Origin of the sequence: Actinacidiphila oryziradicis (genome assembly GCF_005047355.1) — a bacterium.
GTDB lineage: Bacteria > Actinomycetota > Actinomycetes > Streptomycetales > Streptomycetaceae > Actinacidiphila > Actinacidiphila oryziradicis.
This window is the reverse complement of sequence record NZ_SUMC01000033.1, coordinates 1-104,706: the sequence shown is the minus strand read 5'-3', so window position 1 is coordinate 104,706 and position 104,706 is coordinate 1. Positions and strand designations below refer to the sequence as shown.

The 104,706-nt window shown below is 69.5% G+C and carries 97 protein-coding genes, 1 tRNA gene and 7 pseudogenes; 60 read left to right on the top strand and 45 right to left on the bottom strand.

Annotated features, from left to right (window positions below; all coding sequences use genetic code 11):
* Positions 1 to 113: 113 nt before the first annotated feature.
* From FCI23_RS29670 to FCI23_RS29600, 14 genes are all read right to left on the bottom strand, one after another.
* Complete coding sequence (locus FCI23_RS29670) at positions 114 to 1,223, bottom strand: hypothetical protein (RefSeq protein WP_136727014.1); 1,110 nt, start codon at positions 1,221 to 1,223, stop codon at positions 114 to 116.
* Entirely contained in the window at positions 1,220 to 1,438 is a 219-nt protein-coding gene (locus FCI23_RS29665; protein ID WP_136727013.1) for a hypothetical protein, read from the bottom strand. The genes FCI23_RS29670 and FCI23_RS29665 overlap by 4 nt, the downstream gene beginning before the upstream one ends.
* Before the next feature lie 256 nt (positions 1,439 to 1,694).
* On the bottom strand, positions 1,695 to 3,329 hold the full coding sequence (locus tag FCI23_RS29660) for a Na+/H+ antiporter (RefSeq protein WP_136727012.1): 1,635 nt from the start codon (positions 3,327 to 3,329) through the stop codon (positions 1,695 to 1,697).
* Positions 3,330 to 3,357: 28 nt separating this feature from the next.
* The gene (locus tag FCI23_RS29655) at positions 3,358 to 4,224 is read right to left on the bottom strand and encodes an NAD-dependent epimerase/dehydratase family protein (protein WP_136727011.1); all 867 of its coding nucleotides are present in this window, start codon (positions 4,222 to 4,224) and stop codon (positions 3,358 to 3,360) included.
* A 114-nt stretch (positions 4,225 to 4,338) separates the two neighbouring features.
* Positions 4,339 to 5,202, bottom strand: a complete 864-nt coding sequence (locus FCI23_RS29650; protein ID WP_136727010.1) for a LysR family transcriptional regulator — start codon at positions 5,200 to 5,202, stop codon at positions 4,339 to 4,341.
* A gap of 65 nt (positions 5,203 to 5,267) precedes the next feature.
* Positions 5,268 to 5,540: a hypothetical protein gene (locus tag FCI23_RS29645; RefSeq protein ID WP_136727009.1), complete on the bottom strand. Its 273-nt coding sequence runs from the start codon at positions 5,538 to 5,540 to the stop codon at positions 5,268 to 5,270.
* A gap of 331 nt (positions 5,541 to 5,871) precedes the next feature.
* A complete protein-coding gene (locus tag FCI23_RS29640) occupies positions 5,872 to 6,486 on the bottom strand; it encodes a hypothetical protein (protein WP_136727008.1) in 615 nt (204 codons plus the stop codon).
* A 19-nt stretch (positions 6,487 to 6,505) separates the two neighbouring features.
* Entirely contained in the window at positions 6,506 to 6,892 is a 387-nt protein-coding gene (locus FCI23_RS29635; protein ID WP_136727007.1) for a hypothetical protein, read from the bottom strand.
* Between the two features lie 467 nt (positions 6,893 to 7,359).
* On the bottom strand, positions 7,360 to 8,196 hold the full coding sequence (locus FCI23_RS29630) for a hypothetical protein (protein ID WP_136727006.1): 837 nt from the start codon (positions 8,194 to 8,196) through the stop codon (positions 7,360 to 7,362).
* Between the two features lie 699 nt (positions 8,197 to 8,895).
* Positions 8,896 to 9,639, bottom strand: coding sequence for a FadR/GntR family transcriptional regulator (locus FCI23_RS29620; protein WP_136727005.1), 744 nt, complete (start codon positions 9,637 to 9,639; stop codon positions 8,896 to 8,898).
* Between the two features lie 21 nt (positions 9,640 to 9,660).
* The gene (locus FCI23_RS56760; protein ID WP_211265509.1) at positions 9,661 to 10,797 is read right to left on the bottom strand and encodes a maleate cis-trans isomerase family protein; all 1,137 of its coding nucleotides are present in this window, start codon (positions 10,795 to 10,797) and stop codon (positions 9,661 to 9,663) included.
* Positions 10,794 to 11,699, bottom strand: a complete 906-nt coding sequence (locus tag FCI23_RS29610) for a polysaccharide deacetylase family protein (RefSeq protein WP_136727004.1) — start codon at positions 11,697 to 11,699, stop codon at positions 10,794 to 10,796. The genes FCI23_RS56760 and FCI23_RS29610 overlap by 4 nt, the downstream gene beginning before the upstream one ends.
* Complete coding sequence (locus FCI23_RS29605) at positions 11,696 to 12,622, bottom strand: acetamidase/formamidase family protein (RefSeq protein WP_136727003.1); 927 nt, start codon at positions 12,620 to 12,622, stop codon at positions 11,696 to 11,698. Before FCI23_RS29605 ends, FCI23_RS29610 begins: the two co-directional genes overlap by 4 nt.
* On the bottom strand, positions 12,603 to 14,213 hold the full coding sequence (locus FCI23_RS29600) for an APC family permease (RefSeq protein ID WP_136727002.1): 1,611 nt from the start codon (positions 14,211 to 14,213) through the stop codon (positions 12,603 to 12,605). Before FCI23_RS29600 ends, FCI23_RS29605 begins: the two co-directional genes overlap by 20 nt.
* An 85-nt stretch (positions 14,214 to 14,298) precedes the next feature.
* On the opposite strand from FCI23_RS29600, the gene FCI23_RS29595 reads away from it, so the two are divergent.
* The 3 genes and pseudogenes from FCI23_RS29595 to FCI23_RS29585 all read left to right on the top strand — a co-directional run bounded on the left by FCI23_RS29595 (position 14,299) and on the right by FCI23_RS29585 (position 17,302).
* A complete protein-coding gene (locus FCI23_RS29595) occupies positions 14,299 to 15,507 on the top strand; it encodes an amidase (protein ID WP_136727001.1) in 1,209 nt (402 codons plus the stop codon).
* Positions 15,508 to 15,876: 369 nt separating this feature from the next.
* Positions 15,877 to 16,008, top strand: a pseudogene (locus FCI23_RS60250) (pirin family protein); the annotation flags it as partial.
* Positions 16,009 to 16,462: 454 nt separating this feature from the next.
* The gene (locus FCI23_RS29585; protein ID WP_136727000.1) at positions 16,463 to 17,302 is read left to right on the top strand and encodes a helix-turn-helix transcriptional regulator; all 840 of its coding nucleotides are present in this window, start codon (positions 16,463 to 16,465) and stop codon (positions 17,300 to 17,302) included.
* Between the two features lie 167 nt (positions 17,303 to 17,469).
* Here the strand turns inward: FCI23_RS29585 and FCI23_RS29580 are convergent, their stop codons facing one another.
* Together FCI23_RS29580 and FCI23_RS29575 are read right to left on the bottom strand one after the other, a co-directional pair.
* The gene (locus FCI23_RS29580) at positions 17,470 to 18,162 is read right to left on the bottom strand and encodes a GntR family transcriptional regulator (protein WP_136726999.1); all 693 of its coding nucleotides are present in this window, start codon (positions 18,160 to 18,162) and stop codon (positions 17,470 to 17,472) included.
* A 5-nt stretch (positions 18,163 to 18,167) separates the two neighbouring features.
* The gene (locus tag FCI23_RS29575) at positions 18,168 to 18,680 is read right to left on the bottom strand and encodes a VOC family protein (RefSeq protein WP_136726998.1); all 513 of its coding nucleotides are present in this window, start codon (positions 18,678 to 18,680) and stop codon (positions 18,168 to 18,170) included.
* A gap of 139 nt (positions 18,681 to 18,819) precedes the next feature.
* Between FCI23_RS29575 and FCI23_RS29570 the strand changes: the two genes are divergently transcribed.
* Together FCI23_RS29570 and FCI23_RS29565 are read left to right on the top strand one after the other, a co-directional pair.
* Complete coding sequence (locus FCI23_RS29570; protein WP_136726997.1) at positions 18,820 to 21,000, top strand: alpha-ketoacid dehydrogenase subunit alpha/beta; 2,181 nt, start codon at positions 18,820 to 18,822, stop codon at positions 20,998 to 21,000.
* A 29-nt stretch (positions 21,001 to 21,029) separates the two neighbouring features.
* The gene (locus tag FCI23_RS29565) at positions 21,030 to 22,313 is read left to right on the top strand and encodes a dihydrolipoamide acetyltransferase family protein (RefSeq protein ID WP_136726996.1); all 1,284 of its coding nucleotides are present in this window, start codon (positions 21,030 to 21,032) and stop codon (positions 22,311 to 22,313) included.
* A gap of 11 nt (positions 22,314 to 22,324) precedes the next feature.
* Here the strand turns inward: FCI23_RS29565 and FCI23_RS29560 are convergent, their stop codons facing one another.
* Positions 22,325 to 23,374 carry a LacI family DNA-binding transcriptional regulator gene (locus FCI23_RS29560; protein WP_211265508.1) on the bottom strand — a complete coding sequence of 350 codons (1,050 nt, stop codon included), beginning with the start codon at positions 23,372 to 23,374 and terminating at the stop codon, positions 22,325 to 22,327.
* A gap of 420 nt (positions 23,375 to 23,794) precedes the next feature.
* Between FCI23_RS29560 and FCI23_RS29555 the strand changes: the two genes are divergently transcribed.
* From FCI23_RS29555 to FCI23_RS29530, 6 genes are all read left to right on the top strand, one after another.
* On the top strand, positions 23,795 to 24,742 hold the full coding sequence (locus tag FCI23_RS29555) for an NAD(P)-dependent oxidoreductase (protein WP_136726995.1): 948 nt from the start codon (positions 23,795 to 23,797) through the stop codon (positions 24,740 to 24,742).
* Positions 24,743 to 24,790: 48 nt separating this feature from the next.
* Positions 24,791 to 26,059 carry a M24 family metallopeptidase gene (locus FCI23_RS29550; RefSeq protein ID WP_246144145.1) on the top strand — a complete coding sequence of 423 codons (1,269 nt, stop codon included), beginning with the start codon at positions 24,791 to 24,793 and terminating at the stop codon, positions 26,057 to 26,059.
* A gap of 48 nt (positions 26,060 to 26,107) precedes the next feature.
* Positions 26,108 to 27,583 carry an NAD-dependent succinate-semialdehyde dehydrogenase gene (locus FCI23_RS29545; protein ID WP_246144144.1) on the top strand — a complete coding sequence of 492 codons (1,476 nt, stop codon included), beginning with the start codon at positions 26,108 to 26,110 and terminating at the stop codon, positions 27,581 to 27,583.
* Positions 27,584 to 27,649: 66 nt separating this feature from the next.
* Positions 27,650 to 29,320, top strand: coding sequence for an amidohydrolase (locus tag FCI23_RS29540; RefSeq protein WP_136726994.1), 1,671 nt, complete (start codon positions 27,650 to 27,652; stop codon positions 29,318 to 29,320).
* Positions 29,321 to 29,350: 30 nt separating this feature from the next.
* Entirely contained in the window at positions 29,351 to 30,685 is a 1,335-nt protein-coding gene (locus tag FCI23_RS29535; protein ID WP_136726993.1) for an amidohydrolase family protein, read from the top strand.
* A gap of 35 nt (positions 30,686 to 30,720) precedes the next feature.
* Positions 30,721 to 30,906: a hypothetical protein gene (locus tag FCI23_RS29530; RefSeq protein ID WP_136726992.1), complete on the top strand. Its 186-nt coding sequence runs from the start codon at positions 30,721 to 30,723 to the stop codon at positions 30,904 to 30,906.
* A 258-nt stretch (positions 30,907 to 31,164) separates the two neighbouring features.
* Here the strand turns inward: FCI23_RS29530 and FCI23_RS29525 are convergent, their stop codons facing one another.
* A complete protein-coding gene (locus tag FCI23_RS29525; protein WP_136726991.1) occupies positions 31,165 to 31,995 on the bottom strand; it encodes a haloalkane dehalogenase in 831 nt (276 codons plus the stop codon).
* Between the two features lie 385 nt (positions 31,996 to 32,380).
* On the opposite strand from FCI23_RS29525, the gene FCI23_RS29520 reads away from it, so the two are divergent.
* The 6 genes from FCI23_RS29520 (at position 32,381) to FCI23_RS29495 (ending at position 38,651) form a co-directional block, all read left to right on the top strand.
* Complete coding sequence (locus tag FCI23_RS29520; protein WP_136727023.1) at positions 32,381 to 33,142, top strand: DeoR/GlpR family DNA-binding transcription regulator; 762 nt, start codon at positions 32,381 to 32,383, stop codon at positions 33,140 to 33,142.
* 140 nt (positions 33,143 to 33,282) lie between these two features.
* The gene (locus FCI23_RS29515; RefSeq protein WP_246144142.1) at positions 33,283 to 34,623 is read left to right on the top strand and encodes an ABC transporter substrate-binding protein; all 1,341 of its coding nucleotides are present in this window, start codon (positions 33,283 to 33,285) and stop codon (positions 34,621 to 34,623) included.
* Positions 34,624 to 34,738: 115 nt separating this feature from the next.
* A complete protein-coding gene (locus FCI23_RS29510; RefSeq protein ID WP_136726989.1) occupies positions 34,739 to 35,704 on the top strand; it encodes a carbohydrate ABC transporter permease in 966 nt (321 codons plus the stop codon).
* Complete coding sequence (locus FCI23_RS29505; protein WP_136726988.1) at positions 35,704 to 36,588, top strand: carbohydrate ABC transporter permease; 885 nt, start codon at positions 35,704 to 35,706, stop codon at positions 36,586 to 36,588. The genes FCI23_RS29510 and FCI23_RS29505 overlap by 1 nt, the downstream gene beginning before the upstream one ends.
* Positions 36,585 to 37,574, top strand: coding sequence for a zinc-dependent alcohol dehydrogenase family protein (locus tag FCI23_RS29500; RefSeq protein WP_136726987.1), 990 nt, complete (start codon positions 36,585 to 36,587; stop codon positions 37,572 to 37,574). The genes FCI23_RS29505 and FCI23_RS29500 overlap by 4 nt, the downstream gene beginning before the upstream one ends.
* 45 nt (positions 37,575 to 37,619) lie before the next feature.
* Positions 37,620 to 38,651, top strand: coding sequence for a carbohydrate kinase family protein (locus FCI23_RS29495; RefSeq protein ID WP_136726986.1), 1,032 nt, complete (start codon positions 37,620 to 37,622; stop codon positions 38,649 to 38,651).
* A 24-nt stretch (positions 38,652 to 38,675) separates the two neighbouring features.
* On the opposite strand, the gene paaE is transcribed toward FCI23_RS29495, so the two are convergent.
* The 6 genes from paaE to FCI23_RS63925 all read right to left on the bottom strand — a co-directional run bounded on the left by paaE (position 38,676) and on the right by FCI23_RS63925 (position 43,041).
* On the bottom strand, positions 38,676 to 39,758 hold the full coding sequence (gene paaE, locus FCI23_RS29490; protein ID WP_136726985.1) for a 1,2-phenylacetyl-CoA epoxidase subunit PaaE: 1,083 nt from the start codon (positions 39,756 to 39,758) through the stop codon (positions 38,676 to 38,678).
* Complete coding sequence (paaD, locus tag FCI23_RS29485; protein ID WP_136726984.1) at positions 39,758 to 40,318, bottom strand: 1,2-phenylacetyl-CoA epoxidase subunit PaaD; 561 nt, start codon at positions 40,316 to 40,318, stop codon at positions 39,758 to 39,760. The genes paaE and paaD overlap by 1 nt, the downstream gene beginning before the upstream one ends.
* Positions 40,312 to 41,175 carry a 1,2-phenylacetyl-CoA epoxidase subunit PaaC gene (gene paaC / locus FCI23_RS29480; RefSeq protein WP_136726983.1) on the bottom strand — a complete coding sequence of 288 codons (864 nt, stop codon included), beginning with the start codon at positions 41,173 to 41,175 and terminating at the stop codon, positions 40,312 to 40,314. Before paaC ends, paaD begins: the two co-directional genes overlap by 7 nt.
* A 9-nt stretch (positions 41,176 to 41,184) precedes the next feature.
* Positions 41,185 to 41,478, bottom strand: a complete 294-nt coding sequence (gene paaB, locus FCI23_RS29475) for a 1,2-phenylacetyl-CoA epoxidase subunit PaaB (protein WP_136726982.1) — start codon at positions 41,476 to 41,478, stop codon at positions 41,185 to 41,187.
* Positions 41,475 to 42,413: a 1,2-phenylacetyl-CoA epoxidase subunit PaaA gene (gene paaA / locus FCI23_RS29470; protein WP_136726981.1), complete on the bottom strand. Its 939-nt coding sequence runs from the start codon at positions 42,411 to 42,413 to the stop codon at positions 41,475 to 41,477. The genes paaB and paaA overlap by 4 nt, the downstream gene beginning before the upstream one ends.
* A gap of 241 nt (positions 42,414 to 42,654) precedes the next feature.
* Positions 42,655 to 43,041 (bottom strand): arginase family protein, encoded by a 387-nt coding sequence (locus FCI23_RS63925; RefSeq protein ID WP_136726980.1) that lies wholly within the window; start codon positions 43,039 to 43,041, stop codon positions 42,655 to 42,657.
* Between FCI23_RS63925 and FCI23_RS29460 the strand changes: the two genes are divergently transcribed.
* Positions 42,937 to 43,320: a hypothetical protein gene (locus tag FCI23_RS29460; RefSeq protein WP_169316977.1), complete on the top strand. Its 384-nt coding sequence runs from the start codon at positions 42,937 to 42,939 to the stop codon at positions 43,318 to 43,320. The two genes, FCI23_RS63925 and FCI23_RS29460, sit on opposite strands and share 105 nt — an antisense overlap.
* Positions 43,321 to 43,538: 218 nt before the next feature.
* Positions 43,539 to 44,150 (top strand): DUF1345 domain-containing protein, encoded by a 612-nt coding sequence (locus FCI23_RS29455; RefSeq protein WP_211265507.1) that lies wholly within the window; start codon positions 43,539 to 43,541, stop codon positions 44,148 to 44,150.
* 273 nt (positions 44,151 to 44,423) lie between these two features.
* Here the strand turns inward: FCI23_RS29455 and FCI23_RS29450 are convergent, their stop codons facing one another.
* Positions 44,424 to 44,975, bottom strand: coding sequence for a YceI family protein (locus FCI23_RS29450; RefSeq protein ID WP_136726977.1), 552 nt, complete (start codon positions 44,973 to 44,975; stop codon positions 44,424 to 44,426).
* 166 nt (positions 44,976 to 45,141) lie between these two features.
* Between FCI23_RS29450 and FCI23_RS29445 the strand changes: the two genes are divergently transcribed.
* On the top strand, positions 45,142 to 45,657 hold the full coding sequence (locus FCI23_RS29445) for a MarR family winged helix-turn-helix transcriptional regulator (RefSeq protein ID WP_136726976.1): 516 nt from the start codon (positions 45,142 to 45,144) through the stop codon (positions 45,655 to 45,657).
* 179 nt (positions 45,658 to 45,836) lie between these two features.
* Here the strand turns inward: FCI23_RS29445 and FCI23_RS29440 are convergent, their stop codons facing one another.
* The 3 genes from FCI23_RS29440 to FCI23_RS29430 all read right to left on the bottom strand — a co-directional run bounded on the left by FCI23_RS29440 (position 45,837) and on the right by FCI23_RS29430 (position 48,919).
* Entirely contained in the window at positions 45,837 to 46,973 is a 1,137-nt protein-coding gene (locus FCI23_RS29440) for a chitinase (RefSeq protein ID WP_246144140.1), read from the bottom strand.
* Positions 46,974 to 47,196: 223 nt separating this feature from the next.
* On the bottom strand, positions 47,197 to 47,472 hold the full coding sequence (locus tag FCI23_RS29435) for an alpha/beta fold hydrolase (protein ID WP_169316979.1): 276 nt from the start codon (positions 47,470 to 47,472) through the stop codon (positions 47,197 to 47,199).
* A 232-nt stretch (positions 47,473 to 47,704) separates the two neighbouring features.
* Positions 47,705 to 48,919, bottom strand: a complete 1,215-nt coding sequence (locus FCI23_RS29430) for a heparan-alpha-glucosaminide N-acetyltransferase domain-containing protein (RefSeq protein WP_136726974.1) — start codon at positions 48,917 to 48,919, stop codon at positions 47,705 to 47,707.
* A gap of 66 nt (positions 48,920 to 48,985) precedes the next feature.
* Here FCI23_RS29430 and FCI23_RS29425 point away from each other — a divergent pair, with 66 nt between their 5' ends.
* Both FCI23_RS29425 and FCI23_RS63920 read left to right on the top strand, forming a co-directional pair.
* A complete protein-coding gene (locus FCI23_RS29425) occupies positions 48,986 to 49,408 on the top strand; it encodes a hypothetical protein (protein WP_136726973.1) in 423 nt (140 codons plus the stop codon).
* A gap of 49 nt (positions 49,409 to 49,457) precedes the next feature.
* The gene (locus FCI23_RS63920) at positions 49,458 to 50,129 is read left to right on the top strand and encodes a hypothetical protein (protein ID WP_407646044.1); all 672 of its coding nucleotides are present in this window, start codon (positions 49,458 to 49,460) and stop codon (positions 50,127 to 50,129) included.
* Between the two features lie 21 nt (positions 50,130 to 50,150).
* On the opposite strand, the pseudogene FCI23_RS63915 reads toward FCI23_RS63920, so the two are convergent.
* Positions 50,151 to 50,681 (bottom strand): annotated as a pseudogene (locus FCI23_RS63915) (WD40 repeat domain-containing protein); the annotation flags it as partial.
* A gap of 305 nt (positions 50,682 to 50,986) precedes the next feature.
* Between FCI23_RS63915 and FCI23_RS56755 the strand changes: the two are divergent.
* On the top strand, positions 50,987 to 51,148 hold the full coding sequence (locus FCI23_RS56755; RefSeq protein WP_169316978.1) for a hypothetical protein: 162 nt from the start codon (positions 50,987 to 50,989) through the stop codon (positions 51,146 to 51,148).
* Between the two features lie 8 nt (positions 51,149 to 51,156).
* Here the strand turns inward: FCI23_RS56755 and FCI23_RS29405 are convergent.
* A tRNA-Leu gene (locus FCI23_RS29405) sits at positions 51,157 to 51,241 on the bottom strand.
* A 174-nt stretch (positions 51,242 to 51,415) separates the two neighbouring features.
* Between FCI23_RS29405 and FCI23_RS29400 the strand changes: the two genes are divergently transcribed.
* The 3 genes and pseudogenes from FCI23_RS29400 (at position 51,416) to FCI23_RS29390 (ending at position 54,041) form a co-directional block, all read left to right on the top strand.
* The gene (locus FCI23_RS29400) at positions 51,416 to 52,741 is read left to right on the top strand and encodes a M20/M25/M40 family metallo-hydrolase (protein WP_136726972.1); all 1,326 of its coding nucleotides are present in this window, start codon (positions 51,416 to 51,418) and stop codon (positions 52,739 to 52,741) included.
* A gap of 120 nt (positions 52,742 to 52,861) precedes the next feature.
* Positions 52,862 to 53,099 (top strand): annotated as a pseudogene (locus FCI23_RS29395) (chaplin); the annotation flags it as partial.
* A 129-nt stretch (positions 53,100 to 53,228) separates the two neighbouring features.
* Entirely contained in the window at positions 53,229 to 54,041 is an 813-nt protein-coding gene (locus tag FCI23_RS29390; protein WP_136726971.1) for a chaplin, read from the top strand.
* 73 nt (positions 54,042 to 54,114) lie between these two features.
* On the opposite strand, the gene FCI23_RS29385 is transcribed toward FCI23_RS29390, so the two are convergent.
* Complete coding sequence (locus tag FCI23_RS29385; RefSeq protein WP_136726970.1) at positions 54,115 to 54,303, bottom strand: DUF5703 family protein; 189 nt, start codon at positions 54,301 to 54,303, stop codon at positions 54,115 to 54,117.
* 47 nt (positions 54,304 to 54,350) lie between these two features.
* Here FCI23_RS29385 and FCI23_RS29380 point away from each other — a divergent pair, with 47 nt between their 5' ends.
* Positions 54,351 to 54,959 carry a hypothetical protein gene (locus FCI23_RS29380; protein ID WP_136726969.1) on the top strand — a complete coding sequence of 203 codons (609 nt, stop codon included), beginning with the start codon at positions 54,351 to 54,353 and terminating at the stop codon, positions 54,957 to 54,959.
* Positions 54,960 to 54,968: 9 nt separating this feature from the next.
* Here FCI23_RS29380 and FCI23_RS29375 read toward each other — a convergent pair whose 3' ends face one another.
* Together FCI23_RS29375 and FCI23_RS29370 are read right to left on the bottom strand one after the other, a co-directional pair.
* Entirely contained in the window at positions 54,969 to 57,137 is a 2,169-nt protein-coding gene (locus FCI23_RS29375; RefSeq protein ID WP_246144139.1) for a helix-hairpin-helix domain-containing protein, read from the bottom strand.
* A gap of 31 nt (positions 57,138 to 57,168) precedes the next feature.
* Positions 57,169 to 58,149 carry an aldo/keto reductase gene (locus FCI23_RS29370; protein WP_136726967.1) on the bottom strand — a complete coding sequence of 327 codons (981 nt, stop codon included), beginning with the start codon at positions 58,147 to 58,149 and terminating at the stop codon, positions 57,169 to 57,171.
* A 127-nt stretch (positions 58,150 to 58,276) separates the two neighbouring features.
* On the opposite strand from FCI23_RS29370, the gene FCI23_RS29365 reads away from it, so the two are divergent.
* Positions 58,277 to 59,326, top strand: coding sequence for an LLM class F420-dependent oxidoreductase (locus FCI23_RS29365; protein ID WP_136726966.1), 1,050 nt, complete (start codon positions 58,277 to 58,279; stop codon positions 59,324 to 59,326).
* 138 nt (positions 59,327 to 59,464) lie between these two features.
* On the opposite strand, the gene FCI23_RS29360 is transcribed toward FCI23_RS29365, so the two are convergent.
* On the bottom strand, positions 59,465 to 60,040 hold the full coding sequence (locus FCI23_RS29360) for a hypothetical protein (protein ID WP_246144138.1): 576 nt from the start codon (positions 60,038 to 60,040) through the stop codon (positions 59,465 to 59,467).
* A 337-nt stretch (positions 60,041 to 60,377) separates the two neighbouring features.
* Between FCI23_RS29360 and FCI23_RS29355 the strand changes: the two genes are divergently transcribed.
* Positions 60,378 to 61,166 (top strand): ferritin-like domain-containing protein, encoded by a 789-nt coding sequence (locus tag FCI23_RS29355; RefSeq protein ID WP_136726964.1) that lies wholly within the window; start codon positions 60,378 to 60,380, stop codon positions 61,164 to 61,166.
* 27 nt (positions 61,167 to 61,193) lie between these two features.
* On the opposite strand, the gene FCI23_RS29350 is transcribed toward FCI23_RS29355, so the two are convergent.
* Positions 61,194 to 62,204, bottom strand: coding sequence for a magnesium and cobalt transport protein CorA (locus FCI23_RS29350; protein ID WP_136727021.1), 1,011 nt, complete (start codon positions 62,202 to 62,204; stop codon positions 61,194 to 61,196).
* A gap of 67 nt (positions 62,205 to 62,271) precedes the next feature.
* Between FCI23_RS29350 and FCI23_RS29345 the strand changes: the two genes are divergently transcribed.
* The 4 genes from FCI23_RS29345 to mshC all read left to right on the top strand — a co-directional run bounded on the left by FCI23_RS29345 (position 62,272) and on the right by mshC (position 65,821).
* On the top strand, positions 62,272 to 62,973 hold the full coding sequence (locus FCI23_RS29345; RefSeq protein WP_136726963.1) for an MSMEG_4193 family putative phosphomutase: 702 nt from the start codon (positions 62,272 to 62,274) through the stop codon (positions 62,971 to 62,973).
* Positions 62,974 to 63,057: 84 nt separating this feature from the next.
* Positions 63,058 to 63,648 (top strand): DUF3090 domain-containing protein, encoded by a 591-nt coding sequence (locus tag FCI23_RS29340; RefSeq protein ID WP_136726962.1) that lies wholly within the window; start codon positions 63,058 to 63,060, stop codon positions 63,646 to 63,648.
* Positions 63,612 to 64,466: an SCO1664 family protein gene (locus FCI23_RS29335; RefSeq protein ID WP_136726961.1), complete on the top strand. Its 855-nt coding sequence runs from the start codon at positions 63,612 to 63,614 to the stop codon at positions 64,464 to 64,466. Before FCI23_RS29340 ends, FCI23_RS29335 begins: the two co-directional genes overlap by 37 nt.
* Positions 64,467 to 64,591: 125 nt before the next feature.
* Entirely contained in the window at positions 64,592 to 65,821 is a 1,230-nt protein-coding gene (mshC, locus tag FCI23_RS29330) for a cysteine--1-D-myo-inosityl 2-amino-2-deoxy-alpha-D-glucopyranoside ligase (RefSeq protein ID WP_136726960.1), read from the top strand.
* A 375-nt stretch (positions 65,822 to 66,196) separates the two neighbouring features.
* Here the strand turns inward: mshC and FCI23_RS29325 are convergent, their stop codons facing one another.
* Together FCI23_RS29325 and FCI23_RS29320 are read right to left on the bottom strand one after the other, a co-directional pair.
* Positions 66,197 to 67,159 carry a PAC2 family protein gene (locus tag FCI23_RS29325; protein ID WP_136726959.1) on the bottom strand — a complete coding sequence of 321 codons (963 nt, stop codon included), beginning with the start codon at positions 67,157 to 67,159 and terminating at the stop codon, positions 66,197 to 66,199.
* Positions 67,160 to 67,317: 158 nt separating this feature from the next.
* Positions 67,318 to 68,400, bottom strand: coding sequence for a glycoside hydrolase family 18 protein (locus FCI23_RS29320; RefSeq protein ID WP_407646042.1), 1,083 nt, complete (start codon positions 68,398 to 68,400; stop codon positions 67,318 to 67,320).
* A 109-nt stretch (positions 68,401 to 68,509) separates the two neighbouring features.
* Between FCI23_RS29320 and FCI23_RS29315 the strand changes: the two genes are divergently transcribed.
* From FCI23_RS29315 to FCI23_RS63905, 8 genes are all read left to right on the top strand, one after another.
* Positions 68,510 to 69,838 (top strand): L-fuconate dehydratase, encoded by a 1,329-nt coding sequence (locus FCI23_RS29315; protein ID WP_136726958.1) that lies wholly within the window; start codon positions 68,510 to 68,512, stop codon positions 69,836 to 69,838.
* A complete protein-coding gene (locus tag FCI23_RS29310) occupies positions 69,838 to 70,614 on the top strand; it encodes an SDR family NAD(P)-dependent oxidoreductase (protein WP_136726957.1) in 777 nt (258 codons plus the stop codon). The genes FCI23_RS29315 and FCI23_RS29310 overlap by 1 nt, the downstream gene beginning before the upstream one ends.
* A gap of 31 nt (positions 70,615 to 70,645) precedes the next feature.
* A complete protein-coding gene (locus FCI23_RS29305; protein WP_136726956.1) occupies positions 70,646 to 71,686 on the top strand; it encodes a sugar ABC transporter substrate-binding protein in 1,041 nt (346 codons plus the stop codon).
* The gene (locus tag FCI23_RS29300; RefSeq protein ID WP_136726955.1) at positions 71,683 to 73,197 is read left to right on the top strand and encodes a sugar ABC transporter ATP-binding protein; all 1,515 of its coding nucleotides are present in this window, start codon (positions 71,683 to 71,685) and stop codon (positions 73,195 to 73,197) included. Before FCI23_RS29305 ends, FCI23_RS29300 begins: the two co-directional genes overlap by 4 nt.
* 364 nt (positions 73,198 to 73,561) lie before the next feature.
* On the top strand, positions 73,562 to 74,599 hold the full coding sequence (locus tag FCI23_RS29295; RefSeq protein WP_136726954.1) for an ABC transporter permease: 1,038 nt from the start codon (positions 73,562 to 73,564) through the stop codon (positions 74,597 to 74,599).
* 13 nt (positions 74,600 to 74,612) lie between these two features.
* Entirely contained in the window at positions 74,613 to 75,569 is a 957-nt protein-coding gene (locus tag FCI23_RS29290) for an aldo/keto reductase (protein ID WP_136726953.1), read from the top strand.
* 11 nt (positions 75,570 to 75,580) lie between these two features.
* Entirely contained in the window at positions 75,581 to 75,709 is a 129-nt protein-coding gene (locus FCI23_RS63910; protein WP_407646041.1) for a hypothetical protein, read from the top strand.
* 166 nt (positions 75,710 to 75,875) lie between these two features.
* On the top strand, positions 75,876 to 76,175 hold the full coding sequence (locus FCI23_RS63905) for an amidohydrolase family protein (RefSeq protein WP_407646040.1): 300 nt from the start codon (positions 75,876 to 75,878) through the stop codon (positions 76,173 to 76,175).
* A gap of 41 nt (positions 76,176 to 76,216) precedes the next feature.
* Here FCI23_RS63905 and FCI23_RS29280 read toward each other — a convergent pair whose 3' ends face one another.
* Together FCI23_RS29280 and FCI23_RS29275 are read right to left on the bottom strand one after the other, a co-directional pair.
* Positions 76,217 to 76,888 (bottom strand): FadR/GntR family transcriptional regulator, encoded by a 672-nt coding sequence (locus FCI23_RS29280; RefSeq protein ID WP_136726952.1) that lies wholly within the window; start codon positions 76,886 to 76,888, stop codon positions 76,217 to 76,219.
* Between the two features lie 304 nt (positions 76,889 to 77,192).
* Positions 77,193 to 77,573, bottom strand: a complete 381-nt coding sequence (locus tag FCI23_RS29275) for a DUF2267 domain-containing protein (protein WP_136726951.1) — start codon at positions 77,571 to 77,573, stop codon at positions 77,193 to 77,195.
* Between the two features lie 238 nt (positions 77,574 to 77,811).
* Between FCI23_RS29275 and FCI23_RS29270 the strand changes: the two genes are divergently transcribed.
* Positions 77,812 to 78,321, top strand: coding sequence for a mycothiol transferase (locus FCI23_RS29270; protein WP_136726950.1), 510 nt, complete (start codon positions 77,812 to 77,814; stop codon positions 78,319 to 78,321).
* Between the two features lie 137 nt (positions 78,322 to 78,458).
* Here FCI23_RS29270 and FCI23_RS29265 read toward each other — a convergent pair whose 3' ends face one another.
* A complete protein-coding gene (locus FCI23_RS29265; protein ID WP_136726949.1) occupies positions 78,459 to 78,956 on the bottom strand; it encodes a hypothetical protein in 498 nt (165 codons plus the stop codon).
* 405 nt (positions 78,957 to 79,361) lie between these two features.
* On the opposite strand from FCI23_RS29265, the gene FCI23_RS29260 reads away from it, so the two are divergent.
* From FCI23_RS29260 to FCI23_RS29245, 4 genes and pseudogenes are all read left to right on the top strand, one after another.
* Positions 79,362 to 80,309: an NADP-dependent oxidoreductase gene (locus tag FCI23_RS29260; protein ID WP_136726948.1), complete on the top strand. Its 948-nt coding sequence runs from the start codon at positions 79,362 to 79,364 to the stop codon at positions 80,307 to 80,309.
* 286 nt (positions 80,310 to 80,595) lie between these two features.
* Positions 80,596 to 81,096 (top strand): inorganic diphosphatase, encoded by a 501-nt coding sequence (locus FCI23_RS29255; RefSeq protein WP_136726947.1) that lies wholly within the window; start codon positions 80,596 to 80,598, stop codon positions 81,094 to 81,096.
* A 72-nt stretch (positions 81,097 to 81,168) separates the two neighbouring features.
* Complete coding sequence (locus FCI23_RS29250) at positions 81,169 to 81,909, top strand: Mut7-C RNAse domain-containing protein (protein WP_136726946.1); 741 nt, start codon at positions 81,169 to 81,171, stop codon at positions 81,907 to 81,909.
* A 163-nt stretch (positions 81,910 to 82,072) separates the two neighbouring features.
* Positions 82,073 to 82,615 (top strand): annotated as a pseudogene (locus tag FCI23_RS29245) (molybdopterin-dependent oxidoreductase); the annotation flags it as partial.
* 20 nt (positions 82,616 to 82,635) lie between these two features.
* Here FCI23_RS29245 and FCI23_RS64635 read toward each other — a convergent pair.
* A pseudogene (locus FCI23_RS64635) lies at positions 82,636 to 82,794 on the bottom strand (IS256 family transposase); the annotation flags it as partial.
* 106 nt (positions 82,795 to 82,900) lie between these two features.
* Between FCI23_RS64635 and cynS the strand changes: the two are divergent.
* Together cynS and FCI23_RS29235 are read left to right on the top strand one after the other, a co-directional pair.
* Positions 82,901 to 83,344, top strand: coding sequence for a cyanase (gene cynS / locus FCI23_RS29240; protein WP_136727019.1), 444 nt, complete (start codon positions 82,901 to 82,903; stop codon positions 83,342 to 83,344).
* A gap of 663 nt (positions 83,345 to 84,007) precedes the next feature.
* Positions 84,008 to 84,739, top strand: a complete 732-nt coding sequence (locus tag FCI23_RS29235; protein WP_136726945.1) for an SDR family NAD(P)-dependent oxidoreductase — start codon at positions 84,008 to 84,010, stop codon at positions 84,737 to 84,739.
* A gap of 483 nt (positions 84,740 to 85,222) precedes the next feature.
* Here the strand turns inward: FCI23_RS29235 and FCI23_RS29230 are convergent, their stop codons facing one another.
* On the bottom strand, positions 85,223 to 85,651 hold the full coding sequence (locus tag FCI23_RS29230) for a putative quinol monooxygenase (protein WP_211265505.1): 429 nt from the start codon (positions 85,649 to 85,651) through the stop codon (positions 85,223 to 85,225).
* 440 nt (positions 85,652 to 86,091) lie between these two features.
* Here FCI23_RS29230 and FCI23_RS29225 point away from each other — a divergent pair, with 440 nt between their 5' ends.
* Together FCI23_RS29225 and FCI23_RS29220 are read left to right on the top strand one after the other, a co-directional pair.
* Positions 86,092 to 86,325: an SGNH/GDSL hydrolase family protein gene (locus FCI23_RS29225; protein ID WP_136726944.1), complete on the top strand. Its 234-nt coding sequence runs from the start codon at positions 86,092 to 86,094 to the stop codon at positions 86,323 to 86,325.
* 64 nt (positions 86,326 to 86,389) lie between these two features.
* Entirely contained in the window at positions 86,390 to 88,108 is a 1,719-nt protein-coding gene (locus FCI23_RS29220) for a glycoside hydrolase family 27 protein (protein ID WP_211265504.1), read from the top strand.
* A gap of 258 nt (positions 88,109 to 88,366) precedes the next feature.
* Here the strand turns inward: FCI23_RS29220 and FCI23_RS29215 are convergent, their stop codons facing one another.
* On the bottom strand, positions 88,367 to 90,553 hold the full coding sequence (locus tag FCI23_RS29215) for an alpha-galactosidase (protein WP_136726942.1): 2,187 nt from the start codon (positions 90,551 to 90,553) through the stop codon (positions 88,367 to 88,369).
* Between the two features lie 432 nt (positions 90,554 to 90,985).
* Between FCI23_RS29215 and FCI23_RS60230 the strand changes: the two are divergent.
* From FCI23_RS60230 to FCI23_RS29165, 9 genes and pseudogenes are all read left to right on the top strand, one after another.
* Positions 90,986 to 91,212, top strand: a pseudogene (locus tag FCI23_RS60230) (sugar kinase); the annotation flags it as partial.
* 8 nt (positions 91,213 to 91,220) lie between these two features.
* Positions 91,221 to 92,534, top strand: coding sequence for an ABC transporter substrate-binding protein (locus tag FCI23_RS29200; RefSeq protein ID WP_136726941.1), 1,314 nt, complete (start codon positions 91,221 to 91,223; stop codon positions 92,532 to 92,534).
* 29 nt (positions 92,535 to 92,563) lie between these two features.
* Entirely contained in the window at positions 92,564 to 93,499 is a 936-nt protein-coding gene (locus FCI23_RS29195) for a carbohydrate ABC transporter permease (protein WP_246144137.1), read from the top strand.
* A 44-nt stretch (positions 93,500 to 93,543) separates the two neighbouring features.
* On the top strand, positions 93,544 to 94,419 hold the full coding sequence (locus tag FCI23_RS29190) for a carbohydrate ABC transporter permease (RefSeq protein ID WP_136727017.1): 876 nt from the start codon (positions 93,544 to 93,546) through the stop codon (positions 94,417 to 94,419).
* A 121-nt stretch (positions 94,420 to 94,540) separates the two neighbouring features.
* The gene (locus FCI23_RS29185) at positions 94,541 to 96,445 is read left to right on the top strand and encodes an alpha-galactosidase D (RefSeq protein WP_136726939.1); all 1,905 of its coding nucleotides are present in this window, start codon (positions 94,541 to 94,543) and stop codon (positions 96,443 to 96,445) included.
* A 119-nt stretch (positions 96,446 to 96,564) separates the two neighbouring features.
* The gene (locus FCI23_RS29180) at positions 96,565 to 98,994 is read left to right on the top strand and encodes a glycosyl hydrolase family 95 catalytic domain-containing protein (RefSeq protein ID WP_211265511.1); all 2,430 of its coding nucleotides are present in this window, start codon (positions 96,565 to 96,567) and stop codon (positions 98,992 to 98,994) included.
* 39 nt (positions 98,995 to 99,033) lie between these two features.
* Positions 99,034 to 100,314, top strand: a complete 1,281-nt coding sequence (locus FCI23_RS29175; protein ID WP_136726937.1) for an SGNH/GDSL hydrolase family protein — start codon at positions 99,034 to 99,036, stop codon at positions 100,312 to 100,314.
* A gap of 384 nt (positions 100,315 to 100,698) precedes the next feature.
* A complete protein-coding gene (locus tag FCI23_RS29170) occupies positions 100,699 to 101,949 on the top strand; it encodes an SGNH/GDSL hydrolase family protein (RefSeq protein ID WP_246144135.1) in 1,251 nt (416 codons plus the stop codon).
* A gap of 79 nt (positions 101,950 to 102,028) precedes the next feature.
* Complete coding sequence (locus FCI23_RS29165; RefSeq protein WP_136726936.1) at positions 102,029 to 102,673, top strand: peptide deformylase; 645 nt, start codon at positions 102,029 to 102,031, stop codon at positions 102,671 to 102,673.
* Positions 102,674 to 103,397: 724 nt separating this feature from the next.
* On the opposite strand, the gene FCI23_RS29160 is transcribed toward FCI23_RS29165, so the two are convergent.
* Positions 103,398 to 103,634, bottom strand: a complete 237-nt coding sequence (locus FCI23_RS29160) for an AzlD domain-containing protein (RefSeq protein WP_136727015.1) — start codon at positions 103,632 to 103,634, stop codon at positions 103,398 to 103,400.
* Positions 103,635 to 103,755: 121 nt separating this feature from the next.
* Here FCI23_RS29160 and FCI23_RS63900 point away from each other — a divergent pair.
* Positions 103,756 to 103,860 (top strand): annotated as a pseudogene (locus tag FCI23_RS63900) (AsnC family transcriptional regulator); the annotation flags it as partial.
* A 301-nt stretch (positions 103,861 to 104,161) separates the two neighbouring features.
* Here the strand turns inward: FCI23_RS63900 and FCI23_RS29150 are convergent.
* The coding region (locus FCI23_RS29150; protein WP_136726935.1) for a UTRA domain-containing protein at positions 104,162 to 104,706 on the bottom strand (545 nt) is incomplete at its 5' end.

Here is a 104,706-nt window from a genome sequence, read left to right as displayed (position 1 = left end):
GCCAAACCCTTCACCTGGACCGCGACCGCCGACGAGATCCTCGCCAAGGTCCGACTCGTCCAGACCAACATCAAGAAACTCGTCGACAACAACGCGAAGTGACACAAACAGGATCACGAGACACTAGTGGAAGGGTGTGCGCAGAGCAAGGGGGCTCGACCTTTTGGAACGCAAGGGCGCCTTGCCGGTCGATCGCGGAGCGTCCGGCGACCGGCGTACGGGAGGTCGAGTTGGGGGTCCGGTGCCTCCCGCATCCGGGCGACCTCGCCCTGCCACTCCTGCAGGACGCGGTTGCCGCCCGCCAGAGCGTCGTGCAGTTCCCGGAGCTGCCAGCGGACGCCGGCCGGGTCGGCGAACAGCGCGGTGATGTGCGGGTCGATGGCGGCGACGCGGGCGAGCAGGTGGGGGCCGTGGTCGAGGAAGGTACGGAACGGCTCCCACACAGCTGCGTCGCGCTGGGACTGCCGCATTCCGTAGGTGTCGTCGTCCAGGGGCACGCCGTTGGTGTCGCACAGGCTGTCGGAGATCGCGTCCCAGGCGTCGAGTTCCCGCTGGCCGATGTCGAGGGCTTCGGCGAGCTGGTCGGTGCGCAGGGTGTGGAGGGCGTCGCGGTAGCGCGGCAGCAGCCGGCGGGCAATGCGATGAGCGGCGCGCGCCGGGTCGGCGGGGGTGTGGATGCTGTTGGGTGCGGCGGGGTCGCCGGCGAAGGCGTGGGCGATGCCGTGGGCGGCGAGTGCGCCGATGAGGAGCTGACGGGGGTGTCCGGGCCGCTCGGTGATGATGAGTTCGGTCCGGTCGTCGCTGGTGAGGATGGCGGCGCGGGGGACGCGCTGGTCGGTCAGGGCGCGGCCGAGGACTCCGGCGCTGTCCCACAGGCACGCGAGGAAGTCACCCTGCCAGACGCGCTGGGTGTACTGCTCGACGTTCACTGTCCAGGTGCCGGGCAGGCGCTCGGCGATGCGGGCGGCGAGGGTGCCCAGGTACGGGCGGTCCGGATGGTCGATCTCCACCGCGGTCGCGTCCGCCAGCACGAGGAGGGCGCGCAGGGTGGGGGCGGTGTCCTGGGGGCTCTGCCAGTCGTGCAGGGCGTAGAAGCCTTCGGGGCGCCAGGTGAAGCCGACCGCGGACAGGGCGGAGTAGGCGCGGCCGGGCGCGTCGTCGGCGACGTGGGCGACCGGACGTGCCCGGGTGCCGCTGATGACGATGTGCGGGGCAGGAGTCACAGGGAGCCTTCGTGGATCGACGGCGGGGTCCGGCCTGGAGTGAGGCGGTCGGTGGAGGGGAGGCGGCCGGGCATGGGGTAGTTGTCGTCGGGACACCGGTCCAAGTCGTCGGTTTGCGGCATGGCGCATGCCCCGTGGTGCTGTTCGTCGTCGGTCCGGGCGGTGCGACCGCAGCGCGGCCTGTGGCCGGGGGCGATGGGTGAGCGGTTTGTCATGGGGGATTCCTGGTGGTCAGCGGCCGTGGCGCGGCGCTAGCGGGTCCGGGCTGTCACCGGGGCGGCGGTAGCGGGTGGGCCGGGGAGGGCGCACGGCTTGCACGGCTGCGGAGCTCCAAGTACCTTCCGACGGCTTCATTCGAGCGGGCGGACGCAGCCTGGCGGCCGACCGTACCTGGGAGGGCCGCACGGACACAGTGCGGCGACGCGGCTGCCTGCCGGCGGAAGATCACATCCCAGGACCGGACGCGGTCGCTCACTCCCCGGGCGCCCTGCCGCGCGGATCGGCCGTGCCGCCGGCCGGTGGTGAGGGCGGCCGGCCGGTGAAGGCACGCAGGGCCAGCTCGATCCTGATTTCCTCGCTGTCCAGGACCGACTGCAGCCGGCGCAGGACGATGTCGTCAATGATGCGCTGGTCGCGCAGGCGGATCAGGGCGCTGCGTTCGACGCCGATCAGGGTGCGGCGCAGTTCGAGCCCGGTCCGCACGCCGGGCCCGGTGTCGGGCGGTCCTGCGTCCTCGGCTGCGTACTGGCGCAGTTCGCTCAGGATGGCGTCCGTGGTCTCCGGCGGCGTATCCAGGCGGTCGGCGTAGTCGGGAAGGACTTCCAGCGCGGCGTTGACGATCTGGCGATGGGCGCGGCGTTCCTCGGTGGTCTCGTCGGGATCGCCGCGCAGCCCGGCCCAGCGGATCACAGCGGGCATGGTCGTGCCCTGGACGACCAGCGTGACCAGGATGACGGCCACGGCGGTGAACACCAGCAGGCCGTGTCCCCCAAGCGGCCGGCCCGCGGCCGTGGTGGTCGGGACACCGAGGGCGGCCGCCAGCGACACGGCCCCGCGCACCCCGCTCCAGGCGACAGGGAACCTTTCCCGGGCGCCGGAGCGCAGCGTGCGCTGGACCGGGCGGCGGTCGAGGGCGCGGAGGAGGTAGGGCACCGAGTACAGCCACAGCAGGCGAGTGGCGATCACCACGCCGCCGACCAGCAAAGCGGTGACCACGGCGTGTCCCAGGGAGACGGAGCTGATCGCGCTCACGATGGCGGGTGTCTGGATACCCACCAGGACGAACAGGGCACTGTTGAGGATGAAGGTGCTCACCTCCCAGAAGTCGGTGATTTGCACTCTGGCGCCCGCGCTGATCACCTTGGGGCCTGCCTGGCTGAGGATGAGACCGCAGGTGACCACTGCCAGGACGCCGGAGACACCCAGGACTTGCGCGGGCAGGTAGGTGGCGAACGGGGTGAGCACGGCCAGGGCGCTCTCCAACACGCGGTCACGCAACCGCCTGCGCAGTGCCACCACGACGGCGGCGCAGGCGGCGCCGATCGCGACACCGCCCGCGTAGGCCAGCAGGAAGCGTACGGCGGTACCCGACCAGGTGACGGCCTGTCCCTGAACGGCGACCCCGACGACCACCGCGTAGAGGGCAAGTGCGGTGCCGTCGTTGATCAGGCTCTCCGCCCGGAGGATGGTCTGGATCCGGCGGGGCAGGAGCCGGGCGACCGCCTGCACAGCGATGGCGTCGGTGGGAGCGACGACGGCGCCCAGGACGAAGGCGAGCGGCCAGGAGAGGCCCAGCGCGTGCCCCACCCCAGCCACGGCGGCAGCGGTGGCCAGCACCAGGCCGGTCGCGAGCAGCACGATACCGCGCAGATTCGTCCGGATCTCGCGGAGCGAGGTGGTCAGCGACTCCCAGTAGAGCAAGGGTGGCAAGAAGAGCAGCAGAACGACCGGGGGCGGCAGGACCAACGTACGGAACTCGGGGGTGAGACCGATCAGGCAGCCACCCGCCACCAGCAGGACCGGCTCGTTCCAGCGCAGGCGGCGAGCTAGCCACGTCATGGCCAGCACGGCCGCGAGAATTACCACGATGACTTCGAGGCCGCGCATTCGGCACCGCCTCCCTTTCCCTGGTGGTTCAGCCCTGGGCGAGTTCGGCCAGGGCGTCGAGACGGGTGGGCGTCCAGCCGAGCTCGCGGCGCGCCCGGGCGCCGCTGAACTGCTGGTCGAGGGCGAATGCCTCGGCGATCGGGCCCATCCGCTGCACGGCCTCCTCGAGGGTCAGCGAGTCGATCCTGCCTGGGCATCCGGCGGCGTGGCTGAGGGCCCGGGTGACGTAGGCCAGCGGAAGGTTCTGGCCGCTGACCCCGGCGTAAACGGAACCGGCCGGGGCGTTCAGGGCCAGGACGTACAGCTCGGCGATGTCGTCGACGTGAACCAGCGCCCAGTGGTTGGAGCCGTCCCCGATGCAGGGCACGGCACCTGCGGTGCGCCCCGGCTCGACGAAGAACGACTGCACCAGTCCGCCGGAGCGGCCGTAGACCAGCCCTGGCATCACCACCACCGGGTGCTCTCCGGTGGCGGCCCGGGCGAGCACCTGCTTCTCGTTCTCCAGCCGCCAAGCGGTGATGCGCGGCGGGCTCAGCGGGGCGTCCTCGTCGATGACCCCGTCGGTGTCGCCGTACACCCACGCCCCGCCCGTGTGCACATAGGGGCGGCTTCCCACACCGTCCTGCAGTGCCTCCGCCGCTGCGCGGTCGACGTCCGCGGTGCCTTCGGCGTAGTCCACCCCGAGGTGGATGACCCCGTCGGCCCCGCAGGCCGCCCCATGGAGGACATCGGTGTCGGTGAGCGCCCCCGCAACCGGGGTGGCACCAAGGTCCGACACGGTGCGCGCCGCGTGCTCGCTGCGCGCCAGCGCCGTCACGCCGATGCCGTGCCGGGTCAGTGCCCGGATGATGGAGCGGCCGATGTAGCCGGAGCCTCCTGTGATGAAGATCTGCATCGCTCTCACAGTCCTTGTCGATGGCGGCGGGGGATTCCGCCGCTCCTCCACCCTGGCCCCGTGCCGCGGCCGGCGTCCAAGACCTCTTCCGTCAGCGGTGATGTCCCCAGGGCATCAGTGCTGGGCAGCGGCGATGTCGGCGAACTCCGGGAGCAGAGGGGAGCGGCGGCCGGCGCTCCAGGCAAGGCAGACCTCGTTGGGGCCGATGTCGTCGATGGGCACATGCGCGACATCGGTATGGGTGTAGTAGGCCGCGGTGGACAGCGGAAGGACGAGGACGCCCCCGGACGTCGCGACGTGTTCCAGCTTCTCCTCGACGGTGGCGAACGAGGGCCGCGGCCCGGCCCCCTCGCCGCCGCCGGTCCGCTCGGGGAGGTCACGCCACTCGGGGACGGCGTCGGGGTCCTGCAGCAGCCGCTCGGGCGCCAGATCCGCGATAACGATGGACTCCTTGCCCGCCAGCCGGTGGTCCGCCGGCAGTACGGCGACGCGGGGCTCCCGGAAGAGCGGGCGCAGCTCCAGGCCGCGATGGTCGACGGGCAGCCGTACGAAGCTCACGTCGAGAAGGCCCTCGTGCACCCCTTGGACCTGGTCGCCCCAGGAAGTGCGCACGACCTGCACACTCAGCTCGGGATGCCTGGCGGAGAAGGCGCGCACCGCGCCGGTCACGGTGATCCCGGGCATGAAGCCGACCGTGAACGCCGAAGATCCGTGGGCGGCCTGCTGGACCCGGCGGCACAGAGCCTGCGTGGTGGCCAGCAGGGGGCGCGCGTCCTCCAGCAGCTGACGGCCGGCGGCCGTCAACTCGGTGGTCTGCTTGTTCCTGGTGAACAGCTGCGCGCGCAGCTCCTGCTCCAGCGCGCGGATCTGCCGTGACAGCACCGGTTGCGTGATGTGCAGCCGCTCGGCGGCCCGGCCGAAGTGCACCTCCTCGGCCACAACCACGAAGTAGCGCACCTTGCGCAGATCGACATCCACGACATCTCCCACCGTGCAGACGCCATGTCCCAGCCTAGTTCCTCCGGACCGTGTCGTCGGGGAGATCAATTGAGCAGGTTTGGCCAACCCCTGAGCACCAGGTGGAGAAATTCGAAGAGCGCCATCACGGTGACGAACTCGATGGGCACGTGGCCGCGCAGGGTGATGCGCCAGCGCTCGGGCGCGTCGGGGCCGGTGCGGGCGGTGACCAGCAGGTGTGGGCCGGAGCCGGTGTGCTCCTGCTGGTGGAGCAGGGTGAGGCGCCCGCACGGGCTGGTCACCTCAAGGTCGGTGCCGTGGTGAGCGCGGCGCCAGCCGGCGTCCTTGGGGAAGGACATGAGGTGCGATACGTGCTGGGAGGGGTCGCTGACGGCCAGGTAGCGGGGGTGGAGGTAGAGGTGTTCGGGCGTGCCGGTGGCGTGGTGAACGGGGATGGCGAGCCTTTCAGCGGCGGAGGTTGGTGCGTGCGCCGGGCGGCGTCGTAGTGGCCGGCGGGGCTGCGGGCGGGGCCGGGGCGTAGGGCGGTGGTCTCGGCGAGGTCGTAGAACAGACGGGGGCGCCGGAAGCGCTGCGCGGTGGCCGGCTTGCGCACGGCCGGCGCGTGCCGGGCAGCGGGTGTCCAGCCGGGGGGCGGCGTCGTGCGTGGTGACGTGCCCGGGGGCGTGGGGTTCAGCGATGGGGGCTCGCGCCGGGGGTGGCCGGCCCGGGCGGGTGGCCGGGACGGGTCACCGGGGACGGGACGGTCACGGCTCGTGCCGTGATCGACGCGGGCCGGGCGGGGCTGCCGGTCCGCTGGAGGCGGAGCGCGTTGCGGCGGTCGCGGTAGCGGGGCAGGAGCCGGGTGGTGATGGCGTGGGCGGCCCGGGGCGGTTGGCTGCTGACGGCGATCCCGTGCGGGGCCTGGTCGTCGCTGAGGTAGTCGTGTTCGATTCCGAGCGGGGCGAGCGCACCGACGAGGAACTGGTCGAGGTGCAGGGGTCGGTCGATCACCAGGAGCTGGGTGAAGTCGTGCGCGGTGAGCAGGGCCGCGCGCTGGACTCGGAATTCGGAGGTGGTCCACGACAGGGTGGAGTTGTCCCACAGGTATCCGGCCAGGTGGTACTGGGCGGATGGTTCGCTCCAGTCCTCGTCGGTGGTTGTCCACTCGCCCGGAAGGCGCTCAGCGAGCGCTGTCGCGAATGCGGTGAGGTCTGCGCGTAGCGGTTCGGTCTTCTCGAAGTGGTGCATCGCGCGTTCGTAATCGCGGTCCCGGCGGTGGGGGTTCTGCGGATCTGGGTGATTCATCGTTTCTTCGGGGGCCGGGTCAGTGGCGGGGGCTGGGGTGTCGGAGGGCTGTGGCATTGTGCGGGGCTCCCGGAACGGTCCGTGGCGGCCGTGCGGGCGGCCGGGCGCTGATCGGTGCGCCGCCGGCGAGGGGACCGGGGCCGAGCGCGGCAGTGGGCTGGTCCTCGAACGCCGCCGGGGTCGGGGCGGGGGCCGGGCGGATCGCGACGTTGAAACGTTCCGCTGCCAGCCGCAGCGCGGCTTCCTGGACCAGGCCGGCCATGGTGTCCTCGCCGAGATCCGCGGGGAGTTGGTAGGCGTTGGTTCGGGTGTTGAAGTGGAAGCCGCTGGCGGACAGGATGCTGTCGGCGCGCCAGCGGTAGGCGGTGGCCCTGGGGCTGCGGTCCTGGGCCCAGGTGAATTCCACGCGCAGCGGGTCGGTCGGCTGCTGGTACCACTTCGGATTGGCCCGGACTGCGGCTGCGGTCTGCTCGTACCGGGGCAGGAACCGGCGGGCGAGGAGGGATGCGGCGTGGGCCGGGTCGGCCGGGACGGTGATGGCCAGGGGCGCGTCCTCGTCGCCGCAGGGTCGCCGTTGAGTCCGGGCGGGGCAAGGGCGCCGATGATGAAGTTGGTGCGGTGCCGGGGGTGGGCGATGGCCAGCAGCCGCTCGTCGTTGGGGCCGGTGAGTACGGCGGCCTTCCAGGGGCTGAATTCGGCGGTGGCCCAGTCGAGATTCTGGCCGTCCCAGACCTCGCTGTAGTCGACCCTCCCGGAGCGGCTGACGGGCAGACGCGAGTCGGCGTCCCAGGTTCCCGGGAGGCGGGCGGCGACCTGGCGGGCGAAGCGGTGCAGGTTCGGACGGACGGGCGGTCGGGGCAAGAGGGCGCATCCTCAGGGGTGTCGGTGTCGCTCGGTCAGCGAGCAGCAGGGTGGGCGCCGGCGGGAGCGTGGAGACGGACGGTGCGCAATGGGGCGGCCGGCAGGGCGGAGGCGGGGAGGGGGCCGGTGTCGGAATGCGGGGGACGGCGGGCAGGAGCAGGTGGTGGTGCGCTCCTGCTCGGTCTCGGCGGTGCCGTGGCAGGAGGTGTGGTGGGGGTGGGTGGTGTGGCGGTCGGCGAGGTGGCCGCGCAGCCGGGCGAGTTCGTGGGTGTGGCGGGTCAGTTCGGCGGCGAGGTGGCGCAGGCGCTGGGCGTGGTGGTAGTCGGCGCCCTCGCCGAGGTCGGTCCAGAACTCCGCGGCGGCGGTCAGGACTTCGCTGATGCCGGTCACGACGCCGTTGCAGGGCGCGGTGAGTTCGGTGAGGGCGTCGGCGGCCTCGCCGCTGTGATCCGCTTGGCGGATGCGGTCGGCGAGGTGGGCGACCGTGTCACCCAGCGGTACGTCGATGGTGACCGTGGGCCCGGGGACGTACAGCTCGCTGGCGAGAGCGACCCCGTAGTGGTGGGACAGAGTGTTCGCGGCGGCCGAGGCGTAGCGCCGTTGTTCGGCTGGTTCCATCCCGGTCGGCAGCCGGTGATACCTCTCGTGCGGGCGGTCGACGGGGACGAACCGGCCGAAGCGCTCGTTGACGGCCCAGGAGGCGTGTGCGTTGTCCCAGAGGTCTTCGGCGATCGGGTACTGGTCGTAGCGGTCTGCGTGGCGGTGGTAGGCGGCGGTCCAGAGCCCGGGCAGCCGTGCGGCGAGGCGGGTGGCGAAAGTGGACAGCTCAGCGCGGGCAGGGCGGGGCATACGGATCTCGCTTCATGATCGTGCGGGTCGGGCCGGCGCGGTGCGCAGGGCAAGGCGGTGGCCGGGCGAGCGAGGGCTGGAGGCGCCCCGGCGGCCCCGGTGTGCTGGGCGGGCTCCGGGTACCCGGGTGCTCACGGGGTTCGGTAGGGGGACCGGGGCGCGGGACCGGAAGGGGCTGGAGGCGCCGCCGGGGCAGGGCGCGGTGCAGAGCCCGGACCTGCGGAACCGCTGGACCGAGGAATGGCCTCCTGGTCGGCGGTGTGCAAGCTCGGCATCCTTGGCCACCTGCCGGCGCAGCAGCACAACCGGGACCGACAGCAGCTTCCTCGTCACCTGATAGACCAGCGAGACAATCATGGCGCATCGTCCCAGGCGCCCACGAGCGCCACCAGACCCACTACAACCTGCAGCGACGCATTTCTGAACGGCACAGGCTTCCTGACTCACGGCAAAGCCCCCGACCGGCCGGTGCCGGTGCGGGGGCTTTGCCCTGTACTGGGAGGGGCTGTGGCCGCAGTCAGTAGACGACGACGGTTACCGACGAGGAGGGGGTGCTTGCGTCCACGACGCGCAGCGTCTGCTTTTCGGGCCCGGCGGTTCCCCAAGATCCCGTGCGTGTGCCGTTCCGATATTCGTGCCCGCAACAAGGCCCACACACGTTAAACGTGAATCGGGCGACAGAGTCCCACAGCTCTGCACTCAGGCCGACCTGCGCCGCCGAGAGCGGGTGATGCTCGGGCGGGTCCCGAAGATGCGGGCGGAGTGCGCGCCTAGATGGGCCACCATGGTCTCCTCGGCCTCTTCGCCCCGTCCGTCGGCGATGGCCGTCAAGATCGCCCGGTGCTCCACTACCTCCTGGGCGCGCATCGCCGGGTCCCGAACCACGATGCCGTCCATCAGCAGCCAGAGCGGATGCTTGCCGGTCCCGAGCAGCTGGCCGATCAGCCCGGTCAGGATCGGGTTGCCGCAGACCCGGGCCAACTCAAGGTGGAACGCGAAGTTGAGCCCCAGGAACCGGTCGATGCTGTCCTGCGAGTTCCCGGCGCCGGCCCGCTCGGAGTCGTCGATCAGGTCGCGCATCCGTGCCACGTCGGAGCCCAGCACTCGGTCCGCGCAGTGCCTCGCAGCGGTGGGCTCCAGCAGCTGCCGCGCCTCCAGCAGATGTCGGGGCGAGGAGTCGATCAGTGGCAGCGTGGGCTCGGCGGCCACCGTCGCGCCGGTCAGGAAATAGCCGGAGCCCGGACGGACCTGGATCACCCCGCCGAGTTCGAGGGCGAAGAGCGCCTCCCGCACGGTCGACCGGCTGACCCCGAACTGCTCGGCGAGCGAGCGTTCGTTGGGCAGCCGGTCGCCGACGGTGAGGTTGTCGACCGCGACGGCCTTCATTACTTCCTCGGCGACTGCGAGGTAGCGCCGCCGCTCCGGCCCGGTTTCACGCTCCATGTCGTGGATAATACAGAGCAATCAGGACACTTGATAGCTCTTGAGTAGTTCGCTGACCTGTGCAGAAGCCAGGGAAAGCGCTTCCTGATCGGCGGCGGACCAGGTCCGTTCGACGCCGCTGTGCACCGAGACCCAGCCAGCCATCTCAGAACCGCATGAAACGGGGCCGAGCATCTGCGCGTTGACCCCGTACATCTCGATTAGCGCCGCGGGCGGGCGGGGATCCGGCCCGAACCGCGGCTGTACGAGGAGCCGCCGGTGGGCCTCCAGCCAGCGCACAGTGTTGAGCGCCCGCTGGTCCAGGCTGGGGTCCCCGGCGATCCGCCGCATCCCGGGCCCGACCGCCTCGGCCGCCGCGAGGTCGACGTGCAGCCCCTGCTCCGGCACATCCAGCCGTACGGTGATCCGGTCCGCCGCTGTCTCTGAGAGCAGCCACGCGCAGAGCGACTGCAGGTCAGCGCGGAGCGCCCCGCTGCGCAGCAGCGCCCCACCGCCGGGCAGACTGACCGGAACCCCGGCGAGCCGCAGCGCGCCCCACAAGGTGGCGACCACGCTGTCGAGTACGAGGGGCCCGCCGGATGCTTCCACCAAGTCGACGACCCTCGCCGCCCGCAGGTTCGTGCAGACGACCATGACCGGGGCGTCGGCCGAGGCGATCATCGGCTGCAGCGTGCCGGCGGCCACCAAGCCGAACGAGTGGTTGTCGCTCAGGCCGAGGTGCTCCCCGCCGGAGACCTCCAGCCCGGATTCCGCGTAGCAGGAGACGATCTCGCTGACCACCTCGGCGACGTACGGAGTGACCAGGGCCGTGCGGGAGAGGCCGAAGGCCCGGGCGGCTTCCAGCAGGGCGAGAGTCGAGGTGGTGGCCGGCACGCCGGTCGCGGCCTCGATGGCCGAGACGATCGAGAGGTCGTGCGGGACGCCCAGCCACGAACCGGCCGTGCCGCCCCAGATGATCACGTCCACCCCGGCGTCGGCGAGCAGTTCGGCCGCCCCCACCATGGCCGCGGTGTCGAACTGCGCCGCAGCGTCGGCGTCCACCCCGATCCGGGTGACCCGGACCCGGCTGAAGTGCAGGCAGACCCCGTCCGCCAACCGGGCCAGCTCGGGCTCCAGGACCGTGTTGGACGACGGCACCAGCACGCCTATACGGATCAAGACAGCACCGAAGGCCGGGCCTCGGACCCGAACGGAAAGCGTCGGCGGAAGCCCGCAGCTGCCTCCTCGAACGTCACAAACCGGACCCCTGGGTGGCTGCTCCAGTAGGCGATGAGCCGCTCCAGCATGAGCAGCACTTGCGGCCTTCCGCTGACGTCCGGATGCAGCGTGACGGGGAACACCCCGTAGTCCGACTCCCGGTAGACCCAGTCGAACTGATCATTCCAGAGGGTCTCGATGTCCCGGGGGCTCACGAAGCCATGGCTGTTCGCCGCGTGCTTGTTGAACATCATCGGCGGCAGGTCGTCGACATACCAGTTGCCGCAGAACTCGACGAGGTCGATCTCCTTGCCGCGGACCAGCGGCTTCATCCAGGTCTCCGCCGGCTGGGTGTAGTCCACGTTGGTCCACGTGTCCCCGACCCGGGCGTAGAACGGCAGGAAGTCGTTGTAGTTCTGGGAGTGGTCGTAGGTGAACCCGTTCTCGATGAGCAGGCTCGCGGTCCGCTCCGACATTTCCCACCACGGCGCCACGTAGCCGCGCGGCCCCTCCCCGGACAGCTCCTCGACCAGCTTGATGGTCTTCTCCAGGACGTCGCGCTCCTGCTGGGCGTTGAGCGCGATCGGGTTCTCGTGCGAGTAGCCGTGCGCCCCGATCTCGTGCCCCGCGTCGGCGACCATCTTCATCTCGCGCGGGAACGTCTCGATCGAGTGCCCCGGGATGAACCAGGTCGACGGGACGCCCAGCTTGTCGAAGAGCCGGACCAGCCGGGGGCTGCCCACCTCGCCGGCAAACATGCCGCGCTGGATGTCGTTGGGTGAGTCCTGACCCCCGTACGACCCGAGCCAGCCGGAGACCGCGTCGACGTCAACGCCTAGGCAGATCTGGATGTCCTTGCTCATCCGAAGATCCGCAGCGGCACCATGCAGCCGACGACCCAGTTGGGCTGGTCGACGATCTCGTGGATGCGCAGCTCGGCGAAAATGCCGAGCAGGGTGTACGCCTCGTCCTCGGGCATCTTCAACGCGGCGGCCAGGGCCACGGCGGCCTGCGAACTGGCCGAGCGCGCGGCCTCCCACAGGTCCGGTCCGACGCCGAGGAAGCTGCGGTAGCGCTCCTCGACCCGCGATGAAGGCGGGGTGTCGATGACCGGCGCGATCAGCCCCGCCCCCTTGACCAGGTCCACCTTGATCAGGATGTCCGCCTCGCACTCGATGGCGGTGCCGTTGAGCTCGCCATCGCCTTGCAGCGCGTGCGCGTCGCCGAGCGAGAGCAGGCCGCCCTCGGCGAAGACCGGCAGCAGGACCCGGCTGCCCTTCTGGGTGTACTTGACGTCGATGTTGCCGCCGGCAACCGTCGGGACGGTCGCGGCGTGCGGGCCGGGCTGCTCCGGCGCGACCCCGATGACGCCGATCATCGGCTGCAGATCGAACCGGTGGCCGTTGCCGATCTCGATCTCGTCGGCCGTGGTGTCCCAGATCTTGAGGAACGGGCCGGGGTAGCGGTCGGCGAGCAGTCCGAAGTCCGGCAGGATGCCTGACCAGCCCCAGTCGCCGAGCTGGATGTCGAGGATCTCGACGGAGAGCGCATCGCCAGGCTCGGCGCCCTCGACGAAGATCGGGCCGGTCAGCGGGTCCATCAGGCCGAAGTTCAGGCCGTGCAGGTCCTGCGGGGTCGTCTTCGGGGTGATCTGCCCGTTGGAGCCGTCCCGGATGGCCAGGCTCACCTCGGTGCCCGGCGCGACGATCAGCTCTGCCGGGATCGCCCGGTCGAAGACGTGATGGGCGGTCTCACGACCGAGGTGGTTAGTCAACTGAAACGACATCGGTGAGATCTCCGGATTCGATGTAGGCGGATACGTTTTCGGGCGCGCTCCGCTTGCGATGCCGCAGCGAGAGCGGGATCACAGCCGCGAAGTAGGCCAGCGTGACGTAGGGGAAGTAGTTGACCGGCGAGGCCGGCACCGGATAGACGCTGCTGTAGAGGACCCAGCCGATCAGGACGAGCCCGATGACCGGCAGCGCCAGCGCGAAGACCTTGCGTTTAGCCAGGTCGGTGCGGCCGTACTCGGTGAGCGAGGCGATCACCACCAGGCCGTACGCGATGAGTGCGCCGAACGCGCCCAGGCCGCTCATGTCGCCGAGCACGTTCGCCGGGGTGTTGAAGAGAAGGACGCCTAGGCCGAGCAGGGCCAGGCCGAGAGGGAAGACTACGAAGACCGCGGCGCGCGGGGTGTTGGAGCGCTCGTGCAGGCCGGCCAGACCCTTGGGCGCATAGCCGTCGCGAGCCAGCGCGAACAGGATCCGGGCGCTGCCGTTGACCGTGGCCACCGCGCAGGCGAAGAAGCTGATCGCGGCGCCCGCGTTGACCGAGGCCGAGAAGGCGGAGCCGCTGAACTTCTGGATCAGAGTGTTGAGCGGGGCCGGGTCGGCGCCGAACGCGTGCATGGCGTTCGCGCTCAGACCGAAGCCGAGCGTTTGGGTGTAGGAGGAGAAGATGAAGAACAGGCCGCCGACGAGGGCGCTGAAGCTGATGGCGAGCGGCACCATCCGTTTGGGGTCCTTGGACTCCTCACCGAGCGTGGCGGACCCCTCGAAGCCGAGGAAGCTGGTGAACCCGAAGACCATCGCGTGGGCGATCCCGACGATGCCATTGCTGTTGAGAAGGAACGGCTTCACGGCAATTCCGGCCGAGAGGTTGGAATGGCCGAGGATAAGCACGCCGACGCCGATGATCAGCAGCATGCTGGCGCCTTCGAGCAGCAGCATCATGCGCACCGAAATGCGCACGTTGTTCAACGCGAACCCGAGCACGATTGCGGCGCCGACCAGCGTCGGGATGCTCCACGGCACATGCGCGCCGGTGGCCTGCTCGATGGCGAGGCTGCTGAACTCGCCGGTGCCGGCCAGCAGAGCCGCGGTCATCAGCACGTAGGTGAAGGTGAGGCCCCAGCCGGCGACGACGCCGAAGGCTGGTCCGAGCACGTCCTTGACCAGTCCGTACGCCGATCCGGCGTGGGCGTACTTGCGCCCCAGCCGGCCGAAGCTCGAACCGATGATGAGCACCCCGATGAGCGCGACGACGAAAGCGAGCGGCACGTTGGAGCCGGCGGACTGAGCGAGGAAGGGCGTGACAAACACCATGGCGGTGGTCGGCGCCATGAGGGCGACGGACATGGCCACGGTCTCTGGCAGGTTCAGCTGCCTGGCGAATTGTGCCTTTGACATGTGCGTGCCAACCTTTCTCCGCGTGGCGGGCTGGATTCGTGCTAATGAACTTAGAGAGAGTCGGTTTCGCCGCAGTTTCCCGGCCATCAATCCGAAGTGACGCAGGCGGTCTGACCAATTCAGGGTTCCGCGCGGTGCTCCCGCGCAGGTCGGCTGCGGTTCCGGCAGGGTGAGCCACTCGGTCGGCACCAAGTCGGTCTGACCAATTCGTGATTCGGCGAGGCTTTTTCACCCCTGAGCACAAGGGTCATTCAGGCGGAGATACCGTGACCGGATGAACGCGATAGCTGCCGTGAAGCGGGCCCTACGGGCCGTCGAGGAACGAGAGCCGGAGGTAAGGGCCTGGGCCTGGCTGGATGCCGACCGTGCCCAAGCCGAGGCGGTGGCGGTCGAGCGCCGCGGTGGCGGCCCGCTGGGTGGCGTCGTGGTCGGGGTCAAGGACATCTTCGACACGTGGGATCAGCCGACCGAGTGCGGCACCCCGATCTTCGCGGGCCGCCGGCCGAGGGCCGACGCCGCGACGGTGTCGTTGCTCCGCGCAGCCGGTGCGGTCTGCCTCGGCAAGACGGTCACCGCGGAGCTCGCCTCGTCCCATCCCGGGCCCACCACGAACCCGCACCGGGCCACACATACCCCAGGCGGCTCGTCGATGGGCTCGGCCGCCGCGGTGGCCTGCGGGATGGCCGACATCGCGCTCGGCACCCAGACGGCCGGGTCGATCATCCGCCCGGCCAGCTTCTGCGGGGTATTCGGCTTCAAGCCGACTTTCGGCACGGTCTCGCCCGCCGGCGTGAAGCTCTTCGCGCCCTCGCTGGACACCGTCGGCTGGTTCGCCCGTACTCCTGAACTGCTCGACGCGGTCCGGGTCTGCCTGACAGGCCGGGCCCCAGCGGCCCCGCTGACCGGCCCGCCGCGCATCGGCGTTCTCCGCACCGAGCAGTGGCGCGCCTGCGCGCCGGAGAGCGCACAGGCGGTCGTGGAGATGGCGGACCGGGCCAGGACGGCGGACGCCCAGGTCAGCGAAGTCACGCAACCGGACTTCCTGGACGGCCTGGCGGGCGACCTGACGGTCATGGCGTACGAGTCCGCCCGGACGCTCGCCTGGGAGCACCGAACCCACCGCGACCTGCTCTCCCCGGCCCTGCGGGACTTCCTGGACATGGGCGTAACCACCGACCCGGGTGTCTATGACCGGGTCCTGGCCCGCCGCGACGCCGCCCGCGCCCGAGAGGCGGAACTGTTCGGCGCGTGCGACGTGCTGCTGACCCCGGCGGTAGTCGGGGAGGCCCCCCTGGGCCTGGCCGACACCGGCGACCCGCAATTCGCCCGGCTGTGGACTCTGCTCGGGCTGCCCACCGTCGCCATTCCGGCGATCACCGGCCCGACCGGGCTCCCGGTGGGCGTGCAGCTCCTTGCCCGCACCGGCCAGGACGCGGCGCTGCTGGCGGCCGCGTGCTGGCTCACCAGTGATCCCGCCCACTGATCCTTGCCCGACCCTGGTGGCTAATTACTCAGCATGGCCAAGCGGCGCAGCAATAACCCCGCGACCGGTCACCTCACCCCCGCCCAGACCCGGCGCTCCGAGGCCGCCCCACTCACCCCCCGCAGGTGACAACTGCCGCCGCTGGTCGGAGGGAACGGTGGCGAAGCGGCGGTGGCGAAGTCCGCGATCACGCTCAGGGGGACCCGGCGCGGCTTCGCCGGCGCGGCCCTGGGCACCAAGTCCCAAGACGCAGAAGCGTGCTGCGACGCGAAGGTTCCGAGGGGACCATCTGATTCCGATGCTGACCGTTTGCTGACCCCCAAGGGGTACTTAGGGGTCTGACCTGCGGAAACGCTCAAACTGTTTGAGATGTGGTGGAACTTCGTCGGACGGTCCAACGAGGACATCGCACAGGCCCGTGCGGACTGGATGTCCGGGGCCCGCTTCGGCGAGGTGAAGGGTTACGACGGCGCTCCGCTGCCTGCTCCCGAACCGCTGCCTGCCCACCGCGCCGCGCAGCGCCTCGCGGGACGCAAGGCGCTGCGCGGTCTGCTCGCGCAGCGGTTCTTCGAGGCCTGGGACGCCGATGTGGTGTACGGTCCGCGCGGTCGGCCGGAGCTGGCGGGGTGGCCCCGGATCGGGGTTACTGGAGGTCACATGAGCGAGCCACTCGAACTGAGCTGCTACACCGCGAATTTGGTGTCCTACCTGGAACCCAGGAGGCCGACCGTCCGGAGCGACCTGGCGGACGCCATCCGGCTGTCGGTGCGCACCGACCCCCCGGAGGGAGGGATGGCGTTCTCGCATCACACGCGCGTGGACCTCGACAGCGAGGGATCCGGGCTGGTGTACCGGGGCGCCGACGACTGGCCGGAGGCCCGGGCGGCACTGCGGACCGAGCTCCTGGGACTGCTGGTACCAGGCAGTCATCCGATCGGCGGTGCACACTGGGCGCATGACGACGGCGGAATTCGGCAAGGTGGTGCGGCGTTGGCGCGACCAGGTCTCGCCCGAGACCGCTGGGCTGCCTGTCGGCGGGCACCGGCGCGCGGCAGGGCTGCGCCGCGAGGAGCTGGCCCTGCTGGCCGGTATCTCCGTGGACTACGTCACCCGCCTGGAACAAGGCAGGGCGACCAACCCGTCGGCGCAGGTCGTCGAGGCTCTGGCCCGGGCACTGCGGCTGTCGGGAGACGAGCGCGCACACCTGTTCCGGATGGCCGGCCTCGTACCTCCGGGACCGGAGACGGTGCCCGCGTACATCACCCCGAGCGTCCAGCGCCTGCTGGACAGACTGGTCGGCACCGCGGTCGGGGTCTACGACGCGGCCTGGACGCTGCTGATGGCCAACCCGCTGTACGCGGCGCTGATGGGCGATCCGTCCGGGTGGCGCGGCAACGAGCGCAACGGCGTGTGGCGCAACTTTCTCGGCCCGGGCAGCCGGGTCCGTCACACACCGCGCGAACAGCGCGCATTCGAGGCCGCACTCGTCGCCGACCTGCGCGCGACCGCCGGCCGGTACCCCGTCGACCAGCACCTACGGCGCCTGGTCGGCCAGTTGCGCACGAACAGTGACCGGTTCGCCGAACTATGGGACTCCGGCGCCGTCGGCCGGCACGAGGCCGCACACAAGACCGTCGAACACCCACAGGTGGGCCCCTTGACGCTGGACTGCGACGTGCTCACTGTGGAGGGCAGCGACCTGCGCATCATGATCTACACGGCCGAGCCCGGCACCCAGGACGCCGAACGCCTTGAGCTCCTCGCCGTCCTCGGCACCCAGACACTCGTCGGATAGCCTCCCTGCCCAGCTGCCCCTCGTCCATCCCGGCCGAACGGCCGCGGAGGCTCATTCACCAACGCGATGCGCGGGTCTACCGGGCGGGCCGCCGGGGCGGAGGCGGCGGGCGTGGCGGCCCCAACGGGGCAACGGGCGTTGTGGTTCGGCTTCGGGAATGTAGCGGCTCACTCGCTCGCGGGCCCCGTGCGGAACACTTCCGGGTGACGGGAGAGTTCGACCCGTGTGCGGCGGATGTGCAGTTCGAGGATCCGCTCGGCGGACTGCTGGTCGCGGTCACGCAGCGCCTCGATCAGCAGGCGGTGCTCGGAGCTGATGATCCACCTGCGCTGGTCGGCGGTCAGCCGGGTGAAGGCCCGGCGGTAGTGCTGCGTGGTGTCCCACAGTCGCGCGACGATGTTCGCGAGTTCGTCCGCCCGGTGGTGCCGGTAGGTCGCCCAGTGCAACTGCCGGTCGAGCACCAGGAACTGTTCGACGTCGTGCGTCTGCTCGATGTGCTCCTGGAGTTCGGTCAGCTCCGCGATGTCCGCGTCCGTCAGGTGTGGCGAGGATTCGGCGAGTAGCAGTGGTTCCAGCCGCTCACGCATCTTGTAGCTCAGCTCGCACTCCCGCATGTCCATCTGGGTGACCCAGGCGCCCTGGTTGGCGCGCAAAGTGACCAGACCGCGCGACTGCAGAATGCGCAGGGCTTCACGGACCGGCAGCCTGCTGGTCCGCAGTTCCTCCGCGAGTTCGTCCTGGATGATCCGCGTGCCCGGGGCCAGATGGCCCGACAGGATGCGCTCACGCAGGTGGTCGGCGATCCGCTGGCTGGCGACAGCGGCCCGCAGGGTGCCGTTCCCATCGGACACTTCTCTCACTTCTGTCAATCCTTCTGCTCAGAGAAGGCCTGCGGATTATGGTCGAAGGCCTTGCCGTTGGGGTAGGACACCAGCTCGAACTGCATCCCCCATGGTGACAGGAAGTAGACCCAGCGCTGGCCTTCGCTGGCGCCCTTGCTCGTCGTCGGCTCGCCCAGTACCCGCAGGCCGCGCCGGTGCAGGTCCTCGACCGCGGCGTCGAGGTCCTCGACGTACAGTGCCACGTGGTGGCCGCCCACATCGCTGTTACGGGGCGTCTGCGTGCGCTGGTCGGGCGCCTCGTATTCAAAGACCTCGAACAGCGCTTGACCGCCGAACCGGAAGAAGTGCAGCCGGCGCATCACGGCTCGGTCCTCGACGCCCAGGTGCTCGCTCATCCAGTGACCGTCGTCCTGGTAGGGGCCCAGCGTGTACATGTACTCGCACCCGAGCACGTCCACGAAGAACTCGCGTGCCTGAGCGAGGTCCGGCACGGTGAGGCCGATGTGGTCGAGGCCGGTCAGTCCTGGGATTGGCATGATTCTCCAAATGGATCCATTTGCCTTGCCTTCGGGTATGGGCTCAGCGCATAGTCTATGGGAAACAGCCCGGATCGGACGAGCTGCTCTACTAAAATGGATCCATTCAAGGTGTTGAGTTACTCTTCAGGGAGCGCCCATGCCCAGCCGTGACACTCTGACCCCCAGCTCGCCATGGATCGAGCTGAGCGCCTCAGCCGATGACTGGAACGCCGCGGACCCCGCCCTGCTGCTGGGGATGCTGGGCCAGGGCCTGTGGATCCGGGCATTCGAGGAGTACGTGCTCGAACTCGCCGGTCAAGGTCTCATCCACGGTCCCGCGCACTCGAGCGTCGGGCAGGAGGGCGGCGCGGTCGGATCGGTGCTGCCCCTGCGCAGCGACGACTTCGTCAACGGCTCGCACCGCGGACATCACCAGTTCCTCGCCAAGGCGTTCGGGCACGTCCTGCCCGGCAAGTCCGAGGGGCTGCCCGAGCTGGACGAAAACGTGCGCACGGTACTTCGACGCACCCTCGCCGAGATCTGCGGTCTGGCCGACGGCTTCTGCCGCGGCCGGGGCGGTTCGATGCACCTGCAGTGGCGGGAGGCCGGGGCGATGGGTACCAACGCCATCGTCGGCGGCGGCGTCCCGCAAGCCGCCGGCTTCGCCTGGAACCAGCTTCACGCGGGGACGGACGCCGTCACCGTGACCTACTTCGGTGACGGGGCCGTGAACATCGGCTCGGTCCTGGAGACCTTCAACCTCGCGGCGGCCTGGCGGTTGCCCATCTGTTTCTTCATCGAGAACAACCAATACGCCGTGTCGACCCCGGTCAGCGAGGCAACCGCGGAGCCCAGGCTGTCGGCCAGGGGGACGGGGTTCAACATACCCAGCTGGCGCGTGGACGGCATGAACGCCCTCGCCGTCAACCTGGCCATGAACGAAGCCCTCGAGCATATGCGCGCCGGACGCGGCCCGACCATCATCGAGGCCGATCTGTACCGGTACTTCCATCAGAACGGGGCCTACCCGGGCAGCGCCTTCGGTTACCGGGACAAGGCCGAGGAGAAGGCCTGGCGTGACCGCGACGCCTTGGAGATGCTGCGGGCCAACATCATCCGGCGCAAGCTCGCGACGGCGAGGGAAGTGACGGCCGCGCAGAAGCAGGTGGCGGCCGTGTTGCAAGAGATCGGCGACTCACTCCTGGAACCCGCGCCGGGCGGCAAGCCCGGCCAGCGCCGCATCAAGCCCGCGGCCTGGCCGGACACCACGTTCGTGGACGTGGGGGTCCGCGGAGACCTGAGCGAACTTGACGGCAGCCGATACGAAGAGGCCGCCACTTTCTCCGGAAAGCTGGAGGACCGACGGTTCATCGACGTCGTGAGCGACGTGATAGGACGCCGGATGGAGACCGACGAGCGAATCATCGTGCTCGGCGAGGACGTCAACCGGCTCAAAGGCGGAACCAACGGCGCGACAAAGCGGGCGCTGGAGCTGTTCCCCGACCGGGTGCTGGGCACGCCCATCAGCGAGAACGCGTTTGCCGGCCTGGGCGGTGGCATGGCTATCGACGGCCGGTTCCGCCCGGTGGTCGAGTTCATGTACGCCGATTTCATGTGGGTGGCGGCCGACCAGCTGTTCAACCAGGTCGCCAAGGCCCGGCACATGTTCGGCGGCGACAGCGCCGTGCCGTTCGTGTTGCGCTCCAAGCTCGCGGCCGGAACCGGGTACGGGTCGCAGCACTCGATGGATCCGGCCGGCATCCTGACCACGGCGCCGGGGCTGCGGGTGATCGCCCCGTCGAACCCCTTCGACTACGTGGGTCTCATGAACACCGCGCTCGCCTGCGACGACCCGGTGGTCGTCCTGGAGCACGTCGATCTCTACCAGACGACAGGCACGGGGCCGGCCGACGATCTCGACTACCGCATTCCGGTGGGCAAGGCGGCGCTGCGCCGGAGGGGAGGGGATCTCACGGTGATCTCCTACCTGTCGATGGTCAACCACTGCATCGAAGCGCTCGACCAGGTGCCGCAGATCCAGGCCGACCTCATCGATCTGCGGTGGCTCGACCGGGCCAGCCTCGACTGGGGCACCATCGAGGAGAGCATCAAGAAGACCAACCGGGCGCTGATCGTCGAACAGGGGGCGAGGGGCACGTCCTACGGCGGGTGGCTCGCGGATGAGATCCAGCGTCGCTTCTTCGACTGGCTCGACGCCCCGATCGAGCGCGTCACCGGTGGTGAGGCGTCGCCCAGCATCAGCAAGGTCCTGGAGCGGGCGGCGATCGCCCGTACCGAAGAAGTCGTCAGCGCCCTGCGCGACATCGCCTCGAAGTGACCTCACGGCCCGAGAGCTAGGAGTAGAACATGACAACGCTGCTTCGCGTGCCCGAAGTCGCCGCCGGAGCGACGCAGGCCGTCCTGTCCGAGTGGTTGGTGAAGGAGAACACCCCGTACAAGACCGGGGACCCGATCGTGGTCCTGGAGACCGACAAGGCCCTGGTCGAGGTGGCGGCCGAGTCGGACGCGGTGATCCTCCGCGCGCTTGTCCCCAATGGTTCCACGGTCGAGGTCGGTGCGCCGATCGCGCTCCTGGGCGATGAGTCGGAGACCGGGGCCGATGTCGAACAGCTCCTGGCGGAACTCGGCGTCTCCGCCCGCCCGGCTGACCGGGAGCAGAAGTCGGCGACGCCGTCCGAGGCATCGCCAAACGCCCAGGTGGCTCCGCCGGTCACCACGGAGTCGGAGAGCGCCCGGGTGTTCATCAGCCCGCTGGCGCGCAGGATTCTGAAGGAGGCGGGCCTGACGACGGACCAGGTCCGCGGTACCGGTCCGCACGGCCGTATCGTGCGCCGGGACGTGGAACGGGCGGTCGAGGAATCCCGTGCGGTGGCGGTGCCGGCCGGGCCGGTGCCGGCCGGGCCGGTGCCCGCCGAGCCCGTGCGGCCGGCAAGCCCGCGGCCGCAGATCGTCGGTTTCCGTGACATTCCCCACACACGGATGCGGCGCGCCGTGGCGAGCCGGCTGACCGCCAGCAAGCAGACTGTCCCGCATTTCTACGTCAAGCGGACAGCCCGTATCGATGATCTGCTCGCCCTGCGCAAGCAGCTCAACGAGGTGTCGCCACAGAAGATCTCGGTCAACGACCTGGTGATCGCAGCGGTCGCGGTCGCCCACCAGGCGGTCCCCGACGCCAACGTGATCTGGACCGACGAGGGCATGCGGCAGTTCGAGTCGGCGGACGTCGCGGTGGCCATCGCCTCGGAGCGCGGACTGGTCACGCCGGTCCTGTGCGCAGTCGAGCGGATGTCTCCCAGCGCGATCGCGCGTGAGGTCAAGACGTACGTGCGGAAGGCCAACGAAGGCACATTGCAGCAGGGGGATCTGGAGGGCGGTTCCCTCACGGTCACCAACCTGGGAATGTACGGGGTCGATGAATTTTCGGCGATCATCAACCCGCCGCATTCCGCCATCCTCGCTGTAGGCGCCGGACGGCCGGCACCGGTCGTGGTCGACGGCACCGTTGAGGTCGCGACGCAGATGACGCTTGTGCTCTCGGTCGACCACCGTGCCATCGACGGTGCTCTGGCCGCACAGTGGATGGAGGCCCTGGTAGGCGCACTGGAGCAGCCGCTCCGGCTGGTCGCGTGAGGGTGGAGGCGCTACGCACCACGAGGCGGCGGGGCGGCGGTCGAGGCGCGGACGACCAGACGCACCGGTAGCAGGACGGTCTTCGCCATCGGAGCGGGGTGGCCCTTCTCCTCGTAGCGGTCCAAACGCTCAAGCAGGAGGCGGGCCGCCTCCGCCCCCAGGCCGAAGTGCGGCACGTGCACGGTGGTCAGCGGCGGCTGGAATTCGTCGGCGAACTGCATATCGTTGAAGCCGACGAGGGAGAGGTCCTGCGGGCACCGCAGGCCCCTGGCCTTCAAAGCGTGCAGTGCTCCGAGGGCGATCAGGTCGTTGCCGGCGCAGATGGCCGTCGTGTCCGGGTGTCTTTCGAGCAGTTCATGGGTGGCGTACTCGCCCGCCTGCGTGGTGTAGGCCCTGCTGACGGCGACCGGTGCCGACTGAGGACCGATCCCGGCGGTTTCGACCGCGTGGCGGAAGGCTCGCGCGCGGGTGACACCGGTGGACATGGTCTGAGGGCCCGCCAGGTGGGCGATCGCGCGGTGTCCGAGACCGAGCAGGTGCTCCACGGCAAGCGTCATCCCGGTGGCGTCGTCGCCGGAGACCCAGGGGAACAGCCTGCGGTCGGTACAGCGGTTGACGAGCACGATCGGGACGCCCGATTCATATGCCTCATCCAACAGGGGATGCTCGCGCTGCGCGGTGGCGACGATGAATCCGTCCACCTGCCGTCCCAGCAGGGCGTTGAACTGGGTGCGTTCCTTGGCTTCGTCGTTGTCGGTGTTCGCCAGCAGCGCGGTGTAGCCACCGGCGTTCAGGACCTCCTCGATGCCGCGCGCAACCGGGGGGAAAAGCGGGTTCGTGAGGTCGGGCAGCAGGACGCCGACCGTGAAGGAACGGTTGGTGCGCAGACTGCGGGCCGCTGAGTTGGGGGTGAACCCCAGTTGCTCGGCGGCCATCTTCACCCGACGGGCCGTCGCCGTGTTCACCAGACCGCTGGTGCTGGGGTTGAGGGCGCGGGAGGCCGTGGCCTTGTGCACTCCGGCGAGTGCTGCCACATCGGACATGGTCGGGCGTTTGCTCACCTGGGCAGTCTAGGTGAAACGCTCCACCCGGCAACAACCGATTGCAGAGTCCCGGCGACCGAGGTAGCTTCGGGACATAGGTGATTTTTTCCGTAAAAAATCAAAACTGTGCGGCGAAGTGCAAGGGTGAGCGCCCGAAGGCTTGACAGCTTCGCAAGTAGGAAGCAAGCATGAATGCGATCGGTTGCAGTGACCGTCAAAGGTTGCGGACGAATGATCGCTTCAGTCGCGCCCGGGGCTTCCGTTTCACCAGTTCAGGACCGCTGATCTCGTTATTCACCGCACCCGACAGGGGGATGCCCCTATGCAATCGATTCCAGAAGCTGTCGCTTGTCGGCGGCTCCTTGTCGGTCGCACACCGCGGTCCGGTCGCCGCGGGGCCGTATCAGTCGAGCCGTCTCCCAGGATTGAGGTAGAGAAATGACGTATGTCGCCCAGGACCGCCCGCGTATCGGCTGGATCGGTGCCGGCCGCATGGGCTTCCAACTGGCCGCCCAGCTGCTGGACGCGGGGCACGACGTCGCCGTCTACAACAGGACCCGCGCCAAGGCCGAACCGCTGGCCGAACGGGGAGCGACGATCGTCGAACGGCCGGTTGATCTGGCCGACCGGGACGTCGTCTTCATCATGGTCTCCGCCTCGGCCGACCTGGAGGCGGTCACCACGGGCCCCGGCGGCGTGCTGACCTCGCCGGATGCCGCGCCGGGGGCGCTGATCGACAGCTCCACGGTCTCCACCCAGGTGTCCGCGCTGATCCGGAACGAAGCCGCGAAGCGTGGGACCGACTTCCTGGCCGCCCCGGTGAGCGGGAACCCGAAGGTGATCGCCGCGGGCAAGCTGACGGTCGCGGTTTCCGGCTCACGCGAGGTGTTCGACCAGGTTGAGCCGTTGCTGGCGCTGCTGGGGCGCGGGGTGACCTACGTCGGCGAGGACGAGGTCGCCCGTCTCGTCAAGATCGCGCACAACGTCTTCCTCGGCGTGGTCACCCAGTCGCTCGCCGAGATCACCATCCTCGCGGAGAAGGGCGGTGTCAGCCGTGCCGCCTTCCTGGAGTTCCTCAATGACTCCGTGTTGGGCTCGGTCTTCACCCGTTACAAGTCGCCCGCGCTGGTCAACCTGGACTTCAAGCCGACGTTCACCATGCCGCTGCTGCGCAAGGACTTCGACCTGGGGCTGTCCGCGGCCCGCGAGCTGGAGGTCCCGATGCCGCTCGCCGCCGCCACCGCTCAGCTCATCGCGGGTGCCATCGGTGCGGGGCACGTCGAGGAGGACTTCGCCACCTTGATCCTCGAGCAGGCCAGGAACTCCGGCCTCACGCTGGAAGCCGAGAACGTGCCCGTCGATGACGGTCTGTCCCCGCAGGCCTGACCTGTGCCCCTCCTCCCGCAGCCTCGCAGCGATTAAGGGTGTTTCCGCATGAATGCCATGAATGCCATGAATCCGCAGACGACACGGCCGATCCCCGCCTATGGACACAGTGCGGTGGACTACGAGCAGCGCGTGGACTACGAACGGCTCCGGGCGTACCGGCTGGAGCGCGCCCGGGCGGCGCTGGCGTCCAGCGAGTGCGGGGCCTTCCTGCTGTTCGACTTCTACAACATCCGTTACACCACGCAGACCTGGATCGGCGGGGCTCTCGGGGACAAGATGACCCGATACGCTCTCCTGACCCGTGGCGGAGAGCCGGTGCTGTGGGACTTCGGCTCCGCGGCGCGACACCACCAGCTCTACGCCCCCTGGCTGCGGCCGGAGAACTCCCGAGCGGGCATGCTCGGTATGCGTGGCGCCATCTCGCCGGAGGTCGGTCTGATGCGATCGGCGGTCACCGAGATCAAGGGCATGCTCGAGGACGCGGGCATCGCTGATCTGCCCGTCGGCGTGGACATCGTAGAGCCGCCCTTCCTGTTCGAGATGCAGCGGCAGGGCCTGAAGGTCGTCGACGCCCAGCAGTTGATGCTCGACGCCCGCCAGATCAAGTCGTCCGACGAGATCGCCCTGTTGTCCATGGCGGCCGCCATGGTCGACGGCGTCTACCAGGACATCGTCGAGGCGCTCAAGCCCGGCGTGCGCGAGAACGAGATCGTCGCTTTGGCCAACAAGCGCCTGTACGAGATGGGTTCGGACCAGGTAGAGGCCATCAACGCGGTGTCCGGCGAGCGGTGCAACCCGCACCCGCACAACTTCTCCGACCGGATCATCCGCCCGGGCGATCAGGCGTTCTTCGACATCATCCAGTCCTACAACGGCTATCGCACCTGCTACTACCGCACCTTCGCGGTGGGCAGCTCAACGAGTTCGCAGCGTGACGCGTACACCAAGGCCCGCGAATGGATGGACGCCGCCATCGCCATCGTCAAGCCGGGGATCGGTACCGACCAGGTCGCGCGGGTGTGGCCGGCCGCGAACGAGTTCGGCTTCGCCAGTGAAATGGCCGCCTTCGGCCTCCAGTTCGGCCACGGTCTGGGCCTCGGCCTGCACGAACGGCCTATCATCAGCCGGCTGAACAGCCTGGACAGCCCCGTGGAGATCCAGGAGGGCATGGTCTTCGCGCTGGAGACCTACTGCCCGGCCTCCGACGGGTTCTCCGCGGCGCGCATCGAGGAGGAAGTCGTCGTCACCGCCGACGGAGCCCAGGTGCTGACCAGATTCCCCGCCCAGGAACTGTTCGTGGCCAATCGCTACTGAGGAACCCCGCGACAACCGCCAAAACCCGAAGCAGGAGGCGAAGAGCAAGTGACCGCGCACAACCAGGGATCCCCCGCCAGGCTGCGGGCCGAGAAGGTTCCCACCGATCTGTTCATCGGCGGACGTTGGAGGCCCGCGAGCGATGGAGCGCGCATCGACGTACTGGATCCGTCGAGCGGTGAGAAGCTCACCGACGTCGCCAGCGCGAGCCCGGAGGACGGCCTCGCCGCCGTCGACGCCGCGGAGGCGGCGCTGGCCGGCTGGGCGGCCACGCCACCGCGCGAGCGGGCCGAACTGCTGCGCTCGGCGTTCGACAAGATGAAGCAGAGGGCGGAGGAATTCGCCGAGCTGATCGTGCTGGAGAACGGCAAGGCACTCGCCGACGCCCGCGGCGAAGTCGCTTACGCCGCTGAGTTCTTCCGGTGGTACGCGGAGGAGGCGGTGCGGACCCTGGGCAGCGTGCAGACCGCCCCCTCAGGCGGCAACAAGATTCTCGTACTGCGTCAGCCGGTCGGTGTCTGCGTCCTGGTCACCCCGTGGAACTTCCCCGCCGCCATGGCCACGCGCAAGATCGGCCCCGCGCTGGCCGCCGGCTGCACGGTGGTCCTCAAGCCTGCCAGTGACACCCCCCTCACCGCGCTGGCCATGGCAGCCCTCTTCGAGGAGGTGGGCCTGCCGGCGGGCGTGCTGAATGTGCTGCCCTCCCGCCGTTCCGGCGCGGTGGTCTCCGCGATGCTGGACGATCCGCGGGTCCGCAAGCTGTCCTTCACCGGTTCCACCGAGGTGGGCCGGACCCTGCTGGCGGCCGCGTCCCAGACGGTGGTCAACTGCTCCATGGAGCTGGGCGGCAACGCTCCGTTCCTGGTCTTCGCCGACGCGGACCTGGACGAGGCCGTTGCCGGCGCCATGGTGGCCAAGATGCGCAACGGCGGCGAGGCGTGCACCGCCGCCAACCGCTTCTACGTGGAAGAACCGGTGGCCGCCGACTTCACCCGGCGGCTCGCGGATGCCATGAACTCCCTGCGTACCGGCCCCGGCCTGGACCCTGGTGTGCAACTCGGACCGCTCGTCAACGCGGAGAGCCGCGACAAGGTCGCCCAGCTGGTCGCGGACACCGTACAGGCGGGTGCCTCCGTGGTGGCGGGCGGCGAGACTCCCGAAGGTCCGGGCTTCTACTACCCGCCGACCGTCCTCGCGGATGTGCCGCCGAACGCGCCGGTGCTTCGCGAGGAGATCTTCGGCCCGGTCGCTCCGGTGGTCGCCTTCAGCACCGAGGATGAGGCGATCCAGTTCGCCAACGACACCGAGTACGGTCTGGTCTCCTACGTCTACACCTCCGACCTGGCCCGTGGCCTGCGGGTGAGCGAGCGGCTGGACTCCGGAATGGTGGGCCTCAACCGCGGTGTCGTCTCTGACCCGGCCGCCCCGTTCGGCGGTACGAAGCAGAGCGGCATCGGCCGGGAGGGCGGCCACGAGGGCCTGTTGGACTACACCGAGTCCAAGTACATCGCCCTTTCGTGGTGAATCCTCCGCACCTGCCACATCCCCACCCCGCCGGACACCGACGTCCTGACGGAAAGGAGCTCCGGAATGGAGCACAGCCACCCTGCCACCGGCGTCCCTGACACGATCTACGTCAACGGGCGCATCCGGCCCGGGTCGCGGGCACCGGGCCTCGCTGCCCGCGGTGAGAGGCGAGACGAAGAGGACGAGGCGTACGAAGCTCTCGCCGTGAGCCGCGGGCGGGTCACGGCTCTCGGCACGGATCGCGAGATCAGGGATCTCGCGGGACCGCGGAGCGAGGTCGTCGACCTGCGCGGACACCGGGTCATCCCAGGTCTGATCGACGGCCACATGCACGCGACCCGCGCCGGCTCAACCTGGTCGAGCGAGTTGCACTGGACCGGAATGTCAGCGCTCACGGACGCCCTCACCAGTGTCGGCGAAGCGGTACGCAGTGCGCCGCCCGGCCGGTGGATCCGCGCCGTCGGCGGCTGGCATCACACCCAGTTCAAGGAGAACCGGCCGCCCAGCACTGCCGAGCTCGACGCGGTCGCGCCGGATCACCCGGTCTACGTGCAGGCGCTCTACGACCTCGCCGTGCTCAACAGCGAGGCGATGCGGGTGCTCGGCCTCGACTCCTGGACCGGCCTTCCAAGCGGCACCGTCGAACGTGACCCGCTCACCGGCCGCTGCACCGGCGTGGTGCGGGGGCTCGGAGCGTTCAACCGGTGTCTTGCCGCGATCCCCGGGCCGGACGCCGCCGCGGAGCGAGCGTCCACCCGCGCCATGTTCGCGGACCTCAACGCGGTCGGGCTGACCGGTGTGGTCGACCCCGGCGGCTTCGGAATGGCGCCTGAGCGCTACGACCCGCTCTTCGACCTGTGGCGAGCGGGAGAACTGACAGTCCGGATGCGTCTGTACGTCTCCGCCGTGGATGCCGGGCATGAGGTGAGCCAGCTGGAGGGATGGCTGCGCCACGCACAGACCAGCTTCGGCGACGACATGCTGCGGATGGTCGGTGCGGGGGAGGTAGTGCACTTTGGGTGCCACGACTTCGAGGGACTCGAACCGTTCAGCCTGATGGATGAGGCCTACGAGGACCTGCTCACGATCAGCCGGCGGGTCGCCGAACGCGGCTGGCCGATGCACATCCACGCCGTCCTTGATTCGAGCATCGACCGGATCCTGGACGCCTGGGAGACCGTCCACCGGCAGATTCCGCTGGACCGGCTGCGTTTCTCCCTCGCTCACGCCGACACGATCAGCCCCCGCAACATCCGGCGGCTGGCCGCGCTGGGCGCCGGTGTCGTCACTGACGACCACCAGGTGTTCAAGGCCGGTGCGTCGGCGGCCTGTTGGGGAGCCGAACAGATGGCGTCGGTGCCTCCGCTGGGTGACCTGCTGGAGGCCGGGGTGCAGGTCGGCGCGGGAACCGACGCGACCCGTGCCTCGTCGTACAGTCCCTGGTTGTCGTTGTGGTGGCTGCACGAGGGCCGTTCCCTCGACGGCAGGGTCCAGCGGGCGCCTCGGCACAACCTGTCCCGTCAGCAGTCCCTCGACCTGTACACCCGCGGCAGCGCGTGGTTCTCCTTCGAGGAGTCCGACCGGGGCCACCTCCGGCCTGGGGCGCGGGCCGATCTGGCCGTCCTCAGCGACGACTACTTCACCGTGCCGGCTGATCTCATCCCGTCCATCACCGCACAGTTGACCGTCGTCGGCGGCCGGACCGTCCACGCATCCGGGCCGTTTCGGGCCTGACCTCTTCAGCAAAGAAGCCGGAGTCATGAGATGAGCAGCACGACATTGATACGCGGCGGTACGGTCCTCACCGTCGACCCGGAGATCGGGGACCTCACCCGAGGTGACGTTCTCGTCGAGGACGACCGGATCGTGGCGGTGGGCAAGGACCTCCCGGCGGAGGGTGCCCGGGTCATCGACGCCACCGGCATGATCGTGATGCCGGGTCTGGTCGACACTCACCGTCACCTGTGGCAGTCGGCCATTCGCCAGATCGCCGCCGACTGGACGTTGGGTCAGTACGCCGAGCAGATGCTCGGCGTCATAGGCCCGCGCTTCAGTGCGGAGGACGTCTACATCGCCGACCTCCTGGGCGCGCTGGAGGCGCTCAACGGCGGCGTCACGACAGTCATGGACTGGTCGCACATCGTGAACACCCCCGACCACGCGGACGCGGCCGTACGGGGACTGGCGGACTCCGGCGTGCGGGCGGTCTTCGGATACGGCAATCCGAGGTCGCCGGCGGCCGACTGGTACCAGAAGGATCTGGCCCGCGTGGCCGGCACATACTTCTCGAACGGCAACCAGCGGCTCAGCTTGGCCCTGGCCAGCCTCGGGCCTGAGTTCTCCTCGTTGGAGGAGACCGTGACCGACATCCGGCTGGCGCGTGAACTGGGCATCCGCACCTCACTGCACGTCGGCGCCGGGCTGCTCGGCCGTACGCGTGCCGTAACCAAGATGGACGAGGCGCGGCTGCTCGGCCCCGACATCATCTACGTGCACTGCAACACCTGCACCGACGAGGAGCTGCAGCGCATAGCGGACTCCGGCGGGAAGATCTCGATCTCCCCGCGGTCGGAGATGCAGATGGGCCATGGTTACCCCGCTACCGGCCGACTGATCGCGGCGGGGATCCAGCCCAGCCTGAGCATCGACGTGGTCAGCGCGGTCGGCGGCAGCATGTTCGCCGAGATGCGCGGCACGCTGGAGGCAGAACGCGGCAGGCAGAACCAACTGTCGCTGGACCGTGGCGAGTGGCCGGCGGACCTGGCTCTGAACACCGCGGACGTAGTGCGGATGGCCACCATCGAGGGAGCCCGCACCCTGGGTATGGGCGACCGGATCGGCTCGCTCACCCCCGGCAAGCAGGCGGACATCATCATGCTGCGGGTCGATCTCCCGAACCTCTTCCTGATCAACAATCTGCCGGCCGCGGTCACCCTGGCCGACAGCGAGAACGTCGACACCGTCTTCGTGGCCGGCCGGCCTGTGAAGGTCGCCGGCAAGCTGGTCGGGCACGAGACGCACGCGCTGCAGGAGCAGGCACGATCTTCCAGGAACCGTCTCCTGCTGGGTACGCCGTTCGCCGTCGAATCGGCGGCGTGAGCCGATCCGGTCGAGTCCCGGATCGCACCCGGGTCATGAACTCCGGCAGGGGCCGGGACCTCGAGCTCCCGGCCCCTGCCGGCACCCTGCGGAACAATTCGGTGCGCGGTACCCGGGACCGGGTGCACAGTCTGCTGGAGGCGGTGCTGTCGCAGTTACCGACGGTCGGAGCGGCGCAGGAGCAGCTCGCGGCGAGCACATGCCCAGCGCCCGCCCGGTGATCAGCTCGGGGGGCGACCCCCCCTGGCGACCCTGCTCATCGAAGGGGTCATCGCCCACGCCAAGGCCGACTTGGAACTGGTCGACAGGCCGCTCAACGGCTCGGCCCGCTTGCCGAGCGCAACGTCTGCGCGCCGGCACGAGCGGACATGCCCGAACGGCATGGGCAGGCGTATGGGTAGGCGCTGCGCGAGCAGGGTGCCTGACGAGTATCGGCCCCCACCGCGGGCGGGCGTGAACAGCAGGGTGACCACGCATGATCACGATCGCCGACGCAGGTCGCTACTCACGGGGAGGGCGGCGATCGGCACGCCGACAGCGCCTACCGACTCGACCTCGACGTTCGCGAAGGTCTCCTTGGCCCACGCGACCGTCTCCGGCGAGCCCATCCCCACGCCGGGTTCGACGGTCATCACGAGCTTCGGTACTTGAGGGGTGTCCGCCATCCAGCGGCCGTAGGCCAGCACGCGCTCGTGCACGTCGGCCGGTTCGCCGTCGATGGGGATCTCGCGTGGCCATGCCAGGAGCGGCCTGCGCGACGCCGGGTCGGGGTAGGGCGCGCGGTAGACGTCGTGATCGTCGGTCGCGAGTCCGCCGGTCACCCCGCGGGGGAGGTTGAACTCGATGAACATGTTGTTCTGAAGGATCATCTCCTCTCCCTTCGGGGAGCGGAACGACCGGAACAGCTCCGCGCCCTGCGGCGGATAGTCCGCCCACCGCATCGGCCGCAGAAACGTCTCGACCAGCGCCGCACCTCGTACCCGCCCGGGATGCCGGGCCGCCCAGTCCAGGCCCAGCGCGCCACCCCAGTCATGACCGACAATGACGATCTCCGCCAGGCCGAGCGCGTCGAACCAGGCGTCCAGATAGGACACGTGATCGGCAAAGCGGTACCCGATGTCGGGCTTCCCGGACGCCCCCATGCCGATCAGATCGGGCGCCAGGCAGCGGGCTTGGCCCTCAACATGCGGCACCACCTTGCGCCACAGGTACGACGAGGTGGGGTTCCCGTGCAGGAACACCACCGGCACCGTGCCTCTGCCGACCTCCGTATAGGCCATGAACGAATCGTGCACCTCGACCGTCGCCATGATGCTTGTGTCCTTCCTCGTGAAACCGTGTCCACTTGGTTCGACACCACCTCCCCGGCCGCTGTGACATCCCGCCGAGAAAACTTGGCGCGACATCGAGCCGCGAGCGGAGATTGCAGCGGGCCCGGATGTGTTTGTTTGCCTGAGCGGGCATCCGGGTCCCACCGGAACCGGGCGTGCTTTCGGTGGCCGATGGGCACCGGTCCTGGGCCGGTTGACCGGATGAGTGCCTGGGCACTGCCTTCTTTCGTTTGTGATCCGGGCATTTTCGGGCGACTTATTCCCCGGAACGGGGCTGGGCTGGACCGCGGGACAGAGGTATAAATCTCTGGCGGGCACATTCGGGCCCCAGATGCCCGAACGGGCGCGGAAGGGCGAGGCGGCGATGCGAGCAGAAGAGCGGCAGCACCGGATCCTTGTCCTGGCGCGCCATGAGGGCCGTGTGGAGGTCGCTGTCGCGGCAGCCGACTTCGGTGTCGCGGCGGAGACAATCCGGCGGGACCTGAGCGAACTGGAGCGCCGGGGCCTGGTGCGCCGTACCCACGGTGGTGCCTATCCCGTCGAGAGCGCGGGCTTCGAGACGAACCTGGCCCAGCGCGTCACACTTCATGTCGAGAAGAAACGCCGTATAGCCGCGGAGGCGGTCACGCTGCTCGGCGAGGCGGAGACTGTCTTCGTGGACGAGGGCTACACCCCGCAGATCCTCGCCGCACTCCTGCCGACCCATCGGCCGCTGACGGTCGTGACGGCGTCGCTGTCGACAGCCGCGGCGGTCGCCGAATCCGCCAACATGACTGTCCTCCTCCTTGGGGGCCGGGTCCGCGCACGCACGCTGGCAACCGTTGGTTCCTGGGCCTGTGCCATGCTCTCGGGCTTCGTCATCGACCTGGCGTTCCTGGGAGCGAACGGGATTTCCCGGGAACTCGGCCTCACCACACCCGATCCGGTCGTGGCCGATGTCAAAGCCAAGGCACTCGAGGTATCACGCAGACGGATCTTCTTGGGGGATCACAGCAAGTTCGGAGCGAGCAGCTTCTGCCGTTTCGCCGAGGTCTCCGACTTTGAGGCGATCATCACCGACACCGGAATCTCCAGCGCGGAAGCGCACCGCTACACCCTGCTGGGCCCCCAGGTCATCCGGGTCTGACCCGGTCACACCTCAAGATCGTCACACTCCTCACCGGCTCCTGGCCACGGGCAACTATGGCATGAGCGCGGCAATTACCATCCGGCCCCACCCGACCGGATCACCACGAAGGGATCCACATGACGACAAGGTCGAGCATCATGCGTCGCACCGTTCCGATGGGAGCCATGGTCCTCTGCGGCGCGCTGCTCGCGGCGTGCGCCGGCGCCGGCGGGACCGGTGGCTCCTCGGCTCACTCGATCAACGTGCTGATGGTCAACAATCCGCAGATGGTGGACCTGCAGAAGCTGACCGCGGCCAACTTCACCAAGTCCACGGGCATCAAGGTCAATTTCACGGTTCTGCCCGAGAACGACGTCCGGGACAAGATCAGCCAGGACTTCTCCAGCCAGGCCGGCCAGTACGACGTGGCCACCATCAGCAACTACGAAACACCGACCTACGCCAAGAACGGCTGGCTGACATCGCTCAGCTCGCTCGCCAAGGCCGACACCGCCTTCCAGCAGAGCGACATCCTGCCTCCCATCCAGCAGTCGCTGACCTACTCCGGGAAGGTCTACGCCGAGCCCTTCTACGGCGAGTCGTCCTTCCTGATGTACCGCAAGGACGTCTTCGCGGCCAAGCACCTGACCATGCCCGCCAACCCGACCTGGACCCAGGTCGCCGATCTGGCGGCCAAACTCGACGGGGCCAAGCCCGGCATGAAGGGCATCTGCCTGCGCGGTCAACCGGGTTGGGGCGAGCTGATTGCCCCGTTGACCACCGTCGTGAACACCATGGGCGGTACCTGGTTCGACAAGAACTGGACCGCCCAGGTCAACAGCCCGGCGTTCACCAAGGCGACGAACTTCTATGTCAACCTGGTGCGCGCGCACGGCGAGGCCGGAGCGCCGCAGGCCGGCTTCACCGAGTGCCTCAACGACATGGAGCAGAGCAAGACCGCCATGTGGTATGACGCCACCTCCGCCGCCGGATCGCTGGACGCCACAGGATCGCCCGTGGCCGGAAAGATCGGCTACGTTCCCGCCCCGGTCGACCAGACCAAGAACTCGGGCTGGCTCTTCAGCTGGGCCTGGGGCCTGCAGAAGGCCAGCAAAAACCAGAGCGACGCCTGGAAGTTCATCTCCTGGGCGTCCAGCAAGAGCTACGAGAACCTGGTCGGCAGCAAGCTGGGCTGGTCCAGGGTCCCGGCCGGCAAGCGTTCCTCGACCTACGCCAACCCGAAGTACCTTGCCGCGGCATCGGCCTTCGCCTCGGCCACCAAGACGGCGCTGACCAACGCGGACCCGCTCAACCCCGGCGTGCAGGCCAGGCCCGCCCCCGGGATCCAGTTCGTGGGCATCCCCGAGTTCACCGACCTCGGCACCAAGGTCTCGCAACAGATCAGTTCCGCCATCGCCGGCCAGACCAGCGTCGCGACGGCCCTCAAGAACAGTCAGGCCCTCGCCGCGAACGTCGCCGCCAAGTACGCGGCCAAGTGACCGGTGACGTCTTCCCCCTCTCTTTCCCCTCTCCTCCTGTTCTCCTCCACCCGCTGACCCACTCCCGACCCGCCCACCGGCCCGGGAGGCCACCCGCGCGAAGCGGAGAGACACCATGACCGTTCCCGTGACCGCAAGACGTCCACCACTCCAGCAACACAGACTGCGGGGAGGAACCCGGCCGGCCGGCAAAACCCGCGGCGCATGGGCCCGCCGGGCCCCGTTGCTCCCGGCTCTGGTCTTCCTGATCGTGGTCACCCAGTTGCCCTTCGTCGGCACCCTGGTCATCTCGTTCATGCGCTGGAACGCCCTAGACCCGGGTAACCGGGGCTTCGGCGGCCTGGCCAACTACAAGGCCGCGATCACCGATCCGGACCTGCGCTCGTCCATCGTGACCACCGTTGTCCTGACCGCCACCGTCGTGCTGGTGAGCCTGCTGCTGGGCCTGGGGCTGTCCCTGCTGCTCGACCGGCAGTTCCGCGGCCGTGGCATCGTCCGCACGATGCTGATCACCCCCTTCCTGGTCGTGCCGGTCGCTTCCGCCCTGCTCTGGAAGCACGCCCTCTACAACGCCTCCTACGGGCTCATCGACGGCACGCTGACCTGGATCTGGAGCCTGTTCGGCAGCTCGAACGCCCCCCAGCCCGACTGGTTGTCCACGGTCCCGCTGATCTCGGTCGAGGCGTCGCTGATCTGGCAGTGGACACCCTTCATGATGCTGATCCTGCTCGCCGGGCTGCAGAGCCGGCCGCTGGACATCGTCGAAGCGGCACGGATGGACGGTGCCGGCACCTGGCAGGTGTTCCGCTACCTCACCTTCCCGCATCTGCGCCGCTACCTGGAGCTCGCGGCCCTGCTCGGCAGCATCTACGTGGTGCAGAACTTCGACGCGGTCTTCACCCTGACCTCCGGCGGCCTGGGGACCGCCAACCTCCCCTACACCGTCTACGAGACCTTCTACCAGGCCCACGACTACGGCCAGGCCTCCGCCGAGGGCGTCATCGTGGTCGCCTGTTCCATCCTCATCGCCACCTTCGCGCTGCGAACCGTGTCGTCCCTGTTCCGAGAGGAGACGCTGTGATGAGCGCGGCAACCACTGCCTTGTCCCCGCCGAAGCCCCTGCGCGGCCGCCGCGTGGGCGCGAAACGCCGCAGCGGCAGTATCCTGGGCCTGGTCGCCTGGATCTGCGGCCTGGTGTTCTTCCTCCCATTCGCATGGATGCTGCTCACCTCGCTGCACAGTGAGTCGGACGCCGCCACCAACCCGCCGAGCGTCAGCGCCGGACTGACGCTCCAGGGCTACCGGGAGTTCTTCGGCGCGAGCACCGGCGTCAGTCCCTGGCCGCCGCTGATCAACTCGCTGACGGCCAGCCTCGTCTCCACCCTGCTGGTGCTGCTCCTGGCCATCCCCGCCGCCTACGCGCTGTCCATCAAGCCGGTGCGCAAGTGGACCGATGTGATGTTCTTCTTCCTGTCCACCAAGATGCTGCCCGCCGTGGCCGGGCTGCTGCCCGTCTACCTGATCGCCAAGAACGCCGGCATGCTGGACAACATCTCGCTGCTGGTCATCCTCTACACGTCGATGAACCTGCCGATCGCGGTGTGGATGATGCGTTCCTTCCTCGCCGAGGTCCCCACCGAGATCCTGGAAGCAGCCTCCATCGACGGAGCGGGTCTGCTGACCATCCTGTCCCGGATCGTGGCCCCGGTGGCCGCCCCCGGTATCGCGGCCACCGCGCTGATCTCCTTCATCTTCAGTTGGAACGAACTTCTGTTCGCCCGGGTGCTGACCGGTGTCGTGGCCGGCACCGCGCCGGTCTTCCTCACCGGGTTCGTCACCAGCCAGGGCCTGTTCCTGGCCAAGGTGTGCGCCGCTGCCATCTGTGTCTCGCTGCCGGTGCTCATTGCCGGGTTCGCCGCCCAGGACAAGCTCGTCCAGGGCCTCTCTCTTGGAGCAGTCAAGTGAAAGCAGCCCTCATCAGTGCTCCCGGCGTCGTGGGGATCGAGACGGTCGACGACCCGACACCCGGCCCCAGGGACGTGGTGGTCCGGGTCTCCGCCTGCGGTCTGTGCGGCACCGATCTGCACATCCTCCAAGGGGAGTTCGCGCCCACCCTGCCGATCATCCCGGGCCATGAGTTCGCCGGTGAGGTCGTCGCCGTCGGCACCGGCGTCCGCGAACTGTCCCTCGGCGACCGGGTCGCGGTCGACCCCTCGCTGTACTGCCACGAATGCCACTACTGCCGCATCGGCCGCAACAACCTCTGCGAACGGTGGGCGGCGATCGGCGTCACGGTCCCCGGAGGAGCGGCCGAATTCGCCGTCGCCCCCGTCGCCAACTGCGTCAAACTGCCCGACCACATCCGTACCGAGGACGCGGCCCTGATCGAACCCCTCTCCTGCGCGGTGCGCGGATACGACATCCTGCGCAGCCAGCTGGCCACCAGCGTCCTGATCTACGGGTCCGGCACGATGGGCCTGATGATGATGGAGCTCGCCAAGCGCACCGGGGCGGCCACCGTTGACGTCGTCGACATCAATCCCGACCGGCTGGTCACAGCACGGTCGCTGGGCTGCACGAACGCCGTCACCTCCGCCGACGAGATCGAGCAGCCCCGTGGCTGGGACGTCGTCATCGACGCCACCGGCAACGAGAAGGCGATCCAGGAAGCCATCGGCCGGGTCGGCAAAGGTGGCACGTACCTCCAGTTCGGTGTGGCGGACTACGCGGCGCGCGCGACGATCGAGCCCTACCGGATCTACAACCAGGAGATCACCATCACCGGCTCGATGGCGGTCCTGCACAGCTACGAACGCGCGGCCCAGCTCTTCGCCGGGGGCGTCCTCGACCCGCAGGTCTTCATCAGCGACCGGCTGCCGCTGAGCGACTACGCCGCTGCGCTCCGGCAGTTCCAAGAAGGCAAGGGCCGAAAGATCCAGGTCAACCCCTGAACCGGCACACCGCCCTGGCCGGCCCGCGACCTCACGGAGTCACACATGCCGACACCCGAAGCGCCGACCCTCGTCATCGGCGAGGCGCTCACCGACATCCTGGACTGCCCCGGCGAACCCCGGCGCAGCTTTCCGGGCGGGAGCCCGGCGAACGTGGCCCTCGGTGTGGCCCGGCTCGGCCATCCGGTGCGGCTGGCGACCCGGGTGGGCCGCGACCACTTCGGTGAAGCCCTCCGGACCCACCTGAGCGACAGCGGAGTGGTGCTCACAGAAGGGTCCGTGGCCGACGCCCCCACCTCCACCGCCATCGCCCATCTGGATGGCCGCGGGGCGGCGACCTACGAATTCGACATCTCCTGGGACCTGCCGCCCGGTGCCCTGGAGCCGGCCCGCACCGGGGCCACAGGCCACCTCCACACCGGATCGATCGCGGCGGCGCTCGCCCCCGGCGCCGATCAGGTGCTCGCGGCGATCGAGGCCGCGCGCGGCAGGGCCACCATCTCCTACGACCCGAACCTCAGGCCCGCGCTGCTCGGACCACCGGAGGACGAGCGTCCCCGGGTCGAGCAGCTGGTCTCCCTCAGCGACGTGGTGAAAGCCAGCCAGGAGGACCTTGAGTGGCTCTACCCCGGGCAGGACATCCACGAGGTGGCCTTCCGCTGGGCGCGAAACGGACCCTCGCTGGTGGTCCTCACCCTCGGCGCCGGCGGCGCGCAGGCCTGGTGGAGGCAGGGCCGGCACGACCTGCCGGCGACGCCCGTCGAGGTCACCGACACGGTGGGAGCAGGCGACGCCTTCATGGCGGGACTGATCAGCGGACTGCTCCGGGCCGGGATGCTCGGCGGCGGCCAGGAGGAGCCGGACGGACCTCGCGCGCGTACAAGACTGCTCAGCGCGACGGCCGCCACCCGGCCGCACCAGGAACTGGTCCAGGCGCTGGATCTGGCCGGCCGGGCCGCCGCCTTCACCTGCACCCGCCAGGGCGCTGACCCGCCGACCCGCGCCGAGATATCGGGGTGGTATCCAGCGGCCGCGCGGGCGGGGGGCGATCACATTGCCCAGGGTCCGGTGAGCTGAGCTGCGGCCGGGGAGGGCCCGGCTTCAGCTGTCGTAGTCGATGACGACCTTGTCCGATACGGGGAGCGACTGACAGGTAAGGACATAACCGGCCTCGACCTCACCCGGCTCCAGAGCGAAATTGCGCCGCATCCGCACCTCGCCGTCCACCACCAGCGCCCGGCAGGTCCCGCACACCCCGCCCTTGCAGGCGAACGGCAGGTCCGGGCGCACCCGCTGCGCACCCTCCAGCACCGAACGGTCCCGGGGAAGCGACGCCTCCGTCTCCCGGCCGTCCAGGATTACGGTGACCTGGCTGACGGGTCCGCCCGGTGCCGCGTCCTCGTGCCGCATCGGCTCGGGCGGGATGTCGTCGGCGTAGAACAGCTCCTGGTGGATCCGGCCGGCGGGCACCCCGAGCCCGGCCAGCACTTGCTGCGCGTCGCGGACCATGCCGTACGGCCCGCACAGCCACCAGTGGTCCGCGTCCGCCACGTCGACCAGGGCGCCGATCAGCGCGGCGAGCCGCCCGGCGTCCAGCCGGCCGGAGAACAGCTCCGCCTCGCGGGGCTCGCGGGACAGGATGTGCGCCAGCTGGAAACGGTCCGGGTAGCGGTCCTTCAGGTCGGCGAGCTCATCGGTGAACATCACCGTGCCGGTGCGGCGGTTGCCGTAGAAGAGGGTGACCCGGGAGCTCGGGCCGCCGGCCAGCACCGAGGCCGCGATCGACAGCATCGGGGTGATCCCGGAACCGGCCGCGACCAGGATGTGGTGCCCGGGGCGGCCGAGATCCGGGGTGAAGGACCCGGTCGGCGCCATCACCTGCACAGTGTCACCCGGCCGCACCTCGTGTACCAGCCACGACGAGAACAGGCCGCCGGGCACCACCCGCACCCCGATCGTGGGCCCCTCACCGACCGGTGAGCAGATGGAGTACGAACGGCGCTCGTCCCGGCCGTCGGTCTCCCGGCGCAGGGTGAGTGACTGGCCGGGCCGGAACGCGAACTCCCCGGCCAGCGCGGCGGGCACCGCGAAAGTGACGGCCGCCGCATCCTCGCACAAGGGCTCCACCACGCTCACCCGCAGCGGGTGGAACACCGGGCGGGGACGGGTGCGGGCGGCGGCCATCAGATCTCCTTGAACAGCTCGAACGGCTCCAGACAGCTTCGGCAACGGTGCAGCGCCCTGCACGCGGTGGCGGCGAACCTCGAGGTCTCCTCGGTGTCCGCCGATCCGCATCGCGGACACCGCACGGCACGCCGCGTCGGAAACAGCTCCACGGGCACCGGCCCCGGCGACGGGCCCGGCCCCTGCGCCGGAGCCGCCGCGGGCGGCGCGATCCCGTGCTCGGCGAGCGCACTGCGGCCTCGCGGGGTGATCCAGTCCGAGGTCCAGGGCGGATCGAGCACGGTCCGGATCCGCACCTCACGGAAGCCCGCCCGGGTCAGCCTGGCGGCGACTTCCGCACGCATCTCGGCCATCGCGGGGCACCCGGAGTAGGTGGGAGTGAGACTGGCCGTCACCACGCCGTCCTCATCGACCTCGACCCCTCGAAGGACACCGAGATCGGCGAGGGTCAGCATCGGCAGCTCCGGGTCAGGGACGGCTGCCGCGATCTGCCGCGCGCGGGCCGGCGAGGGCTGCGGCAGGACTTCAGCCGCGGACAGCGAACGCTCTGTGGTCACCATGCCGCCCCCGGGTGTGCACGTGCCACGCTTTGCAGCTCGGCCAGCAATGGGCCCAGGTGCTCGGTGTGCGCCCCGCGCCGTCCACCGTCCGCCCCACCGCGCGGCAAGGCCGCCGGTGTGGCGAGCGTGGCCGCGGTCAGCACCTGGGCCAGCGTCTCCTCGACCGCGCCGCGTACATCCACGGGGTCCACACCGAAGCCCCCCTCGTCCGGCGCGAACAGCTCTTCCACATACGGCCAGACCTCGTCGACCGCCCGCCGCATCCGCCCGTGCGAATATTCCGTGCCGTCCCCGAGCCGCACCGTCCAGCGGGCCGCGTACTCCCGGTGGTACGCCAGCTCCTTGACGCCTTTGCCCGCCACGGCCGCCAGGACCGGGTCCGCCGAGCCGGCCAGCCGCTGGAAGAGGGCCAGCCGCCAGGCGGACAGCACCAGCAGCCGGGCCGTGGAGAAGGCGAAGTCGCCGTTCGGCAACTCGGCCAGCCGCACATTGCGGAAGTCGCCCGCGTCGCGGAAGTACGCGAAGTCATCCTCCGTACGCCCGGACCCGTCGGCCTGCCCGGCCCGGGAGTACAGCAGCCGGGCCTGTCCCAGCAGGTCGAGGCCGATGTTGGCCAGCGCCACCTCCTCCTCCAGCTCCGGGGCGTGGGTGCACCACTGCGCGAGCCGCTGCGCCAGCACCAGGGCGTCATCACCCAGCGCCAGGCAGTACGCGGCCAGACCGGCGCGATCCACCCCCGCCGGCACCGCCGTGTCAACGCCGTGCAGCGGGTCCTGGAAGCCGGTCCCGAACGCCCAGTGCGCATCGCCCTCGGAGGAGGCCTCCGCCAGGGACAGGTACACATGGTCGTTGCTCATGCGCTGCTCCTATATATGGGGGACGTCTTCGGGGATCTCGTAGAAGGTCGGATGCCGGTAGACCTTGTCTCCGCTGGGGGCGAAGAAGGGGTCCTTCTCGTCCGGCGTGGAGGCGGTGATGGCGTCGCTGCGCACCACCCAGATGGACACGCCCTCATTTCGCCGGGTGTAGACGTCCCGCGCGTTGGTCAGCGCCATCCGCTCGTCCGCGGCGTGCAGCGAGCCCACATGCACATGATTCAGCCCGCGCTTGCCGCGCACGAACACTTCGTACAGCGGCCATTCGCCCTTCATACCGCTCATGCCGCGCTCCTCTCCGCCTGCGCCGCCCGCTTGGCCGCGTGCGCGCTCGCCGCCTCCCGTACCCAGGCACCGCCCTCGTGCGCATCCCGCCGCCGGGCTATCCGCTCCGCGTTGCACGGTCCGTCGCCGTCGATCACCCGGCGCAGCTCCGCCCAGTCCGGGGTGCCGAAGTCGTGGCAGCCCCGCTCGGCGCTCCAGCGCAGCTCCGGATCGGGCAGGGTGACCCCCAGGAACTCCGCCTGCGGCACCGTCATGTCCACGAAGCGCTGGCGCAGCTCGTCATTGGTATGCCGCTTGATCCGCCAGGCCATCGACTGCGCCGTGTTGGGCGAGTCCGTGTCCGGCGGTCCGAACATCATCAGTGACGGCCACCACCACCGGTCGACGGCGTCCTGCACCATGGACCGCTGCGCCTCGGTGCCGCGCATCATCGTCAGCAGCAGCTCGTACCCCTGCCGCTGGTGGAAGGACTCCTCCTTGCAGATCCGCACCATGGCGCGCGCATACGGCCCGTACGAGCTGCGGCACAGCGGCACCTGGTTGCAGATCGCCGCGCCGTCCACGAACCAGCCGATCACGCCCACATCGGCGAAGCTCGGCGTGGGGTAGTTGAAGATCGAGGAGTACTTCTGCCGTCCACCGATGAGCCGCTCGGTGAGATCCGCCCGGTCCGCGCCCAGGGTCTCGGCGGCGGAGTACAGATACAGGCCGTGGCCCGCCTCGTCCTGCACCTTGGCCAGCAGGATCGCCTTGCGGCGCAGCGACGGCGCCCGGGTGATCCACTCGCCCTCGGGCTGCATCCCGATGATCTCGGAATGCGCGTGCTGGGCGATCTGCCGGATCAGGGTCTTGCGGTACCCCTCGGGCATCCAGTCGCGCGGCTCGATCCGGTGATCCCGCCGGATCGTGTCGTCGAACTGTGCCTGAAGGGACATCGCATGCCTCCGGGACTCTTGGCAGCCCGTGCGTCTGCCTGTGGGGGTGCTGACTCGCATTCCCATGCTAACCGAATGTTCGGTCGGTAGGAAGTGCGCCGCTCTCCGTCCCCGGCGTGCCGACGGCCGCTTCCCCGGCCGTACCGGGGGAGCGGCACCGGGCGCACCGCAGGCTGTGCGGCGGATCTGCCGGGGCATCGTGGCGGGGCTCCGTCGGAGTTGGGCCCGCTTACAGCGCCGACTAGGCAGGGCTGCCTCCGGCCCACGACCGCCCTGGGCGGTCCTGGCAGCTCCGGGCCCTGTGAGCTGCCCCTCGCCCGTAACCTCTCCCGTGCCGAAAGGACGCCATGCCTCTCACCGGCACTGGACACGCCGTGACGGCGGCTGTGGCGGCCCGGCACGGCGCGGCAGATTCCGGGACGCCTGCCGTACGGCCATCCGGGCCGAACTGTGCGCCGGGCCGGTAGGAGGTGACCGCGTCGAAGGGGACGCCGAGTATCGCGAGGTCGTAGCCGTTGACCCGGTGGATCTCCGGCAGCCGGGCGAAGGTACCCGGCCCGAAGAAGCGGGGGACCCGCTGGGCGTCCAGCGGGCCGACCGGATCGGGGCCTGCGGATGGCGTGGGCATGGCGAGCTCCTGTCGATGGTGGCGGGCGCCGCAGAGGCCGAAGAACGGCGGCTGATCCGCTACGGGAACGGGACCGTGCTGCTGCTGCCCCGTACACCGACCGAGGCCCAGTCCCTGGTGTCCCGAGTGCCCGGCCCACTCCTCGACCACGACGCCGAGCGCGGCACCGACCACCTCCGCACCCTGCGGACCGTGCTGGTGCGCAACCGGTCCTGGCAACTGGCCGCCGAAGACCTGCACATGCACAAGCAGACCCTAATGGGGACTCAACCGCAGTGAGCACATAGCCGAGTTGTGGTTCGCCGTGCGCGCCCACGATCTGCTGTGCGGCCGCAGCCTCCGCCAGCAGTGAGGTACCCGGGCATCGTCCACGCGATCAGCGCGCCCGTCAGCACGAACGGCGCCGCGGAGGGACACTGATCGTCATGGACGGCGCTCGGCACGATACTGCGGCACCCGCGTGGCGGCGGCCGACTGAGGGCGAGCACCGATGGCAGGTGGCAGCAGTGATCGCCCTCATCATCGGCGCGCAACTGGCGGAGCCCCAAAGGCTCACCCTTCACCCTCACTGGCTGCTGCCTGCCCTGGAAGGAGCCTTCCTCGTGGCCCTTCTCGTGCTCAATCCAGCGAGGATCAACCGGGAGTCCGCGCCGCTCCGGGCCACCTCCCTGGGCTTGGCCGCGATCGCGAGCGTGGCCAACGCCTGGTCGCTGTCCCTGCTCATCCATGGTCTGATTACGGGCAGCGAAGGCCGCACCGCCGGCCCGCTGCTCTTCGAGGGAGCGGCGATCTGGGGCACCAACGTCGTGGTTTTCGCCCTGTGGTATTGGGAATTCGACCGCGGAGGTCCTGTCGCCCGGGCGCACGCGCACCAGCCCAACCCCGACTTCCTCTTCCCCCAGATGCAGACACCGGAGATCGCCAGCAGGGATTGGGAGCCCACCTTTTTCGACTACCTGTACGTCTCCTATACCAACGCGACAGCCTTCAGCCCCACGGACACGATGCCCCTGTCCCGCTGGGCAAAGCTCCTGATGCTCGTGCAGTCCGCCATCTCCCTTGTCGTCGTGGCCCTCGTCGTGGCCCGTGCGGTCAACATCCTCCGATGACGGCCCGCGCGTGGGTCAGGGGCTCGTGGACGTGCGGGGGACGGCCGGCACGGAGGAGGCGTTCCGCGCAGTGTCGGACGCCGCACCCGGCCTTCAGCCCCGAGTGCCGAGGCCCGGTGACGGCGGAAAAAGGGGAGCCCGGCGGCGCCCCTCTTGACAGAGGGCGCCGCCGGGCTGGTGTTCCGCGTCGAACTCCGTCCCCTCAAGTGCGTTCGTGCGGGCTGCCGTAGGGCTGAGCGGGACGGAAGCCGATGGTCCGGCCCCGTCCCCGGATCACGCGGACTGCCGGGTGAAGCGCGCGGTGATGGTGACGAACGTGACGGGCTTCAGCATCCCGAGCTGATTCCACGTGATGCCGAAGTTTGTCCGTTCGACGGAGAGGCTGGCGGTGAGCGTGACGGCGTCCGCGGAGACTTCGCTCGCCTGGGCGGTGAGGGCGAGCGGACGGGTGGTGCCGCGCACCGTCAGCTCGCCGGTCACCTCGGCGGTCCCGTTACGGTTCGCGGTGACGCTGGTCGCCGTGAAGGTGATCGACGGGTGTTTGTCCACGTCGAAGAAGTCGGTGCCCCGCAGGTGGATGTCACGCTTGGCGTGCTTGGTGTCAAGGCTGGCGACGTCGATCGTCAGGGTGCCGTGAGCGGACCCGCCGGCAAGCACTTCGCCCTCTCCCACGACCTTCGTGAAGACGCCTTTGACGTTGACCAGGCCCCAGATCGACTTGTTCTCGATGTTGACCGTGGACTGTGCCGGGTCGAGTGTCCAGTGGCCGGGTGTGACGTCGGTCAGGGATATGGCGCGCTGGGAACCGTCGGTTATGTCAGACACTGTCGACTGTGTTCCTTTCGTGAGAGGAGCGGATGGAGTGCGAGGTATACAGTTGAACAATCAAATATAAAGGAGGTTATTAGATAGCTGCCGAGATAATAGCTCGCTGAGCTATCCTCGGCAAGCGGGTGATGACCTGGTAGAAGACGACAGACGGGAGCCGGACATGGGGGAGCCAAAGCGGCCGGAGGGGGCGGGGGAGTGTCCCGGCGCAGAAGAGGTCGAGCTGCTGCGTCGCTGGCGCACTGTCGACAGCGGCTTCCGGCGGATCACCGACCTGCTGTTGGCCGATGCTCATGACGAGGTCGGTCTGCCGCCGTCGTCGCTCCAGGTGGTTTGCTTCCTGGCCGAGTCTCCGGAACAGGCGGCGCCCATGCGCGAACTCTCCGAGCTTCTCGGCTTCTCCACCGCGGGAATCACAGGAGTGGTCGACCGACTGGTCGATGCCGGTCTGGTCGAGCGTCGCCCCTCCCGTACGGACCGCCGAGTGACGTTCGCCGCGCTGACGGTCTTGGGCCGGGAGACCGCTGTTGCCGCTGTCGGAGTACTCGCCGAGGCAGTGCGCCGACGCATCGTGAAACCCCTGGGCGGCGACGGCTTCGCCGCTCTTGAGGCCACTGTGGGATCCCTCGGCGTAGTAGGCGAGCCGCTCGCCGGATGCCCGGGCCCCGCCGCTCACTGACCCACGGCAGGCTGTGCCTGCGGCAGCCGGCACGTCACAGGTGCCCCACAGCCACCCCCAGCAAGCCGCGAAGGCGGCGCCCCTCGCAGGGTGCACCGCCTTCGGGTTACCGTTTTCGGGTTACCGGGCCAAGGCCCGTGCCGGCCCGGTATCCATCGCACCGTTCACCGGCGCACCGCTCACATGTGCTCGCCCCGGGCCGCCCGTTCCGCCGAGGTGGAGCTCGGTGAGGCCAGGGCGGGGATGCTGTCGGCCTTGGTCCTGCTGCCGCTGGTGAACGGCTCGAAGGCGTGGCTGAAGTACCAGGCCGACTGCGGGACGCCGGAGCAGGAGCCGGCACCGGCGGTGCCGGGGCAGCCGCCGTTGTCGCGCTCGAGTGCCCAGAAGGAGAGGGTGTTGATTCCCTTCGAGACGGCCCAGTTCTCCACCGTGACCGCGTCCGCCGTGGTGAACGTCTCCTCGGGTCCGTAGTCGTCGATCCCGGGCATCTCGGTGACGCCGATCATGCCCCACAGTCGCGCGGATCGCTTCGAGGGGTAGAGCGCGGCCAGTTGGTCGTGCAGACCGGCCGCGGCTGTCTTGGTGTCGGCGGCCATGTCGTGGGTGGCGCCGTCCCAGTAGTCGAACGTCATGATGTTGACGACGTCCACGCGGGCGCCGTTCGAGACGGCGTTCTGCAGCAGGGCCACGCCACTGGGCGCGAGTCCGGTCGCGAAGGAGGGCAGGGTGTAGGAGAACTGCACGCTGCGGCCGGTGTGGCGGGCCCAGCGCTCGACCTGCGCGACCGCCTTGTTGCGGCGGTCGATGCCGGCGGTGTTGTTGATCGAGTCGGCCTCGATGTCGAGGTCGATGCGGGTCACGCCGTACGTCGTGACCAGGCTTTCGTACACCGAGGCGATGGAGTCGACGCTTGTGCAGCTGTCGGCGAGCTCAGTCCCGGTGGTGTCCGCCGAGTAACCGCCGAAGGACGGGATGACATTGCCGCCGCGCTTCTGGATCGTCGCGATGTCACTGCCGAAGACCGACTTGGAGACCGGCTGGGTGGTGTTCCCGTTCCAGTACGCCGTACAGGACCCGGGCGAGGCCGTCTGGAGGAACGCCATCGTCAGGTATCTATTGCCCGACTGAGCGGCGAGCGAAGCCGGGCTCTCGCCGGTCCACGCCTCGAAGTACGGCGCCGCCACGTGAGCCGGCATGGGTGCCGGGTCGGCCGCGGAGGCCTGGGCGGCGCCTCCGCCGAGCACAACCAGTCCGGCGGAAACGGCAGCGGTGGCCATACCGGCCAGCAGGGCACGAACGGGTCTGGATCGTTTCATCAACGCTCCCACGGCGTAAAAGAGCAGGCAGGACAGGACAGAAATGAGCGCAGAGTGTGTGCGAAATCCGTCCGACCCCCCGTGGTCACCCCAACCCCTGGAATTCTCCGGACCCGTCGGACGGACTGCGACCTATGATTGGTCTAGTCCAATCACCTGTCAAGGTCCTTACGCTTATTAGCCGGGACAACGAGGCCTTTGGCAGCGGCGATCTGGTCGTCGGTCAGCGGCCGCAGCGCGTTCCGCTGCGGGCCCGGCAATTGTTCGCCCCGCTGTCACACACCACCACGCCACGGACGGCACCGGTGTGCCGAACCCGCAGCGCGGCGGAGAGCGCGATGAACCCACCGGTGGAATGTCCGATCAGGACAGTCGGACGGCTCTGCCGTGCGAGCGCCGCAACGGACTCCGCGACGGTCTCGATGTCGTGGGGCGGAGCCCATTCCAGCCACGGAGCCACTGCCACCCTCAGGCCGAGGGCCTCCGCGAGGCCCGTCACCGGAAGCACAATCACGGGTGTGGCGTTCGCTGCCGGATCATCCGTCGGACTGTGGCTGGGTGGGGCCGTCGTCATTGTCGCTGCGCTCACCAGCTGGCTGTTACATCTGGCGGGATGGGGGAAGGCCACTGGGCCTCGCCCGGTCGGCCGCCGGTGGTCAGACTGAGGGAGCACGGCCCCGCCGGCCGCCCTTGCCACAGCGGGGGGCGTTCTCATGCATGGGCTCCGGAAGTCACTGGATGTGGCGTGCCAGTTTGGTGGCGCCGGCGAGCAGGTGCTCCAGCGGTCCGCGCTGGAAGAAGCGGGACCAGGTGAAGGCGAGGATCATCACCGTCACGATGAAGGCCAGAAGAACGGGCAGGGCCGAATTGTCGGGCAGTTCCTCGGTGCCCAGGGCGCCGATGGCAGCAATGTGCAAGACGTACGCGGTGAGCGACATGGAGCCGACCGCGATCACCGGAGCGGCGAAGCGGCGCAGGCGTGGGCAGTGGTCCATGGCGGCCAGCGCAGCGACGACGACGGTGACGGCGATGCCGGTGTTACCGAGGATCGACAGTGTGGTCTCGCTGTGCGGGGAGGCGACCAGCAGCCAGGCTGGGGTGTTGCCGGTGGGAGAACCACCGGTGTCGGACCACCACGCCTGCGGGGCGCCGGTGGAGGCGACGATGCCCGGGAAGAGGCGGAAGGCCAGCCATGAGCCGCCATAACCGAGGAGGGCGAGGGCCGGCCCGAGGACGGCGAGGCGGATGCGAACGGCTGCCGAAGCGAGGTCGAGGCGGCCCAGCGCCATGCCGGCCAACACGAAGGGCATCCAAGCCAGCGCCGGGTAGTCGCCGGTGAACAGCAGTTCCAGGACACCGTCTTCCCCGCTCAGCCTGGCGACCGGGTCGTGTGCGGCGATGGTCTGCGCCCAGCCGCTGCCGTGGAGCTGGGTCTGGATCGCATAAAGCAGCTGCGGTCCGGCCAGCGCCCAGACAGCCGCGACAGCAGCGAGCGTGTTGGCGCGCAGTCTGGCGAAGGGCAGCGCCAGAAGGAAGCACAAGCCGTAGTAGGCAAGGATCACGTCGATCGAGGTGCCCGTCATCGACAGCGCGGTGCCGAGAGCCAGCAGGATGAGCGACCGGATCACGATCTTGCCGCAGGCCTGCCGGCCGTCACGGCCGGTCCTGGGAGTGCGGCGGCCCGCGATGATGACCAGCGTCACCCCCGCGAGCACGGCGAAGAGCGCTGAGGAGCGCCCGTAGCAGAGCTCCATCAGGTAGCCGGTCACCCCGCCCCGGGACGGGTCCGGGCCGACGTGGGCCGCGAACATCCCGAAGACCGCAAGCCCGCGGGCGAGATCCACGCCCACCAGACGGCCCGTCGCGGCCTGGCGGGGCGTCCGGGCGGCGTCCTCGGACAGCTGCCCGAGAGCCGGAGAGGGAGAGGGCGTGGTGATCTGCGTCATGTCTTAAACCGTCGGATAAGCACAGGTCGTAGACTATCCGGCAGATATCGGGAAGCCACCCGCCGGATGGCTGGATCCTCCGCCGCCGGGTGGCGGGAGCCGCGGTGGGCGGCCAGCTCCGGGGCGCACGCCGCTGGGGAGGCGTGGGCGCCGGGGACGAAGATCGCCGCAGCGCTCGACGGCACGAGCCTCACCGGCGGCCTCGCCATGGGTGCGGTGAGCAGCGCGGGCGGGCAGGCCGCCGCGGACGGGGTGGACATCCTGCAGGGTGGCAAGCACGGCTCCGACGTCCTTCCGGACATGCTGACCAGCGGTCTGACCGGGGCCGCCGGCGGTGCGAACCACGCCGGTGGAAAAATCTATGAGCCCGGCGAGGGCAAGCATCGTGCGGACGCATCGGATCCGGTGTTCCACCCCGGGCAGCGGATCGCCATCGACGGAATCATCTACGGTGCCGGCAACGCCATCGAGAGCGACCTGGAGAACTGATCCCGTCCGCACAGCGCGCCGCGCCGTCCTCTTCGGGGAGAAAACGACAGTGTTCGAGGTCCGCAAGAGCATCAAACGTTTCCGGGACGACCCGGCCTGGACCTACCGGGACAAGGCCCCGGATTACCTGGTCACGTTCGATCGGGGCGGCTACCCGTTCAGTCTGGGGCCGCAGGGCAACGGGATCCGCGACCTGCTCCAGGGCAGCCTCCGTGGCCGGGAGGTGAGCCTGTTTCATCTCAATGCCTGGAAGCGCTCCGGGGGCAGCAATCAGGCACAAGTCGCATGGAAGTTCTCCGTGGCCGTACTCGCTCTGCCCCGCGTCCTGCCCGCGACAGCCTTCACCTGCGCGCCAAGAGCTGGACGGCATCCCCGTCTCCCGGCTCAAGGACGTCACCGAGGGCCGACTGCGCCTGGGCGCCTCGAACGGGCCGGGTACTCCAGGGTCCGGCAGATCCTGGACGCCAGACCGTACGCGCTCCAGCAGATCCCCGGAATCGGCGCCCAGAGCGTGAACCAGGCGATCGCCGCCGCACAGCAGATCGCCGGCGCCGTGGAGGAGAACGTCACCGTCCGCATCGACATCGACGCGACCGCCGACCCCCGCCCGGCTGTCGTCTCCGGCGGTGACGAGCACTGGGCGGCCATGCAGCTCAGCGCACTTCATGTCTGCGACACCGCCCCCGTGTCCGGTGATCGCCGCTCCTCGTTGCCGGCCTGACGCCAGCTCCCAGACCCGGACGGTCCCGTCCGCGCTCGCTGTGACCGCCAGCATGTCGTCGGCGAGTTCGTATGTGGTCACCGCCGTGACGGCGTTGGTGTGGCCCCGCAACGGCGGCCGCGTCTGGCGACCTGTCGACAGGTCCCAGAACAGCGCCGAGCCGTCGTCGCAACCGGTCAGGGCGATGCTGTACTCCCCGAGGTCACAGATGGCGACGCACATGACGGCGCGGATGGTCTCCAGCGGCTGGCCGATCTGGCGATGGGTGATGAGGTCCCAGACGCGGGCGGTGCCATCGTGACTACCGGTCACGGCGATCGGTCGGCCGTCCAGTTCTCCCGTTGCGACAGTTGTGACGGCACCTTCGTGTCCGATGAGCTGGCGGTGCGTGCCGGTGAGTGACCATACCGCCCAGCGGGCTGTCCAGGGCAGCGGAAGGCCCAGTTCGCCGATCCGGGTGGCCAGGTCGCCGGACTGGCAGCGGTGGGCAGATAATTGAAGGTAGGCGGCGCGTTCCCCGAGCGGCCGCCGTCCCGCCAGCAGGTGGGCCACCTGCTCGTAGGCGGTGCGAATACTCCCCACGGGGCCGTTCGGGGCGTTGGAGAACGCCTGCGGCAGCGCAAGCTGTTCGGCCACACGCCCCCACACAGCCCGCCGCCGACGAAACCGCCGCCATCATCCGCGACTGCGACCGCAAGCCCGCCGGCAACCGCGCCCTCATCGACTCCGGCGCCGCTGACTCCGCCACCGTCGCCGAATGGATCCGCGAGACCGAAACCCGCCGCACCACCGCCCGAGCCACAGCCGCCCGCACCGCCCGGCGCCACCAGCTCAGCCGCGACAAGATCGCCGCTATCGTGCACGCAACCAGCGACACCGTCGACGCCTTGCGCACCGCCGACCCGGCCGCCAAAGCCCGGCTCTATCGCGCGCTCGGGCTGCGGATGACCTACGACCACACTCAACGCAAAATGCGGATCGGGATTGGTCCCGACCCGCATCCAGATTTCCGTTGGTGAAAGGTACGTGTCCGAGGGGGGACTTGAACCCCCACGCCCGATAAAGGGCACTAGCACCTCAAGCTAGCGCGTCTGCCATTCCGCCACCCGGACCGGGTGTGCGCTCAGGGCTTCCGCCCCTCGCGACGTGGAAAACCATAGCAAACATCCGGGGCCCCCGATCGCAGGTGCCTGTGTGACGGGAGTGTGACGCGCACCGGGGCGCCTTGGGGTGGGGTGGACGGGCGGAGGAGGATGGCGGTGGACCCCTATTGAGGAGGAGACAGCGTGAGCGAGTCGAACCCCACCCGTTCGATCAGCGCCGAGGACGAGGTCGTTGATCTGTGCCGCGACCTGATCCGGATCGACACCAGCAACTACGGAGACCACTCCGGGCCCGGTGAGCGGGGCGCCGCAGAGTATGTCGCCGAGAAGCTCGCCGAGGTCGGTCTCGAACCGCAGATCTTCGAGTCGCACAGGGGCCGGGCCTCCACGGTCGCACGGATCGCCGGCGAGGACCCGTCGCGGCCCGCGCTGCTGATCCACGGGCACACCGATGTCGTACCGGCCAACGCGGACGACTGGACCCATCACCCCTTCGCCGGTGAGATCGCCGACGGATGCGTATGGGGCCGGGGCGCGGTCGACATGAAGGACATGGACGCGATGACGCTGGCTGTCGTACGGGACCGGCTGCGCAGCGGCCGTAAGCCCCCGCGCGACATTGTGCTGGCGTTCCTGGCGGACGAGGAGGCGGGGGGCGTCTATGGGGCACGGCACCTGGTGGACAAGCACCCGGACCTGTTCGAGGGTGTGACGGAGGCGATCGGCGAGGTCGGCGGCTTCTCGTTCACCGTCAATGAGAACCTGCGGCTTTATCTGATCGAGACGGCCCAGAAGGGCATGCACTGGATGCGGCTCACCGTGGACGGCACGGCCGGCCACGGCTCGATGACCAACAACGACAACGCGATCACCGAGCTCTGCGAGGCCGTCGGGCGGTTGGGGCGGCACAAGTTCCCGGTGCGGGTCACGAAGAGCGTGCGGGGGTTCCTCGACGAGCTTTCCGATGCCCTCGGTATTGAGCTGGACCCGGAGGACATGGACGAGACCCTCGCCAGGCTCGGCGGCATCGCGAAGATCATCGGGGCGACGCTGCGCAACACCGCGGCCCCGACCATGCTCGGCGCCGGCTACAAGGTCAACGTCATCCCGGGGCAGGCCACAGCGCATGTGGACGGCCGTTTCCTGCCCGGTCACGAGGAGGAGTTCCTGGCCGACCTGGACCGGATCCTCGGACCGCGGGTGAAGCGGGAGGACGTGCACGGCGACAAGGCACTGGAGACGGATTTCGACGGGGAACTGGTCGAGGCGATGCAGCGGGCTCTGAAGGCGGAGGACCCGATCGCCCGGGCCGTGCCGTACATGCTCTCCGGTGGCACCGATGCCAAGTCCTTCGATGATCTCGGCATCCGCTGCTTCGGCTTCGCGCCGTTGAAGCTGCCGCCGGAGCTGGACTTCGCGGGGATGTTCCACGGGGTGGACGAGCGGGTGCCGGTGGACGGTCTGAAGTTCGGCGTCCGAGTGTTGGACCGTTTCCTCTCTGGTTGCTGAAAAACGGCTGATTAACCGAAAAGAGTGAACGAATCCTGGAGGTCGTAGCCGGTTTCCTCCGAAGTCGTTGTCTCATATGTGGCCCGAGGCGGGAACCGCATATGCCGGCAAGGAGGAAAAATGGCCAAGAAGGTCGTCGCTTTCACGGCTGTCGACTGCGGTCTCGTTCTCGCGGGTGCGGGCCTGGCGGTAGCCGACTCCGGACTCCGTCGCGGAGGGTGCCGCCGTGGGTTCCCCTGGCGCCATCTCGGGCAACGCCATCCAGGTGCCTGTGCACATCCCGGTCCACCTGTGCGGCAACACGAACACCATCGTGGGCCTGCTGAACCCTGCCTTTGGCAACACCTGCATCAACAAGCGATGCCGTGTTGACCTACTGAGGGTATCAACCCAGCGGCCCCGGAGCGCGCATTCGCGTTCCGGGGCCGCTCGGGTACAGGGGTGGGAATCGGAAAACGGTCCATAGCTTCAGAAGGCAGGGAAAAACATGCGTCAGGTCGCAAAGAAGGGCTTGCTCACGGCGGTCGCCACGGGCGGTGTGCTCGCCGTCACCACCGGTGGCTTCGCTCACGCGGACACCGGTGCCAAGGGCCTTTCAGCGAGTTCGTCCGGTCTTGTCTCGGGTAACGTCGTCCAGGTGCCGATCTTCACGGCGGTCAACGCCTGCGGCAACACTGTCAGTCTCGTCGGGATTCTCAATTCCGCAGCCGGCACCGTCTGTGTCAATTCCTCGCACGGGCACGGCTCGGGGCACGGGGCCAGTCATGGCTCGGGCCACGAGGCCGGTCACGGCGGCGGTTCGTGGCACCACGGCCGCGGGGCCTCGGCAGAGGCCGCGGGTGTCCTTTCCGGCAACGTCATTCAGACGCCCATCGACCTCCGGGCCAACGCGTGCGGGAACTCGGTGAACGTCCTCGGGCTGGGCCACTCCGTCGCCAACACCACCTGCGTCAACTCGTCGGATTCCGGTCATGGCCACGAGTACCCCCACCACCCCCACTACCCCCACCACCCCCACCACCCCGAGGGTCCGCGTCACCCGGGTTACCCGGGCCACCCGGGCGGTGGGCACCCGGGTCACCCCGCGAACCCGACCCACCCCGGTCACCGGGGCAATCCGGACACCACCATCAAGGACGAGCCGGTGAGGCACGATCCGAACGGCGGTGGTGACCCCGGCCTCAAGGAGTCACTCGCTCACACAGGTGCCGGCGACCTTGGCGCGGCCCTGGCGACGAGCGCCGGTCTGCTGCTCGGCGGCGCCGTGCTCCTCCGCCGGGCCCGTTCGGTCCGCAACTGAGAGCTGTGCTCACGATGGATCGGGGCCCCGCTTGGCGGGGCCCCGATCCGTGTGATCTCCGCCATCAGCCCGGTCACCAAGTGGCCCTTAGCTGGCGGATGATCCGGCGGCGCAGCCGCACCCTGCGACTGCCGTCGGGGTAGAGACGGAGCCGGTCCAACTCCCAGTGGCCGTACTCCGCGTGGTCGGTCAGTAGTCGTTGTGCGTCGTTGCGGGACACGCCCCGCGGCACGTACACATCTCTGAATTCGTATTCCGGCATCGCATCTATTGTGCGCGGAACACCCTGCTACGGATAGCGTCTGCTGCATGTCTGATGCTGTGCAGCCCACCGTTGCCGAGGTACGTGCCGCCGTAGAGGCGGTCAAGACCGCGCTGGACCGTCACCTCGACGCGATCGAGAACCGTACGGGGGAGGACGATCCTGCGGTGTACGCCGCGTTCGACGCCCTCGCCTCCGCGGCCGAGGCTTACGACGAGCTGCTTTACGACGCCTACGACGAGGTCACCCCTTTCGAGGTGCCATCCGGCGACACCCTTCCCGGGTACGAGGGCCCGGAGGAGCCGGGCGCGGTCAGTGTCCTGATCCGCCGCGACTACACCGTCGCTGATCCGCAGCGGCTGCTCAGCCAGGCAGAGCGCCTCACCGATGCCGACACCGGGGCCGGCACCAGCGTCAACGCTGCGATCGGCGTCCTGTTCGGCGAGTACGAACCCGATGAGGTCGACCGGCGTCACAAGGAGTTCGGCCTGGAGGAGGGCGACTCCACGCTCTGGGTGTCGGCGGCCGAGCCCACCGAGCCGGGGGAGTGGCTCGGCGCCCCGTTCGACCAGGCGGCACCGCAGCTGATCATCTGCCGGTTCGACGTCAGCGCGGTCTTCGACGACGAACTGGAGGCCCTGGACCCGGACCTGTAGGCCCGGGCCCTACCCGGTGGCGGCCGCCTGCTCGCGCAGCACCGCGCGCAGGCGCGTCGTCCGCTCGCGGGCCGGGATCTCGGCCACCGCCCGCGCCAGCGCCTGGTCGGCGCCCTGCACCACGGACAGGTGGCGTCCCGCCCGGCTGAACGCCGTGTAGACCCACGCGCGGGTGAGTTCTCGGACCGCGTCGCCCGGCAGCACCACCACGGCCGCCGGCCAGCGTGTGCCAGCAGCCTGGTGCGCCGTCAGCGCCCATCCGTGCCGCACCGCTGTGCCGACCTCCGTAGCGGGTACGACGACGGGGATGCCGCCGCAGTCCAGGTGCAGCCCCGCGGCGTCGGCGGACACGACGGTGCCGGGCACCGCGCGGCCGGGCGCCGGGATGTGCACGACGCGGTCTCCCGGGTCGAAACCGCCGAACCGGCCCGGGCCCGGGTTCAGCCGCTCCTTGAGGGCCGCGTTCAGCACCCGGGTGCCGGCCGCGCCGCCATGGCCGGGGGTGATCACCTGGGTCTGGTCGGCCGGCACCCCGATCGCTCGCGGTACCGAGTCCGCGACCAGTTGGACGGTGCGGTGCACCGCCTCTCCGGCATCGCGCACCGGGACGATCACGACTTCCTTCCCCGGCGCTTCCACCTGTTCCAGTTCGCCGATCGCGATGCCCGACGCCAGCTCGCCGATCGGACCCGGGTCCGGTGTCCGGGACACCACCTGCGGGCAGCTCCGGGCCGCCAGCAGATCCGCGAAGGCCCGCCCGGGGCCGGCCGACCACAGCACCCCGGGATCCCCGCTCAGCACCAGCCGGGCCCCGTCGGGCACCGACTCCACGAGGGTCGCCGCCAGCTCCACGTCCAGCTGCGGAGCGTCCAGTACCGCCAGCAGATCCAGCGCCAGCGCGCCGTCGGGGTCCCGCCCGGGCCCCTCGCGGCCCGCCAGCAGCCCGGCGACGGTGACGGCGGCGTCGCCCCCCTCGCGCCCGCCCCCGCCCTCGCCCAGCAGCGCGGCGAGCCGTTGCCGGCCGTCCTCGGTGTGCGCGGCGGCATACGCGCGCAGGCCCAGCGAGCGGGCGGCAGCGACCAGAGCGGCCGGCTCGGCGCGGGCCGCCTCGCCGCCGGCGTGCGCGACCAGGCCGCTGACGGCCGCCGCCCGGATGAGCGCGGCGGCGGACGCGGACGGTGCCGTGACAGCCGCGGCCTCCCACGCCGCCCCGTCTGCCCCGTCCGGCTCGCCCGCTCCGTCCGCCTCGCCCGCCCCGTCCGCCTCGCCGGTATCCGTGCCGCCGAGGTCGAAGGTGTTGAGCAGCCGGTTCAGCCCGTCCGCGAGGCTTTCCTCGGCCAGCGCGTACCGGTCCAGGCCGAACAGCAGCCGCACGGGCGTCTCGTCGTCCTCATCGGGCTTCGCTCCCGGCACGTCCTCCGCGTCGTGGAACACCAGGACCCGCCCGTCCGCGACGGCGGACCGCAGCGCTTCCTCGGCATCGGGCACCGACTGCCGCTCCAGCGCGGTGCGCAGCAAGGATGACTCCAGCGCGGTGTGGCCCCGCTCGGCCGCGCGCTCCAGCAGCCATACGACCAGTGCCTGCACCCGCCGCTCATCGTCCGGCCCCCAGCCGTCGCCGAGCAGGCCCTTGGCGAACCCGTCCGCCTGCTCCGCCCGCACTCCGCCCAGCGCCAGTACCTGCCACGGGTCCTCCCGGAGCAATTCCCCGGCCCGCTCCCCGAGCACCGCCACGGCGGACTCCGCCAGGGACTCCGGCGCCCCGCCCGACGTGAGCGCCGACCGCGCGGCGTCCAGCGCACTGAGGCTGTGCCCGGGCGGCGGCGCGGCCACGGGCGTGGCAGGGGCCTGAGCAGGGGTGTGGGCCCCGGCCTGGGCCTGTGGAGCCTCCGGCTGCGGGGCCGCCGGAGCCTGGGCCTGCGGGGCCGCCGTGTCCGGCGCCGGGCGGGCGGCCGGGCCGGTGCCGCTGGTGCGCCTGGCGGGGCGGGTATGGGCGGGCCCCTCGCCGCGCTCGATGGCGCGGACGGCAGCCGCCAGGTCCTGGATCGCGGGGGGCAGCTTTACGCCGGCCGTCTCGCCGGCCGACGGCTCCGGGCCCGCTGCGACCGCGCCGGCGTCATCGGGCGTGCCGCCGACGGGCGGAACGGCGGTGTCCTGGGCGGTGTGGTCGTCGGTCACGATGGCCTCCGGGGTGCGGTGGACCGTACGCTCAGAGCGTGCTCCAGTCGTGGTCCGGGTAGCGGTGCAGCGGCGCCGAGACATCGTCCAGCGCCTGGCAGATCTCTTCAGGAAGACTAAGGGCCTCCACTGACAGTGCCGCCATGAGCTGCTGGGCGTTGCGGGCGCCGACGATCGGGGCGGCGACGCCGGGACGGTCCCGTACCCAGGCCAGCGAGACCTGGAGCGGGGTGGTGGCGAGCCCGTCGGCCGCTATGGCCAGGGCGTCCACGATGCGCCGGGCGGTCTGGTCCAGGTACGGCGCGACGAAGGGCGCCATGGACTCGGAGCCGCCGCGGGAGTCGGCCGGGGTGCCGTGCCGGTACTTGCCGGTGAGTACACCCCGGCCGAGCGGCGAGGACGGCAGGAGTCCGAGGCCGAGGTCGACGGCGGCGGGGAGCACTTCCCGCTCGATGCCGCGCTGGAGGAGCGAGTACTCCATCTGGGTGCTGGCGAGTGGAGTGCGGCCGGTGGCGGCACGCTGCCAGGTGGCGGCCTTGGCGAGCTGCCAGCCGCAGAAGTTGGAGACGCCGACGTAGCGGACCCGGCCGGAGGCGACGGCGATGTCGAGGGCCTGGAGGGTCTCTTCGAGCGGGGTCACCGGATCGAAGGCGTGGACCTGCCAGAGGTCCACGTGATCAGTGCCGAGCCGTTGCAGCGAGGCGTCCAGCGCGGCCAGCAGATGGCCACGTGAGCCGTCGAACCGCCGGTAGGGGTCGGGCACGCTGCCCGCCTTGGTGGCGATCACCAGATCTTCCCGGGGGACGAGATCCTCGATCAGCCGCCCGAGAAGATATTCCGCGCCGCCGTCGGAGTAGACGTCAGCGGTGTCGACCAGGGTCCCGCCGGCCTCCCAGAAGGCCTTGAGCTGGTCGGCGGCGTCACGTTCGCCGGTGTCCCGGCCCCAGGTCAGGGTGCCGAGCCCGAGCCGGGACACGCGCAAACCAGTGCGGCCGAGGTGCCTTTGCTCCATGACGGGTGACATTACTGGCCAGAGGGTGTCCGTGGGCAGCAGTGACGGACCCGACAGGCGCCGGATCAGCCGGGGGGCGCTACAGTCCGTGGGGACGAAGACGTTACTGATCGGTAGGGAGAGCGGTATGCGGCTCGGGATGAACCTCGGCTACTGGGGCGCCGGCATGGACGGTGACAACCTCGCCGTCGCCCAGGAGGCGGACCGGCTCGGCTATGCGGTGTGCTGGGCCGCTGAGGCGTACGGTTCGGACGCGCCGACCGTGCTGTCCTGGGTGGCCGCGCAGACCGAGCGGATCGACGTCGGCTCGGCGATCTTCCAGATCCCGGCCCGTACGCCCGCGATGACCGCCATGACGGCCGCGACCCTGGACACTCTCTCAGGGGGCCGTTTCCGCCTCGGCCTCGGGGTGTCGGGGCCCCAGGTGTCCGAGGGCTGGTACGGCGTCAAGTTCGACAAGCCGCTGGCCCGCACCCGCGAGTACGTCGAAATCGTGCGCAAGGCGATGTCCCGCGAGCGGCTCTCCCACGAGGGCGAGCACTGGACCCTGCCGCTCCCCGGCGGCCCCGGCAAGCCGCTCAAGCTCACCGTGCACCCGGTGCGCGAGCACATCCCGCTCTACATCGCCGCGATCGGACCGAAGAACCTGGAGCAGACCGGCGAGATCGCCGACGGTGCGCTGCTGATCTTCTGCGACCCGGAGCATCTGGAGGAGACCGCACTAATCCCGCTCAGGGCGGGCCGTGAGAAGGCCGGGAAGACCCTGGAGGGCTTCGACGTCTGCCCGACTGTGCCGATCGCCCTCGGCGACGACATCGACGCGCTGGCGGACCTGTTCCGCCCGTACACCGCGCTCTACGTCGGGGGCATGGGCAGCCGCCGGCAGAACTTCTACAACAAGCTCGCGCAGCGCATGGGATATGAGAAGGAAGCCGCCGAGATCCAGGACAAGTACCTGGCCGGGGACAAGAACGGCGCCGCGGCGGCCATCCCGCGCGACCTGATCGACAAGACCAGCCTGCTCGGCAGTGTCGAGCGCATCGCCGACCGGCTCACGGCCTATGCGGAAGCCGGGGTCACCACGCTTTCCCTGGCCCCCGCCGGATTCACGCTGGAGGAGCGTACGGCGGCCCTGCGCGCGGGTGTCGAGGCGTTGGAGCTGGCCGGGCTGGCCTGACCCCGGCCACGCGACCCGGGCCCGCGGGGCCGGGCACGGCGCCTCGCCGCGTTCCTCCTTGCGATGCACCGCGCACCGGACATCGCGGGCCGGTCCGACCGGAGTATCCAGGGCAGGCGCTCAGCCCGGGGCGGGCTCTCAGCTCGGGACCAGGCGCCCCAGCAGCCGTCCGAACGTGATCAGCCGCGCTATCTGGCCCGGACCGCCGTCGTCGAGGGACTTGCTGAAGCGGAACGCCTCCGGCCGGAAGCGGGCCGCCGAGACCCCCGCGTCCGGATCGGTCTGGACCGCGCTCAGCTCGTGCGGCGTCGCGGTGGCCAGCACCAGATACACCCCGCGGTCGACCCGCCGGCCCTGGTCGTCCCGCCCGACGAGGGTGCGCATCCCCACATGGCCGATCGCGCCCAGCGGCAGCACCTGCACGGAGGAGTCCAGCACGGTGCCGCCGGGGGCGCTCTCGTCGGCCACCTCCTCGCTGTGCCACAGGATCAGCCGCCGCCCGTCGCACACGGCAGCCTCCTGCCACACAGAGGCGCCGGACTCGGTCAGATCCACTACCCGCTCGAGGGTGAAGCCGCGGATCCGGCGCCGTCCGACCACCCCGCCGATCGCCTCCAGCGCGACATCCGCGTGGAGGAAATAGGCCCCCGCCGCATCCTGGAGACGCCCGTACGGTGACCAGTCCGAGCCTGCCGGACCCAGCCGGCGCGCCATTGGTCGGCTCCTCGTGGCCTTGCTGAACATGTCCACCTGCTTTGCGATCCCTGCCCCCGGTGACCCCCCGGCCCTGTTGCACCTTACCCAGGAGGTGGGGCAATCACCGGTTCAGCGGCCGAGGAATGGATCGCTCCGTATTCGGCCGTGGTGGGGGCTCGGGGGTCTTCCCCGCCACGGCCGTTACCAAACACAACGCCCGGCAATGTGATGGGTTACGCGTTAAGTTCCTGTCGGCTCAGGACCGTTCGGTGGAGTTGCCCCGCGATCCGGTTGCCTCAGTCCGTACGGCGGACTTGACTTTCATTTATATATGCCCGTTTGAAGGAGGTATGTGATGCTCTCCGCCCGCAGTCTCTACCGGGAGATCCTCGACAACGACTACGCCTTCCGGCTCTTCTGCTCCATCGCCGCCAGCGGCGAGGCCCAGGGCGGCTGGGAGAACGGCAGGATCGCCGCCCTCGTACCCGAGGCCCAGCGGGAGCTGGCGCCCAAGATCTCCCGACACGGCGCCGACGAGGACAAACACGGCCGGATCTTCAGTGCGCTGCTGCACAGGCGCGGCCTGCACCCCCTCCCTGTGCCCCCGGAGGCCGACTACACCATGCTGCTGGAGCGGGCCGGCATCGGGCTCGCCCACGTCCGGCTGCTCGGCGACGAACCGCTCACCGAGCAGGACATCGTCACCTACCTCTCGCACAGCCGGGTCACCGAGCAGCGCGCCTCCGAACAGATGGCGATGCTCACCAAGTACTTCGGTGACCATCCGGACGTCGGCAAGGCCGTCAGGATGATCTCGCACGACGAGGACAACCACCTTTCGTACTGCCACGAGGAACTGCTGCGACTCGCCCGGGAGGGCCACGGCCGGACCATCCAGCGGATACTGCACGAGTGTTCGCTGGCGGAGATCCGCATCTACCGGGACGTCAGCCTCGCTGTGACGGCCCATATGGGCCGGATCCTGGGCTGGGGCAGGACGAAGGCGGTGCTGCTGCGGCTCGGCATCCACGCCACGTACGGGTACGAGAGGTTCGGTGGCCGGCGGCGGATGGTCACCCTGGCCATGCCGAAGCGGCGCGACGCGATGGGCGGCCCCGCACCGGCCACGTCCGAAGCGGCTTGAACGCTCCTCAGGCGCTTCCGCGGCCTCTCAGAGCCAGCCGCGGCGCTTGAAGAGGCGGTAGAGGCCGAAGACCGCCGCGGCCATCGCCAGGAGCGCCGCCGGGTAGCCCCAGACCTGGTGCAGCTCGGGCATGTGGTCGAAGTTCATGCCGTAGACGCCCGCGATCATCGTCGGCACCGCGGCCATGGCGGCCCAGGCCGAGATCTTGCGCATGTCGTCGTTCTGCCGCACACCGACCTGTGTCAGATGCGCGCCGAGGATGTCGGACAGCAGCCGGTCCATGCCCTCCACCTGGTCGTTCACCCGGGTCAGGTGGTCGGCGACATCGCGGAAGAAGGGCTGGGCGGAGGGCTCCACGAAAGGGACGCCGCCCGACGCGAGCCGGAGCACCGGCTGAGTCAGCGGCCCCACCGACCGGCGGAACTCCAGTACCTCGCGCTTGAATCCGTAGATCCGGCCGGCGACGCTCCCGGCGGCGCGCCCGCCGCCTGTCTTGACAGTGGCCGGCTCAAACACCAGTGCCTCCAGCTCCTCCAGGTCGGTCTGGAGCTGGGTCGCGACCAGCAGATACCGGTCCACGACGGTATCGGCGATCGCGTACATCACGGCGCACGGGCCGTGCTTGAGCATCTCGTGCTCCGCCTCCAGCCGTTGCCGGATGTCCGCCGGGGTGACCCCGTGGCCGTGCCGCACCGTCACCACGAAGGCGTCGCCGACAAAGACCATCAGCTCAGCCGTGCTCACCGTGCCCTTCTCGTCGTCGTACTCCACCGGCTTGAGGACCAGGAAGAGCGCGCCGTCGTAGAGCTCCAGCTTCGGCCGCTGATGCGCCCGCAGCGCGTCCTCCACGGCCAGCGGGTGCAGCGCGAATTCGGCCGAGACCAGGTCGAACTCCTTCTCCGTCGGCTCGTAGAGCCCGATCCAGACGAAGGCGTCGCCCATGGCGCGCGCCTCGTCCAGTGCGTCGGACGGATCGGCCGGGGCCGAGACACGCTGCCCGTTCCGGTAAATGGCACAGTCCACGATCACACGCGCCATTGTCGCGCTCCCCGGCCGGAACGCGCCGCCGAGACTGCCAGGGCGGCGGAGCCGTATGGTTGCGTTCATGCCCACCGTCATCCTCGTCCGGCACGGCCGGTCCACCGCCAACGCAGACGGAGTGCTGGCCGGCTGGAGTCCCGGTATCGCGCTCGACGACAGCGGCCGCGACCAGGCCGCGGCGCTCGCCGCCCGGCTCGCCGCGCTCCCGCTGGCGGCTGCCGTCACCAGCCCGCTGCAACGCTGTCGCGAAACGATACGACCGCTGCTCGACACCCGGCCCGAGCTGCCGGTTCACACCGAGGACCGGATCGGCGAATGCCGCTACGGGGACTGGACCGGCCGCAAACTCGCCGAACTCACCGACCAACCACTGTGGGCCACCGTCCAGCGCTATCCCTCCGCCGCGGTCTTCCCGGGCGAGGGCGGCGAGTCGATCCGCGCCATGCAGAGCCGCGCGGTCGACGCCGTACGGGAGTGGAACGACCGCATCGAGGCCGAGTACGGGCCGGACGCGCTGTACCTGATGTGCTCGCACGGCGACATCATCAAGTCCATTGCCGCCGAAGCCCTCGGTATGCACCTCGACTTCTTCCAGCGGCTCGCCGTCGACCCCTGCTCCGTCACCGTGATCCGCTACGCCTCGCAACGCCCGTTTGTGCTGCGGCTCGGCGACACCGGGGAACTGGCCGGGCTGGCGCCGCGCGAAAGGCCCGCCGGGCAGGACGAGGACGACGCAGTGGTCGGGGGCGGCGCCGGCGCGCGGTGATCAGCTTCCGCAGTAGGGTGGGGGACCGGAAATGGTCCACCCGTAAGAACGAGTGACCGAACATTCGAGCAAACCGGAGCAGCAGTGCCCCGTCAGGTGTTCCTCTACGAACAGCCGGACCGGTTCGTGGCCGGCACCGTCGGCCAGCCGGGCCAGCGCACTTTCTTTCTACAGGCCAGCGTCGCCGGCCGGACCACCAGCGTCTCCCTGGAAAAGACCCAGGTCGAGGCGCTCGCCGAACGGATCGACGAGCTGCTCGACGAGGTTGTACGCCGCACCAGCGGCAATGCCCCGGTGCCCGCAGTGGCACCGCCCGAGGTGTACGACACCGCGCCGCTCGAGACTCCGATCGAGGAGGAGTTCCGGGTCGGCACCATGGCTCTCGCCTGGGACGGCGCCGAGGAGCGCATGATCCTCGAAGCCCAGGCACTCGTCGAGATCGACGTCGAGACCGAGGACGACCTGGAGAGCGCCGAGGAGCGGCTGCTCCAGGACGAGGAGAACGGCCCCCCGCTGCTCAGGGTCCGGCTCACCGGCGCCCAGGCGCGGTCCTTCGCCAAGCGCGCCCTCGACGTGGTCTCCGCCGGCCGTCCGCCCTGCCCCCTGTGCAGCCTGCCCCTGGACCCGGAAGGACACGTATGCCCGCGCCAGAACGGGTACCGGAGGTCGGCCTGACAACGGCCGGCACCTCGACCGCCCCCTCGGCCGACACCGAGCTCCTCACCCACGGGCAGCTCACCGTGAGCGGACGGGTCCGCGACGCCTCGAACGCGGTCCTCTACTGCACCGTCGAGTACGAAGGCCGGCAGGCGGCCTGCGTCTACAAGCCCGTCGCCGGTGAGCGCCCCCTCTGGGACTTCCCCGACGGCACCCTCGCCCAGCGCGAGGTCGCCGCCTATCTCGTGTCCGAGGCCACCGGATGGGGGCTCGTACCCCCCACCGTGCTGCGCGACGGGCCCTACGGCGAAGGCATGTGCCAGCTCTGGATAGAAACCGCGCCCGACGGCGGAGCCGACGAGCTCCTCGCCCTTGTCGACCGCGAGGAACCGGGCCCCGGGTGGAAGGCCGTCGGCTTCGCGGACGTGGGCGACGGGCGTACGGCGCTGCTTGTCCACGCCGACGACATACGGCTGCGCCGCCTCGCCGTCCTCGACGCAGTGATCAACAACGCCGACCGCAAGGGCGGCCATCTCCTGCCCACCGCCGACGGCCACCTCTACGCCATCGACCACGGCGTCACCTTCAACGCCCAGAACAAGCTCCGCACCCTCCTGTGGGGCTGGGCCGGTGAGGCCCTGTCCGACGAGGCCCGCGAGGTCCTCGCCCGCCTCGCCGCCGGGCTGTCGGCGGACGGCCTCGGCACCCGTCTCGCGGAACTGCTCACCACTGCGGAGGTCCAGGCGCTGGCCGGGCGTGTCGACGCCCTGCTCACAGCCGGGCTCCACCCCGAGCCGAGCGGTGAGTGGCCGGCGATTCCGTGGCCGCCGATCTGAAAACCGGCCAATCCCCTCGGGTGGCACCACAATGCACAGCGCAGTGACATGTGCAAGGGCGCTTATCACGTCATCTGGTGGGCTCCGGTTCGTTTGCGGAACACCCGCCCGGTTAATCTCAATGCATGCATGCTTGGCCCGCTTCCGACGTCCCTGCCCTGCCCGGCAGTGGCCGTGAGCTCACCGTTTATGACACCGCGACCGGTGGCCCGCTGACCCTGGACCCCGGTCCGGTCGCCCGCATCTACGTCTGCGGGATCACCCCCTACGACGCCACCCACATGGGGCACGCGGCCACCTACAACGCGTTCGACCTCGTGCAGCGGCTGTGGCTCGACACGAAGCGCCAGGTCCAGTACGTCCAGAACGTCACCGACGTCGACGATCCGCTGCTTGAGCGGGCCGTCGCCACCGGCATCGACTGGACGGCACTCGCCGAGCGCGAGACCGCCCTTTTCCGCGAGGACATGACCGCCCTGCGGATGCTGCCTCCCGCCCACTACATAGGCGCCGTCGAGGCGATACCCGGGATCATCCCGCTGATCGAACGGCTGCGCGATGCCGGAGCGACGTACGAACTCGGCGGGGACATCTACTTCTCGGTCGCTGCCGACCCGAATTTCGGCAAGGTCTCCAACCTCGACACCACCACGATGCGGATCCTCTCCGCCGAGCGCGGTGGCGACCCGGACCGCCCCGGCAAGATGAACCCCCTCGATCCGATCCTGTGGCTGGCCGCCCGCGAGGGCGAGCCCAGCTGGGACGGCGGCTCCCTCGGCCCCGGCCGGCCGGGCTGGCACATCGAGTGTGTCGCCATCGCCCTGGACCACCTCGGCATGACCTTCGACGTCCAGGGCGGCGGCTCCGACCTCGCCTTCCCGCACCATGAGATGGGCGCCTCGCACGCGCAGGTGCTCACCGGTGAGTTCCCGATGGCCAAGGCCTACGTCCATGCGGGGATGGTCGCCCTCAACGGCGAGAAGATGTCCAAGTCCAAGGGCAACCTGGTCTTCGTCTCCGCCCTCCGCCGCGACGGCGTCGACCCCGCCGCGATCCGGCTCACCCTCCTGGCCCACCACTACCGCGCGGACTGGGAATGGACCGACGCCGTCCTCGCTGACGCAGTCGCCCGCCTCGCCCGCTGGCGCGCCGCCGTCTCCCGCCCGGACGGGCCGCCGGCCGAGGCCCTCCTCGAGCAGCTTCGCGCCGCTCTGGCGGACGACCTCGACGCGCCTGCCGCACTGGCGGCCGTCGACCGCTGGGCGGCTCTCCAGGCCGCGGAAGGCGGCACGGACACCGGCGCCCCGGGGCTGGTGTCACGAGCGGTTGACGCGCTGCTGGGCGTAGCCCTGTAGGCCGCCCTCCCGCCGCCCGGCCCCAACGCCCCCCGAAGGCCGGGGCCGGGCGGCGGTGCCGTCGCACCGCTCGCCGTGGCGTCTCTCAGCCGCGAGCCCCGGTGCCAGGTGCCAGGGCACGCGACGCCGCGGCCACGTCGCGCTGGGGGCACCTCCCAGCGGTAGCCGGGGGAGGATCGCAGGGGCGCCGGGGCGCTTGCACAGTGGCTTTGTTCGGGCCCGGACGCGCCAGTGGCTCGGTAACGCCGCGAGGTGCCGCCCGCCGTGCTGGGGGGCGCCTCCCAGCGGTAGCTGGGGGAGGCTGCTGGGACATCAGGTGCTCCGCAGCGGGCACGGCGGCGGCGAAGGGCCGTTCGTGATCCGCCTGGACAGGCACTAGTCCTCGCTGTCGTCTTCTTTGGAGTCGTCGCCCTTGGCGGTGTCACGCGGCGGCTGGCGGAGGTAGGGGCCGGGCTCGCGGGTGTCGCCGGACTCGGTGGCGTGGCCGCCGCCGGTCTGCGGGTCGCGGCGGCGGAGGTAGCGTTCGAACTCCCGGGCGATGGCCTCGCCGGAGGCTTCCGGCAGCTCGGCGGTGTCCCGGGCCTCCTCAAGGGTCTGGACGTACTCGGCGACCTCGCTGTCCTCGGCGGCGAGCTGGTCGACGCCGATCTGCCAGGCACGGGCGTCCTCGGGGAGATCGCCGAGCGGGATGCGCAGGTCGAGGAGGTCCTCAAGGCGGTTGAGGAGGGCGAGGGTGGCCTTGGGGTTGGGCGGCTGGGACACATAGTGCGGGACGGCGGCCCAGAGGCTGACAGCGGGGATGCCCGCGTGGGTGCAGGCTTCCTGGAGGATGCCGACGATGCCCGTCGGGCCCTCGTACCGTGATTCCTCCAGGCTGAGCGCGGCGGCCAGGTCGGGGTCCGAGGTGACACCGCTGACCGGTACCGGCCGGGTGTGCGGGGTGTCGCCGAGCAGAGCGCCCATGACGACCACCATCTCGACGCCCAGCTCGTGCGCGAAGCCGAGGATCTCGTTGCAGAACGAGCGCCAGCGCATACTCGGCTCGATGCCGCGTACGAGGACGACGTCCCGAGGCTTGGGGCTCTCGACACGGACGACGGAAAGCCGGGTGGTCGGCCAGGTCACCTTGCGTACGCCCGCGTCCATCCACACCGTCGGCCGGTTGACCTGGAAGTCGTAGTAGTCCTCGGCGTCGAGTGCCGCGAAGACTTCCCCCTTGAACTCCCGGTCCAGATGCGCGACCGCGCTGGAGGCGGCGTCCCCGGCGTCGTTCCAGCCCTCGAACGCGGCCACCATGACCGGGTCGATCAGCTCGGGTACTCCCTCGAGCTCGATCACCCAGCGCCTCCTTCCGGCCGGATGGGGATGTGCCGCCCCCACCGGCTGCTGTTCGTTTACTTGCGGGACCAGCCTACGGCTAATCCCGGCCCGTGCCGCAGCCTTCGTAGGGGGATGATCCCCAGAGAGATCGGATGTACTCGTCCGGACCCGTCATGTCATGCCGTGCCCCATGAGGAGCGGTAGGCGGCCCAGTCGCCCGGTGTCGCCGCGAAGTCGACATAGAGGGCAAGACCGAAGCGCTCGCGGCCCCGGGCGTGCCGGGCGAGCGCCAGCCTGGCCCCGCGTGCGGCGGCGGAGACGGTCTCGGCGGAGGCGTGGTGGCCCGTGTTGTCGGTGTGGTAGGCGGGCAGGCCGATGAGGAGGTCGGTGGACGCCGGGGTGGCCTCCAGGGCGAGGGCGGTCTGCTGGGCCACATAGCCGCCGTAGAGGCTCGGCAGGGGCATCCCGGTGTCGTAGGCCATGACGGCGACCTGGTCGACGCGGCCGGCGACCTCGCCGAAGTACTTCTGGGACCACCACTTGGGCGTGCCGGGGAGACGACCGACCGTGGAGTGGAGCGCGGGCAGAGGGTCGATCTTTGGTGTGGCGACCGAGAGCGGGACGCCGCGCGCGGCAGTGGTGCGGTGCACCGAGTCGAGCAGGGCGAGGAAGCCCCGGTCGCCGGAGTACACCGGCTCCAGGTCCAGGTGGACGCCGTCGAAGCCGGCATCGAGTACCTGGACGGCACTCGCCCGGATCCGGGCCCGGGTGGCGGCATCGCCCGTACGGAGCCCCGCCGATCCGCCGTGCGAGACGACGTCGCCCAGCCAGGCCTGGACCCGGACGCCCGGGAACGCGCGGTGCGCCTCGCGGATGAACCAGGCGGCGTCCGAGCGGTAGAGCGACGCCCGGAGGCTGCCGTCGTGCTCCAGGGGGCCGGCATGGACATACAGGTCACGGATCCCGGTTCCCCCGATAAGGCGCTTCAGCGCGGCTATGTCGGAGGCATCCCGCCGCCCGTCCACCCAGGAGTGGCCCAGCCAGACGGCGTCGTGGCCCCGGGTGCGCCCGGCGGCGGAGGGGTCGCCCGTGTATTCCAGGCGCAGAGCGGTCCCGGCGGCCAGCCCGGGCATCAGCACCAGCAGGGCCGCGGCGATGCCGGCCCGGCACAGCCACGCCCGGGTGCGCCCACCACGTCCGAGGGCGAGCCGGAGGGAGTGCAAAACCGCCGCGCAGCGGGGACGTATATGCCAAGACATCCGACCTGTACTCTCCTAAAATCCCGCACAGCTCTGGACGGGACGCCCAGAGCGGCGCTATACATTCGGACGACCCAAAAAGATCCGATGTCTCACGACAGGGGTATGCATGAGTCCGACCAACACCGCGGTCATCACCGATGTCGAAGTCTTCGACATCCGCTTCCCGACCTCGGAACAGCTCGACGGCTCGGACGCCATGAACCTCGACCCCGACTACTCCGCCGCCTATGTCGTTCTCCGCACCGACGACCCCGGCGGGGCCGAGGGGCACGGCTTTGTGTTCACCATCGGCCGGGGCAACGACGTCACCGCCGCCGCCATCCGATCGCTCAGACCCTATGTCGAAGGCCGCACGGTCGACAGCGTCACCGGCGATCTAGGGGGATTCCACCGCCAACTCACCCATGACTCCCAACTGCGCTGGCTGGGACCGGAGAAGGGCGTCATCCACATGGCGGCCGGCGCCCTCATCAACGCCGCCTGGGATCTCGCCGCCAAGCGTGCCGGGCAGCCGGTGTGGGAATTCCTTGCCTCGATGACCCCTGAACAGATCGTCGGCCTCGTCGACTTCCGGTATCTGACGGACGCACTCACCCCTGACGAGGCCCTCGCCATCCTGCGCGCCGCCGAGCCCGGCCGCACCGAGAGGGCCGCGCGGCTGCGCGAGCGCGGCTACCCGGCGTACACCACCTCGCCCGGCTGGCTCGGCTACTCCGACGAGAAGCTGGTCCGGCTGTCCAAGGAGGCCGTCGCCGACGGCTTCGGCCAGATCAAACTGAAGGTCGGCGGTGACCTCGGCGACGACATCCGCCGCCTTGGGCTCGCCCGCGAGGCCGTCGGCCCGGACATCCGGATCGCCGTCGACGCCAACCAGCGCTGGGACGTCGGCGCCGCGCTGGAGTGGATGAAGGCACTGGCGCCCTTCGACCCGTACTGGATCGAGGAACCGACCAGCCCCGACGACATCCTCGGCCACGCCGCCGTACGCGCCGGGCAGCCGGTGAAGGTGGCCACCGGCGAGCATGTCGCGAACCGGGTCGTCTTCAAGCAGTTGCTCCAGGCCGGGGCGGTGGACTTCGTACAGATCGACGCGGCCAGGGTCGCCGGCGTCAACGAGAACATCGCGATCCTGCTGCTGGCGGCGAAATTCGGCGTGCCCGTCTGCCCGCACGCGGGCGGGGTCGGACTGTGCGAACTCGTCCAGCACCTCTCGATGTTCGACTACGTCGCCGTCTCCGGGAGCTGGGACGACCGCGTCATCGAGTACGTCGACCACCTCCACGAGCACTTCACCGCCCCCGCCGTCATCGAAGGCGGCCGCTACCGCGCCCCGGCCACCCCCGGCTTCTCCGCCGAGATGCGACCCGAGTCCATCACCGACCACATCTATCCCGACGGGCCCGTCTGGCAGGCCCGTCGCAAGGAGGCAAGCTGATGACCGAGTCCGACTTCGAGGGCTTGGCCGCCCTCGTGACCGGAGGCGCCTCCGGCATCGGCGCCGCCACCGCTGCCCTGCTCGCCGCCCGCGGCGCCCGGGTGGCGGTGCTGGACCGAGACCCGGGCGGGGCACCCAAGGGCACGATTGCGGTCAAGGCCGATGTCACCTCCGACGAGGCCGTACGGGCCGCCGTCGCCGAAGCCGTCGGTGAACTCGGCGCGCTCCACATCGTCATCAACAACGCGGGCATCGGCGCCATCGGGACCGTGGAGGACAACACCGACGACGAATGGCACCGGGTCCTGGACGTGAACGTCCTCGGCATGGTCCGTACCGCCCGCGCCGCGCTCCCGCATCTGCGCGCCGCCGCCACGACCCGCCCCGGCGCGGTGTCGATCACCAATACCTGCTCCATCGCCGCCACCGCCGGCCTCCCGCAGCGCGCCCTCTACAGCGCCACCAAGGGCGCGGTGCTGTCGCTGACCCTCGCCATGGCCGCCGACCATGTCCACGAGGGCGTACGGGTCAACTGCGTCAACCCCGGCACCGCCGACACCCCCTGGGTCGGCCGGCTGCTCGACCAGGCCGACGACCCGGCGGCCGAACGCGCCGCCCTGGGCGCCCGCCAGCCGATGGGACGGCTGGTGAGCGCGGAAGAGGTCGCCGCCGCCATCGCGTACCTGGCAAGTCCCGCCGCCGCGAGCGTCACTGGAACCGCGCTCGCCGTCGACGGAGGAATGCAAGGACTGAGACTGCGTCCGCCGGCCCAATAGCCGGCGCCACCAAGAAGGGCAGGGCTCGACGATGAGACTGCGTACCACTGGCGTGGCCGCCTGCGCCGTGCTGCTGGCTGCTACCGTCCTGACGGGCTGCAACCGGGGCAGTGACAGCAAGGCGGGGACATCCGGCAAGGTCGGTATCGACATGCCGCGCACGGACACCGATTTCTGGAATTCCTACCAGCAGTACCTGGAGAAGGGCATCAAGGACAAGGTCGTCTCCGCTCTCCCGCTCTCCAACTCCCAGAACGACATATCAAAGCTCGTCGCCAATGTGCAGACCTTCACCGACCAGGGCGCCAAGGCCATCGTGATGGCGCCCCAGGACACCGGAGCCATCGCCTCGACCCTGGACCGGCTGGCCAAGGCCAAGATCCCGGTCATCAGCGTCGACACCCGCCCGGACAAGGGCAATGTCTACATGGTCGTACGCGCGGACAACCGCGCCTACGGCACCAAGGCCTGCGAATACCTCGGCAAGCAGCTCGGCGGCAAGGGCAAGGTCGCCGAGCTGGAGGGCGATCTGTCGTCCATCAACGGCCGGGACCGCTCGGAGGCGTTCGCCGCCTGTATGAAGCAGAAATACCCGGGGATCAAGGTCTATGAGCTGCCCACCGAATGGAAGGGCGATGTCGCCTCGGCCAAGCTCCAGACCCTGCTCGCCGCCCAGCCGGACCTGAACGGCATCTATATGCAGGCCGGCGGTGCCTTCCTGGAGCCCACTCTCGCCCTCCTCCAACAGAAGAACCTGCTCAAGAAGGCCGGGACCAAGGGCCACATCACGATCATCTCCAACGACGGCATCCCCGGCGAGCTCGACGCCATCCGCGCGGGCAAGATCGATGCCACCGTCTCCCAACCGGCCGACCTCTATGCGAAGTACGCGCTCTACTACGCCAAGGAAGCGCTGGCCGGGAAGACCTTCAGCCCCGGGAAGACCGACCACGGCTCAACGATCGTCAAGATCCCGAACGGCCTGGAGGACCAACTGCCCGCGCCCGTGGTCACCAAGGACAACGTCGATGACGCCGGTCTGTGGGCCAACCAGCTGGGGAAGGCGAAGTGACCGCAGCGGCCGTCCACGCCGAGGGCGTCACCAAACGCTTCGGGCCGACTCTCGCCCTCGACGGAGTACGGCTGACCGTCGAGGCGGGGGAGTCCCATGCCCTCGTCGGGCGCAATGGCGCCGGGAAGTCCACGCTCGTTTCCGTGCTGACCGGGCTGCACCGCCCGGACGCGGGCCGGGTCACCTTCAACGGTGAGCCCGCGCCCGCGTTCGGGGACACGGCGGCCTGGCAGACGAAGATCGCCTGCGTCTACCAGAAGTCGATGGTCGTCCCGGATCTCACGGTCGCCGAGAATCTTTTCCTGAACAGATACAGCCTCAACAGTTCCGACGGCGGCCGGGTCATCCGCTGGCGGGCACTGCGGACCAGAGCCCGCGAGCTGCTCGCCGAGTACGGTGTCGAGGTCGATCCCGCTGCCCGCGCCAAGGACCTCAGCGTCGAGCAGCGGCAATTCGTCGAAATCGCCAGAGCCCTCTCCTTCGGCGCCCGGCTGATCGTCCTCGACGAGCCGACCGCCCAGCTCGACGCGGCCGGCATCGACCGGCTCTTCGCCAGACTCCGTGAACTCCAGGCCCAGGGCGTGGCTTTCCTGTTCATCTCGCACCACCTTCAGGAGGTCTACGACCTGTGCTCCACGGTCACCGTCTACCGGGACGCGCGGCACGTCCTCACCGCCCCGGTCGCCGGGCTCCCCAAGGGTGACCTGGTCGCCGCGATGACCGGCGAGACAGGCGAGACCGGCAGCGGCGCCGCCCGGCGCCGCCCGCCCGGGGCACTGACACCCACCGGGGAGCCGGTACTGCGCACCGAAGGGCTCGCCCTGCACGGCGGCTTCGCCCCCGTCGACCTGGCCGTCCGCCCCGGCGAAGTGCTCGGCCTCGCCGGGGCCACCGCCAGCGGCAACACCGCCCTCGGCGAGGCCCTGGTGGGCCTGCGCAAGCCCACCGCCGGCACGATCACGGTGCGCGGCCGAACCGTACGCCCCGGCTCGGTGCCCGACGCGCTGGCCGCCGGAATCGGCTACGTACCGGAGGACCGGCACCGCCAAGGGCTCGTTCTCGGCCGCAGTGTGGCCGAGAACGCCACCCTCACCGTCGCCGACCAGCTGGGGCCCTGGGGCACCGTGCTGCCGTCCCGCACCCGGCGGTTCGCCAACCGCATGATCGCGGCGCTGGACATCAAGACCTCGGGCCCCGACCAGCCCGTGTCCGGCCTCTCCGGCGGCAACCAGCAGAAGGTCGTGATCGCCCGCGCCCTGGCCCGGGACCCCAGCGCGCTGGTGGCGATCCGGCCCACCGCCGGGGTGGACGTCAAGTCCAAAGAAGCGTTGCTCGGGGTCGTACGCGCAGTCGCCGACGGCGGCAGCGCCGCAGTCATCGTCTCGGACGAGCTGGATGACCTACGGGTCTGCGATCGAGTGCTCGCGTTCTTCCACGGGCAGATCATCGCGGAGTTCGGCAGCGGCTGGACGGATCGCGAACTCGTCGCCGCGATGGAGGGGCTGACATGACCGGCACCGTGGCCCGCGCCTGCGGCGCTATCCTCTCCCTGCCCCTTCCCGGCTGCGGCCGATATGCGGCTGGCGCCGCGTGGTGGGGCTCCGCCCCCAGGCCCGCCCCCTACGCCCTGCGGGCGTGGGGGGACCCCCAGGTCCTCAAACGCCGGACGGGCTGGATTGTGCCGGCGTTGTGCGCAGGCGTTCCGCATGGCGATGGGGGCACCTCCCATGCCCTTAAGGCGATGGGGGAGGGTGGGCACAACCCGGCCACCGGCCCGTACAGGACCGCGGGTCCAGGGGCGCAGTCCGAAGCGCCGCAGGCGCCCGCGCAAACCGGCCCCGGCCTACGGCCCGATCCCGAACGGGGAGTCCACCGATGACTGACACCATGCCGCCGTCCGCGACCACCGCCGACGGCCCCGCCAAGGACCGCGCCACCGGGCGCCGCCCCGCCCTCGCACGCTGGCGTGACTTCTCACTCGTCCCGGTGATCTTCGTCCTGGGCGTCATCGGCTTCATCGTCTCGCCTGTCTTCCTGACCACCGACAACCTCATCGGTGTCCTTCAACAGTCCAGCGAGCTCAGCCTGCTCGTGCTCGGCGAGGCGCTGATCCTCATCGCCGGGCGCATGGACCTCTCCCTCGAATCGACCATCGGCGTGGCCCCCGTGATCGCCATGTGGCTGGTCTTCCCAGCCCATGGATCCCGCTTCGCCGGCATCGGCCTGCTGCCCTCCTGGACCGCCATCCCGGTCTGCCTCGCCGTCGGCGCGCTGATCGGCGCCGTCAACGGCTTCCTGATCCTGAGGCTGCGCGTCAACGGATTCATCGCCACGCTCGGCATGCTCACCATGCTCCGCGGTCTGCAGATCGGCGTCGCCGGGGGCCAGTCCATCATCGACGTCCCGGGCTCCTTCTCCTACCTCGGCCAGGCCAGCTGGTTCGGCCTCCCCGCCTCCGTATGGATATCCCTCACCCTCTTCGCGGCGGGCGGCGCCGCCCTGGCTTATCTGCGGCACGGTCGCGCGCTCTACGCGATCGGCGGCAACGCGGAGGCGGCTCGCGCGGCCGGTATCCGGGTCGACCGGGTCACCTGGATCGTGCTGTGCGTCGGCGGATTGCTCGCCGCGTTCGCGGGCGTCCTCTACACCGGGCACTACGGCTCGGTGGCCGCCACCCAGGGCAATGGCTGGATCTTCCAGGTGTTCGCGGCCGCCGTCATCGGCGGCATCAGCCTCAACGGCGGCCGCGGCACGCTCTTCGGAGCGCTGACGGGTGTGCTCACACTGCAACTCGTCGTCAATGTCATGACGCTCGGCGGTGTTCCCCCGCTGTGGAACCAGTTCCTCAACGGTGCCATCATCATCGTCGCCCTGATCATCTCCCGTTTCGCCAGCGGCGAGCAGCAGGACTGAAGGAGCCCCCGGTATGGAGCAGCTGCCCCGCCTCGGCCTGGGCTGCGCGCCCCTGGGCAACCTCTACCACTCGGTGCCGGAGGAGCAGGCGCTCGCGGTGGTCGAGGCCGCCTTCGACACCGGCTGTACATACCTCGACACCGCCCCGCACTACGGCCTCGGCCTGTCCGAGGAGCGGCTGGGCCGGGCGCTCGCCGGGCGGGACCGGTCCTCGTATGTCCTGTCCACGAAGGTCGGACGGCGGCTGCGGCCGCTGCGGGCGGGGGAGCGGGTCGACGGGCAGGGCTTTGTCGACACCCCGCCACGCGCCCGGGAGTGGGACCTCAGCCGGGACGGCATCCGGGCCACCATCGAAGCCTCGCTGGAGCGGCTCGGCACCGACCACGTCGACATCGTCTATCTCCACGACGTCGAGGACCGTGTCGAGGAGGTCTACGACATCGCCTTCCCGGCCCTGGCCGAGCTGCGCGCAGAGAAGGCTGTCGGTGCCATCGGCTTCGGCATGAACCGCAGCGATGTGCTGGCCCGTTTCGTCGCCGACCTCGATGTCGACGTCGTACTGTGCGCGGGCCGCTGGACGCTGCTGGAGCGCACGGCGTACGACGACGGCCTGCTCGCCGCCTGCACCCGGCGCGGCACCTCGATAGTCGTCGGCGGGATCTACAACTCCGGCCTGCTCGCCGACCCGAGACCCGGCGCCACCTACAACTACGAAGCCGCGCCGCCCGGCATACTGGCCCGCGCCCAGGCCCTGGCCGCCGTCTGCGCGGAGTTCGGTGTGCCGCTGCGGGCGGCGGCCCTGCGTTTTCCCTTCGCCCACCCGGCTGTCGTGTCGGCGGTCGTCGGCGCCGCCGGCCCCGCCGAAGTGCGGGACAACGCCACGATGTTCTCCTACCCCGTCCCCGGCGGCCTCTGGGCCGCCCTTGTCGAGCGCGGACTGCTCGGCGCCGACCTTCCGCTTCCACTCTGAGGAGTCCTGCGGTGCGCATCGACGCCCACCACCACCTCTGGGACCTGACGGCCCGCCCCCAGCCTTGGATGGACGGCCTCTGGGCGGACCCCATCGCCCGGACCTGGACGCCCACGGCATCCACGCCACCGTCGTCGTAAAGTCCGGCTCGTCCCTGGACGAGACCCGCGAGTTGCTGGCCGCCGCCGACCGCTCCGACCGCATCGCCGGGGTCGTCGGCTGGACCGACCTCACCCGTCCGGTGTTCCCGCGAAACCTGCGATCGCCCGCGGTGACTGGGAGCCCAGGGCCTCGCAGCTCCGGCAGTTGGCTGCCCTTCCCAACATCGTCTGCAAACTCTCCGGCCTCACCACCGAGGCCGACTGGGAGAAATGGCGCCCCCAGGACGTCCTCCCCTACGCCCGCCACGTCCTGGACGCCTTCGGACCCGACCGCGTCCTCTTCGGCTCCGGCTGGCCCCTCTGCACCCTCGCGGGCCGCTACGCCGACGTCTTCGCCGTCGCCGAACAGGCCGTTGCCGCGCTGAGCCCTTCGGAGCGGGCGGCGGTTTTCGGCGGAAACGCGGTGCGGGTGTACGGGTTGGGCCAGGCCCGGTCTGGCGGTTGAGCGGGCGTGCTCCGGGAAGCGGGCCGAGCCCGGCCCAGCTGTCAGAGGGTGGACCGCAGCCACTGCTCCACGCTCGCGATGTGCACCGTCGCCCAGGAACGCGCGGCCTCCGCGTCGCGGTCGCGCAGGGCGCCCAGGATCGCGCGGTGCTCGAAGAGGGTGCGGTTGGTGGCGTCCTCCTGGGTCAGCCCGCGCCAGACCCGGGCCCGGGTGGTCGGTCCGGACAGCCCGTCGAGCAGTGAGCAGAGCACGGAGTTGCCGGTGGCCTGCACGATGCCGCGGTGGAACTCCAGGTCGCAGGCGACCAGTTCCTCCACCGAGGGCCGGAGGCCGAGGGCTTCGAGCTGTGCGTCGAGGGCGTCGAGGGCGGCCTCGCTGATGAGCGTGGTCGCGATCGCGGTCGCGGCCGGCTCCAGGATCCGCCGTACCGCGAGAAATTCGAGCACCGTGTCGTCGCGGTGGAAATCCACGACGAAGCTCAGCGCTTCCAGCAGCAGCTGAGGATCGAGGCTGGTGACGTAGGTGCCGTCGCCCTGCCGCACATCGAGGATGCGGATCAGCGACAGCGCCCGCACCGCCTCGCGCAGCGAATTGCGGGAAAGCCCGAGCTCCGCGGCGAGTTCGCTCTCCTTGGGCAGCCGGTCGCCCGGGCGCAGCGCGCCGGAGACGATCATTCCCTTGATCTTTTCGATCGCCTCATCGGTGACCGCCATGGCGACCTCCCCTGGTGAATACCTCCGATGTATCGCCCTCATTATGACCTGGAAGCCGGCCGGCACCGCACCGCCGGAAATGCTTGGACAATCCGGCCGAAGAGCTGCTTCTTTGGGATCATGACATCCATCTGGACCGGGAAGCGCGTACGACTGCGAGCTGTCGAACCGGAGGGGTGGGAGCGCTTCCGGCGATTCGACGAGGACTCCACCGCGAAGCGCGACGGACACATGATCCGCCCGCCGCGCTCGGCGGAGTCGCTTCGCGGCGGGCGGCGCACTCGTGGCTGGCGTGAGCGTCAGGCTATGCCAGTGGGATGAGGTCCCCCTGGAACTCGTTGGGCAACTGTTCCAGGAGGTCCCGGAACTCCTCCTTGCTCACGGCGTCGCGCATCGTCGAGAACACCGCGCGCACGCCTATTCGCGCCAGGCTCTCGTCGTCCACCTTCGCGCGCCGTTTCACCCGCTGCACGAACTCATCGACGCCGAACTTCTGGGCGACCTCCTCCGGCGGGACCACTGGCGGCGCGACGTCCGCGGGCAGCTGGTCGGCCAATTCCCGGGCCAGGCCGCCGGTGATCCGCTCCGCAAGGGTCAACATCGTGGCGTAGATCAGCTCCCTGGCCAGGTCAGGCGGCACGTCGGCCCGTTCGGTGACAGTCCGGACGAACTCGTCGTACTCCATGATGTCTCCTCGCCGGATCGCATGGATCTTCCTACCGCATCACTCCCAATAATGGCGTATATCGCAAAATGGGACAAATTATCACCGGTGTCGGTCGCTCGCTGAAGCCGTAGCGGCATCGACGTCGCCGGTTTCAGCTGCGTACAGGGGGCGGCGGCCACCCTCCAGCCGTCCAGGCCGTAGGGTTGGGAGTATCGACTCGGCCAGCCTCAACCGGACGCGGAGGTCAGGGACAGCCATGAAAAGTGCAGAGGTGTTGGCTGATGCTTTCGAGCGAGTCCGTGAGGCGGTACACGCTTCGGTGGAGGACCTTTCGCCCGGCCATCTGAACGCTCGCCTGGATGAAGAGGCAAATTCCATCGCGTGGCTGGTGTGGCACTTGGCCAGGGTCCAGGACGATCATGTCGCTGACGTCGCAGGACTTGAGCAGGTCTGGCTCGCGCAGGGCTGGGCCGACAGGTTCGAATTGCCCTTTCCCCCCGAGTCCACCGGCTACGGACACACCAGCGCCCAAGCGGCGTCGGTGCAGGTCGCATCTGCGCAACTACTGCTCGGCTACTACGACGCCGTGCACGAGCAGACCTTGGAATTCGTACGCGGGCTCGACGATGCCGACTTCGACCGCATCGTGGACAAATCGTGGACTCCGCCGGTGACCCTGGGCGTGCGACTGATCAGTGTCATCTCCGATGACTTGCAGCACGCCGGCCAGGCGGCATTCATCCGCGGAGTGCTCCTGCGGCGCTGAGAAGCCCGTCGGCCGGAGACGGTGAGCAAAAACCCGGCCGACCGCCCCTCCGCGTCCGATGCGGCTCCGTCCTGCGGCCGACGCCCGCCGCGCTACTGGCGGGCGTGGGTCACCGTAGGTCGGAGCCGCGGGCACGGCTACAGCTCGGTTTGCTCGAAGTAGGCATCCAGAGCCACGTCGAGTTCTGCCGCCCACTCCTTGAGGTGGCTCTTGGCCGGTGCCGTGACCTCGGCCGAGTACCAGCGGCGGGTGGTCATATAGACCGTGACGGTGAACCGGCGCCCGAACCGGGCGGCATCCACCTCGACCGCGCCGATCTCGTCCCAACCGAACTCGGCCTCCTCGCCGTCCAGCGTGAACCGGACCCCGGTGCGGTCCGCGGTGATCGAACCGCGGCGGTCGGAGACCTCGAAGACGGGGCCGTCGATTTCCTGTTCGCCCTCCTCTCCGGAGCCGGCCGCCTCTTCCGGGTCGTCCGGGGGGACGACGACGTCTTCCGGCGGCTGCTCCGCTGCCTTTCCCGGGGCTGTCTCCTCCGCCTCAGCAGGGCGTGAGGAGGGAAAGCCGGGGACGTGCGCCGGATCGGTCCCGGCGGTTTGCACGGGCTGGATATACGGACCTATGCGTTGCTCCACGGCGGGCAGTATGGCCGATGAACCTGTGCCGGGAACAGCCGACTCTCTGCGGCACCGAAACTGATATGGAGTCGCTTGCGCCGCGCCTGCGCCGGGACGGGCCGCCGGTGTCTCGCAGTGGGCGAGGAACACCGGATCGGCTGAGCGATCTCGCCTCGCACAAGCAAAGGCCTGTTGAGCTGGGGTTTCTCCTTGCTCACCAGGCCGAGCGGCGTGCTCCGGGTCGCGCATCCGCGTCCTCGGCGGCGTCATCAACGAGTATCGATACCCGCCCTGACGTGCAACGATGCCTTTACGAGTCACCCGCAGGCAAACTCTAGAGCGCGGGTGGTGGTTGGCGTGCATCTTTCGCGCAATGGCTCCCGCGATATTCCCAGGCGGCAGTGAGAGGGCAGTCTTGGGGTCATGACAACTCCTTTGACGATGCGTGCGGTTGGCCAGGACGTCCTCGGGGGGCCCGAGGTGCTGAAGGTGGTCGATGTCGACCGTCCGGAACCGGGATTCAGCGAAATCCTCGTGAGGGTTCACGCGGCAGGCCTCAATCCGGCGGACTGGAAGCACCGGGCCCTGCGGCTTCTCGGCGAGGCACCGCACACCCTCGGCTGGGACGTCTCCGGTGTCGTCGAAGCGGTCGGGCGGGGCGTCACTCTCTACCGGCCCGGCGATGAGGTCTTCGGGATGCTGCCCTACCCCTACGGTGTCGGCTCCCACGCCGAGTACGTCACCGGGCCGACCCGCGCCTTCGCTCTCAAACCTCCTTTGCTGGACCACATACAGGCCGCAGCTCTGCCGTTGGCTGCCCTGACTGCCTGGCAGGCGCTGATCGACACCGTCGACATCCGTCCCGGCCAGCGGGTCCTCATCCACGCTGCCGCCGGCGGAGTCGGTCACCTTGCGGTGCAGATAGCCAAGGCCCGGGGCGCGTACGTCGTCGGCACTGCGAGCGCCCAGAAGCACGACTTCCTGCGGGCGCTGGGCACGGACGAGGTCATCGACTACCGCACCACTGACTTCGTCGAAGCCGTGGGCGACATCGATGTTGTCCTTGACACGCTCGGCGGCGACAACTGCAGCCGATCCCTGCGCGTCCTGCGCAGGGGCGGCACGGTGGTATCCGTCCTGTCCCTCGGCCAGCCCGACCTCACCGAGGCGGCGGGGAGGCGCGGCGTACGCGTGGAGCGCATGCTCGTCGAGCACGATCACGGCGGCATGAAGGCCATCGCGGACCTGGCCCGCGCCGGCAAACTGCGCGCCGAGATCGCCGACACCTTCACCCTCGGCGAGGCCGCCAAGGCCCACGAGCTCGGCGACTCACACCGCACGACCGGCAAGCTGGTCCTCGTCATGGGCTGACGCCATGAGGAAGACCGGGCGCAGGGAAGTAGGCCTGATTTACCGCTACGGCGTGCCCCCCATGGTCAGTAGCGGCTTCGCGCGTACGTGCCGCAGGAGCCTTCCAACCCGTCGAGGAGTGGGGAGGCGGCGAGCAGTACCGATTTCCCCGGTGCTCCGGCGACGGCGCTGATCGGGGCCCGGCGCGGGACACTGGAAGTGTGTGCCGAGCATCCCGGTGACAAGGGGGACAGCGAACGGATGCCCGGCCGGCAGTCGCGCGCCGGCAACCGGCGAGGAGGCCGTAGTGGAATTCGACGTGATCGTGGAGATCCCGCAGGGGTCCCGCAACAAGTACGAGATGGACCATGAGGTGGGGCGGATCCGGCTGGACCGGATGCTGTTCACCTCGACCAAGTATCCGGCCGACTACGGCTATATCGACGGCACGCTGGGTCTCGACGCCGAGCCGCTCGACGCGCTCGTCATCGTCGGCGAACCGACCTTTCCCGGCTGCACCATCCTTTGCCGGGCCATCGGCATGTTCGTGATGAGCGACGAGAACGGGCCGGACGACAAGATCCTTTGCGTCCCCGCCCGTGATCCCCGGTACGACGACACGCAGGACATCGGCGACTTCCCCAAGTTCGACCGGATGGAGATCACCCACTTCTTCCAGGTCTACAAGGATCTGGAGCCCGGCAAGTCCGTCGAGGGCTCCCACTGGGAGGGTCGGGACGACGCGTACGCCGAGATCGAAGCCTCCCGCGAGCGCGCCGCGAGCCAGCCGTCCGGCCACCCGGCCTGACCGGCGCTCCGACTCCGCACCAGGGCGGGAAAGCCCTCGCTGGCCCGGGCGCTGCGATGGCATGCTGGCGGTGTGAACGGACCGGAGATCCACATCAGCTTTGACGCCGAGCTGAAGCTTTTCGCGGCGCCTGAACGACGCCGTGGGCGCACGTCGGTATCCACCGACGGGGCGTCCTCCCTCGGGCATGTCGTGGAGTCCCTCGGAGTCCCGCTCACCGAGGTCGGCCGGCTGCTCGTCGACGGCCGGGAGACCCAAGCGAATCATGTGCCGCGCCTCGGCGAGGTCATCGAGGTGTGCGCGGTCACGCGGCCGCAACCGGTGCCGGGCGCGCCCCTGCGGTTCCTGCTCGATGTGCATCTGGGAACGCTCGCCCGGCGGCTGCGGCTGCTGGGGATCGACGCCGCGTACGAGAGCGACGACATCGGCGACCCCGCGCTGGCCGCGCGCTCGGCGGCCCAGCGGCGGGTAATGCTCTCCCGGGACAGGGGTCTGCTGCGACGACGGGAGATCTGGGCGGGGGCGTACATCTACAGCGACCGGCCGGATGAGCAGCTGCGGGATGTGCTGGGCCGCTTCGCACCGAAGCTCGCGCCCTGGACACGGTGCACGGCCTGCAACGGGCAGCTCCGGGACGCCGACAAAGAGGCCGTCCGGGAGAGGCTGGAGCACGGCACCCGGCGTTCGTACGACGACTTCGCGCAGTGCACGGCGTGCGAGCGCTTGTACTGGCGCGGCGCGCACCATGCACGGCTGGAGGCGATCGTCGAGGGCGCGCTGAGCGAATTCGGGGGCGCGGCCGTCCAGGCCTAGTACTCATCATCCGAGTGGTGATCGTTCCGCGGGTGGCCTCTCGCACCGGCCCACGCCCCCGCACCGCCGGCACCACGCACCGCACCGGCCGCATCGGGCGCCGTGCCGAGGAGCGGGCTTCAAGGAACCACCTCCTGGCGCGCTCGTAGGTCAGGTCACCCCCCTGGACACCTTCTACGGGCGGAATCACGGGCCGATTCCCCGCATGGACGCGGCGAGCTGGCGGCTGCGAGTGGACGGGCTGGTCGATCGCGCGCTGCAGTTGTCGATGGGCGAACTGGAGCGCCGCTTCCCTGAGCGGGAGGTGGTGGCGACACTGCAGTGCGCGGGCAACCGCCGCGCCGATCTCCTGGAGTTCCGCGACATACCGGGCCAGGAGCCCTGGGGCCCCGGAGCCACCTACACGGCATCCTGGAGCGGGGTGGGCCTGGCAGATGTGCTGGCCGAGGCCGGACTGCAAGCGGAAGCGGCCCACATCGCCTTCACCGGCACCGATGTGTCACAGGAGGCCGACCCGCCACAGGCCTTCGGCGCCTCCATCTCGGCGGCGAAGGCCACCTCCGGCGAGGTGCTCTTGGCCTGGGCGATGAATGGTCAGGCTCTGCCCGTCGCGCACGGCGCCCCACTGCGCGTGGTCGTCCCGGGCTGGATCGGCGCCCGCAGCGTCAAATGGATCCAGCGCGTCACCGCCCAGGTCGAACCGTCCGACAACTACTTCCAAACCGTCTACAAGGTCCTGCCTCCCGAAGCCGACCCTGCCAAGGCCGACCCGGCCCGCACCAGCGCGATGCGGTGGGGTGCGTTGACCGCCAGCCAGCGGGCCGGGGCGGATTCCATCAGCTTGAAGAGCATGGCCGGTCCGGCGGCCCGGCTGCCGGCACCTTGGTCACCTATCCTGGCCCCGTTCGCCGTGCCGGCGCTGGCGGTCCCCTCGCCCCCGAGGCTTGTAACCGGTGCGGAAGACCATCGAAGACATACCGGGAGTATCACGATGATGACCAAGCAGGAAGCAGCCGACGCGGTCTGCGGCGCTCGCGTCGAGCGCGGAGTGACCTGGGCTCAGCTGGCCGAGGCGGTTGGCCGTCCGGTCGTCTGGACGACGGCCGCCGTCCTGGGGCAGCACCCGATGAGCGCCGCCGAGGCCGAAGCCGCCGCGTCCGCCTTGGAACTTGGCCAGGACGTCGTCAAGGCACTCCAGTTGCAGCCCACCCGCGGAGCGCTGGGCGCCGCGGTCCCCGTGGATCCCACCGTCTACCGCCTGTACGAGGTGTTGCAGGTGTACGGACCGACCATCAAGGAACTCATCCACGAGGAGTTCGGCGACGGGATCATGAGCGCCATCAACTTCCGTCTCGACGTCAAACGCGTTCCCGATCCGGAAGGCGACCGGGTGGAGATTGTCCTGAACGGAAAGTTCCTGCCCTACCAGTGGTGAGCGGCGCGGGTCTTGCCTTGCCGCAGCCACCCATGCGGGGCTTCATAACACGCTGACTCGCTGCCAAGGACATCGAACTACTTGTGCTGCGGCATCCGCGGCGGTTGTTGCCGGCCGGCGCCCTGACCGACTGCGGAGAGGCACCGCTGCATGCCGTACGGTCGGTGTACGCCGTCGCTGGGCGGTCGCTACGCCTCGGCCGGTGCATGGCTGGGGTCATGTCGCCGAATGCGGTGGCGACCCACCGCGCTCTACGACTTCGGCGGCTACTGCGCGCCGGGTGTCCGCGGCAGCTGGAACGTAGGGTCCGCACCGGTTTTGCCGCTCACCTGAACAGATGAGGGTTGCCGGCCCCACAGCGGTGCGCGCGTGGGGTGTTTTGGTCGGTTCAGATGATCCCCTCCGGCGCTGGTCATGGTCGAATGGAGGTGACGCGGGCGCACGGTGCGAGATCCCGTGGACACCGACCCCGGCTCCGTCCCCGCCCGCACGGCGCAGCACGGCCCTGATGCGGCCGCGACTCCTACCGCGTATGCCCGGCGACTGCGGCGTACGGCGGAATCCGGGCCGGCAGGGGCCTCGCGGCGTGGCTTGACAGCGATAGACAGACTTGTCTATCCTCGCCGCATAGAACAGACCGGTCCGTCTAGTGTAGGAGTTCTAATGTCTGCCAACGATCTCAACGGCCTCACCGCGCTCGTCACTGGCGCCACGTCCGGCATCGGCCGCGCCACCGCCGTGCAGCTCGCCCGCCAGGGTGCCGAAGTCCTCGTCCACGGCCGCGACGCAGACCGCGGCGAGGCCGTCGTCAAGGAGATCATCGCCGCAGGTGGCAAGGCCCGGTTCGTCGCCGGAGACCTCAGCGACCTCAGCGGTGTGCAGAACGTCATCGGCCAGGCCGGTGACGTCGACATCCTCGTCAACAACGCGGGCTTCTCCTGGTTCGGCCCCACCGCCGATCTTTCGGCCGAGACCTTTGACGCCCTCTTCGCCGCCAACGTCCGCGCTCCCTTCCTCCTGGTCGCCGCTCTCGCACCGAGGATGGCCGCCAAGGGGTCCGGCAGCATCATCAACATCGACAGCATGGCCGGACGGATCGGCCTCGCCGGCGGTGCGGCCTACGGAGCCACCAAGGCCAGCCTCTCCGCCCTCACTCGTTCCTGGGCCGCGGAGTTCAGCCCCAGCGGTGTCCGGGTCAACGCGGTCGCTCCCGGCCCCGTCTACACCGGCGGCGCCTCCGAGGAGCGCATCACCCAGCTCGGATCCACCACACCTTTCAACCGCAGTGCCAAGCCCGAGGAGATCGCGGAAGCCATTGCCTTCCTCGCCTCCCCCCGCGCCAGCTACGTCACCGGCGCCACCCTTCCCGTCGACGGTGGCCGCACCGCCGTCTGACAGCCCAACGGGCAACTGGCCGCCACTCGTCGGCGGACGGCGTAGCCACCCGGGCAGACCAAAGTGAGCCGCGCCTGCTTTGCCCTCGGGGCGCGAGGGTGGTCCACCGCGCATATGCGGCGGCGAGCGCGCCGGGCACGCGTCGCGGAACAGGCAGGTGGTGGCTGCGGGCGGTAGGTATCCCAGGCAAGCACCCGGGCGTCGCCGGTTCTCTCACCTGGATCGGTGAGTACCGAACCGGCGATCTGCCCGGGGCGCCGACGCGAACCCCGACGTCAGCGCGGTGAGGTAGACGTTCTTGGCCAGGTCGCCAGGTCGCCCGGTCGCCAGGTCGTGCCCGGTACCGGGCGCAGGCCCGTAGTGCCTGCTGTGTGAGCGTGAGCACCCGGGGCGGTGTCAGACCGAGGGTCCGGTGTCGGTGGCAGGTCTCGTGCGGCCAACGGGGCGATGCGGTGCAGGTCGTCCGGTGCATTGTCATGGTCCTCAAAGGTCCAGCGAGACGGTGAAGTGTGTCGTCGTCGCCGGCCGTGCCAGCATCGCGATGATGTCGGTCGGCAGGCCGTCTCCGGCTCGCCAGGCCTGGTAGGCCGCGTCGTGCGACTCGGTCTCCCACTGCTCGACGACGATCACGTGGGCAGGATCCTTTTCGTCGACGATGACGCGGACTCCGGTGCTGCCGGCGAAGGCGCGCGTATCCCTGGCCGCTGCCGAGGTGGCGTCCAGGCCGGCGCGGGCGAAATCGGGTTGAAACTGCATCGGCATCCGGAACTGGGACTTCTGCGGTGGGACTGCGACATTCTCACCGTCCAGCGCAGCGATCTCCGCGTGGTCGTCTATACGGCACAGTCGGCAGCTCCTGGGCGGTGATCGGCTCCTTGGGGACATACGGATCTGCGGCTTGTGCTTGTTCAAGGTTCCGATGAGCGGCGTGCTCGATCTCGAAGGCGGAACCCGAAACAAAAAAGAAGGGCCCCAACGATTCCCGTGATGGGTTTGGCAGTTGGCGGCAGTTGGTGGGTTCCGGTCTTCATACAGGGCTGCTCGACCCGGGACGGGCTATGGATCTCGCGCCGCTTGTCGGAACGGTGGCGGGAGTGGTGAGTGCTCTCGGTGTCCCGCTCGCCGGGTACGCCGTCCTGGCGCCGGAAGGTGCCGTCGGGCCCGGCGGTCAGGGCGGCCGTCGACGGCCGCCGTGACCGCCGGACAAGTTGCCGCGGGCGCCGCCTTCGCGGCTTGCCGGGGGTGTCTTTGGGGCACTAATGAAAGGTGATGCGCACGCACACCCCTGGGGTCTCGCCGCCTGTCCGAGCCCCCCGCCCGTGTTTGCCTGCCGACCGCTGTGGGAGACGTCCGTGGAGGCGTATGAGGATTACCGCCATGTCCTGGCCCGGGTCCGCCACGAACTCGGCGCGTGGCGCCCGGCCGAGGAGTTCGACGCGGCGCTGCCGGCCGATGGGCTGATGAACCAGGCCGCACGCGTGGCGGGTTCCACGGATCCCGTCGCCCATGACGGCGTCCACCCGACGCCGTTCGGTCACCGCGTGCTCGCCCAGGCGCGGGCCGCCCGAGTCACCACCACCGCCTGAGACCCACCGCAGCGGGCGCCGCGGAGCAGCGCGCCCACCCCCCACCCGGAGGTCCCCTGTGCACATGAGAGCCGTCCTCGCCAGGCTTCTGCCCGCGACGCTGATCGCAGCGATCGCCCTGGTCGCCCTGCCCGGCCAACCCGCCATCGCCAAGAGCGACTTCACCGCCAAGCCCTTCATGGGCTGGAGCAGCTGGAGCGTGGAGTCCTCCTCCCGATCCGGATACGGGACGGCCTGGCTGAACGAGAACAACATCAAGAACGCAACGGACGCGGTGGCCACCAACCTCAAGTCGGCCGGGTACAGCTACATCAACGTCGATGCAGGCTGGGACGCCACCTTGAGCTGGAACTTCCACACCGATGCCAACGGCATCCCCGACCCGGACCCGGCGCGCTTCCCGAGCGGCATGGCGAGCCTGGCGTCATACATTCACGGCAAGGGGCTCAAGTCCGGGATCTACCTGGGCATCGGCCTGGAGAAGGAGGCGTACGACAAGAACGCCCCCATCGCCGGGACCAGTTGCCACACCCAGGACGTCGCCGTCCAGCCGCTCACGGCCACCAACGGGTGGGGCTCCAACTGGAAGATCGACTACTCCAAGCCCTGCGGTCAGAGCTACATCAACTCCATCGCGAACAAGTTCGCTTCCTGGGGCATCGACTTCATCAAGATCGACGGCACCACCCAGGACAACGTTGCCGACATCGCCGCCTGGTCGCAGGCCATCGACCAGTCGGGCCGGCAGATGTACCTGACCGCCAGTGCCTGGCCGGTCCCGGTCTCCATAGCCGGCGCGTTGAAGCCCTACGCCAACGGCGTACGGGTCGACACCGACGTCGAGTGCTACTGCAACACCGTCTCGTCCTGGAGCAGCTCGGTCAGCGCCAGGTGGAACGACCTGCCGAACTGGCTGGGTTCCGTCGGCTCCAACTACTGGCCCGACCTGGACTCCATGCCCGTCAACAACAACACGGGATCGGGCATCCAGGACGGGCTGAACGACACCGAGCGGCAGACCGTCATGACGTTCTGGTCCATGGCCTCCGCCCCGCTGTACGTCGGCGGTGATGTCTACTTCATCGACAGCAAGGCCGTCTCCATCCTCAGCAACCCCGAGGTCATCGGAGTCGACCAGGCCGGCCGCATACCGACCCAGGTCACCGGCGGCACGCTGCAGGTCTGGAAGAAGCAGATGCCCGACGGCAGTACCGTGGCCGCCGTCTACAACCTCGGCTCCAGCGCGAGCAACATCACCGTCGACCTGGCCTCGCTGGGGCTGAGCGGGACCCAGTCCGTACGTGACCTGGCCTCGCGTACGGAGCTGGGCACCGCCTACGGCAGCTGGACCGCGAGCGGCGTGCCCGCTCACGGTTCCCGGCTGATCCGGCTGACCCCGGCGGTCGGCGGGCCGATCACGGGCATCGGGTCGAAGTGCGTCGACATCAGCGGCGGCAACACCGCCGACGGCGCCGGCATCACCATGTACACCTGCAACGGTCAGTCCAACCAGTTCTGGAGCCACATCGGGAACACCTTCCAGTCGCTCGGGAAGTGCCTGAACGTCATCGGTGGCGCCACCGCGAACAGCACCCGTGTGGAGCTGCGGACCTGCAACGACTCCGGCGCCCAGCAGTGGACGGCGCCCGGCGACGGCACGCTGCACAACCCGCAGTCAGGGCGCTGCCTGGACGCCGCGGGAGGCGGCACGGCCGACGGCACCCCGGTCATCATCTACGACTGCGGCGGCGGTTCGAACCAACTCTGGACGTATCCCTCCTGAGGACCCAGTCCGTCCGCGAGCTGGGCCGGCTCGGCCGGGCGCCCTGGTGCGGATCCCGTACCGCTGCGGCGGGCAGCGGCTGGGCCGACCGGGTGAGCCGGTCGGCCCTGTTGCCCAGTGTGCCGGCCTGTGGCGGTTCCCGGACCGCCGCAGGCCGGCTGAATACGCACGGGAGCCTGGCGGGGGAGGCCGCCGCCACCGTCGCGGAGCTGCTGCCTGCTCCCTGCGGATCGATGATCCGCAGGGAGCAGATACCACTCACCAGGATCCGGACGGACCTAACGGAGCCTTACCAGCCCGCCCGGTACCGTCCGCCGCCTCGTCGTCCACCCTGATCAGGTGCAGGGACGTGCTCGACCAGTCCCCGCGCGGCAGCTCCGGCGTGATCCCGTACCCGGTCAGTACGGACGCGTGATGCATGGCGCCGGTACGGGCTTCCCGGTAGCGCGCGGCGGGATCCAGGCCGGCGAGCCTGAGGGCGGGGCGCGGTGTGCCGTGGCGCGGCGCCCGCTGCCACACCAGCACGAAGGCCTCCCGGCGATCGGCGGTGGTGTACTGCACGGCGGACGGTGCGTCGTCGACGGGACCGCGCAGCCGGTGCTGGGTGCCGTGCTGCACGATATGACGGACCTTCTTGTACTCCGCCACCAGCTCGGCGCCCTGGGCGAGTTCCTCCGCCGTCCAGTGCGCCAGATCGCCGCCCAGCGCCAGTACCCCCGCCATCGCGACGTGGAAGCGGTAACGCAGCGGCACCGAGCGGCCGGTGAGCTGATTGGGCACATCCGTCACCCAGGCCGCCATCGTCCGTGCCGGGTAGATCTGGCTGAAGCCGTACTGGATGGAGACCCGGTCCGCCGCATCGGTGTTGTCGGACGGCCACGCCTGGTCCGTACGGGAGAGGATGGCCAGGTCGACGCGGCCGCCGCCCCCGCTGCACGTCTCGATCCGCAGCCCCGGGTGGTCCGCACGCAGCCGGTCGATGACGCCGTAGAGGTTGTGCACGTACCGCGTCCACAGCAGGTCCTGGCCGTTCTCGCGGCCGGGCCAGCCGGCCTCGCTGAAGGCGCGGTTCATGTCCCACTTGAGGAAGTCGATGCCGTTGTCCGCGACCAGCCTTGTCAGCCAGCCGTAAGCCCACTCGGCGACATCGTCGCGCGCGAAGTTGAGCACCAGCTGGTTGCGCAGCTCGGTGCGGGTGCGGTGCGGGAAGTGCAGTACCCAGTCCGGGTGCGCGCGGTACAGGTCGCTGTCCGGGTTGACCATTTCGGGCTCCACCCACAGGCCGAAGCGCATGCCGAGCCGGTGGACCTCCTCGACCAGCGGGCCGAGCCCGTCGGGGAAGCCCTTGGTGGCCGGTGCCCAGTCGCCGAGTCCGGCCGTGTCGTCGCGGCGGGCCCCGTACCAGCCGTCGTCGACGACGTAGAGCTCCACCCCCAGCTCCGCCGCTCGTGCTGCAAGCGCTTTCTGTCCGGTCTCGTCGACAGTGAAGCCGGTGGCCTCCCAGGAGTTGAACAGCACTGGGCGCAACTCGTCCGGGTACGGAAGCACATGGGCCAGGATGTGCGCGTGCCAGGCGCGGCTCGCCGCGCCGAAGCCGCCGTCGGTGTACACGGCGGCGTAGCGCGGGGTCGCATACTCCTCACCCGGGCCGAGCGGCAGTGGCGCTCCGTCATGCCCGGCTCCGCCGGTGAAGGCCGTACGTCCGTCGGGGGTGCGCTGCACGGTGACGTGCCAGCTTCCGCTCCAGGCCAGAGCCGCGCTCCACACTTCGCCCCGGTCCTCGGTGGCGTCGCCGGCGTCCAGCATCACCCACGGGTTCGCGTGGTGGCTGGTGATGCCGCGCCGGCTGGTGAGCACGGTCTCGCCGTGCGGTACCGGCTCCCGGTGCAGCAGGCCCTCCGCCGACCACTGGCCCGTGACATGGCTGATCCGGTAGTCGTCGCGCGGCGGCAGTGTCCAGGCGGCCGAGTCCCCGCGCAGCACAGAAAGCGATTCCTGTCCGGTGTTGCGCAGGACGGTCCAGCGCTCGATGACATCGGTGTCGTCGGAGACACGGTAGTGCAGGGAGACCGCCAGTGGGTAGTGGCGGTCACGGAACTCCAGGGCCAGTTCGGCCGTTCCGGGCGCCGGTTCGTCGATCCGGTGGCCCACGGGCTCCCACTCGAAGGCACGGGTGTTGTCGGCGAACTGAACCCGGAGGGACGGCGCTCCGTACCTGGCCCCTCCGTCGACGGGCAGCTCCTCGCCGGCCGCGGGGCGGCCCTCGAAGCTGCTGATCTCCACGGCCGGAGGAAGTACGAGCTCCTCGGCCGCCGCGAGGGTCAGCCGTGGCCCCCACGCGAGATGGCAGGGCGCTCCCGTGTCGTCGATCCGCAGTGCGTACGACGTGTGCGCGGTGGAGAGCAGCCAGACCCCGGAGGCCGGGGCGAAGGAGATCGCAGACATTGACCCTCACGTTCAGATAGCGCCACAGGAGCAGTGAGCAGCCAACCGCGCCTTCGATCGGCTGTCAACACCTACCTCTGGTCTGGCTTTTGCAGGTTTAGGGCACTCGTACAAGGTTCTTCAAGAGGTGCCTGCTTCTTTCATTGACAGAGGAAAAGAACCCCCTTAAGTTTCCGGCCATGCGCTCGACCTCTCCTCATGGGGCAATCCCGGCGACGACGCCGGCCGCTTCCCTGGTCTTCACAACCGTGCTCTCCCACGGCCCGCTCACCCGGACCGAGACAGCGCGGCGCACCATGCTGTCCTCGGCCGCGGTCACCAAGGCGGTCGCCGAGCAGTGGTTCGGGGCCGCAGGCCCGCCTGCCACTACGTCAACAACGGGTGCGTCGAGGCCATGCGAGGAGTCCGCAAGGCCAGGGGCAAACCCGTGACATCGGCAGGGCCCTCGGCTCCGTGGCCACCATGCCCGGTCCGGAGCGAGTGATCATCTCCGGCGAGGGCCCGGCCGCATACGACCTGTTCGCCGAGGGCACCCGCGCGTCCGCCTTCGGCACCGCCGCGCAGTGCGACGTGATGACACGTCCGCTGCCCTTCGAGGAGTGGGCGCGCGGGCCGCGGCCACCGCGATCCAGTCCTTCATCGGATCAGACACGTACTAGGAGTAGCGATGACGCTGCACAGCCGCAGCCCTCAGACCCCCGCAGGCCCTAACCGCAGAAGGGTGGTGCAGGGGCTGTTCGGTGTCGGGGCCGCCGCCCTGGCCATGCCCGCCCTGGCCGCCTGCGGCGGAGGGGCCGCGTCCGACCCGAAGACGGTGACCTTCGGGTCGAACGGCGCGGACGCCACACCGAAGAAGGCCTACGCCGCGGTGACGAACGCCTTCGAGAAGGACAGCAAGCTCACGGTCAAGACGAACACCGTCGACCACGACACGTTCCAGAAGAGCATCTCCACCTACCTGCAGGGCACCCCGGACGACGTCTTCACCTGGTTCGCCGGCTACCGCATGCAGTACTTCGCCAAGAAGGGCCTCGCCAGCCCCATCGACGAGGTGTGGGACAAGATAGGCGCCGGCTACAGCGACGCGGCCAAGCAGTTGTCCAAGGGACAGGACGGGAAGTACTACTTCGTCCCGCTCTACAACTACCCGTGGGCCGTCTTCTACCGTAAGAGCGTCTTCCAGAAGTACGGCTACCAGATCCCCACGACCTGGAGTCAGTTCACGGCGCTGGCAAAGCAGATGAAGAAGGACGGGCTCTCCCCGATCGCCTCCGGCTACGGCGGCGGCGACAACTGGACCGTCCTCGGTACGTTCGACTACCTTAACCTTCGCGCCAACGGCTACGACTTCCACATGTCCCTGATGCGGGGCCAGGTCTCCTGGACCGACAAGCGCGCCGTCAAGACCATCGACCTGTGGCGTGAGATCACCCCGTACTACCAGACGAGCGCGGGCGGCCGCTCCTGGCAGGACGCCGCTCAGTCGCTGCTCGACAAGAAGTCCGGCATGGCGATCATCGGCCTCTTCCTCGGCCAGCAGGTCACCGACGAGTCCCTGCGCTCCGACATCGACTTCTTCCCGTTCCCGGAGATCGACCCGGCGTACGGGCAGGACACGGTCGAGGCGCCCACCGACGGTTTCATGCTCAGCCGCAAGCCGAAGAACTCCGCCGGCGCCACGAAGTTCCTCGAGTTCCTCGGCAGCGCGCAGGCCGAGAAGCTCTACATGGGCGTCGACCCGAGCAACGTCGCCGTCAACTCCGGCGCCGACACCAGCTCGTACAACGCCCTGCAGAAGAAGTCCGCCGAACTCATCGCCGGCGCCAAGCACATCACCCAGTTCGGGGACCGCGACAGCGACCCGGGATTCATCTCCACCGTGGTCGAGCCAGGCTTCGCCGAGTGGCTGAACCATCCCGACGACGGCTCGGCCCTGCTCAAGAAGATCGAGTCGCAGCGCTCGCGCTTCTTCACGGCCTGATCCCCCTGGAGAGGTTCACCATGTCCTCCGTGCGTACAGTGCTTCGGTTGTCGTCGCGCGCACACCCTCGTCCGCGCCGGCTCAGTCCTGGTGACCGCCTCTTCCTGACGGTTGTCGTCGGCATCCCGCTGCTTGCCCTGCTGTTCTTCGTTTGGCTGCCGGCGGTGGCCTCCATCGGTCTGTCCTTCACCAACTGGGACGGCCTCAGCCTGTCCGACATCCACTGGGTCGGACTGGACAACTACCGCCAGATCTTCACCAATTACCCGCCGTTCTGGCCGGCCGTCAGGCACAACGTGATCTGGCTGCTGTTCACGGCGCTGCTGCCCACCCCGTTCGGTGTCTTCCTGGCCTACCAGCTGGACCGCAAGATCCGATTCAGCCGGGTCTACCAGACCGCGATCTTCATGCCGATGGTGCTGTCCCTGGCGGTCGTCGGCTTCATCTGGGAGATCATCTACAACCCCGACAACGGGCTGCTGAACGGTGTGATCAGTGCCGTGTCGTCCGGCCATCACATCGACTGGCTGGGCGATCCCAACCTCAACCTGTGGGCTGTACTGGTCGCTTCCGGCTGGCGGCACGCCGGCTACATCATGATCCTCTACTTGGCGGGGCTGAAGGGTGTCGACCCCGCCCTGAAGGAGGCGGCCGCACTCGACGGCGCCAACGGACGCCAGACCTTCATGCGGGTGGTGCTGCCGGCCATGAAGCCGGTCAACATCATCATCCTGGTCGTCACCGTCATGGAGTCCCTGCGCGCCTTCGACCTCGTCTACGTACTCGGCGGCGGTACCGGCAGCAAGCCCGGCATGGAACTCCTGTCCCTGCTCATCAGCGACAACATCATCGGTGAGTCCAGCCATATCGGATACGGGTCCGCCCTCGCGGTCATCCTGCTCCTGGTCTCCCTCGTCGCGATCGGGACTTTCCTCTTCCAGTCATTCCGCAAGGAGGACCAGTGACCGCGACCGCCACGCCGCCGGTTCGCCGGTCACGTACCCCGCTCATGCCTACCGCCGGCGCCCGCAGGGGGCCGAGGCGGCAGACCGGACGCCACATCATGCTCGGCAGCATCGCGCTGCTGTGGCTCGTCCCGCTGCTGTGGGCCGTCTACACCTCCCTGCGGCCCTACTCCGACACCACGAAGCACGGCTATCTGTCCTGGCCGCACAGCATCGGCCTGCAGAACTTCTCGGACGCCTGGAGTCAGTCCGGGATGCCGCACTTCTTCTGGAACTCGGTGCTCATCACCATTCCGGCGGTCCTCGGCACCCTGCTGTTCGCCGCGGCGGTGGCCTTCTTCGTCTCACGGTTCGACTTCCGCTGGAACGTCGTGCTGCTGATGCTCTTCACCGCGGGAAATCTGATCCCCGCACAGGTGCTGATCACACCGCTGTACCGGCTGTACCTTCTGATACCTCTGCCGCCGTGGATGAGCGACTCCCTGCTTGTCTACAACTCGCTCTGGGGCATCATCTTCATTCACATCGCCTACCAGTGCGGCTTCTGCACCTTCGTGCTCAGCAACTACATGAAGACGATCCCGAAAGAGATCACCGAGGCCGCTCTCGTCGACGGTGCCCCGGCGTGGCGCCAGTTCGTCCAGATCGTACTGCCGCTGTGCCGCCCAGCGTTCGCGGCGCTCGCGACCCTGGAATCCATCTGGATCTACAACGACTTCTTCTGGTCCCTTGCGCTGATCCAGACGGGTGACAAGCGTCCGATCACCTCGGCCCTGGCCAACCTGCAGGGCCAGTACTTCACCAACCCGAACCTCATCGCGGCAGGTGCTCTCATGACCGCGATCCCCACGCTGCTGATCTACTTCGCGCTCCAGCGCCAGTTCATCAGCGGTCTCACCATCGGCTCGGGCAAGGGCTGAGCCGCCGCCCCGACGTCCCGACGGTCACCGCGACCGGCCGGCCCCCCGGCGTCCGGAACGCACGTCCCCTGCCCGGTTCCACCGCGTTATCCCCGTGACCCGACAACAGGAGGTCCGACCCATGCGGTCATCCTCGTACCAAGCCCTGCCCGGAGCCCCCGCCGGCTTCGCGCGCCGGACCATAAGAGCCATGCTGGTCCTGGCCGTCACCGCGGGTCTCGCGACGGCCGTCACCGCCGCCGCCCCCGCCAAGGCCGCCGCCACCGCTTCCACAACGGCCGCCTCCACAACGGCCGCGTCCGCCAAGGCCTCGACCACGACCACGACTGCCGCGGACGCCACCTCCGGCATCGCCGCCAAGCCGTACATGGGCTGGTCCAGCTGGAGCATGCAGTCCTCCAGCTATCCGGGCCTGAACCCCAACGGCAACTACAGCTACCTCACCGAGGCGAACGTCCTGAAGCAGACGGACGCCCTCGCCTCCAAGCTGAAGCAGTACGGCTACGACTACGTCAACATCGACGCCGGCTGGTGGATGGACAACAACTGGAAGCCCGGCTACGACCAGTACGGTCGGCAGACGCCCGACCCGGTCCGTTTTCCGAGCGGCATGAAGTCGGTCGCCGACCACATCCACTCCAAGGGCCTCAAGGCCGGCATCTACCTGCCCGTCGGCCTGGAGAAGGGGGCATACGGCGACGGCAAGGTGCCGATCTGGAACGCCCCCGGCTGCACCACCGCCGACGTCGTCTACCCGGACCTGCGCACCACCAACGGCTGGGACAGCTCCTACAAGCTGGACTTCGACAACCCCTGCGCGCAGAAGTACATCGACTCGCAGGCGCAGATGTTCGCCGACTGGGGCTACGACTTCCTCAAGCTGGACGGTGTGGGCCCGGGCTCGTTCAAGTCCGGTGACAACTACAACAACGTCGCCGACGTCGCCGCCTGGCACAAGGCCATCGCCGCCACCGGGCGCCCGATCCACCTCGAGCTCTCCTGGTCGCTCGACATCGCCCACGCCGCCGACTGGAAGCAGTACTCCAACGGCTGGCGCATCGAAACCGACGTCGAGTGCTACTGCAACACGCTTGTCACCTGGGAGAACTCGGTCAACGACCGATGGAACGACGCCCCCGCGTGGAGCAACAAGGCAGGCCCCGGCGGCTGGAACGACCTCGACGCGATCGACGTCGGCAACGGAGCGATGGACGGCCTCACCAAGGCCGAGCGGCAGAGCTACATGACCCTGTGGGCCATCAACAAGTCGCCTCTGTTCACCGGTGACGACCTCACCAAGCTGGACAGCTACGGCGTCTCCCTGCTGACCAACCAGGAAGTCATCGCCGCCGACCAGAACACCTCGCCCGTCGCACGTCCGGTCACCCCGGTGGGCAACCAGCAGGTCTGGGGCACCAAGAACTCCGACGGCAGCTACACCGTCGCCCTGTTCAACCTCGCCGACTCGCCGGCCTCCGTCACCGCCAACTGGGCATCCTTCGGGTTCACCGGCCACGCCTCCGTACGCGACCTGTGGAACAAGCAGGACCTCGGGAACTACCAGAACAAGATCACTGAGGAGCTGCCCGCGCACGGCTCGCGGCTGTTCACCATCAAGCCCGGCGGCAGCCAGCTGGCCACCACGAGCTACGAGGCCGAGTCCCCGAACAACACCCTGAGCGGTGGCGCCTCCGTCGTCGGCTGCGCCGCCTGCTCGGACAATCTGAAGGTCGGCAACCTCTACCTCGGCGGCAAGCTGCAGTTCAACGACATCACGGTGAAGAAGGACGGGATCTACACCGTCAACGTCGCCTACGTCAGCGGCGACCCCCGCTCGGTGACCGTCTACTCCAACAGCGGTAACGGCACCAGCCTGAAATTCCCCTCCACGGGCGACTGGAGCACGGTCGACACCGTCAGCGTCCAGCTGGCCCTGAAGGCGGGCTCCAACACCATCACCTTCGACAGCGGCAGCAGCGGATACGCACCCGACATCGACAAGATCGACGTACCGCAGTCCGTCTGACGTAGCCCCGCGGGGCCCAGTCACACGACCTGGGCCCCGCCCCACATGCTCATCGAGTGCTCTTCCGACGATACGCCGACGGTCCGCAGCCGTCTTCCCCGCACGCGCCGTTCCCGGAAATGGAGTGCACAACCGTGGACATCCAGCACACCGAATCACGCGACAACCGCCCCAGCCGCAGGGGCTTCCTCGCTCTCGCCGCCGCTGCCGGCGTGGGCACCGCACTCGGCGGCCTGCCCGCCTTCACCGCCTCGGCGGCCCCGCTCCGCCCCACCGATTCTCCCATGTTGTCCGCGGCCGACGCCGCGAAGAACCAGCTGTGGTGGCAGGCTCCCGGCTCCTCCAACTCGATGATCGAGCAGGGCCTGCCGGTCGGCAACGGGCGCCTCGGGGCGCTCGCGAGCAACGACCCCTCCAGCGAACTTCTGATGATCACCGACGCCACCCTGTGGACCGGCGGTCTCAACGACACGCTGCAGAGCGACGGCCAGTTCCCCTACGGCCGCAGCGACTTCGGCTCCCTGACCCTGCTGGCCAAGCTCACCGTCGACATCCCCGACCACGACCTGGGCTCCGTCAACAACTACCGCCGCTCCCTCGACCTGGCCCAAGGCCTGGTCAGTGCCTCGTACGACATCTCCGGCGTCACCTACCGGCGGCAGGTCTTCGCCAGCCTCCCCGACGACACCATCGTCCTGTACTTCGACCAGCAGGGCAGCGGCACCTACACCGGCACCGTCTCCCTCGCCGGCACCCACGGCGAGACCACCACCGCCAACAGCGCGGGGCGCTACGCGTCGTTCGGCGCCTCCTTCGCCAACGGCCTGAAGTACGGCGCCGCCGTCACCGCCTACAGCAGCACCGGCAAGGTCGCCGTCAGCGGCACGTCGATCTCCTTCAGCGGCTGCAAGGACCTCACCGTCGTCGTCAGCGGCGGCACCAACTACGCGCCCGACGCGGCAGCGAAGTTCCGCGACCCGTCCGTGGACCCGGAGCGCCTCGCCAGGACCAAGGTCCTGGGCGCGGCCGGCCACTCGGCCGGCACTCTGCTGCACACACATGTCGCTGACTTCCGCGCCGTGTTCGGACAGCTGGACATCAACCTCGGCACCTCCTCCGCCGCGCAGCGCGAACTGGACACCTGGGAGCGGGTGCAGGCACGCTACCGGGACAACGTCCCCGACCCGGAACTCGAGGCCGCCTACCTGCAGTTCGGCCGCTACCTGATGATCTCCGGATCGCGGGGCAGCCTGCCGATGGGCCTCCAGGGCCCGTGGCTGGACGGCAACGACCCGGACTGGATGGGCGACTACCACACCGACATCAACATCCAGATGAACTACTGGATGGCCGACCGGGCGGGCCTGTCCGGCTGCTTCGACGCTTTCGCGGACTACTGCCTCGCGCAGCTCCCCGCCTGGACGGACGTCACCCAGCGGCTGTTCAACGACTCCACCAACAGGTACCGCAACTCCAGCGGCAAGATCGCCGGCTGGACGGTGGCCATCTCCACCAACCCCTACGGCGGAGGCGGCTGGTGGTGGCACCCGGCCGGCAACGCCTGGCTCTGCCAGAGCCTGTTCGAGCACTACGAGTACACCCAGGACCGCGCCTACCTCAACAAGGTCTACCCCCTCCTCAAGGGCGCCGTTGAGTTCTGGGAGGCCCGCCTCATCACCACGACCGTCACCGACGCGTCCGGAGCCTCGCGCGAGGTCCTGATCGCCGACAGCGACTGGTCGCCCGAGCAGGGCCCACTGGACGCCAAGGGCATCACCTACGCCCAGGAACTGGTGTGGAACCTCTTCGGCAACTACCACACCGCGACCGACGTGCTCGGCAAGGATGCCGGCTACGCCAAGACCGTCGACGGTCTGCGTGAACGCCTGTACCTGCCCGTGGTCAGCCCCACGACCGGCTGGCTGGAGGAGTGGATGTCGCCCGACAACCTCGGCGAGACCACGCACCGGCACCTCTCCCCGCTCATCGGACTCTTCCCCGGCGACCGGATACGCCCGGACGACTCCACGCCGAAGGACATCCTCGACGGCGCGACGGCCCTCCTGACCGCGCGCGGCATGAACAGCTACGGCTGGGCCAACGCCTGGCGCAGCCTGTGCTGGGCGAGGCTGAAGAACGCGGAGAAGGCGTACCAGCTCGTCGTCAACAACCTGAAGCCGTCGGTGGGCGGCAGCAACGGCAGCGCGTCGAACCTCTTCGACATCATGGATATGGGGCAGGGCCGCGGCATCTTCCAGATCGAGGCGAACTTCGGCACCCCCTCGGCGATCATCGAGATGCTGGTCTACTCGCGGCCGGGACACCTCGAGCTGCTGCCCGCGCTTCCCGCCGCCTGGGCGGCATCCGGCTCGGTATCCGGCGTGGGCGTCCGCGGCGGCTTCGTCGCCGACATCAGCTGGAAGAACGGCAAGGTCACCCAGGCCACGCTGACGAGCGTCGGCGGCCGTGCCACGACCGTCTTCGCCAATGGGAGTCCGCGACAGGTCAGCGTCATGCCCGGTCAGTCCGTCACGCTGCGGAACCTCTGAGAGCAGCCGGACGAGTTGAGAAGAGTGGAGAAGACAACGATGTTCCACAAGACACGACGTCCGCGGGTGGACTGCCTGCCGCGCAGAGCACTGGTGTCCGTGGCCGCCGCGTTGGCGGGCATGGCCCTGTCCGTCGTGCCGCTCGGCACCGCGCATGCGGCGGGCAGCGCCGCGGCTTCGCCGCAGGGCACGGGGACCCGGGTGAGCGCCTGGTCGCCCAGCATGACCACCGCCGGCCCGGCCTTCGACGACCAGACCATCCGGATGGTGGCCCACAGCAGTGTCGCCGGCTCCGGCGCACGCATCACCCTCTCGAACCGGTACAGCGACACCCCGCTCAACGTCAGCGCCGTGGACATCGCCGTCCAGGCAAGCGGTGGAACCGCCGTGAGCGGGACCACCCTGAACGTGACGTTTGGTCACTCCGGCCAGATCACCATCCCCGCGGGTCAGCAGGCGATCAGCGACATCATCCCGATCTCGCTCAGCGCCGGGGAGAACGTGCTCGTCAGCCTCTACGTGCCCGGCAGCACCGGCGCCTCCACCTGGCACTCGGACGCATTTGACACCACCTACATAGCCCCCGGCAACCATGCGGGCGACGACAGCGCGGACGCGTTCGGCTCCAGCACGACCTCGTGGTACTACCTGGCAGGACTGGACGTGGTTTCGCCGACCGCGAAGGGAACGGTGGTCGCCTTCGGCGACTCCATCACGGACGGCTATCACTCGTCCACTGGCACCTACACCCGCTGGCCCGACTTCCTCGCCCGGCGCCTGGGCGCCGAGCCCAGCCCGCAGAAGCTCAGCGTTGTGGACGCCGGGATCGGCGGCAACCGCGTCCTCACCGACGTCCCCTACCTCTGGCAGGGCGTCAGCGCCCTTAAGCGCTTCGGCCACGACGCCCTCGGCCAGCCAGGAGTCAAGGACGTGATCCTCTTCGAGGGCATCAACGACATCGGCAACAACGCCGGTCCCAGCGGCGCACCGCTGACCGCCCAGGACCTCATCAACGGCTACCGCACCCTGATGAACGAGGCACACGCCGCCCACGTCAACATCATCGGCGCGACCCTGATGCCTGACGAGGGCAACGGGTACTACACGCCCGCCGCCGAGACCCTCCGCCAGAGCGTCAACCAGTGGATCCGCACCAGCGGCGCCTTCGACGGGGTCATCGACTTCGACCAGGCCATGCGCGACCCCGCAAACCCGGCCGCCCTCAACCCGGCCTACGACTCGGGCGACCACATCCACCCCAACGACGCGGGCATGAAGGTGATGGCCGACGCGATCGACCTGCGGCTGCTGCGCATCTGACGCGCGCAGGCACCGGCCCCTCTAAAGTGGCGCCCACGAGCCCGGAACGGCTCGCGGGCGCCACCGTTCCGTTTCCGGGCAGTGTGCGAAGCGGCGCTGAGGGCACTCCCCCGCCGGATCCGACCGCCACAAACCCGCCGCGCTCAGGGATGAAGCGGCCCTGCGGGTGCCGGTCTCGAACGGTACTCAGCGCGTCAGACCGGCGTTCACGAACAGCAGGTCGAGTGTTCGGCCTCGGGACGCTGTACGGCAGGACCCCGATATGCTACTGTCCGGTAGCAATCCACTGGCCCCGGAGTTCCCCTATGCGCGATGGCCCGCACCGCGTCAGGTCCACCCCGTGACACCTCCCCGCCTGAGAGTTCCTCATACCGGCGCCGTGCGGTGGGTGTTGTCTCCGCGCTGATCGTGGCGGTCTGCGGACCCCTGACCGCCTCGTCGGTGGCGCAGGCGCAGCAGCAGGCCCCGACGGAGACGGAAGCACAGGTGCGGACGCAGAGCAGGGCGGCCGCGGCGGCGACCCCGGCCGGGCACTCCGTGGTCACCTGGGGCGCCAGTGCCGACCGGCAGGGCGCCGGGCCCGCCGACCGCAGCTACCGGTTGATCGTGCGCACCAGCGTCGGCGGCACGGACATGCGTATCCGGCTGTCCAACGCCTTCGGCGACCACCCGGTGACCTTCGCGAGCGCGTACGCGGGGCTGCAGAAGCAGGGCGCGGAGCTGGTCCACGGCACCAACCGTCAGCTGACGTTCGCCGGGGCCGCGTCCGTCACCGTCCCGGCAGGCGAGACCGTGCTCAGCGATCCGCTGCCCGGGAAGCTGGCCGCCCAGAGCAATCTGGTCGTCAGCCTCTATGTGACGGGCGCCCAGGGACCCACGACCGGTCACGGTATGGCCATGCAGACCAACTACGCGACCGCGGGCAACCACGCCGCCGAGGAGGGCGCGGCCAACTGGACCGATCCAATGGGCTCCTGGTACTGGCTGGACGCCGTCAGTGTGCAGACATCCAAGGCGGTCAGCTCGGTGGTGACCTTCGGTGACTCCATCACCGACGGATGGGCCTCGACCACGGACGAGAACCGCCGCTGGCCCGACTATCTCTCCCGGCGGCTCCAGGCCGCGTCCGGCATCACTGTGAAGGGAGTGGCGAACGAGGGCATCTCGGGCAACAAGGTACTGGCGGACGGCGCCGGGCAGGCCGCGCTGAACAGGCTGCAGCGTGATGTGCTCTCCCAGCCCGGGGTCAGCACGGTGTTCCTGCTCGAAGGCATCAACGACATCAAGGCCCACACCGGCGTCACGTTGGACGACATGATCGCCGGCTATCAGCAGATCATCGACCGGGCGCACGCGGCGGGCAAGTGTGTCGTCGGCGCGACCGTCATGCCGTACAAGGGCTGGTACGAGTACGACGCCGCCGGCGAGGCCGTGCGCCAGGGCGTCAACGACTGGATCAGGAACAGCGGCAAGTTCGACGCCGTGACGGATTTCGACAAGATCACCCGCAATCCGTACGACCAGCAGGAGATCATGCCGTTCTTCGACGGCGGCGACCATCTCCACCCGAACGACAAGGGCATGCAGGCGATGGCCGACGCTGTCGATCTGTCCGCTCTGCGGTGCGACCGCTGAGCCAGGACCGCGCACCTCGTCCGAGGTCCCGCTGCACCCTCCACCTTCCCGGGCGCCCGCCGTCTGGGAAGGTGGAGCCATGTCCAGACTCCCCATCAGCGAACTCACCGCGCTCGTCGACGGCCTCCTCGAAGGGCCCCGACCACTCCCGGTCGTCCTCGCCGGCGATCCCGTCCTCCGGCGTCCGGCCGCCACCTATGAAGGGCAGCTCGGCGACGAACGCCTCGGCAGGCTCGTGGCTGCCCTGCGCGAGGCGATGCACGCGGCACCCGGCGTCGGGCTCGCGGCGCCGCAGGCCGGCATCCCGCTGCGGCTGGCCGTCATCGAGGACCCGGCCGAGGTGGCGGACGACGTACGGCAGGCGCGCGGCCGCGCGCCCCAGCCGTTCCGCGTCCTGGTCAACCCCGTGTACGAACCCGTGGGCCCGCGAAGGGCCGCGTTTTACGAGGGCTGCCTCAGCGTTCCCGGCTGGCAGGCCGTCGTCGCCCGCCACGAGACGGTGCGGCTGCGCGGGCAGGACGGCAGCGGGAGCGAGATCGACGAGGAATTCACCGGCTGGCCCGCCAGGATCGTCCAGCACGAGACCGACCACCTCTTCGGCACGCTCTATCTCGACCTCGCCGAGACCCGTTCCCTGGCCGGTACGCAGGCCTTCGTCGAACGCTGGTCGCAGCCCACACCCGAAACGGCCGCGTCCGAACTCGGTTTCACCATGCCGGAGTGACACCGTCGACTCTGCCGTCACGTGTCTCATGAACGCATCCTGCGGGCTTGTCGTCACCGACAAAACCCGCAGGTCGCACCTTCGGGGTGCCGCCGCAGTGAGGGTAGGACGGTCCGCCACTGACCAGGCCGGCCGAGCCGGCCACCGAGGGCCGCCACCAGTGCGACGGCCGGCAGCCTGATTACGGCCTCCTCCGAACAGGCCGGCAGCAGCCTGGCCGCCTCACCGCCGCCCCACTGCCCGCGCAGCCGCGCGGCGCGGCGTCCGGACAGCGCGACGCGGGCGCGTTTGCGCCGGGTAGCGGGCGGATACGCGCTGCGAGCCGCCCGGCCAGGAAGCCCCGTCTGCGGCCCGGCCGGCGCAGCCAGGGCCGCCAGTCGACGCGCGTACTGCCCTTATGGCAAGGAACGGCCTTCCCCCGCCACGAGGTTGGGACTGCCTACGTTGACAAGATCGACTGGGCGGCATCCTCCACGAGTCGCGACCGCGTATCAGCGGCACTGCAACGGGCAGCGCCCGCATCGGGCCGGCAACCGGCTAACGCCCGGCACCCGTGAGCATCCCGCCACGGTGCACGACCTCGACAACCGCGGAATACCGCGCAGCCGAATCCGACACCGTCGGCGCGCGCTCGGCGAACGCACCGCCGCCGGACTCAAGCAGCGCTGGTGCCCCCCGCATCGTGCCGCCCTCAGCCCGCCGAAGCAGCGATGCTGAGCAGCGCTCAACGCCCCGTCACATCGACCGCCCCGCAGCGCGTTTCCCAAGATTCCTCAGGAGAGGCGAAGAGGGTGCCGGCGAGGGCGACGTGGTCGGCGGTGCCGCCGAGGACGGACAACATCACGTTGCGCCGCCACAAGTGCAGGGCCACGGTGAAGACGAGAGCCAGGAGGGTCGGCCACGCCGTGTCGGGGACGTGCGGGGTGAAGGTACGCAGGGCGTAGACGGTGAGGATGACCATCACGCCGACCGGGGAGGGGCACACAGGGCCCAGGTGATCGTGACGGTGGTGGCGACCGCGGTGAGCAGGTAGCAGGTGTCCGGCACGGGCGGTTTTCCTCCGTGTGGCGGCGTAGCGGGTCATCAGGCTCCAGCGCAATGGGCGGCTGACCGGCGTCGGGCCGGCCAAACGGGTCGGCCCGACGCCTCCTCCGTGCCTGCGGCGGGTGAAGCGGCTGGAGGAGTCCGGGATCGTCACCGGCTACCGGGCCCGCATCAACCCCGAGGTGGACGGGGTCACTGACTGGGTCACGGTGCGGCGCTCGCAACTCAGCCCGAAGGCCGTCAGGAACGCGTCCTCGTGGCTGTGGCGCGCCGTGATGATCTGCGGAGCGACGATCCCGCACGCCGCTCAGGTCCGGCTCGGCCATGGCGCCGGCGGTTGTGAGGGTGGTCCCCATCTCGAACCGGGAGATCCCCGGATCCAGCAGCGCCGGTTCCGGGCCGGGGCCGAACCCGGTGCTGTCCGTCCTTGGGGTCCGCCGGATTTCAGTGGGGGACGCGTACGGCGTACTCGGCCCGGTCACCGCGGATGCGGTGGACGATATGAGCGACGGCCTGCCCCTGCGTGTTGCTGTTGGTCCCCCTCAGCAGGAGCAGTGGTGTTCCCACCTGCACCTCCAGCCATGCGGCGTCCTCCGGTTTGGCCGGGACCGCCGAGAAACAGCGATCGTCGCGCAGAACCTCGACGCCGTGGGCGGCGGACATGGCGGCGAAGAGGCTGTTGGTTCCATCCCAGCTCGGTGGGGCGAGCGCCGCAGGAATAGCGGCGAAGGACACCGACCATGGCAGCTCGTCGACCCAGCGGATATAGCGGTACTCCATGACGGCACCGGGGAAGTCGGGGAAGTGGTACTGCTCGCCCGTTACGTGAAGCTCCGTCGGTGCCCCGTGGCTGTCGGGCCGTGATCGCGCCAAGGATGGTCGGCCGTTTGACGGGTCCGGAGGAGGCGCTTCGGCGGTCGCGGGGTCGACCCGGCGGGCGTCGAGGACCGTCTGCCGTACCGCGTGGCCGCCCCTCGCCATGGACTCCA

Coding starts and splice junctions, on each gene's coding strand:
- paaC (WP_136726983.1), bottom strand. CDS start 41,175: ATGAGCAACGACCATGTGTACCTGTCCCTGGCGGAGGCCTCCTCCGAG.
- FCI23_RS29320 (WP_407646042.1), bottom strand. CDS start 68,400: ATGTCTTGGCATATACGTCCCCGCTGCGCGGCGGTTTTGCACTCCCTC.
- FCI23_RS29305 (WP_136726956.1), top strand. CDS start 70,646: ATGAGACTGCGTACCACTGGCGTGGCCGCCTGCGCCGTGCTGCTGGCT.
- FCI23_RS29575 (WP_136726998.1), bottom strand. CDS start 18,680: ATGCCAATCCCAGGACTGACCGGCCTCGACCACATCGGCCTCACCGTG.
- FCI23_RS29605 (WP_136727003.1), bottom strand. CDS start 12,622: ATGTCGTTTCAGTTGACTAACCACCTCGGTCGTGAGACCGCCCATCAC.
- FCI23_RS29645 (WP_136727009.1), bottom strand. CDS start 5,540: ATGTCCTTCCCCAAGGACGCCGGCTGGCGCCGCGCTCACCACGGCACC.
- FCI23_RS29640 (WP_136727008.1), bottom strand. CDS start 6,486: ATGAATCACCCAGATCCGCAGAACCCCCACCGCCGGGACCGCGATTAC.
- FCI23_RS29565 (WP_136726996.1), top strand. CDS start 21,030: ATGACAACGCTGCTTCGCGTGCCCGAAGTCGCCGCCGGAGCGACGCAG.
- FCI23_RS29355 (WP_136726964.1), top strand. CDS start 60,378: ATGCTCTCCGCCCGCAGTCTCTACCGGGAGATCCTCGACAACGACTAC.
- FCI23_RS29525 (WP_136726991.1), bottom strand. CDS start 31,995: ATGGCGACGGTCGAGGTGCACGATTCGTTCATGGCCTATACGGAGGTC.
- FCI23_RS29365 (WP_136726966.1), top strand. CDS start 58,277: ATGCGGCTCGGGATGAACCTCGGCTACTGGGGCGCCGGCATGGACGGT.
- paaD (WP_136726984.1), bottom strand. CDS start 40,318: ATGGTGACCACAGAGCGTTCGCTGTCCGCGGCTGAAGTCCTGCCGCAG.
- FCI23_RS29175 (WP_136726937.1), top strand. CDS start 99,034: ATGTTCCACAAGACACGACGTCCGCGGGTGGACTGCCTGCCGCGCAGA.
- FCI23_RS29220 (WP_211265504.1), top strand. CDS start 86,390: ATGAGAGCCGTCCTCGCCAGGCTTCTGCCCGCGACGCTGATCGCAGCG.
- FCI23_RS29280 (WP_136726952.1), bottom strand. CDS start 76,888: ATGGCGGTCACCGATGAGGCGATCGAAAAGATCAAGGGAATGATCGTC.
- FCI23_RS29520 (WP_136727023.1), top strand. CDS start 32,381: ATGCGAGCAGAAGAGCGGCAGCACCGGATCCTTGTCCTGGCGCGCCAT.
- FCI23_RS29290 (WP_136726953.1), top strand. CDS start 74,613: ATGGAGCAGCTGCCCCGCCTCGGCCTGGGCTGCGCGCCCCTGGGCAAC.
- FCI23_RS29260 (WP_136726948.1), top strand. CDS start 79,362: ATGACAACTCCTTTGACGATGCGTGCGGTTGGCCAGGACGTCCTCGGG.
- FCI23_RS29345 (WP_136726963.1), top strand. CDS start 62,272: ATGCCCACCGTCATCCTCGTCCGGCACGGCCGGTCCACCGCCAACGCA.
- FCI23_RS29570 (WP_136726997.1), top strand. CDS start 18,820: ATGCCCAGCCGTGACACTCTGACCCCCAGCTCGCCATGGATCGAGCTG.
- FCI23_RS29660 (WP_136727012.1), bottom strand. CDS start 3,329: ATGCGCGGCCTCGAAGTCATCGTGGTAATTCTCGCGGCCGTGCTGGCC.
- FCI23_RS29425 (WP_136726973.1), top strand. CDS start 48,986: ATGGCTGGATCCTCCGCCGCCGGGTGGCGGGAGCCGCGGTGGGCGGCC.
- paaB (WP_136726982.1), bottom strand. CDS start 41,478: ATGAGCGGTATGAAGGGCGAATGGCCGCTGTACGAAGTGTTCGTGCGC.
- FCI23_RS29655 (WP_136727011.1), bottom strand. CDS start 4,224: ATGCAGATCTTCATCACAGGAGGCTCCGGCTACATCGGCCGCTCCATC.
- FCI23_RS29550 (WP_246144145.1), top strand. CDS start 24,791: ATGAATGCCATGAATGCCATGAATCCGCAGACGACACGGCCGATCCCC.
- FCI23_RS29665 (WP_136727013.1), bottom strand. CDS start 1,438: ATGACAAACCGCTCACCCATCGCCCCCGGCCACAGGCCGCGCTGCGGT.
- mshC (WP_136726960.1), top strand. CDS start 64,592: ATGCATGCTTGGCCCGCTTCCGACGTCCCTGCCCTGCCCGGCAGTGGC.
- FCI23_RS29235 (WP_136726945.1), top strand. CDS start 84,008: ATGTCTGCCAACGATCTCAACGGCCTCACCGCGCTCGTCACTGGCGCC.
- FCI23_RS29535 (WP_136726993.1), top strand. CDS start 29,351: ATGAGCAGCACGACATTGATACGCGGCGGTACGGTCCTCACCGTCGAC.
- FCI23_RS29270 (WP_136726950.1), top strand. CDS start 77,812: ATGAAAAGTGCAGAGGTGTTGGCTGATGCTTTCGAGCGAGTCCGTGAG.
- FCI23_RS29385 (WP_136726970.1), bottom strand. CDS start 54,303: ATGCCGGAATACGAATTCAGAGATGTGTACGTGCCGCGGGGCGTGTCC.
- FCI23_RS29335 (WP_136726961.1), top strand. CDS start 63,612: ATGCCCGCGCCAGAACGGGTACCGGAGGTCGGCCTGACAACGGCCGGC.
- FCI23_RS29620 (WP_136727005.1), bottom strand. CDS start 9,639: ATGGAGCGTGAAACCGGGCCGGAGCGGCGGCGCTACCTCGCAGTCGCC.
- FCI23_RS29495 (WP_136726986.1), top strand. CDS start 37,620: ATGCCGACACCCGAAGCGCCGACCCTCGTCATCGGCGAGGCGCTCACC.
- FCI23_RS29380 (WP_136726969.1), top strand. CDS start 54,351: ATGTCTGATGCTGTGCAGCCCACCGTTGCCGAGGTACGTGCCGCCGTA.
- FCI23_RS29530 (WP_136726992.1), top strand. CDS start 30,721: ATGAACTCCGGCAGGGGCCGGGACCTCGAGCTCCCGGCCCCTGCCGGC.
- FCI23_RS29610 (WP_136727004.1), bottom strand. CDS start 11,699: ATGAGCAAGGACATCCAGATCTGCCTAGGCGTTGACGTCGACGCGGTC.
- FCI23_RS29315 (WP_136726958.1), top strand. CDS start 68,510: ATGAGTCCGACCAACACCGCGGTCATCACCGATGTCGAAGTCTTCGAC.
- FCI23_RS29370 (WP_136726967.1), bottom strand. CDS start 58,149: ATGGAGCAAAGGCACCTCGGCCGCACTGGTTTGCGCGTGTCCCGGCTC.
- FCI23_RS29445 (WP_136726976.1), top strand. CDS start 45,142: ATGGGGGAGCCAAAGCGGCCGGAGGGGGCGGGGGAGTGTCCCGGCGCA.
- FCI23_RS63925 (WP_136726980.1), bottom strand. CDS start 43,041: ATGCCCACGCCATCCGCAGGCCCCGATCCGGTCGGCCCGCTGGACGCC.
- FCI23_RS29350 (WP_136727021.1), bottom strand. CDS start 62,204: ATGGCGCGTGTGATCGTGGACTGTGCCATTTACCGGAACGGGCAGCGT.
- FCI23_RS29360 (WP_246144138.1), bottom strand. CDS start 60,040: ATGGCGCGCCGGCTGGGTCCGGCAGGCTCGGACTGGTCACCGTACGGG.
- FCI23_RS29160 (WP_136727015.1), bottom strand. CDS start 103,634: ATGGTCATCCTCACCGTCTACGCCCTGCGTACCTTCACCCCGCACGTC.
- FCI23_RS29165 (WP_136726936.1), top strand. CDS start 102,029: ATGTCCAGACTCCCCATCAGCGAACTCACCGCGCTCGTCGACGGCCTC.
- FCI23_RS29505 (WP_136726988.1), top strand. CDS start 35,704: ATGAGCGCGGCAACCACTGCCTTGTCCCCGCCGAAGCCCCTGCGCGGC.
- FCI23_RS29595 (WP_136727001.1), top strand. CDS start 14,299: ATGAACGCGATAGCTGCCGTGAAGCGGGCCCTACGGGCCGTCGAGGAA.
- FCI23_RS29310 (WP_136726957.1), top strand. CDS start 69,838: ATGACCGAGTCCGACTTCGAGGGCTTGGCCGCCCTCGTGACCGGAGGC.
- FCI23_RS29295 (WP_136726954.1), top strand. CDS start 73,562: ATGACTGACACCATGCCGCCGTCCGCGACCACCGCCGACGGCCCCGCC.
- FCI23_RS29430 (WP_136726974.1), bottom strand. CDS start 48,919: ATGACGCAGATCACCACGCCCTCTCCCTCTCCGGCTCTCGGGCAGCTG.
- paaE (WP_136726985.1), bottom strand. CDS start 39,758: ATGGCCGCCGCCCGCACCCGTCCCCGCCCGGTGTTCCACCCGCTGCGG.
- FCI23_RS29630 (WP_136727006.1), bottom strand. CDS start 8,196: ATGCCCCGCCCTGCCCGCGCTGAGCTGTCCACTTTCGCCACCCGCCTC.
- FCI23_RS29440 (WP_246144140.1), bottom strand. CDS start 46,973: ATGAAACGATCCAGACCCGTTCGTGCCCTGCTGGCCGGTATGGCCACC.
- FCI23_RS29515 (WP_246144142.1), top strand. CDS start 33,283: ATGCGTCGCACCGTTCCGATGGGAGCCATGGTCCTCTGCGGCGCGCTG.
- FCI23_RS29190 (WP_136727017.1), top strand. CDS start 93,544: ATGCCTACCGCCGGCGCCCGCAGGGGGCCGAGGCGGCAGACCGGACGC.
- FCI23_RS29390 (WP_136726971.1), top strand. CDS start 53,229: ATGCGTCAGGTCGCAAAGAAGGGCTTGCTCACGGCGGTCGCCACGGGC.
- FCI23_RS29555 (WP_136726995.1), top strand. CDS start 23,795: ATGACGTATGTCGCCCAGGACCGCCCGCGTATCGGCTGGATCGGTGCC.
- FCI23_RS29185 (WP_136726939.1), top strand. CDS start 94,541: ATGCGGTCATCCTCGTACCAAGCCCTGCCCGGAGCCCCCGCCGGCTTC.
- FCI23_RS29510 (WP_136726989.1), top strand. CDS start 34,739: ATGACCGTTCCCGTGACCGCAAGACGTCCACCACTCCAGCAACACAGA.
- FCI23_RS29540 (WP_136726994.1), top strand. CDS start 27,650: ATGGAGCACAGCCACCCTGCCACCGGCGTCCCTGACACGATCTACGTC.
- FCI23_RS29215 (WP_136726942.1), bottom strand. CDS start 90,553: ATGTCTGCGATCTCCTTCGCCCCGGCCTCCGGGGTCTGGCTGCTCTCC.
- FCI23_RS29180 (WP_211265511.1), top strand. CDS start 96,565: ATGGAGTGCACAACCGTGGACATCCAGCACACCGAATCACGCGACAAC.
- paaA (WP_136726981.1), bottom strand. CDS start 42,413: ATGTCCCTTCAGGCACAGTTCGACGACACGATCCGGCGGGATCACCGG.
- FCI23_RS29275 (WP_136726951.1), bottom strand. CDS start 77,573: ATGGAGTACGACGAGTTCGTCCGGACTGTCACCGAACGGGCCGACGTG.
- FCI23_RS29585 (WP_136727000.1), top strand. CDS start 16,463: ATGACGACGGCGGAATTCGGCAAGGTGGTGCGGCGTTGGCGCGACCAG.
- FCI23_RS29200 (WP_136726941.1), top strand. CDS start 91,221: ATGACGCTGCACAGCCGCAGCCCTCAGACCCCCGCAGGCCCTAACCGC.
- cynS (WP_136727019.1), top strand. CDS start 82,901: ATGATGACCAAGCAGGAAGCAGCCGACGCGGTCTGCGGCGCTCGCGTC.